The sequence below is a fragment of the Variovorax trehalosi genome (genome assembly GCF_051216415.1).
Classification (GTDB): Bacteria; Pseudomonadota; Gammaproteobacteria; order Burkholderiales; family Burkholderiaceae_C; genus Variovorax.
Window position 1 is genome coordinate 56,599 of record NZ_JBPJZG010000006.1, and the last position, 109,819, is coordinate 166,417.

The 109,819-nt window shown below is 66.6% G+C and carries 115 protein-coding genes and 4 tRNA genes (2 of these 119 running past the window's edge); 35 read left to right on the forward strand and 84 right to left on the reverse strand.

Translation table 11 applies throughout. From position 1 onward, the window contains the following. The 3 genes in view from dxs to xseB are tightly spaced (at most 20 nt apart) and all read right to left on the reverse strand, a layout consistent with a single transcriptional unit that may run on beyond the window. Positions 1–152: the 5' end (the start) of a 1-deoxy-D-xylulose-5-phosphate synthase gene (dxs, locus tag ACSFA7_RS22200; protein ID WP_435501367.1), read on the reverse strand. 1,705 nt of this gene lie to the left of the window's left edge; the window shows 152 of its 1,857 coding nt (coding positions 1–152); its start codon is at positions 150–152; its stop codon lies off the left edge, out of view. A 20-nt stretch (positions 153–172) separates the two neighbouring features. After that, positions 173–1,087, reverse strand: coding sequence for a polyprenyl synthetase family protein (locus ACSFA7_RS22205; RefSeq protein ID WP_435501368.1), 915 nt, complete (start codon positions 1,085–1,087; stop codon positions 173–175). Then, a complete protein-coding gene (gene xseB, locus ACSFA7_RS22210) occupies positions 1,084–1,350 on the reverse strand; it encodes an exodeoxyribonuclease VII small subunit (protein ID WP_013540173.1) in 267 nt (88 codons plus the stop codon). The genes ACSFA7_RS22205 and xseB overlap by 4 nt, the downstream gene beginning before the upstream one ends. Before the next feature lie 179 nt (positions 1,351–1,529). Between xseB and ACSFA7_RS22215 the strand changes: the two genes are divergently transcribed. The 11 genes from ACSFA7_RS22215 (at position 1,530) to ACSFA7_RS22265 (ending at position 12,838) form a co-directional block, all read left to right on the forward strand. Next, on the forward strand, positions 1,530–2,672 hold the full coding sequence (locus ACSFA7_RS22215) for an aromatic ring-hydroxylating oxygenase subunit alpha (protein ID WP_435501369.1): 1,143 nt from the start codon (positions 1,530–1,532) through the stop codon (positions 2,670–2,672). Positions 2,673–2,729: 57 nt separating this feature from the next. Further along, positions 2,730–3,662 (forward strand): DMT family transporter, encoded by a 933-nt coding sequence (locus ACSFA7_RS22220; protein ID WP_435501370.1) that lies wholly within the window; start codon positions 2,730–2,732, stop codon positions 3,660–3,662. 289 nt (positions 3,663–3,951) lie between these two features. Continuing rightward, positions 3,952–4,860 (forward strand): sulfurtransferase, encoded by a 909-nt coding sequence (locus ACSFA7_RS22225; protein WP_435501371.1) that lies wholly within the window; start codon positions 3,952–3,954, stop codon positions 4,858–4,860. Continuing rightward, positions 4,857–5,435 carry a DUF2796 domain-containing protein gene (locus tag ACSFA7_RS22230; protein ID WP_435501372.1) on the forward strand — a complete coding sequence of 193 codons (579 nt, stop codon included), beginning with the start codon at positions 4,857–4,859 and terminating at the stop codon, positions 5,433–5,435. Before ACSFA7_RS22225 ends, ACSFA7_RS22230 begins: the two co-directional genes overlap by 4 nt. A 4-nt stretch (positions 5,436–5,439) precedes the next feature. Then, entirely contained in the window at positions 5,440–6,186 is a 747-nt protein-coding gene (locus tag ACSFA7_RS22235) for an ABC transporter ATP-binding protein (protein ID WP_435501373.1), read from the forward strand. Further along, positions 6,183–7,445, forward strand: coding sequence for an ABC transporter permease (locus ACSFA7_RS22240; protein WP_307643231.1), 1,263 nt, complete (start codon positions 6,183–6,185; stop codon positions 7,443–7,445). The genes ACSFA7_RS22235 and ACSFA7_RS22240 overlap by 4 nt, the downstream gene beginning before the upstream one ends. 3 nt (positions 7,446–7,448) lie before the next feature. Beyond that, a complete protein-coding gene (locus tag ACSFA7_RS22245; protein ID WP_435501374.1) occupies positions 7,449–8,087 on the forward strand; it encodes a DUF3299 domain-containing protein in 639 nt (212 codons plus the stop codon). 170 nt (positions 8,088–8,257) lie between these two features. Beyond that, positions 8,258–9,433 (forward strand): hypothetical protein, encoded by a 1,176-nt coding sequence (locus ACSFA7_RS22250; protein ID WP_435501375.1) that lies wholly within the window; start codon positions 8,258–8,260, stop codon positions 9,431–9,433. Between the two features lie 15 nt (positions 9,434–9,448). Beyond that, positions 9,449–10,117, forward strand: a complete 669-nt coding sequence (locus ACSFA7_RS22255; RefSeq protein WP_435501376.1) for a hypothetical protein — start codon at positions 9,449–9,451, stop codon at positions 10,115–10,117. Further along, positions 10,114–10,635, forward strand: coding sequence for a C40 family peptidase (locus tag ACSFA7_RS22260; RefSeq protein WP_435501377.1), 522 nt, complete (start codon positions 10,114–10,116; stop codon positions 10,633–10,635). Before ACSFA7_RS22255 ends, ACSFA7_RS22260 begins: the two co-directional genes overlap by 4 nt. Positions 10,636–10,789: 154 nt before the next feature. Continuing rightward, on the forward strand, positions 10,790–12,838 hold the full coding sequence (locus ACSFA7_RS22265) for a DUF3300 domain-containing protein (RefSeq protein WP_435501378.1): 2,049 nt from the start codon (positions 10,790–10,792) through the stop codon (positions 12,836–12,838). A gap of 21 nt (positions 12,839–12,859) precedes the next feature. On the opposite strand, the gene ACSFA7_RS22270 is transcribed toward ACSFA7_RS22265, so the two are convergent. Together ACSFA7_RS22270 and ACSFA7_RS22275 are read right to left on the reverse strand one after the other, a co-directional pair. Then, positions 12,860–14,128 carry a M20/M25/M40 family metallo-hydrolase gene (locus ACSFA7_RS22270; RefSeq protein ID WP_435501379.1) on the reverse strand — a complete coding sequence of 423 codons (1,269 nt, stop codon included), beginning with the start codon at positions 14,126–14,128 and terminating at the stop codon, positions 12,860–12,862. A gap of 118 nt (positions 14,129–14,246) precedes the next feature. Then, positions 14,247–14,792 (reverse strand): hypothetical protein, encoded by a 546-nt coding sequence (locus ACSFA7_RS22275; protein ID WP_435501380.1) that lies wholly within the window; start codon positions 14,790–14,792, stop codon positions 14,247–14,249. Positions 14,793–14,932: 140 nt separating this feature from the next. Between ACSFA7_RS22275 and ACSFA7_RS22280 the strand changes: the two genes are divergently transcribed. The 4 genes from ACSFA7_RS22280 (at position 14,933) to ACSFA7_RS22295 (ending at position 16,745) form a co-directional block, all read left to right on the forward strand. Beyond that, the gene (locus tag ACSFA7_RS22280; RefSeq protein ID WP_435501381.1) at positions 14,933–15,310 is read left to right on the forward strand and encodes a DUF2200 domain-containing protein; all 378 of its coding nucleotides are present in this window, start codon (positions 14,933–14,935) and stop codon (positions 15,308–15,310) included. 49 nt (positions 15,311–15,359) lie between these two features. After that, the gene (locus ACSFA7_RS22285; RefSeq protein ID WP_435501382.1) at positions 15,360–15,863 is read left to right on the forward strand and encodes a YfbM family protein; all 504 of its coding nucleotides are present in this window, start codon (positions 15,360–15,362) and stop codon (positions 15,861–15,863) included. Positions 15,864–15,942: 79 nt separating this feature from the next. Beyond that, positions 15,943–16,272 (forward strand): hypothetical protein, encoded by a 330-nt coding sequence (locus ACSFA7_RS22290; protein WP_435501383.1) that lies wholly within the window; start codon positions 15,943–15,945, stop codon positions 16,270–16,272. Between the two features lie 77 nt (positions 16,273–16,349). Beyond that, positions 16,350–16,745: a DUF1428 domain-containing protein gene (locus tag ACSFA7_RS22295; RefSeq protein ID WP_435501384.1), complete on the forward strand. Its 396-nt coding sequence runs from the start codon at positions 16,350–16,352 to the stop codon at positions 16,743–16,745. Positions 16,746–16,789: 44 nt separating this feature from the next. Here the strand turns inward: ACSFA7_RS22295 and ACSFA7_RS22300 are convergent, their stop codons facing one another. From ACSFA7_RS22300 to ACSFA7_RS22335, 8 genes are all read right to left on the reverse strand, one after another. Beyond that, positions 16,790–17,989: an MFS transporter gene (locus tag ACSFA7_RS22300; protein WP_435501385.1), complete on the reverse strand. Its 1,200-nt coding sequence runs from the start codon at positions 17,987–17,989 to the stop codon at positions 16,790–16,792. Positions 17,990–18,168: 179 nt separating this feature from the next. Then, positions 18,169–18,804 carry a class I SAM-dependent methyltransferase gene (locus ACSFA7_RS22305; protein ID WP_435501386.1) on the reverse strand — a complete coding sequence of 212 codons (636 nt, stop codon included), beginning with the start codon at positions 18,802–18,804 and terminating at the stop codon, positions 18,169–18,171. Beyond that, positions 18,801–19,574, reverse strand: coding sequence for a hypothetical protein (locus ACSFA7_RS22310; protein WP_435501387.1), 774 nt, complete (start codon positions 19,572–19,574; stop codon positions 18,801–18,803). Before ACSFA7_RS22310 ends, ACSFA7_RS22305 begins: the two co-directional genes overlap by 4 nt. A 97-nt stretch (positions 19,575–19,671) precedes the next feature. Then, positions 19,672–20,217, reverse strand: a complete 546-nt coding sequence (locus ACSFA7_RS22315) for a spore coat protein U domain-containing protein (protein WP_435501388.1) — start codon at positions 20,215–20,217, stop codon at positions 19,672–19,674. After that, a complete protein-coding gene (locus tag ACSFA7_RS22320) occupies positions 20,187–22,553 on the reverse strand; it encodes a fimbria/pilus outer membrane usher protein (RefSeq protein WP_435501389.1) in 2,367 nt (788 codons plus the stop codon). The genes ACSFA7_RS22315 and ACSFA7_RS22320 overlap by 31 nt, the downstream gene beginning before the upstream one ends. After that, positions 22,531–23,319 (reverse strand): fimbrial biogenesis chaperone, encoded by a 789-nt coding sequence (locus ACSFA7_RS22325; protein WP_435501390.1) that lies wholly within the window; start codon positions 23,317–23,319, stop codon positions 22,531–22,533. The genes ACSFA7_RS22320 and ACSFA7_RS22325 overlap by 23 nt, the downstream gene beginning before the upstream one ends. A 7-nt stretch (positions 23,320–23,326) precedes the next feature. Continuing rightward, complete coding sequence (locus tag ACSFA7_RS22330; protein WP_435501391.1) at positions 23,327–23,860, reverse strand: Csu type fimbrial protein; 534 nt, start codon at positions 23,858–23,860, stop codon at positions 23,327–23,329. A gap of 214 nt (positions 23,861–24,074) precedes the next feature. Then, positions 24,075–24,782, reverse strand: a complete 708-nt coding sequence (locus ACSFA7_RS22335; RefSeq protein ID WP_435501392.1) for a helix-turn-helix domain-containing protein — start codon at positions 24,780–24,782, stop codon at positions 24,075–24,077. 203 nt (positions 24,783–24,985) lie between these two features. Between ACSFA7_RS22335 and ACSFA7_RS22340 the strand changes: the two genes are divergently transcribed. Genes ACSFA7_RS22340 through ACSFA7_RS22375 form a run of 8 tightly spaced genes read left to right on the forward strand, consistent with a single transcriptional unit; the run spans position 24,986 to position 34,627 of the window. Then, positions 24,986–26,146 (forward strand): NAD(P)/FAD-dependent oxidoreductase, encoded by a 1,161-nt coding sequence (locus ACSFA7_RS22340; RefSeq protein ID WP_435501393.1) that lies wholly within the window; start codon positions 24,986–24,988, stop codon positions 26,144–26,146. Positions 26,147–26,183: 37 nt separating this feature from the next. Further along, entirely contained in the window at positions 26,184–27,635 is a 1,452-nt protein-coding gene (locus tag ACSFA7_RS22345) for a M81 family metallopeptidase (protein ID WP_435501394.1), read from the forward strand. A 35-nt stretch (positions 27,636–27,670) separates the two neighbouring features. After that, positions 27,671–29,251: an ABC transporter substrate-binding protein gene (locus tag ACSFA7_RS22350; RefSeq protein WP_435501395.1), complete on the forward strand. Its 1,581-nt coding sequence runs from the start codon at positions 27,671–27,673 to the stop codon at positions 29,249–29,251. A 22-nt stretch (positions 29,252–29,273) separates the two neighbouring features. After that, positions 29,274–30,209, forward strand: a complete 936-nt coding sequence (locus tag ACSFA7_RS22355; RefSeq protein WP_013540151.1) for an ABC transporter permease — start codon at positions 29,274–29,276, stop codon at positions 30,207–30,209. 25 nt (positions 30,210–30,234) lie between these two features. Next, on the forward strand, positions 30,235–31,128 hold the full coding sequence (locus ACSFA7_RS22360; protein WP_435501798.1) for an ABC transporter permease: 894 nt from the start codon (positions 30,235–30,237) through the stop codon (positions 31,126–31,128). 7 nt (positions 31,129–31,135) lie between these two features. Next, positions 31,136–32,161: an ABC transporter ATP-binding protein gene (locus ACSFA7_RS22365; protein ID WP_435501396.1), complete on the forward strand. Its 1,026-nt coding sequence runs from the start codon at positions 31,136–31,138 to the stop codon at positions 32,159–32,161. Next, a complete protein-coding gene (locus ACSFA7_RS22370) occupies positions 32,158–33,153 on the forward strand; it encodes an ABC transporter ATP-binding protein (RefSeq protein ID WP_435501397.1) in 996 nt (331 codons plus the stop codon). Before ACSFA7_RS22365 ends, ACSFA7_RS22370 begins: the two co-directional genes overlap by 4 nt. A gap of 16 nt (positions 33,154–33,169) precedes the next feature. Beyond that, positions 33,170–34,627 (forward strand): N-acyl-D-amino-acid deacylase family protein, encoded by a 1,458-nt coding sequence (locus ACSFA7_RS22375; protein WP_435501398.1) that lies wholly within the window; start codon positions 33,170–33,172, stop codon positions 34,625–34,627. Between the two features lie 6 nt (positions 34,628–34,633). On the opposite strand, the gene ACSFA7_RS22380 is transcribed toward ACSFA7_RS22375, so the two are convergent. The 5 genes from ACSFA7_RS22380 to ACSFA7_RS22400 all read right to left on the reverse strand — a co-directional run bounded on the left by ACSFA7_RS22380 (position 34,634) and on the right by ACSFA7_RS22400 (position 38,748). Then, positions 34,634–34,846, reverse strand: coding sequence for a hypothetical protein (locus ACSFA7_RS22380; protein WP_307647950.1), 213 nt, complete (start codon positions 34,844–34,846; stop codon positions 34,634–34,636). Between the two features lie 137 nt (positions 34,847–34,983). Continuing rightward, entirely contained in the window at positions 34,984–35,883 is a 900-nt protein-coding gene (locus ACSFA7_RS22385) for a ZIP family metal transporter (protein WP_435501399.1), read from the reverse strand. 109 nt (positions 35,884–35,992) lie between these two features. Further along, positions 35,993–36,892, reverse strand: coding sequence for a dienelactone hydrolase family protein (locus ACSFA7_RS22390; protein ID WP_435501400.1), 900 nt, complete (start codon positions 36,890–36,892; stop codon positions 35,993–35,995). 100 nt (positions 36,893–36,992) lie between these two features. After that, positions 36,993–37,745, reverse strand: coding sequence for an aspartate/glutamate racemase family protein (locus tag ACSFA7_RS22395; RefSeq protein ID WP_435501401.1), 753 nt, complete (start codon positions 37,743–37,745; stop codon positions 36,993–36,995). 112 nt (positions 37,746–37,857) lie between these two features. Next, a complete protein-coding gene (locus ACSFA7_RS22400) occupies positions 37,858–38,748 on the reverse strand; it encodes a transporter substrate-binding domain-containing protein (RefSeq protein WP_435501402.1) in 891 nt (296 codons plus the stop codon). Between the two features lie 188 nt (positions 38,749–38,936). Here ACSFA7_RS22400 and ACSFA7_RS22405 point away from each other — a divergent pair, with 188 nt between their 5' ends. Continuing rightward, entirely contained in the window at positions 38,937–40,163 is a 1,227-nt protein-coding gene (locus tag ACSFA7_RS22405) for a D-amino acid dehydrogenase (protein ID WP_435501403.1), read from the forward strand. On the opposite strand, the gene ACSFA7_RS22410 is transcribed toward ACSFA7_RS22405, so the two are convergent. The 6 genes from ACSFA7_RS22410 to pdxR form a co-directional block, all read right to left on the reverse strand. Then, complete coding sequence (locus ACSFA7_RS22410; protein ID WP_435501404.1) at positions 40,096–41,670, reverse strand: PepSY domain-containing protein; 1,575 nt, start codon at positions 41,668–41,670, stop codon at positions 40,096–40,098. The genes ACSFA7_RS22405 and ACSFA7_RS22410 overlap by 68 nt on opposite strands. A 17-nt stretch (positions 41,671–41,687) precedes the next feature. Next, entirely contained in the window at positions 41,688–43,877 is a 2,190-nt protein-coding gene (locus ACSFA7_RS22415) for a TonB-dependent receptor (RefSeq protein ID WP_435501405.1), read from the reverse strand. 121 nt (positions 43,878–43,998) lie between these two features. Next, a complete protein-coding gene (locus ACSFA7_RS22420) occupies positions 43,999–44,355 on the reverse strand; it encodes a DUF2946 family protein (RefSeq protein WP_435501406.1) in 357 nt (118 codons plus the stop codon). Between the two features lie 43 nt (positions 44,356–44,398). Then, positions 44,399–44,719: a quaternary ammonium compound efflux SMR transporter SugE gene (gene sugE / locus ACSFA7_RS22425; protein WP_206177921.1), complete on the reverse strand. Its 321-nt coding sequence runs from the start codon at positions 44,717–44,719 to the stop codon at positions 44,399–44,401. A 6-nt stretch (positions 44,720–44,725) separates the two neighbouring features. Then, on the reverse strand, positions 44,726–45,193 hold the full coding sequence (locus ACSFA7_RS22430) for a carboxymuconolactone decarboxylase family protein (RefSeq protein WP_435501407.1): 468 nt from the start codon (positions 45,191–45,193) through the stop codon (positions 44,726–44,728). A gap of 107 nt (positions 45,194–45,300) precedes the next feature. Then, a complete protein-coding gene (gene pdxR / locus ACSFA7_RS22435; RefSeq protein WP_435501408.1) occupies positions 45,301–46,725 on the reverse strand; it encodes a MocR-like pyridoxine biosynthesis transcription factor PdxR in 1,425 nt (474 codons plus the stop codon). 100 nt (positions 46,726–46,825) lie between these two features. On the opposite strand from pdxR, the gene ACSFA7_RS22440 reads away from it, so the two are divergent. Beyond that, positions 46,826–47,437 (forward strand): FMN-dependent NADH-azoreductase, encoded by a 612-nt coding sequence (locus ACSFA7_RS22440; RefSeq protein ID WP_435501409.1) that lies wholly within the window; start codon positions 46,826–46,828, stop codon positions 47,435–47,437. On the opposite strand, the gene ACSFA7_RS22445 is transcribed toward ACSFA7_RS22440, so the two are convergent. Genes ACSFA7_RS22445 through polA form a run of 3 tightly spaced genes read right to left on the reverse strand, consistent with a single transcriptional unit; the run spans position 47,434 to position 52,482 of the window. After that, positions 47,434–48,336 (reverse strand): LysR family transcriptional regulator, encoded by a 903-nt coding sequence (locus ACSFA7_RS22445; RefSeq protein WP_435501410.1) that lies wholly within the window; start codon positions 48,334–48,336, stop codon positions 47,434–47,436. The genes ACSFA7_RS22440 and ACSFA7_RS22445 overlap by 4 nt on opposite strands. A gap of 16 nt (positions 48,337–48,352) precedes the next feature. Then, positions 48,353–49,639 carry a M20/M25/M40 family metallo-hydrolase gene (locus tag ACSFA7_RS22450; RefSeq protein ID WP_435501411.1) on the reverse strand — a complete coding sequence of 429 codons (1,287 nt, stop codon included), beginning with the start codon at positions 49,637–49,639 and terminating at the stop codon, positions 48,353–48,355. Positions 49,640–49,668: 29 nt separating this feature from the next. Further along, complete coding sequence (polA, locus tag ACSFA7_RS22455; protein ID WP_435501412.1) at positions 49,669–52,482, reverse strand: DNA polymerase I; 2,814 nt, start codon at positions 52,480–52,482, stop codon at positions 49,669–49,671. Between the two features lie 97 nt (positions 52,483–52,579). Here polA and ACSFA7_RS22460 point away from each other — a divergent pair, with 97 nt between their 5' ends. Genes ACSFA7_RS22460 through ACSFA7_RS22470 form a run of 3 tightly spaced genes read left to right on the forward strand, consistent with a single transcriptional unit; the run spans position 52,580 to position 54,894 of the window. Continuing rightward, the gene (locus tag ACSFA7_RS22460; protein ID WP_206177914.1) at positions 52,580–52,948 is read left to right on the forward strand and encodes a hypothetical protein; all 369 of its coding nucleotides are present in this window, start codon (positions 52,580–52,582) and stop codon (positions 52,946–52,948) included. Positions 52,949–53,003: 55 nt separating this feature from the next. Next, positions 53,004–54,053: a homoserine kinase gene (locus tag ACSFA7_RS22465; RefSeq protein WP_435501413.1), complete on the forward strand. Its 1,050-nt coding sequence runs from the start codon at positions 53,004–53,006 to the stop codon at positions 54,051–54,053. A gap of 10 nt (positions 54,054–54,063) precedes the next feature. Next, complete coding sequence (locus ACSFA7_RS22470; RefSeq protein WP_435501414.1) at positions 54,064–54,894, forward strand: BPSS1780 family membrane protein; 831 nt, start codon at positions 54,064–54,066, stop codon at positions 54,892–54,894. A 14-nt stretch (positions 54,895–54,908) separates the two neighbouring features. Here ACSFA7_RS22470 and ACSFA7_RS22475 read toward each other — a convergent pair whose 3' ends face one another. The 3 genes from ACSFA7_RS22475 to ACSFA7_RS22485 form a co-directional block, all read right to left on the reverse strand. Next, complete coding sequence (locus ACSFA7_RS22475) at positions 54,909–56,396, reverse strand: DUF3999 domain-containing protein (RefSeq protein ID WP_435501415.1); 1,488 nt, start codon at positions 56,394–56,396, stop codon at positions 54,909–54,911. Then, positions 56,393–60,211 (reverse strand): DUF2339 domain-containing protein, encoded by a 3,819-nt coding sequence (locus ACSFA7_RS22480; RefSeq protein WP_435501416.1) that lies wholly within the window; start codon positions 60,209–60,211, stop codon positions 56,393–56,395. Before ACSFA7_RS22480 ends, ACSFA7_RS22475 begins: the two co-directional genes overlap by 4 nt. A 123-nt stretch (positions 60,212–60,334) precedes the next feature. Continuing rightward, entirely contained in the window at positions 60,335–62,746 is a 2,412-nt protein-coding gene (locus ACSFA7_RS22485; RefSeq protein WP_435501417.1) for a UvrD-helicase domain-containing protein, read from the reverse strand. Positions 62,747–62,952: 206 nt separating this feature from the next. On the opposite strand from ACSFA7_RS22485, the gene ACSFA7_RS22490 reads away from it, so the two are divergent. Next, the gene (locus ACSFA7_RS22490) at positions 62,953–63,930 is read left to right on the forward strand and encodes a GMP reductase (protein WP_435501418.1); all 978 of its coding nucleotides are present in this window, start codon (positions 62,953–62,955) and stop codon (positions 63,928–63,930) included. A gap of 23 nt (positions 63,931–63,953) precedes the next feature. Here ACSFA7_RS22490 and ACSFA7_RS22495 read toward each other — a convergent pair whose 3' ends face one another. Beyond that, on the reverse strand, positions 63,954–64,820 hold the full coding sequence (locus ACSFA7_RS22495; protein WP_435501419.1) for an alpha/beta hydrolase: 867 nt from the start codon (positions 64,818–64,820) through the stop codon (positions 63,954–63,956). Positions 64,821–64,909: 89 nt separating this feature from the next. On the opposite strand from ACSFA7_RS22495, the gene ACSFA7_RS22500 reads away from it, so the two are divergent. Further along, a tRNA-Ala gene (locus ACSFA7_RS22500) sits at positions 64,910–64,985 on the forward strand. A 50-nt stretch (positions 64,986–65,035) separates the two neighbouring features. Here the strand turns inward: ACSFA7_RS22500 and ACSFA7_RS22505 are convergent. Then, the gene (locus ACSFA7_RS22505) at positions 65,036–65,743 is read right to left on the reverse strand and encodes an SDR family NAD(P)-dependent oxidoreductase (protein ID WP_435501420.1); all 708 of its coding nucleotides are present in this window, start codon (positions 65,741–65,743) and stop codon (positions 65,036–65,038) included. Between the two features lie 142 nt (positions 65,744–65,885). Between ACSFA7_RS22505 and ACSFA7_RS22510 the strand changes: the two genes are divergently transcribed. Together ACSFA7_RS22510 and ACSFA7_RS22515 are read left to right on the forward strand one after the other, a co-directional pair. After that, positions 65,886–65,961: transfer RNA gene (locus ACSFA7_RS22510), tRNA-Lys, on the forward strand. Positions 65,962–66,096: 135 nt separating this feature from the next. After that, entirely contained in the window at positions 66,097–66,885 is a 789-nt protein-coding gene (locus tag ACSFA7_RS22515; protein ID WP_435501421.1) for a DUF4145 domain-containing protein, read from the forward strand. Between the two features lie 48 nt (positions 66,886–66,933). On the opposite strand, the gene ACSFA7_RS22520 is transcribed toward ACSFA7_RS22515, so the two are convergent. The 4 genes from ACSFA7_RS22520 to ACSFA7_RS22535 form a co-directional block, all read right to left on the reverse strand. Continuing rightward, positions 66,934–67,437, reverse strand: a complete 504-nt coding sequence (locus ACSFA7_RS22520) for a type II toxin-antitoxin system VapC family toxin (RefSeq protein WP_435501422.1) — start codon at positions 67,435–67,437, stop codon at positions 66,934–66,936. Continuing rightward, a complete protein-coding gene (locus ACSFA7_RS22525) occupies positions 67,434–68,204 on the reverse strand; it encodes a hypothetical protein (RefSeq protein WP_435501423.1) in 771 nt (256 codons plus the stop codon). Before ACSFA7_RS22525 ends, ACSFA7_RS22520 begins: the two co-directional genes overlap by 4 nt. Before the next feature lie 21 nt (positions 68,205–68,225). After that, complete coding sequence (locus tag ACSFA7_RS22530) at positions 68,226–68,417, reverse strand: hypothetical protein (RefSeq protein ID WP_435501424.1); 192 nt, start codon at positions 68,415–68,417, stop codon at positions 68,226–68,228. A 112-nt stretch (positions 68,418–68,529) separates the two neighbouring features. Continuing rightward, positions 68,530–69,183 carry a hypothetical protein gene (locus ACSFA7_RS22535; protein ID WP_435501425.1) on the reverse strand — a complete coding sequence of 218 codons (654 nt, stop codon included), beginning with the start codon at positions 69,181–69,183 and terminating at the stop codon, positions 68,530–68,532. Between the two features lie 172 nt (positions 69,184–69,355). Between ACSFA7_RS22535 and ACSFA7_RS22540 the strand changes: the two genes are divergently transcribed. Then, on the forward strand, positions 69,356–69,664 hold the full coding sequence (locus ACSFA7_RS22540) for a hypothetical protein (protein ID WP_435501426.1): 309 nt from the start codon (positions 69,356–69,358) through the stop codon (positions 69,662–69,664). A gap of 73 nt (positions 69,665–69,737) precedes the next feature. Here the strand turns inward: ACSFA7_RS22540 and ACSFA7_RS22545 are convergent, their stop codons facing one another. The 22 genes from ACSFA7_RS22545 to ACSFA7_RS22650 all read right to left on the reverse strand — a co-directional run bounded on the left by ACSFA7_RS22545 (position 69,738) and on the right by ACSFA7_RS22650 (position 86,094). Continuing rightward, positions 69,738–70,154: a hypothetical protein gene (locus ACSFA7_RS22545; protein ID WP_435501427.1), complete on the reverse strand. Its 417-nt coding sequence runs from the start codon at positions 70,152–70,154 to the stop codon at positions 69,738–69,740. After that, complete coding sequence (locus ACSFA7_RS22550) at positions 70,151–70,702, reverse strand: Panacea domain-containing protein (RefSeq protein ID WP_435501428.1); 552 nt, start codon at positions 70,700–70,702, stop codon at positions 70,151–70,153. Before ACSFA7_RS22550 ends, ACSFA7_RS22545 begins: the two co-directional genes overlap by 4 nt. Before the next feature lie 203 nt (positions 70,703–70,905). After that, on the reverse strand, positions 70,906–71,121 hold the full coding sequence (locus ACSFA7_RS22555) for a hypothetical protein (protein WP_435501429.1): 216 nt from the start codon (positions 71,119–71,121) through the stop codon (positions 70,906–70,908). A 59-nt stretch (positions 71,122–71,180) separates the two neighbouring features. Next, positions 71,181–73,577: a hypothetical protein gene (locus ACSFA7_RS22560; RefSeq protein WP_435501430.1), complete on the reverse strand. Its 2,397-nt coding sequence runs from the start codon at positions 73,575–73,577 to the stop codon at positions 71,181–71,183. 12 nt (positions 73,578–73,589) lie between these two features. After that, a complete protein-coding gene (locus ACSFA7_RS22565) occupies positions 73,590–73,919 on the reverse strand; it encodes a hypothetical protein (protein WP_435501431.1) in 330 nt (109 codons plus the stop codon). Beyond that, the gene (locus ACSFA7_RS22570; RefSeq protein WP_435501432.1) at positions 73,916–74,569 is read right to left on the reverse strand and encodes a hypothetical protein; all 654 of its coding nucleotides are present in this window, start codon (positions 74,567–74,569) and stop codon (positions 73,916–73,918) included. The genes ACSFA7_RS22565 and ACSFA7_RS22570 overlap by 4 nt, the downstream gene beginning before the upstream one ends. Further along, positions 74,566–75,531 carry a hypothetical protein gene (locus ACSFA7_RS22575; protein WP_435501433.1) on the reverse strand — a complete coding sequence of 322 codons (966 nt, stop codon included), beginning with the start codon at positions 75,529–75,531 and terminating at the stop codon, positions 74,566–74,568. Before ACSFA7_RS22575 ends, ACSFA7_RS22570 begins: the two co-directional genes overlap by 4 nt. Before the next feature lie 139 nt (positions 75,532–75,670). Then, on the reverse strand, positions 75,671–76,240 hold the full coding sequence (locus tag ACSFA7_RS22580; protein ID WP_435501434.1) for a hypothetical protein: 570 nt from the start codon (positions 76,238–76,240) through the stop codon (positions 75,671–75,673). Beyond that, complete coding sequence (locus ACSFA7_RS22585; RefSeq protein ID WP_435501435.1) at positions 76,237–77,094, reverse strand: hypothetical protein; 858 nt, start codon at positions 77,092–77,094, stop codon at positions 76,237–76,239. The genes ACSFA7_RS22580 and ACSFA7_RS22585 overlap by 4 nt, the downstream gene beginning before the upstream one ends. A gap of 5 nt (positions 77,095–77,099) precedes the next feature. Beyond that, positions 77,100–77,315, reverse strand: coding sequence for a helix-turn-helix domain-containing protein (locus ACSFA7_RS22590; protein ID WP_435501436.1), 216 nt, complete (start codon positions 77,313–77,315; stop codon positions 77,100–77,102). Between the two features lie 134 nt (positions 77,316–77,449). After that, positions 77,450–78,376 (reverse strand): helix-turn-helix domain-containing protein, encoded by a 927-nt coding sequence (locus ACSFA7_RS22595; protein ID WP_435501437.1) that lies wholly within the window; start codon positions 78,374–78,376, stop codon positions 77,450–77,452. Positions 78,377–78,389: 13 nt separating this feature from the next. After that, entirely contained in the window at positions 78,390–79,277 is an 888-nt protein-coding gene (locus tag ACSFA7_RS22600; RefSeq protein WP_435501438.1) for a hypothetical protein, read from the reverse strand. A 4-nt stretch (positions 79,278–79,281) separates the two neighbouring features. Continuing rightward, entirely contained in the window at positions 79,282–80,646 is a 1,365-nt protein-coding gene (locus ACSFA7_RS22605) for a replicative DNA helicase (protein WP_435501439.1), read from the reverse strand. Beyond that, on the reverse strand, positions 80,636–81,445 hold the full coding sequence (locus ACSFA7_RS22610; protein WP_435501440.1) for a hypothetical protein: 810 nt from the start codon (positions 81,443–81,445) through the stop codon (positions 80,636–80,638). Before ACSFA7_RS22610 ends, ACSFA7_RS22605 begins: the two co-directional genes overlap by 11 nt. Further along, on the reverse strand, positions 81,432–81,644 hold the full coding sequence (locus tag ACSFA7_RS22615; RefSeq protein WP_435501441.1) for a hypothetical protein: 213 nt from the start codon (positions 81,642–81,644) through the stop codon (positions 81,432–81,434). Before ACSFA7_RS22615 ends, ACSFA7_RS22610 begins: the two co-directional genes overlap by 14 nt. Beyond that, a complete protein-coding gene (locus ACSFA7_RS22620; RefSeq protein ID WP_435501442.1) occupies positions 81,641–82,114 on the reverse strand; it encodes a helix-turn-helix domain-containing protein in 474 nt (157 codons plus the stop codon). Before ACSFA7_RS22620 ends, ACSFA7_RS22615 begins: the two co-directional genes overlap by 4 nt. A gap of 11 nt (positions 82,115–82,125) precedes the next feature. Then, positions 82,126–82,389: a helix-turn-helix transcriptional regulator gene (locus ACSFA7_RS22625; protein WP_435501443.1), complete on the reverse strand. Its 264-nt coding sequence runs from the start codon at positions 82,387–82,389 to the stop codon at positions 82,126–82,128. 150 nt (positions 82,390–82,539) lie between these two features. Further along, the gene (locus ACSFA7_RS22630) at positions 82,540–83,166 is read right to left on the reverse strand and encodes a hypothetical protein (protein WP_435501444.1); all 627 of its coding nucleotides are present in this window, start codon (positions 83,164–83,166) and stop codon (positions 82,540–82,542) included. Then, positions 83,163–83,540, reverse strand: a complete 378-nt coding sequence (locus ACSFA7_RS22635; RefSeq protein WP_435501445.1) for a hypothetical protein — start codon at positions 83,538–83,540, stop codon at positions 83,163–83,165. The genes ACSFA7_RS22630 and ACSFA7_RS22635 overlap by 4 nt, the downstream gene beginning before the upstream one ends. A gap of 188 nt (positions 83,541–83,728) precedes the next feature. Continuing rightward, positions 83,729–84,019 carry a hypothetical protein gene (locus ACSFA7_RS22640; protein ID WP_435501446.1) on the reverse strand — a complete coding sequence of 97 codons (291 nt, stop codon included), beginning with the start codon at positions 84,017–84,019 and terminating at the stop codon, positions 83,729–83,731. Positions 84,020–84,030: 11 nt separating this feature from the next. Then, positions 84,031–85,377 carry a phage integrase central domain-containing protein gene (locus ACSFA7_RS22645; protein ID WP_435501447.1) on the reverse strand — a complete coding sequence of 449 codons (1,347 nt, stop codon included), beginning with the start codon at positions 85,375–85,377 and terminating at the stop codon, positions 84,031–84,033. Between the two features lie 309 nt (positions 85,378–85,686). After that, entirely contained in the window at positions 85,687–86,094 is a 408-nt protein-coding gene (locus ACSFA7_RS22650) for a hypothetical protein (RefSeq protein ID WP_435501448.1), read from the reverse strand. 207 nt (positions 86,095–86,301) lie between these two features. Between ACSFA7_RS22650 and ACSFA7_RS22655 the strand changes: the two genes are divergently transcribed. Then, positions 86,302–86,544 (forward strand): hypothetical protein, encoded by a 243-nt coding sequence (locus tag ACSFA7_RS22655; protein ID WP_435501449.1) that lies wholly within the window; start codon positions 86,302–86,304, stop codon positions 86,542–86,544. A gap of 91 nt (positions 86,545–86,635) precedes the next feature. Here the strand turns inward: ACSFA7_RS22655 and ACSFA7_RS22660 are convergent, their stop codons facing one another. The 5 genes from ACSFA7_RS22660 to ACSFA7_RS22680 all read right to left on the reverse strand — a co-directional run bounded on the left by ACSFA7_RS22660 (position 86,636) and on the right by ACSFA7_RS22680 (position 88,248). Further along, positions 86,636–87,199 (reverse strand): HNH endonuclease, encoded by a 564-nt coding sequence (locus tag ACSFA7_RS22660; protein ID WP_435501450.1) that lies wholly within the window; start codon positions 87,197–87,199, stop codon positions 86,636–86,638. Between the two features lie 57 nt (positions 87,200–87,256). After that, positions 87,257–87,330, reverse strand: a tRNA-His gene (locus ACSFA7_RS22665). A gap of 25 nt (positions 87,331–87,355) precedes the next feature. Then, complete coding sequence (locus tag ACSFA7_RS22670; protein ID WP_435501451.1) at positions 87,356–87,562, reverse strand: short-chain dehydrogenase; 207 nt, start codon at positions 87,560–87,562, stop codon at positions 87,356–87,358. Positions 87,563–87,598: 36 nt separating this feature from the next. Further along, a tRNA-Arg gene (locus ACSFA7_RS22675) sits at positions 87,599–87,675 on the reverse strand. 369 nt (positions 87,676–88,044) lie between these two features. Next, positions 88,045–88,248, reverse strand: coding sequence for a hypothetical protein (locus ACSFA7_RS22680; RefSeq protein ID WP_435501452.1), 204 nt, complete (start codon positions 88,246–88,248; stop codon positions 88,045–88,047). A gap of 150 nt (positions 88,249–88,398) precedes the next feature. Here ACSFA7_RS22680 and ACSFA7_RS22685 point away from each other — a divergent pair, with 150 nt between their 5' ends. Then, the gene (locus ACSFA7_RS22685; protein WP_435501453.1) at positions 88,399–88,782 is read left to right on the forward strand and encodes a hypothetical protein; all 384 of its coding nucleotides are present in this window, start codon (positions 88,399–88,401) and stop codon (positions 88,780–88,782) included. 3 nt (positions 88,783–88,785) lie between these two features. On the opposite strand, the gene ACSFA7_RS22690 is transcribed toward ACSFA7_RS22685, so the two are convergent. The 21 genes from ACSFA7_RS22690 to ACSFA7_RS22790 all read right to left on the reverse strand — a co-directional run. Continuing rightward, complete coding sequence (locus ACSFA7_RS22690; protein WP_435501454.1) at positions 88,786–89,250, reverse strand: acyl-CoA thioesterase; 465 nt, start codon at positions 89,248–89,250, stop codon at positions 88,786–88,788. Positions 89,251–89,252: 2 nt separating this feature from the next. After that, a complete protein-coding gene (locus ACSFA7_RS22695; RefSeq protein WP_435501455.1) occupies positions 89,253–89,783 on the reverse strand; it encodes a MarR family winged helix-turn-helix transcriptional regulator in 531 nt (176 codons plus the stop codon). After that, positions 89,780–90,556 (reverse strand): SDR family NAD(P)-dependent oxidoreductase, encoded by a 777-nt coding sequence (locus ACSFA7_RS22700; RefSeq protein ID WP_435501456.1) that lies wholly within the window; start codon positions 90,554–90,556, stop codon positions 89,780–89,782. Before ACSFA7_RS22700 ends, ACSFA7_RS22695 begins: the two co-directional genes overlap by 4 nt. A 105-nt stretch (positions 90,557–90,661) precedes the next feature. Continuing rightward, on the reverse strand, positions 90,662–92,248 hold the full coding sequence (locus ACSFA7_RS22705; protein ID WP_435501457.1) for an ATP-dependent acyl-CoA ligase: 1,587 nt from the start codon (positions 92,246–92,248) through the stop codon (positions 90,662–90,664). After that, entirely contained in the window at positions 92,238–92,969 is a 732-nt protein-coding gene (locus tag ACSFA7_RS22710; protein WP_042582496.1) for an ABC transporter ATP-binding protein, read from the reverse strand. Before ACSFA7_RS22710 ends, ACSFA7_RS22705 begins: the two co-directional genes overlap by 11 nt. Then, a complete protein-coding gene (locus ACSFA7_RS22715; protein ID WP_435501458.1) occupies positions 92,966–94,753 on the reverse strand; it encodes a branched-chain amino acid ABC transporter ATP-binding protein/permease in 1,788 nt (595 codons plus the stop codon). Before ACSFA7_RS22715 ends, ACSFA7_RS22710 begins: the two co-directional genes overlap by 4 nt. After that, positions 94,750–95,805, reverse strand: a complete 1,056-nt coding sequence (locus ACSFA7_RS22720) for a branched-chain amino acid ABC transporter permease (RefSeq protein ID WP_435501459.1) — start codon at positions 95,803–95,805, stop codon at positions 94,750–94,752. Before ACSFA7_RS22720 ends, ACSFA7_RS22715 begins: the two co-directional genes overlap by 4 nt. A gap of 61 nt (positions 95,806–95,866) precedes the next feature. After that, entirely contained in the window at positions 95,867–97,030 is a 1,164-nt protein-coding gene (locus ACSFA7_RS22725) for an ABC transporter substrate-binding protein (protein WP_435501460.1), read from the reverse strand. 40 nt (positions 97,031–97,070) lie between these two features. Beyond that, positions 97,071–97,535, reverse strand: coding sequence for an aromatic-ring-hydroxylating dioxygenase subunit beta (locus ACSFA7_RS22730; protein WP_435501461.1), 465 nt, complete (start codon positions 97,533–97,535; stop codon positions 97,071–97,073). Further along, positions 97,532–98,851, reverse strand: a complete 1,320-nt coding sequence (locus ACSFA7_RS22735; RefSeq protein WP_435501462.1) for an aromatic ring-hydroxylating dioxygenase subunit alpha — start codon at positions 98,849–98,851, stop codon at positions 97,532–97,534. Before ACSFA7_RS22735 ends, ACSFA7_RS22730 begins: the two co-directional genes overlap by 4 nt. Before the next feature lie 21 nt (positions 98,852–98,872). Beyond that, positions 98,873–100,018, reverse strand: a complete 1,146-nt coding sequence (locus ACSFA7_RS22740; protein ID WP_435501463.1) for an ABC transporter substrate-binding protein — start codon at positions 100,016–100,018, stop codon at positions 98,873–98,875. A 41-nt stretch (positions 100,019–100,059) separates the two neighbouring features. Further along, entirely contained in the window at positions 100,060–101,229 is a 1,170-nt protein-coding gene (locus ACSFA7_RS22745) for an ABC transporter substrate-binding protein (protein WP_435501464.1), read from the reverse strand. 58 nt (positions 101,230–101,287) lie between these two features. After that, on the reverse strand, positions 101,288–102,013 hold the full coding sequence (locus ACSFA7_RS22750) for an SDR family oxidoreductase (protein ID WP_435501465.1): 726 nt from the start codon (positions 102,011–102,013) through the stop codon (positions 101,288–101,290). Next, positions 102,010–102,822 carry a cyclase family protein gene (locus tag ACSFA7_RS22755; RefSeq protein ID WP_042582504.1) on the reverse strand — a complete coding sequence of 271 codons (813 nt, stop codon included), beginning with the start codon at positions 102,820–102,822 and terminating at the stop codon, positions 102,010–102,012. The genes ACSFA7_RS22750 and ACSFA7_RS22755 overlap by 4 nt, the downstream gene beginning before the upstream one ends. A 16-nt stretch (positions 102,823–102,838) precedes the next feature. Further along, positions 102,839–104,092: an SDR family NAD(P)-dependent oxidoreductase gene (locus ACSFA7_RS22760; RefSeq protein WP_435501466.1), complete on the reverse strand. Its 1,254-nt coding sequence runs from the start codon at positions 104,090–104,092 to the stop codon at positions 102,839–102,841. Then, positions 104,089–105,261, reverse strand: a complete 1,173-nt coding sequence (locus ACSFA7_RS22765) for a thiolase family protein (protein WP_435501467.1) — start codon at positions 105,259–105,261, stop codon at positions 104,089–104,091. The genes ACSFA7_RS22760 and ACSFA7_RS22765 overlap by 4 nt, the downstream gene beginning before the upstream one ends. After that, positions 105,258–106,883 (reverse strand): AMP-binding protein, encoded by a 1,626-nt coding sequence (locus ACSFA7_RS22770; RefSeq protein WP_435501468.1) that lies wholly within the window; start codon positions 106,881–106,883, stop codon positions 105,258–105,260. Before ACSFA7_RS22770 ends, ACSFA7_RS22765 begins: the two co-directional genes overlap by 4 nt. 8 nt (positions 106,884–106,891) lie before the next feature. Then, the gene (locus tag ACSFA7_RS22775) at positions 106,892–107,380 is read right to left on the reverse strand and encodes an aromatic-ring-hydroxylating dioxygenase subunit beta (protein ID WP_435501469.1); all 489 of its coding nucleotides are present in this window, start codon (positions 107,378–107,380) and stop codon (positions 106,892–106,894) included. Further along, entirely contained in the window at positions 107,380–108,693 is a 1,314-nt protein-coding gene (locus ACSFA7_RS22780; RefSeq protein WP_435501470.1) for an aromatic ring-hydroxylating dioxygenase subunit alpha, read from the reverse strand. Before ACSFA7_RS22780 ends, ACSFA7_RS22775 begins: the two co-directional genes overlap by 1 nt. A 20-nt stretch (positions 108,694–108,713) precedes the next feature. Continuing rightward, positions 108,714–109,706: a PDR/VanB family oxidoreductase gene (locus ACSFA7_RS22785; RefSeq protein WP_435501471.1), complete on the reverse strand. Its 993-nt coding sequence runs from the start codon at positions 109,704–109,706 to the stop codon at positions 108,714–108,716. A gap of 18 nt (positions 109,707–109,724) precedes the next feature. Continuing rightward, positions 109,725–109,819: the final stretch of an indolepyruvate oxidoreductase subunit beta family protein gene (locus tag ACSFA7_RS22790; RefSeq protein ID WP_435501472.1), read on the reverse strand. It continues 1,414 nt past the right edge of the window; only the last 95 of its 1,509 coding nucleotides appear in the window; its start codon lies beyond the right edge, outside the window; it ends in the stop codon at positions 109,725–109,727.

Genomic DNA, 109,819 nt, shown 5'->3' on the forward strand with positions numbered 1-109,819 from the left:
ACCGTGCCGAGGTTGGAACTCAGGTGGCCGCCGGTGCGCGAGACGTTGTCGAGCACGCAGGCGCGCACCTCGTCGGACAGCTGTCGCAGCTGTGCACGGTCGTACTGGCGGATCGGCGAAGGGTCGTGGAGAGTGGGAAGCAGCGGAGCCATGGGGAAGTGTTGTTCTTTTCTCAGTGGTGGCGGTCGACCACCATATGGGCCAGCGCGCGCAAAGCGGCGGTGTCGGCCAGGCCGCTGCGCGCCAGGGCGGCGAGCGCATCGGCCAGCAGTTGCCGAGCCTGCGCACGCGCGCCGTCGAGGCCGAGCAGCGACACGTAGGTGGGCTTGTCGGCGGCGGCATCCTTGCCGGCGGTCTTGCCCAGGGTTTGGGAATCGGCGGTGACGTCGAGGATGTCGTCGACCACCTGGAATGCGAGGCCGATGGCCGCGCCGTATTCGCACAGCGCCTTCAGCGCGTCGGCGGACACGTTGCCACAGGCGGCGCCCATCTCGACACTGCCCTGCAGCAGCGCGCCGGTCTTCAGGCGGTGCATTTCGCGCAGTTGCGTTTCGTTGAGCGCGATGCCGACGCTGGCCAGGTCGATCGCCTGCCCGCCTGCCATGCCCTGGCTGCCGGCGGCGCGCGCGAGCAGGCGGCACAGCGTGGCCTGCGTGGCCGGGGGAACCTCGTCGCCCTCGGGCGTGAGCAGCTCGAAGGCCAGCGCCTGCAGCGCATCGCCCGCGAGCAGCGCGTCGGCCTCGCCGAACTTCACATGCACCGTGGGCTTGCCGCGGCGCAAGACGTCGTTGTCCATGCAGGGCAGGTCGTCGTGCACCAGCGAATAGGCGTGGATCAGTTCGGTGGCGCAGGCCGCGCGCAGCGCCGCGGCCTCATTGCCGCCGACCGCCTCGCTGGCCGCGAGCACCAGCAGCGGCCGCAGCCGCTTGCCGCCGTCGAGCACCGCGTAGCGCATCGCATCACCCAGCAGCACCGGCGCATCGACGCCGACCCAGCGCGACAACGCCGCTTCGACATTCGCCAGGTGAGGCCCGCTCCAATCGGTGAGCCGGGCCGTCGTCCAATCGGTCATGGTGGCCGCGCTCATTCGGCCGTCCAGACCTTGAGGCTGCCCGCGTCGAGCACCTTGATCTGGTCTTCCACCGCCTGCAGCTTGTCGCGGCAGAACGCGAGCAACGCGGCACCGCGCTGGTAGCTGCCCAGAAGCTGGTCGAGCGGCAACTGGCCTGATTCGAGTTCTGCAACCAGTTGTTCCAGCTCCTGAAGCCCCGCTTCGTAACTGACGGGCAACGGCCCCGTATCGGGCGTGGCCGCCGGGCTGGAAGAAGAAGGGGAAGGCACCTTGGGCATGCAACGGAACGTGGGTGAAACAGGGCATTTTAGGGCGGGGGGACAAATGGGGGCCCACGGGTACAATGCGAACTCTTCTTGTTGGCAAACCAACACACTCTTCGGGCCGTCGAACCTTCTAGACGGCGCCTTCCGTTATTTCCTTTTTTCTCCCTGTGGGGAGCTTGGTCAGGTCCTCCATGTCTGATTTAAGTCTTCAACTGCAGCAGGCCGCGAGCCAACTTCCAGTTTCCGCGTATTTCGACGAGGCCTTGTACGCCCGCGAAATGCAGAACCTTTTTGCGCGAGGGCCCCGCTATGTCGGCCATCGCCTCGCCGTGCCCGAAATGGGCAACTTCCACACCCTGCCGCAGGAGCACCAGGGCCGCGCGCTGGTCCACACGCCCAAGGGCGTGGAGCTGATCTCCAACGTGTGCCGCCACCGCCAGGCGCTGATCCTGCAAGGCCGCGGCCAGCTGGACAACCAGGCCGGCGGCAACATCGTCTGCCCGCTGCACCGCTGGACCTACGCCGCAAGCGATGCACGCACCACCGGCACGCTGATCGGCGCTCCGCATTTCGAGCAGGACCCGTGCCTCAACCTGCACAACTACCCGCTCACCGAATGGAACGGCCTCCTGTTCGAGAAGAACGCGGACGGCACGGGCCGCGACGTGGCCGCCGACATGTGCGGCCTGGGCCCGCAGGCCGACCTCGACTTCTCGGGCTACGCGCTCGACCGCGTCGAACTGCACGAGTGCAACTACAACTGGAAGACCTTCATCGAGGTCTATCTGGAGGACTACCATGTCGGCCCGTTCCACCCGGGCCTGGGCAGCTTCGTCACCTGCGACGACCTGCGCTGGGAGTTCAACCAGAACTATTCGGTGCAGACCGTGGGCGTGGCCAACCGCCTCGGCCGCGCGGGCAGCCCGGTCTACCAGAAGTGGCAGGAGCAGCTCCTCAAGTACCGCGACGGCAAACCGCCGAAGTACGGCGCGATCTGGCTCACCTACTACCCGCACGTGATGGTCGAGTGGTATCCGCATGTGCTGACCGTGTCGACGCTGCATCCGGTGAGCCCGACCAGGACGCTCAACATGGTCGAGTTCTTCTATCCCGAGGAAATCGTCGCCTTCGAGCGCGAGTTCGTCGAAGCCCAGCAGGCCGCCTACATGGAAACCTGCGTGGAAGACGACGAGATCGCCGAGCGCATGGACGCCGGCCGCCGCGCGCTGATGCTGCGCGGCGACAACGAGACCGGCCCGTACCAGAGCCCGATGGAAGACGGCATGCAGCAGTTCCACGAGTGGTACAAGGCCGCGATGCAGCAACCCGCGTGACATTGCCCCGCCCCGCACCCGCCGGGGCACCCTTTTCCCATATATAGAGTCGAGACGATGCAAGCGCTCTGGATGGTGCTCGGCGCCTTTCTTTTTGCCACGATGAGCGTGGTGGTGAAGGTGGCCTCGCAGTGGTTCAACAGCGGGGAGATGGTGCTGGGCCGCGGCCTCATCGGCATCGTCTTTCTCTGGCTGCTGTCACGCAAGCTCGGCGTCTCGCTCGCCACCAAGTACCCCGGCATGCACGCCTGGCGCAGCACCATCGGCGTGATCTCGCTGGGCGCATGGTTCTACGCCATCGCCCACATGCCGCTGGCCACCGCCGTCACGCTCAACTACATGAGCAGCGTGTGGGTCGCGGCCTTCCTCATCGGCGGCGCGCTGCTCGCGTGGGTGCCTGTGCCCGGACGCGACGGCCGCGTGGCACGCCCGCCGCTGCAGGGCGCGCTCGCGATGACCGTGCTCGCGGGCTTCATCGGCGTGGTGCTGATGCTCAAGCCCACGGTCAGCGGCAACGAAGGTTTCGCGGGCATGCTGGGCCTGCTCTCGGGCCTGACGGCCGCCTTCGCCTACATGCAGGTGGTGGCGCTGTCGCGCATCGGCGAACCCGAGCTGCGCACGGTGTTCTATTTCGCGGTCGGCTCGGCCGTGGCCGGGGCCTTCGCCACGGCGGCCACCGGGTTTTCGGGCGGCAGCTCGTGGACGTGGCAGCATGCGCTGTGGCTGCTGCCCATCGGCCTGCTCGCCGCCCTCGGGCAACTCTGCATGACACGCGCCTACGCCACGGCCAAGACGGAAGCCGGCACCCTCGTGGTGGCGAACCTGCAGTACTCGGGCATCATCTTCGCGGCGTTCTACAGCGTGGTGGTGTTCGACGACCGCATCGATGCCCTCGGATGGGCCGGCATGGCGCTCATCGTCGTGAGCGGCATCGCGGCCACCGTGCTGCGCCAGCGGGCGGTGCCCAAGGCGCCGGCCGAAGAACACTAGGGCCTGTTCACACTATGCAAGGGGTCGCGAAGCTCGCCACAGCCCGCCCATCAAGGCGCGTGACGCCGTGCGTGCGTCCGCACGCACAAGGAACGCAACGCCGAGGGGCGGGCTGTGGCGAGCTTCCCTCCGGGTTGTTTCGCAAAGGGGCCGTCTGCGGCGTTGCCCGCGCTTGCAAGGCCAAAGCCTTGCTGCGCACGGGCGCCTTGCAGCCAGCCCCTTTGCGAAACAACGCGACCCCTTGCATAGTGCGAACAGGCCCTAGCCTCTCATCGAAGGAGAACACGCCATGTACACCACCCTCGTCAGCGTCGAACAACTCCAGCAACTGCATAACAGCGACACGCCCCACATGGTGTTCGACTGCAGCTTCGAACTCTTGAAACCCGAGGCCGGGCCTCAGCTCTACGCCGCGGCCCACATTCCCGGCGCGCTGTACGCCAACCTCGACACCGACCTGAGCGCCAAACACGGCCTTCCCGGCGCCCACGGCGACGTGGTGGTGGCCCAGGAAGACGGCGTACCCGCCTCGGGCGGGCGCCACCCGCTGCCCAGCCGCGAGAAGTTCGCGGCGTGGCTCTCGAGCGTCGGCTTTTCCAACGACATGCAGGCCGTGGTGTACGACCGCAACGGCGCCAACTACTGCGGGCGCCTGTGGTGGATGCTCAAGTGGATGGGCCACGATGCCGTGGCCGTGCTCGACGGCGGCCTGCAGGCGTGGCAAGCCGCGGGTGGTGAAGTGACCGACCGCGAGGAGCCCGCGCGCTTCCAGTCGAATTTCGTACAGGGCGAGCCACTTGCAAAGCTTGTGACTACCGACACCGTGTTGCATCGGCTCGGCCAAGCTGACCAGCAGCTGATCGACGCACGGACCGGCGCACGATATCGCGGCGAGGTGGAACCTCTGGACCCGATTGCCGGTCACATCCCCGGGGCCCTGAACCGGCCCTTCGCCGACAACCTCGGCCCCGACGGCAAGTTCAAGCCGGCATCGCAATTGCGTGCCGAGTTCGAAGCGCTGCTCGCGGGACGCGACCCGGCGACAGTCGTCCACCAATGCGGCAGCGGCGTGAGCGCCGTGCCCAACCTGCTTGCGATGCAGATCGCCGGGCTCGGGACGACCGCGCTCTATGCCGGCAGCTGGAGCGAATGGAGCAACACGCCGGGGCTGCCGACCCGGCAAGGCGCAGAACCATGAAACACATCCGACTCCGACGCATCTCCGGTCTCGCAATCGCCGCAGCAGTATTCGCTGCCGCCCCGTTCCTCTCCGCGCAAGCCCAGCAGCAGCACGCCCACGTGCACGGCCAGATGAAGCTGGACGTGGCCATCGACGGCCCCACGGTGGTGATCGACATGGAATCCCCGCTCGACAACATCGTCGGCTTCGAACGCGCCCCGAAGACCGATGCCGAGAAAAAGACCGTGGCCGACGCCATCGCCCAGTTGCGCGCGGCCGACAAGCTCTTTTCCATCGACCCCGCCGCCAACTGCAAGCTCGGCCCGGTCGACCTGCGCTCCGGCGCGCTGGGCCTGGGCAACCCCGACCCGAGCGAGCCCGTGGGTCATGCGGACCTCGACGCCACCTTCTCCTTCAACTGCACCAATGCGGCGGCTGCGAAGTTCATCGACCTGAACCTGTTCAGCGCCTTCAAGGGCCTGCGCCAGATCGATTCGCAGATCGCCTCGTCGCAGGGGCAGTTCAAGCGCCAGCTCAAGCGCCCCACCGGCGCGCAAGCGGCCCAGCCCGCCCGTCTGAGCTGGGGCAAGTAAAACTGTGAGTACCGCTTCGCAGGCCGACTCGACACCCCTGCGCGTCGTGCTCGCGGCCGAGTCTCTGCGCTTCGCATGGCCCGGCGTGAAGGCGCCCTGCATCGACATCGAGGCCTTCCGCATCACCGCCGGCGAATCGGTGTTCCTGCACGGCCCGAGCGGCTGCGGCAAGAGCACGCTGCTGTCGCTGCTGGCCGGCGTGCTGGTGGCCGACGAAGGCCGCGTCATGCTGCTGGGGCACGACTGGTCGCAGCTCTCGGGCGCCGCGCGCGACCGCAGCCGCGTGGCGCACGTGGGCTACATCTTCCAGCAGTTCAACCTGCTGCCTTACCTGAGCGTGCTCGACAACGTGCTGCTGCCCTGCCGCTTCTCGGCTCGGCGCGAGGCGCAGGCCGCGCGCAACGGCAGTTCGCGCGAAGAAGCCGAGCACCTGCTCGACCAGATGGGCCTGGACCGCAACCTCTGGAAGCGCCAGGCGCTGCAGCTCTCCGTGGGCCAGCAGCAGCGCGTGGCCGCGGCCCGCGCGCTCATCGGCCAGCCCGAGGTGGTGATCGCCGATGAGCCGACCTCGGCGCTCGACGAAGACCGGCGCGAAGCCTTTCTCGACGTGCTGCTGACGGCCTGCGCGGTGAACCACAGCGCGCTCGTGTTCGTGAGCCATGACCAGCGCATCGCGCAGCGCTTTGCGCGGCATGTGCTGCTGCCCGAGATCAATCGCGCGGCGTCGACGGCGATGGCGGTGGACGCATGAACGCTCTTTTTTCCATCGCATGGCGCAGCGCCTGGAACCGTCGGTTCACGCTCGCGCTCACGGTGTTCTCGATCGCGCTCTCCACCTTCCTTCTGCTCGGCGTCGAACGCATCCGCACCGAGCTGCGCGAGAACTTCGCATCGTCCGTCTCGGGCACCGACCTCATCGTCGGCGCGCGCACCGGCTCCACGCAGCTCCTGCTGTACTCGGTGTTCCGCATCGGCGCGGCCACCAACAACATCTCGTGGAAGAGCGTGCAGGCGCTGGCCGCGCACCAGGGCGTCGACTGGGTCGTGCCGCTGTCGCTGGGCGATTCGCACCGCGGCTTCGCGGTGCTGGCCACTTCGCCCGAATACTTCACGCGTTTTCGCTATGGCGACAAGCAACTTCTGAAGCTGCGCGAGGGCAAGCCCTTCAGCGAACTGTTCGATGCGGTGGTGGGCGCCGAGGTGGCCGACAAGCTCGGCTACCACGTGGGCCAGAAGATCACGCTCGCGCACGGCAGCGGCGAACTCAACGTGGCCGAGCATGCCGACAAGCCCTTCACCGTGGTCGGCGTGCTCGCGCGCACCGGCACGCCGGTGGACCGCACGGTGCACATCGGCCTCGAAGCAATGGAGGCCATCCACCTCGAATGGGTGGGCGGCGCACCGATGCCCGGCGTGAAGATTCCCGCCGAGCAGGTGCGCAAGTTCGACCTCACGCCCAAGAACGTGACGGCCGCGCTCGTGGGCCTGAAGAACCGCGCCGCGGTGTTCGGCGTGCAGCGCTGGATTTCGACCTACAACGGCGAACCGCTGATGGCCATCCTCCCCGGCGTGGCGCTCGACGAACTGTGGAGCGTGATCGGCATCGGCGAGAACGCGCTCCTGCTGATGTCGGCGCTGGTCGCGCTGGTGAGCCTCGCGGGCCTGGTCTCCGTGGTGATGGCGGGCTTGAACGAACGACGGCGCGAGCTGGCCGTGCTGCGCGCCGTGGGCGCCGGCTTGCGCCATGTGCTGGCGCTGCTCGCGCTCGAAGGCGCCATGGTCACCGTGCTGGGCGTGGCCTTCGGCGTGGTGATGGCGGTGCTCGGCATCGCCCTGCTGTCGCCGTGGCTGCAGTCGCAGTTCGGGCTGACACTGAGCCTCTCGGAACCTACACTCAACGAATGGCTGCTGATGGCGAGCCTGCTGGTGGCAGGTTGGCTGGCAAGCCTCTTGCCTGGCATCCGTGCCTACAGACTGTCCCTTGCAGACGGCCTCTCACCGAGGATTTGAACCATGCGCATCGCAAAGAAGACTTTCACGATCCACGCTTTCAATCGCCTTTCATTGCTGCTGGCCGGCGCCGGTCTCGCCGCGGTGGCATGGGCCGCCGAGCCCGCGCCCAAGGACACCACCGCGTCGAACCCGCTCGGCGGCAAGGCCGCTGCACCCGCTGTTGCCAGGGGCACGCCGGGCCAGCCGCGCCAGATCACCTGGGAAGAACTGGTACCCAAGGACTGGGACCCGGCCAAGGACTTCAAGGGCATGGACCTGAGCGCGCTGGACGACGGCGACCCGCGCGCCAACGAGATGCTGATGAAGATGCAGGAGGTGTCGAACAACGCACCGACCAACCCCGCGATGAACGGCGCCGAGATCAAGATCCCCGGCTTCATCGTGCCGCTCGAAGAGGCCAAGGGCGAGGTCACCGAGTTCCTGCTCGTGCCCTACTTCGGCGCCTGCATCCACACGCCGCCGCCGCCGGCCAACCAGATCCTGCACGTCATTCCGCAGAAGGGCGCCAAGTTCCGCGCCATGGACACGGTGTGGGTCACCGGCAAGCTGCAGACCCAGCGCAACGATTCGATGATGGGCGTGAGCGGCTACCACGTGAGCGCCACCAGCGTCACCAAGTACTCGGGCGGCGCGAAGTAATCCGCTCCTGTAGGTCCTAGGACCTCATCCGTGCCACAGGCACAGGCCGGATGGCTTAGCCGCCGGCCTTGCCTATAACGCACGGCGGCGCCGCACCCTGCGTTCGATGGATGCGCGGCGCATTGCCGACGCCTAGATTGGCCTCCGTCGTCCCGGATGGAGAAGGCGCCATGCGGGTCCTGCCGGTCTTTCCTGTCCTGCTGTTTCTGCCCCTGCTCGCAACGAGCCTGGGCGGTGCGCTCGCGCAACCTGCCACGCGCATGGCGCGCCCCGACCGCGCCGCCACCGCCATTCCGCTGGAGCGCAGCACCGACCGCGCACCACCCGCCGCGCAATGGTCGGCGCCTCAACGCCATGTCCCGGCAGCCTCGGCCTTGCGCCCGTCATCGGACACCAGCATCGTCCGGCAGGTCGAGATTGTCCCGCGCCAGCAGACGGTGAACCAGTACCTCGAGCGCCGCGGCGTGGTGGCCGACCGGCCCACCGTCGAGGCCTTCCGCGCGATGAATCCGCAGGTCACCGCCACCAACCGCATCCCCGCGCAGACACGTGTCTCGGGCTTCGTGCCGGAGGCGGCCACCCGCCGGCCCGCGACCACGTTGCAGCCCCGCGCGCGCATCGACATGGCGCAGGCCGCGCGCTACACAGCAGCCGTCGAAGTCGATCGCACCAGCCTCATCCAGGCCAAGGCGTTGCAACTGCCGCCGAGCGCCTACCGCCGCCCGGTGGACATCGACCTGCACCGGAACCTGCTCGCCGGCGTCGACAGCACCGCGCGGCTGGTCGCGCAACGTGCGCCCGCGCTGCCTTCGCGGGAGCTCGCACTGTCTCGCTATTACCTGCGCAATGCCAACGGCGTGGCGCAGCAGATCAACGCGCAGGCCGCCACCCGCCCCATCGGCGAGCCCGACCTGCAGAAGCTGGCCGACGCCTCCCGGCCGGTGCAGGCCATGCAGGCGCGCATGGTCAATGGCGAGAAGCCGCTGGAGTTCCGACAGGTCACGGTGAAGGTGCGCGGCGAGGATGGCAAGGACCTGCGCGAACCCCTGCGCGTGTACGTGCTGCCCGCGGGTCTGGTGGACCAGCCCGACGACCCCGAACTCATCCTCGAGCTGCTCACGCTGCTGAGCTTCGAACGCCCGACCTCGCCCTCGACCGGCGAGGTGCAGCGTGGCGAGATGCGGCTCTGGGTCGGGCCCGATTTCAAGTACCGGGAGATGGCCGATCTCGTCATGGCGCGTGGCCTGACGAATTTCATGCCAGTCCATGGCCACCTGCTCGACACGGTCAACCCCGACCTGCTGTTCATGGCGCCCGCGAGCATCACGGTGCCGCCCGCGCGCTGATCCCAATCCATCGCCATGGCCACCGAAGCACGCCCCGCCGGCCCGTTCGACAGCCTCGTGGCCATCGTCGCCTCGGCCGCCGCCGCGGTCGGCGCCACGCTCGCGCTTTTCCACTCCTTCCTGTCGGACCTCGTGCCGCCCATCGAGGGTGCACAGTTGTCCATCGGCATGGTTTCGTTCGGCACCATGGTCGTGTTGCTGGCGCTGAGCCTCTTGATCCGCAAGCGGCTGTCGTCGGCCAGACAGCGCTGGCTCGCAATGCTCGCGCTGGTGTTGCTGGCCGCGGCGTTCTGGGCCTTCTTCACCTACCGCGACGTGGTGCGCACCTATGTGTTCGCGTATCCCGCCGAACTGAAACCGGAGAAGCAGACGCGCTACATCCGCGGCGAGCTGCACGAAATGGGCGAGAAGCGCAGCAAGGGCATGAGCATCGCCGAGGCAGTGAAGATGTTCGGCGGCCCGCAGCTCGTTGTCAGTCGCGAGTTGCTGTGGGAAGAAAGCGCGCAGCAGGCCATGACCGGGCGACTCGAGCGCTGGTACATGTTTCTCTCGATGCTGCTGACGACCGCGCTGTACGTCGTCGCCATCACCGTGTGGCGCTCGCTGCCGGGCAGGGCTCGCGCCGCATCCGCCAGGAAGCCTTCGCCCGCTGCACAGCCATCACCACAGGAGGAGCAACCATGAAGGAACTGATCGACCAGATGCTCGAGATCGCGCGCACCGAAGTCGGCACGCGCGAAGCGGCCGTCAACAACACGGGTGCGCGCATCGTCGAATACCAGGGTGCCACCTGGCTCGCACCCGGCGCGTGGCCGTGGTGTGCGGCCTTCACCGCGTGGGTCATGCGCGAGTGGCTCGAAAACGAGGCCGTGCGCGAGGCGCTGCACCTCGATTCGTTCTCGCTCGCCGACAAGTGGCGCTGCCGCGATGCCAGCGCCTTCGGCTGGGAGAAATGGGCGCGCCAGCGCAAGCTGCAGGTGCTCGACGAAATGCAGAAGGCCCGCGCCGGCGACTTCGTGGTGTTCGACTTCTCGCACATCGGCATCGTCACCGACGACCAGCCGCTCGCCAGCCGCAAGCTCGCCACCATCGAAGGCAACACCAACGGCAAGGGCGAACGCGACAGCGTGACGGGCGACGGCGTGTGGATCAAGGAGCGGGTGCCGAGCCTCGCAAAGAGTTACATCCGCATCTTCAGCTGATCTGATCTCACCCACTTGTGGGTCATGCCCGACACGGGCAGCAGCGCGCGGACGACACAGACAGTTGCATCACCGGCGCAGGGTAGGTCATCGCAGACCGTCAGGGACCGTTGAGAGAGTCAGGCGTGACGTCGGCGCCTTGATGGAACTCCAGATGAACACCCAACGTCCTTCCCTTCCCCTGCCCCGGTTGCTCGCGATTTCGCTGTGCATCGGCGCACTCGCCCTCGCAGGCTGCGACAAGCCCGCGCCGCCCAGCCCCGCTGCGGCCGCCGACCCAGCGATTTCGATGTCGCCGCCCACGGTGCCTCAAGCACCTGCCGCTGCGCCCGCGACATCGGTGCCGGTCGCCTACACGCCGCCCTCGGCCGAGCAGCTCTACCAGCTGGTCGCGCCCATCGCGCTCTACCCCGACAAGCTGGTCGCCCAGATCCTCGCCGGCGCCACCTACCCCGAGCAGATCACCGCCGCGCACGACTGGCTCGGGCAGAACCAGTCGCTCAAGGCCGGCCCGCTCTCCGATGCAGCCAACCAGCAGCCCTGGGACCCGAGCGTGAAGTCGCTCACCGCCTTTCGCCCCGTGCTCGACCAGCTCGCCGGCAACATCGCGTGGACCGAGTCGCTCGGCAAGGCCTACTACAACGACCCGGCCGACGTGATGAACGCGATCCAGGTGATGCGGCAGCGCGCATCGAAGGCGGGCCGGCTGAAGAACAACGACAAGCTGCGAGTGGCCAGCGCCGCCGCGCCGCGCGACTACGTGCCGGCGCCGGACATGCAACCCGTCTACGGCGGGCCCGCCGTGATCGAGGCGCCGCAGCAACTGATCACCATCGAACCCGTGCAGTCCGACGTGGTGTACGTGCCGCGCTACGACCCGCAGGTGATCTACGGCGAGCCCCTGCCCGTCTACCCCGGCTATGCCTATGCGCCGCCACCGCCCGTCGAGGTCGCGCCCGGCTACAGCCGCGGCCAGGTTGCAGCGGCCGGTGCGCTGGCATTCGGCACGGGCGTGATCGTGGGCGCGGCGCTGGAGCGCCACGGCTGGGGATGGAACTCGTGGAACATGAACTGGGGCGCACCGCGCGATCGCAGATATGACCGCGACCGTGACCGCGTGGCGCAGCCGGCCTTTGCACGGCCTGCGGTGGTCTACAACAACAGCACCTACATCTCGCGCTCGACCACGGTGGTCAACAACGTGCGCAACGTCTACAACAACAACGACCGCAACGGCGGACCACGCGGCATGCCGCCCGGCGCGCCGCCGCCCAACTTTGCGCAGCAGCAGCAGCAGCAACAACAAGCGCAGTTCGCGCAGATGCAGCAACAGCAGCAACAACAACAGGCACGTCAGCAGCAGGCCGTGGCGCAACAGCAGCAGGTGCAGCAACAGCAAGCACAGCAACGCGCACAGCAGCAGGCTCAACAGCAACAAGCGCAGCAGTTGCAGGCTCAGCAAGCCCAACAGCAACAACAGGCGCGGCAGGCCCAGCTTCAGCAACGCGCACAACAGCAGCAAGACCAGGCGCGCCGCCAGCAAGCGCAGCAGGCCCAACAACAGGCGCAGCAGCAGGCACGCGCCGCCAGCCAGCAGCCGCCGCAACAACAGGCCCGAGCCCAGCAGCAGCAACAGCAGGAACAGTTGCGGCGCCAGCAGATGGAACAGCAACAGCAAGCGCGCACCGCCGCCCAGCAAGCCCAGCAACAACAGCAGCGCGCGTTGCAGGACCGGCAGCGCCAGCAGCAGCAAACCCAACAGACCCAGCAGGCGCAACAGGACCAGTCACGCCGCCGGCAGATGCAACAGCAACAGCAGGCGCAGCAACAGGCCCGCGCGGCCCAGCAGCAACAGGCGCAACAGCAGCAGGTTCAGCGGCAACAGGCCCAGCAGCAACAACGGCAACAGCAGGCCCAGAACGAGGCCCGCCAGCAGCAGGACCAGATGCGCCGCCAGCAACAGCAACAGCAGCAACAACAGGCCCAGGCCGCACGCGCACAACAACAGCAGCAGGCGATGCAACAACAGCAGCAGCAACGCCAGCAGCAGATGCAGCAACAGCAGGCGCAACAGGCCCAGATGCGCCAGCAGCAACAACAGGCGGCCCAGGCGCGTCAACAGCACGCCGCGGCGGCAGCCGCCGCGGCCGCTGCCCACAAGCCGCCGGCCCGCCCCGGCGAGCCGCCTCGCCAGCAGCCCTGAGGCCGGTCGCCCTCGCGCCGCTTACTGCTTGCCGATCTCGGTCAGCAGGCGGGTGACGAGGTAGATGCGCGGCACGATCGAATCGACTTCGATGTATTCGTCGCGTGCGTGATACCCGAAGCCCGCGAGGCCGAAGCTCTCGACCACCGTGGCCTTGCCGGAGCGGCCCGCATAACCCGCGTCGGTGCCGCCGCCGGTCATCGGCGTCAGCGCGAGGTCGCGGTCGATTTCCTTGTAGATCGCCTGGGCCTTCTCGGCCAATGCGCGGCCCTTCGCGCCCGCCACGAACGCCGGGCGTCCGACCTCGACCTTCACCGTCGTCTCCGTGTCGGGGATCAGCTTGCCGCTCGCGATCTTCGCCTGCAGCACTTCGTTGAGTTTCTTCTCCGCGCCGGGCTGCGTGATGCGGATGTCGCCCAGCGCCTGCGCCTTCTCGGTGATCTGGTTGATCGGGCCGGTGGCACGCGCCACGGTCCAGTTGAGCGTCACGCCCGGAATGTCCTTCGCGAGGTCCTTGGTCTGCAGCATCTGGTACGACAGCTCGTACAGCGCGTTGCGGCCCAGCTCGGGCGCGGCGCCCGCGTGCGCCGCGCGACCCTTCACCTCCATCGTGGCCTGCGCGATGCCGGCCGCGCCGAGCAGCAGTGACTCGCCCTTGGCCACCGACTTGGCCGCCGTCGGTTCAAACGACAGCACGGTGTCGTGCAGGTCGGCCGTGGTGGCGATGAGTTCGCCCGAGCCCACCGAGCCTACTTCTTCATCGGGGTTCACGAGCACGGTGAGCGTGTCGTAGTCGCGCCAGCCCGCATCGGCCAGGATCTTCAGCGAGGCCAGCATCACCGCGATGCCGCCCTTGTCGTCGGCGATGCCCGGGCCGTAGATGCGGTTGCCGTCCACCCTGTAGGGCTGGCTGCCGAGGATGCCGGCGGCATACACCGTGTCCATATGGCCCTGCAGCATGATCTTGCGCTTGCCCGTGCCCTTGAGCGTGCCGATGACGATATCGGCGCCCGCGCCGGCTTGTGTCTTGCGGCGCTCGGTCTTGAAGCCCGCGGCCTTCAGCCGCCCCTCGATCACGTCGGCCATCTTGAGCAGGCCATCGACGTTCAGGCTGCCCGATTCGATCTGCACCATCTCCTTGAGGTTGTCGATGACGGCGGGCTGCGCCTTCTCTGCGGCGGCGAGCAGCTTGGCATCGGGCGCGGCCTGCACGGCGATGGCGCCCAGGGCAAGACCGGAGGCCAGCGCGATGGCACGCAGGGTGAAGAAGGACGAAGAGCGCATGGACATGAGGGTTCCCGTTTGGCTGAAGTGAATGGCGGGCGACAGCATAGCGACATCAATGAAAATGCAGCGCAAATCGGCGACAGCGCGCCGCTACGGCCAGCGGCGACGCAGACCCCGGTCCTCAGCGCATCGGGCCGTACTGCTGCCGAAAACGCTCCTGCAGCTCGATCGCGCCGCGCATTCTCGGATCAGCCATGTCGCGCCGCACGCGCTCCTTGTCGGCGGCATCCTTCCTCATCGCCTCCACCAGCCGGTTCTGGTCTTCCTGCCGCTCGCTTCTCTGGCGCTCCCTGCGCTCCCGGGTCTCGCGCCAGTCGGCGTCCGCCTTGGCCCGCTCGTTCCGCTCATTGGTTGCGCTGTCACGCGGGCTGCCCATGGCCTCGAGGATTACCAGCAGCGTGAACGCGAGGCCAATCAGCACCGGGTTTGCCTGTTCCTTCGCGGGCTGGCCATCGCCCGGCACCTCCGCAGGCACCCTGTGAGCCGATGCGCATCCCGTGACGGCTGCGAACAGGAGCGGAATCAAGACGACGCCGATGAAAGCACGCTGAATGAACGATGAAGACGAAGCCATGGCGTTGCATTGTCGAAAGCGAGCCGGTGCTGCAACAGTGTTGAAAGTCATGGCTGCGTAAAGCGGCCAGGCTGCGAAGACGCCGATGACCATGGGGATCGCTCATGCATCCGCCGGCATCCTGCATGCGCATGTCGTACGGCAGAATTCGGCCGGGGGAACTGGTGCTCTCTTCACGTCGGCACGCCAAGGCAGCATGTGCATAGGACCCTGGACACACAGGAGGAATGACGATGCCCAAGCATTCAATTTTCACGACAGCCTTTGCGAAGGTCTATCCGATGTACGTTCAAAAGGCCGAGCGCAAGGGTCGTACGAAAGAAGAGATCGACCAGATCATCTGCTGGCTGACGGGCTATGACAAAGCCGGATTGCATCGGCAGATCGAGCGGCAGAACGATTTCCAGACGTTCTTTGCCGAAGCCCCGGCCATTCACCCGAACAGCGCGCTCATCAAGGGCGTGGTCTGCGGAGTGCGCGTGGAGGACATCGACGATCCGCTCATGCAGAAGATCCGCCACCTGGACAAGCTCATCGATGAGCTGGCCAAAGAAAAGGCGATGGAAAAAATTCTGCGGCTTCAGCTTGTGAAGTTCCGCTCCGGGAGCTGAAGCTCTTAAAGTCGGCAGTGGCTGCGATCAATCAGCAAGGACTTTTCCAATGAGTTGCCTCGGTGTTCATTTCGCCCTCACCCAAGACGATGCGTTGGCCCTGGAGGCCATCGGGAACGACGACGATCGCCTCGAGCATCTGACAGAGGAGATAGAGGAGCGCTATTTCAAGGAGGCCGAGGCTTACGTTGCCGAGTCCGACAAGTCGTGGGATGCCATGCATCGGGCCCTCTCGGACGGCACGCTCTCCCGATCCGGCGGAGCCTATCCACTCAACCACGCAGTCCTGGGCGGCACCAGTCTCTACGCCGCCGACGACTACATCATGAGCCTGAAGACGCCGGCTCAAGTCCGGGATATCGCGGCAGCCCTGGCGCCCATCGACGAAGCTGAATTCAGGCGGCTCTACAACAGCATCGATCCAGAGGATTACGACGGTGATGTTTCCGACGACGACTTCGAGTACACATGGGGCTGGTTCGTCGGCGTGAGAGATCTGTATGCCAAGGCGTCTGTTGAAGGTCGCTTCGTGCTTTTCACCACCGATCAATAGCGCCGAGGCCGTTCTGACGGGATCCGTGTTTGTGATGGCTCCAACGCAGCAGCGCAAGATGCCGTCGAAGGAGGCTTGAATGGACGACGTTGTTCGCGGAATCGAGGCCGTGTGGAAAGTCGAGAGCCTGCGGTCCTGGCTCCTGGGTGGCATCGTGATGGCATTGACGATCGGCGGCCTGGTGGCCGCGATGCATTCGTGGGCGCGCCGCAGAGGTTTGGACGATGCGATCGGGAACCGGGTTCATCCCGCCGTGCGTTTTGCGATATCGCTCTTGCTTGGATTGGGGTGCGCCGCTGTGCTGGCACGCAACGATGTGCAATGGCCGATCCCCGCGGCGGGGATCGTGCTCTCCATCTTCTTCATGGCGTTTTTCGGAATCCAGGTGTTGCGCGGCACCCGGGAGTAGGTGCGAAAGCGGGCTCCGCAGGCCGCCTGGCCGAGCTACAGTGGGACGCAACCGCCCCCCCCGAATGGAGACAGCGCATGACCTACATCGACTGCTACCTGGCACCCGTTCCCCGCGCCAACAAGGCCGCGTACGAGAAGATGGCGACGGCATCCGCCGAAGTGACCAAAGCGTACGGCGCGCTGCGTGTGACCGAGTGCTGGCTCGATGAATCGGGGCCCGACGCATCGACCTACCATGGTGAAAACGCGCGTCGCGACGCAGACCAGTACAGCAGCTTCACCAAAGCAGCCGGCGCGAAGAAAGGCGAGGCTGTCGTGATGTCCTGGGTCGAGTGGCCCGACAAGGCCGCCAGGGATGCAGGGATGGCGAAGGTGACCAGCGATCCGCGAATGCAGTTCGAGGGGCAGGTTCCCGTGTTCGATGGCTCGCGCCTTGTCGCCGGAGGCTTTCTGCCCATGATCTCCATGTAGAGGCTTGCGAGAAATGCGTTCCCCATGCACGAGAGGCGGCGGTGCTATTTGCTGCGGCCCAGCCGCAAGGAAGGCAGCAGGCACAGGGCCGCACAGGTCGCGCCGGCCCCCACGAGAAAGGCCCCGGTGATCCCGAACCACTGGATCGCGAAGCCGACCACAGGCCCGGTCACGCCCATCGCGATATCGGCGAAGGCGATGAAATTGCCCACCGCGCGGCCGCGCTGTTCCGGCGGAACGGATTGGGTCGCGAGCACGCCCATCGCGGGGAACACGAGGGAGAAGCCCAGGCCGGTCAGCGTCGCGCCCAGCACGGCCATGCCCGGCGCGGGAGCGCACCAGATGAGCAGTTGCCCTACGGCCTCGAAGATCAATGAGCCCACGGCGACCCGCGTCGCGCCGAAGCGGTCCGGCAGGCCCGAGCCGACCAGGCGCACGAGGACGTAGGCGGCACCGAAGCCGAGCAGTGCCGTGCCGGCCCGTGGCCAACCGTGTGCTGCGTAGTCGAGGGTCAGGAAGGCCGCCATCGCGGCATAGGGAACAGTCGCCAGTGCGAGCACGAGGCCGGGTCGCCAGATGAGGCCAAGCACGCGATGAAACGGCACACGCTGCCCGCCGGCGCCGGGAACAGCCGGAAGGCGCAGGGCGATGGCCCACGCGAGCATCGGCGTGAGCAACGTCACGACGCCGACACCGACGAAGCCATAAGCCGCCTGCACAGCCAGGCCGAGCGATGCACCGAGCCCGAGCGCGGCGTAGATCGCAATGCCCGTCCAGGACATCACCTTGCCGGTGCGGGCGGGGCCCACGCGCGCGATGCCCCAGCTCATCAAGCCGGTGAGGAACAGGCTCTCGCCGAGGCCCGACACCAGGCGGCCGAGAAGCAGCACGGCGAGCTTTGCAGCAGGGTCGATGGGAAGCACGCTCGACAGCCCGTAGGCCAGGCCCGAGCAGGCAGTGAGTGGGAGTCCGAAGAGAACGGCGGCGCGGGGCCCGCGCTGATCGCAGAGCGTGCCCGCCCGATGGCGGGTCAGCAGCGTGGCCAGCGACTGGAGGCCGATGGCCCAGCCCACGGTGGCTGCGCCGAACCCCAGGTGGTCGCGCACCTCGAGGGCGAGGGCCGCCAAGGGAACGCTGATTGCAAGGAATCCGAGGAAGACCGCCAGCACCACGGGAGCGAGCCCCGTCAATGCAGAGGGAGTCCTGAACGGGCGAACGGATGCAGGGGAAAAAAGTGATGTCATGCCAAGGCGCGTCTTTATGGATCGAGATATTCCCCACTGGGATCCTCTCGACAAAGGACGCGTTGGATGACGGTAACGCTTACGACAGTGCCGCGAAGGCGCTGCGGCGGCGACTATAACTTCGTCGCTTCGACGCGGTCAATACCCTTTTGCGGCACCGGTCATCCGTTCCCGCGAACTCACTTTTTGCGGGCCACGATGTACGGCCGGTTGTCGTCGCCCTTCGTTGCGTGGTTTTCGGTGGCGAGTATTTCGAAGCCCGCGGCATCGATGTGGTCACCCAATTCCTTCGCGCGAAAGATGCCTGCATGGGGTGCCTTGCCGATCGCGCGCATCACGGGCAATGCAAGCCGGATGAGTGGGTTCATGTCGCCGACGCAAGGCGTCTTGGAGATGAACAAACCATCCGCTGCGAGCAATGCGTGGATGCTGCGCAGCGTGCCAGGCAGGTCGCGCACCAGATGCAGGTAGTTGAATCCGAGAACGGCGTCGAAGCGTGCAGCCTCCGATGCCAGCGCTTCTGCGGTCGCAGTCTGGAAGGCGAGCGTCGGTGCCGGTGCCGCGGCGTGTTTTGCATTGGCGATCGCAATCATTTCGGTGGAGATATCCGTCGCGAGATAAGCATCGACATGACCCGCGAGCCGCAGCGCCGTCGTTCCCGTTCCGCAGCCCAGTTCCAGCACCTTGGCGTCCGGCTTCAACAAGGCGCGTGTGCGGTCCAGCGTGCGCTCATAACCAGCCGGGTCTGCCACCGCACTCGTCGCATACCTGGATGAAGTCCGGTCCCAGAATCTTGCGTCGCTCTCCGTGCTCATGGTGGGTTGCGTTCTGCAGATGTCCTCAGTCCCCGTTCGACGACTGCCACTCGGGCACCAAGCGCTTCGAAGCGACGGACCAGATAGTCCTTCGCCGCGTCGCTGATGTTATCGACCAACAGCGGCAAGGGCAGCTGATGCTTGAGCTTCAGCAGGCTTGCGCCGGCCAGATGCCTGTAGTCTGGATGCGCCTTGAGCGCGGTCAGCACCTGCAAAGGCTGAGCGCCCAGGTCCGTCAGATGCACCGTGTAGAAAAGGACCGTCGACGGAACATCGTCCGGCGGAACTGGCGCATCGACTTCGATGCGCTCCATCAGCATTCGAAGATTCGGAAACAGCGGCTGCGGCGACCAGCGGCCGCTCCCGTGCCAGTCCCAGAGCACCGGCACTTCGGGTTGGCTGATGTCGCCGATCAACGGATCGCCATCGGCGTTTTGCAGGACCACCCAGTGCGGCTGCCATTGGCCTGTCTCCACGGCATCGCTCCACACCAGATGCTCCGGCGTGCTCGCCTGCTGATCCAGGATGAAACGGTAGCCCTCCATTGCCGCGAGGAGGCCAGGCACGTCGAAGGCGCCCACGCCGGTGAGCTCTCCACGCCAACCCTCGCGCCAACACGCCTCCTCCAGCACGAGTGACTGGGTCCCCATGCTGCGACACCAGACGAACCAGTCCTGCATCGGTGGGGGCAAGGTCGGCAGCTCGAATTGCGCCGCCAATGAGGTCTGGATGGCGGCCCGGTTGGGCCAGTTGTCGGGTGTCAGTGCCATTGATGTTCGAAGATTTCTTCAGCTTGCTTCCGCTGTCCGCGGCATGTTGCCATGGTGACGAGCGCCAACGAGCGCCGCCTGTCGTTCCGCGACCGCCTCAATAGGTCACCGTCACCGTGATGGTGTTGCTGTAGCTGCCCGGCGCAACGTACTGCCCGATCGGAATGCGCCCATACACGGTGTAGCTGCGCGGCACCGAATTGCCGCCGGCCGATGCGAGCGCGCTGTAGCTGTCGGTGACCGTGCCGGTGCCCCACACCGTGGTGCGCGCATTCGTGGTGTAGAGGTTGTAGCCCAGCGGCGTGCTGCTCGGGCCCGTCAGTTGCCGGTTGGCGATGCTGCCGCCCGTCCCCGCGCTGAGACCGATCGAGTAGGACAGGGTCACCAGGATCCCCAGGCCGGTGACCGTGCCGACGACGTTGATGGTCGTGGTGTTGTCCTTGGGCGTGAGGCTGGACGGATCGTAGTTTCCGAACGCGAGCGGCAGTGGCACGCTGACCGTCGCACTGCAGCTGAACAAGCCCACGCCCGTGCACGCGGCATCCGCATCGCGCGCACCCAGCAGGCCGGCCAGTCCGAGGGTCAGCGCCGATGCGGCGCGCGCGGTGCGCTTCATGGCCGCGGCGATGGAACGGGCTGGCATCGGTAAGTGCCCAGGGAGGGCAATGTGCCGGAGCGGTCGATCTCGCCGAGCGTGAAGCGGCAGTGCCCCTTCGTCCACCGCGCCTCGAAGCTTTCGCGGGGCTGCGGGTCGTCGATCGAAAGCTGGCCGTTGAAGCCCGAGAGCAGCGAGGTGCCGCGCGCCGGCCGCAGCACGTCGATGCCCGCGGGAAGCGGGCTGCCGTCGGGCAGCAGCACCGTCGCGCTCGCCAGCATCCCGCGCGAGATGTCGAAGGTGGCCGCGGCCACGCCCTTGTAGCGCGGCACCACGCGAATGGCGTCGCTGCGCACCTGCGCCTCGATCGGCAGGTCGCCGTTGTCGATGCTGATTTGGTTGGGTTCGTAGGCGCGCAACCCGGAGACGACGGCGCGGCCCTCGCTGTCGGTGGTGGTCCAGGGCAGGTTCTCGCGGTAGACCTTCACGCCCGGGGCTCCGGGCACCGTCACCAGCGCGAACGCATCGTCGGATTGGCGGGTGGCGAAGGTCATGCCGCCTGCGTAGCCCACGGCGCCGCTCGCGCGCACGCGCATCGCGTTCTGGCCCTGTGCGCGTGCCGCCTCGGCGGTGAGCAGGCCGTAGCGGCCACGGTAGTCGACGCCGGCCTCGGTGCGCGCGTTCTCGCCATCGGCGGCGCGCAGCCGCCAGCCCCAGCCGGTATCGCTGGGCGGCTGCTGGCTCATCTCGGCCACGGCCGAATGCTTTCCGGGGTTCTGCCGCTGCAACGAGAGCGAGGCGTTGCGGCCTTCGCCGAGCGCAAAGCTGAGGCTGACGCCCACGGATGTCGTGGGGCGCCTGCCGTCCTGGCGCGTGTGGGCCACGTAGGTTCCGAGCCAGGCGCTGGCGCCCACGCCGATCGACCAGCTCGCGGTGGTCACACCCACGCGCTCGCCGGTGTTGTAGTGCAGCCGGGTGTGGCTGGCGCCCAGCGTGCCGTAGCGACCCAGCGAGCGGCCGGCGAACAGCTGGCTCTGGGCATTGACGTGCACGGGGCTGTCCTGCCAGGCGATCTGCGTGAAGCCGCGGCTCGCCACCTGTCGGCTGGCCGAGAAATTCCATTCGTCGCTGGTGCGCGTGTAGGCAGCGCGCCAGAGCCGTCCGCTCCCACCGTCGCGGCTGCGGCTGGCGGCGCCATGCAATGCGAACTCGCCCACCGTGCCCCACACCCACGTCAGGCCGGCGCCTGCCGTCTGGCTGCGCGCGCCAGCTTCACCGCGCACCTCGACAGTGGCGCCGTCAGTAAGGCCGCGCCGCCAGCTGCCGGCCACGAAGGGCGGCCCGTAGTCGAAACTGCGCTCGCCGTAGCGAAGGCGCGTCCAGCCGGCTTCCAGCGAGTAGTCGGAGAGCCCCGCGCGCAGCAGGTTCGAGCTCACGTAGTAGGGCGTGGTCACGGTGCGCTGCACGCCCAGGGCATCGGTGACCGCGAAGCGCATCTCGCCCGCGCCGGTGAGCACCGGCACGTCGGTGATCGCGAACGGTCCCGCGTCGACGCGGCGCTGGTAGCGCAGCGTGTCGTTCACGTACACCTCCACCGCCGAAGGCACGGCCGCGCCGCCGTTGAGCGTCGGCATCGGGTAGCTGATGTAGCCCGGCTGCAGGCCGAAGCGGGTGCCGAACTGCACCCCGCCGAAGCGAAAGGGCGTGGACCATGCGGACGCCTGCGTGATCGCATCGCCGATCGTGAGACGGGTCAGGCGATCGGGATCGTCGCTGCGGAAATAGCTGTCCAGCCGGGTGGTGCCATGCCCTCCGAACGCGGAGCCGGAGCGCCCGGCCACGAAGCCCGTGCCCGCAAGCCCCCACTCGCCCGAAGTCCCGGCATCGAAGTATCCCGAGGCGCGCGTGCCCTCGCGGTCATGCTGCAGCACGAGGTCGTAGTTGAGAAAGGCACCGAAGGCCGAGGCCGACAGCGGCGGGCGATCGCTCGCGGGCCGCTGTGCGCGCACGGTGCCGGGCGTGAACGCATCGGCCGTCACTGTCAGCGCCACGCTCTGCGCGCCTTCGTCGAACTGCAGCCGCGCGCCCGGCAACGCCCGCAGGTCGTAGTAGTTCGTCTCGCCGCGTCGCAGCGTCGGCGTGGAAGGCCGCACCAGGCGCCAGGCGGCGAGGTCTGCTTCGGCGGCCAGCAGTTGCGCGCCGCGCCGAAGCAGCGGGCGCGGCGCCTGCTGCGCCTCTCCGTTGATGCGCACATCCAATATCGCCGGCTGCGCATCGTCGACGGCTTCGGTCGCTTCTTCGGCAGGCAGCGCCTGTGCGCAGGCAACCCGCAGGCCCAGCCAGCCGCAGCACGCCCAGACGCTAGCGCGGCACGGCAGGCGCACGGGGCACGAGCACGGTGGCGGTGACGGTGGACAAGGCCTCGGGCGCATCGGTGGCGGCCTCGATGTGCAGGCGGGTATCGGGCGGCAGGGCCGGGAGCTCCAGCTCGATGCCGGCCGACTGCCCGGCCAGCGCGTAGTGGGAGAGGCTCTTTCGCAGCAGCTCGGCGCCGCCATCGCGGCGCACCACCAGCTGCGTGAGCTGGATGTGCTCGCTGCCCTGGTTGTCGAGCATGAGCCTGTAGCCGCGCCCGCCCGCGCCGCCCGCCTGCAGGCGCCATTGCAGCGCCTGCCGCAGTTGCAGCGGCGGCACGAAGATCGGAACGCCGATGCGCAGCAGCGTCTGCAGCTTCGCGCCGCCGGCACCGTCGGTTGCAAGCGCCTGGTCGCGCGGCAACTGGCGCAGGAAGACGCGGTAGCTGCGCTCCGCGGCCTCGGCCGGCACCTGCAGTCCCAGGCGCACGATCTGCCGCCCGCCCGGCGCCAACCGAAAGATGCTGGGGTTCACCAGCACCTCGCGCGTGGGTTGATAGACATCGCGCCCGTCCTCTTGCGACCAGACCAACACCTCGGCCTGCACCGCGACCTCTTCCGCCTCGTTGCTGTTGCCCATGGTGAGCGAGGCAACCGGCCTCTGTGGTGTCAGCACGATGCGCAACGGCGCCACGCTCAGGCTGGCAGCCAGCGCGCCGATGGGCAGCAGCACGCAAGGCAGCAGGGCGGACCACAGCAGGAAGGTGCGGCGCATGCCGCGGGTGGCTGCGATCAATCTGCGATCAATACGTCAGCGTGAGCGTGATGGTGTCGGCGTAGTCGGTCGCCGCCGCGGCGGCGTATTGCGCCGTGGGAATCTGTCCGTAGACGGTCTGTGTCTGGGGCAGCCCGGTGCCGGTGTAGCCGGTGGCCGATGTGCTGTTGTCCCAGTTCGTCGAGTGCGTGCTTTCCTTGAAGAGGCCATACAACAACTTGTTGTTGCCGGCGGCGGCCGTGGGGCTGGTCATGGCGCGCGTGGTGATCGTCGCACCCGCGCTGGTGCCCGCGTTCAGCCCGAGTGAATAGGGCGTGCCGAACGTGCAGGTAACGCTGAAGGTGGTGGTGCCGCTCAGCGCCGTGGCGGCCGCAGGGTCGTAGTTTCCGAAGGCCAGCGTGGCGGGGGTCGTCATCAGGCAGGCCTTGAGCACCGTGGCCGTCACCTGGAAGGTCGTGGTGGCAGTGACGGCATTCGCCGATGGCACAACCACGAGCAACGCGCCGACCGGCAACGCGATGCGGGCGACCGCGTGAAAAAGAGGGCGGAGTGTGTGGCGCATCGGGTTGGACCTTTCATTGAAAGACAACCTCCCTTCTAACCACTCCCGCGCCAATGCGATGTAGGAACATTCCTCCCGTCCGCAGATCGCGACAGTACCTTTGCCCTCAGGGGCTCGAGAAAGAGCTATTTAGGCCTACTCCAATCGCCGGATGCGGTCGTTCGGCGCAGCCCTGTCGTGCATCGGCTCGTTCCTGTCGGCCGAGATCGGGCCTTCAGCCTTTGCCGCGTCCCGTTTTCTTCGGCGCCACTTTGCGCGCCGGCTTCAGCACAGGTGCCTCGCGCGCCGACTTCATGTGCCCGCTCTCGCCCGTGGTCACGCCGACGATCTTCGCGAGCTGCCGGCTCACGCTCACATACGCATGGCCGATGCTGCTGTCGTAGTACAGCGAATCGCCGCGCGCGAGGTGCACCACTTCGCCGGTGTCGAAGTGCACCTCGATCTCGCCCGACAGCACATAGGCGAACTCCTCACCCGGATGCCGCGCGAAGTCTTCCGGGCCATTGACGCTGCGCGCATGCACCGTGCCGACGACCGGGCTCATCTGCTTGCCGGCCGCCGTGGTGCCGAGGAACTCGTAGGCGAACGAGAGCCCGCGGTAGACCACGCCCTTGCCCGCGCGCGTGACCACCGGCCCGTCGAACTGCGCGGGCTTCACGCCGGCGCCCGCGAACATCGCGTTCATGTCCATCTCGAGCGCACGGCCCAGCGCGGCGAAGTTCTCGTAACCCAGTGCGAGCTGGCCACGCTCGGCGCGCGAGATGGTGGTGATCGACACGCCCGAACGCTCGGCCAGCTGCGCCAGCGTCCAGCCGAAGCGCTTGCGCGCGGTGCGCAGGCGGTGACCGAAAGTGGTGCGGTCCAGCGTGGGCGCCTCGTCCTTCGGCTTCGTCCCCGGCTTGGTCCCTGTGTGTGGATTCACGCTTGGCTTTCTCTTGTAGTGCATGGCGATTCTGCCAGCGGGCCCGCACGCCATCCATGGCAACCCGGATGACTCAGGCGCGGAAGTTGCGTATACGCAAATTGCATTGACGCAAATTTCACCGATGAGGTGCACCATGGTTTCCCCTTGGTGCACCGCAAATAATTTGCGTATCCGCAAATTTCTTTCTACACTTTTCGGCAATGACATCCAGTACTACAGCGCCCTCAGTGGCCGACTACCTCGTGATCGGCGGCGGCATTGCCGGGGCTTCGGTGGCCCACTGGCTCGCGCCGCATGCCCGCGTGATCCTGCTCGAACGCGAAGCCCAACCGGGCTACCACTCCACCGGCCGATCGGCCGCGCTCTTCATGGAAAGCTACGGCACGCCGCAGGTGCGCGCCCTCACCATGGCGAGTCGCGCATTTCTTCAACACCCGCCCGAAGGCTTTTCCGAACACCCGCTGCTCACGCCGCGTGGCGCGCTGATGGTCGGCGGCACGGCACAGCTCGCGGAACTCGACGCCCACTGGGACGTGCTGCGGGCCATGGACACGGGCGCCAAACGCCTGAGCAGCGAAGAAGCGCTCGCGATGGTGCCCGCCCTCCGTCCCGATCAGGTGGCCGGCGGCGTGTACGAACCCGACGCGGCCGACATGGATGTGCATGCCATTCACCAGGGCTACTTGCGCGGCATGCGCCGTGCCGGGGGCAAGCTGGTGTGCGATGCGGGCGTCACGGCCATGGAGCGCGTCGGCGACCGCTGGCGCGTGACGGCAGGCGACAACATCTACGAAGCGCCCGTCGTGCTCAACGCCGCGGGCGCATGGGTCGACACGGTTGCGAAGCTTGCGGGCGTGCGCCCCCTGGGCATCGAACCGCGCCGCCGCTCGGCCTTCATCTTCGCGCCGCCCGAGGGGGCGAGCATTGCGCAATGGCCGATGGTCTTCAGCGCCGACGAAGGCTGGTACATCAAGCCCGACGCCGGCATGCTGCTCGGCTCGCCGGCCAATGCCGACCCGGTCGATCCGCAGGACGTGCAGCCCGAGGAGCTCGACATCGCCATCGCGATCCACCGCATCGAGGAAGCGACCACGCTCGCCATTCGCCGCCCCACGCGCACCTGGGCGGGCCTGCGCTCCTTCGTGGCCGATGGCGATCTGGTCGGCGGCTTCGAGCCCGATGCCCCCGGCTTCTTCTGGGTCGCGGCGCAAGGCGGCTACGGCATCCAGACCTCGGCGGCGATGGGCGAAGCCTGCGCCGCGCTGGCACGCGGGCTGCCGCTGCCCGAGCGCATCGCGGGCTTCGGGCTCACGGCCGAGATGCTCGGACCGCAGCGGCTGCGCACCGCCGCAACTGCCTGACAAGAACCCTCCCACAACAACCACAGAGACCATCCCCATGCGTGTCTTCAGCGCCTCCCTCGCCACCGAAACCAACACCTTCGGCCCGATGCCCACCGGCCTCGCCTCCTTCAAGGACCGCGGCCACTTCCCCGCCGGCAAGCACCCCGATGCGATGACGCTGTTCTCGGGCCCGCTGTGGGCCGCACGCATGCGCGGCGCTGACAAGGGCTGGCAACTCTTCGAAGGCATGGTGGCCGGCGCGCAGCCCAGCGGCGCCACCACGCGTCACGCCTACGAAACCCTGCGCGACGAGCTGCTCGACGACCTGCGCGCGGTGCTGCCGGTGGACATGGTGCTGCTCGGCCTGCACGGCGCGATGGTGGCCGACGGCTACGACGACTGCGAGGGCGACCTGCTGGCGCGCGTGCGGCAGATCGTCGGGCCCGAGGTGGTGATCGGCGCCGAGCTCGATCCACACAACCACCTCACGCCAGAGATGATCGCCAACTCCGATTTGATGATTTCCTTCAAGGAGTACCCGCACACCGACGTGCTGGAGCGCGGGCTCGAACTGGTGGACATCTGCGCCGCGATGGTCGAGGGCAAGGTGAAGCCGGTCGCCGCGGTGGTCGACTGCGACATGATCGTCACGGTCCACACCTCGCGCGAGCCGGCACTGGGCTTCGTCAAGCGCATGCAGTCGCTCGAAGGCAAGGACGGCGTGCTCTCGGTCTCGCTCACGCATGGCTTCTCGTGGGGCGACGTGTCCGAGATGGGCACCAAGGTGCTGGTCTACACCGATGGCGACCAGGCCAAGGCCGACGCGCTCGCGCGCCAGCTTGCGGATGAAGTCATCGCGATGCGCGACGGCCTCACCGTGCACTACCCGAGCATCGATGCCTCGCTCGACGAAGCGCTGGCCTTCGACGGCGGCCCCGTGGTGCTGTCCGATGGCGCCGACAACCCCGGCGGCGGTGCGGCGAGCGATTCCACCTTCATCCTGCGCCGCATGGTCGAGCGCGGCATCACCAACGCGGCGCTCGGCCCGTTGTGGGACCCGATTGCCGTGCGCATCGCCTTCGATGCGGGCGTGGGCGCCAAGCTCGCGATGCGCATCGGCGGCAAGATCAGCCCGCTCTCGGGCGATCCGCTCGACCTCGAATGCACCGTGAAGGCGCTCCAGCACGACCTGGTGATGACGGGCCTCGCAGGCACGCCCACGCTGATGGGCGACAGCGCGCTCATCGAAACGAACGGCATCGAGATCGTGCTGATCACGCTGCGCAACCAGGCGATGGGCACCGACCTGTTCACGCAGCTGGGCTGCGACCTGGCCGCGAAGAAGATCGTCGTCGTGAAGTCGTCGCAGCACTTCTATGCGTCGTACTCGAAGGTGGCGAAGCATGTGATCTATGCGGGTGCGCCCGGTGCAGTCACCCTCGACTTGAACACCCTGCCCTACAAGAAAGCACGCCTGCCCAAGTGGCCCATCGGCGTCGCCGCCTGATCCCTTTTTCTTTCGCCCCCACCGGAGTACCGACGATGAAACGACGAACGCTTGCTGCCTTTGCCGCCCTGGCGCTTTCCGCCGCATGCCTCCCGGCGCTCGCCCAGACGCCCGCGCCCAAGACGCTCAAGGTGGTGGCCCATGCGGACCTGAAGATCCTCGACCCGACCTTCACCACCGCCTACATCTCGCGCAACTTCGGCTACATGGTCTACGACACACTGTTCGCGCAGGACGCGACCGGCAAGCCGCAGCCGCAGATGGTCGAGAAGTACACATCGTCCAAGGACGGCAAGCAGTGGAGCTTCACGCTGCGCCCGGGCCTCAAGTTCTCCGACGGCAGCGCCGTCACGTCGGCCGACGCGGTCGCCTCGCTGCAGCGCTGGGCTGCGCGAGACAGCCTGGGCCGCGCGATGACCGCAAGCGGCGCCGAGTGGAAGCAGGTCGATGCGCGCACCTTCACGCTCACGCTCGCCGAGCCCTTCGGCATGGTGCTCGATGCGCTGGCCAAGCCCTCGGGCTTCCCGCCGGTGATCCTGCCCGAGCGCCTGGCCAAGATGCCGACCACCGCGCCGCTCACCGAGGTGCTGGGCTCGGGCCCCTTCATCTTCAAGCGCGACGAATGGGTGCCGGGCAACAAGGCGGTGTTCGTGCGCAACCCCAACTATGTGGCGCGCAGCGAGCCGCCGAACGGCTTGGCGGGCAGCAAGAAGAGCAACTTCGAGCGCGTCGAGTGGCTGTACCTGCCCGACTCCAACAGTGCCATCGCCGCCCTCAAGCGCGGCGAGGTCGACATCGTCGAACAGCTGCAGCCCGACTACATCGCGCCGCTGCGTACCGACACGAGCGTGAAGATCGGCTCGGGCGGCGCCTACCAGGGCTTCCTGGTGATGAACCAGCTGCACCCGCCCTTCAACAACCCGAAGGTGCGCCAGGCCCTCCTGCAGGCGGTGAACCAGGAGCGCTTCGTCGCGGCCATGGGTTATCCGCTGGACATGCGCATGGCCTACTGCCCCACCTTCTTCATCTGCGGGAGCCCCAACGAAACCGCGGCCGGCGCCGAGCCCTACCGCAAGGCCGACGTGGCCAAGGCCAAGAAGATGCTGGCCGACGCGGGCTACAAGGGCGAGAAGGTGGTGCTGCTGGTGCCGAGCGACGTGCCCTACCTCAACGCCGAGGCGCTGATGGCCGCACAGACCATGAAGAGCATCGGCATCAACGTCGATGCGCAGAACCTCGATTGGGCCTCCATCGGCGCGCGCCGCGCCAAGCGCGATGCGCCCGAGGCCGGCGGCTGGAACATGTACGTGACGGTAGCCGGCGAGTTCGACGCCAACTCGCCGATCAGCAACGCCTACCTGGGCGCAGCCTGCGGCAACACGCTGCCGGGCTGGCCGTGCGACAAGCAGCTAGACGACCTGCGCAACGCCTGGCTGAAGGAGACCGTGCCCGCCAAGCGCAAGGAACTGCTCGATGCCTTCCAGGCCCGCGCCTACGAGGCGGTGCCGTACATCAACGCAGGCCAGTACTCGGCCGCCTTCGCCGCGCGCGCCAACCTGAAGGGGCTGGACAAGCTCTGGGCCGGCATGCCGATGGTCTGGGCGCTCGACCGGTAACGGACCCGCGACGCGCACCGCCATGGGCTACATCGTTCGACGCTTTCTCTCGACGCTTCCCGTCATGGCGGTGGTGGCCGTGGTGGTGTTCCTGCTGATCCACCTGTCGCCGGGCGATCCGGCGGCGCTCATCGCGGGCGACCTCGCGAGCGTGGAAGACATCGAGAAGCTGCGCGCCGCGCTCGGGCTGAACCTGCCGCTGTGGCAGCAGTTCGCGGTGTGGCTGGGCAAGCTCTTCACCGGCGACCTGGGCACCTCGATCTTCACGCAGGTGCCGGTGTCGCAGCTGCTGGGCCAGCGGCTGGAGCCCACGGTGTCGATCGCGGCGCTCACGATGCTGATCACGCTCGTGGTCGCGGTGCCGCTGGGCACGCTCGCGGCTTATCGCGCGGGCAGTTGGGTCGACCGGTTGGTGATGGTGTTCGCGGTGCTCGCGTTCTCGGTGCCGGTGTTCCTGGTGGGCTATTTGCTGATCTACGCGTTCGCGATCCAGCTGCCCTGGTTTCCGGTGCAGGGCTATGTGCGTTTTGCCGAAGGGCCGGGCGAATGGCTGCGCTCACTGGTGCTGCCGTGCGTGAACCTCGCGCTGGTGTACATCGCGCTCGTGACGCGCATGACGCGCGCCACGGTGCTCGAGGTGCTGCATGAAGACTACATCCGCACCGCACGCGCCAAGGGCCTGGGCGTGCTGCCGGTGCTGGGGCATGCGCTGCGCAACGCGGCCATTCCCATTGCGACCACCATCGGCGTGGGCATCGCGCTCCTGATCGGCGGCGTGGTGGTCACCGAGACGGTGTTTGCCATTCCGGGCGTCGGGCGCCTCGTGATCGATTCGGTGCAGCGCCACGACTACCCGGTGATCCAGAGCGTGCTGCTGCTGTCGGCGGGTGTGTACGTGCTGATCAACCTGCTGATCGACTTGAGTTATCGCTTGTTCGATCCGCGTATTCAGTACTGAACGAGACATGTCCACCGTACTCCCGATGAGTGACCTCCCACTACCCGTTGCGCCTGCTGCGACCCCGGCCGACGAAGCGCCCTTCGTCCCGCCGCGCTGGCGCTGGGTGCGCAAGCACCCGACGCTCATCATCGGCGCGCTGCTGCTGATCGCCCTGGCCGCACTCTCCATCGCCGCGCCATGGATCGCCACGCACGACCCGCAGGACATCGACCCGCTCGCGCGCATGCAGCCACCGGGGGCCGAGCACTGGTTCGGCACCGACGCGCTGGGCCGCGACGTGTTCAGCCGCGCGGTCTGGGGCGGACAGGTGTCGATGATCGTCGGCGCCTCGGTCGCGGTGCTGGCGACGGTGTTCGGCGTGCTGATCGGCCTGTTCGCGGGCTTCGTGCGCTGGGCCGACGGGCCGGTGATGCGGGTGATGGACGGGCTCATGGCCATCCCCGGCATCCTGCTCGCGATCGCGCTCATGGCGGTGACGCGCGCGAGCCTCACGACGGTGATCGTCGCCATCACGGTGCCGGAGATTCCGCGCGTGGTGCGGCTGGTGCGCTCGCTGGCGCTCACGCTGCGCGAGCAGTTGTATGTGGAGGCTGCGCATGCGGTAGGTACGCGTCTGCCGGTCATCCTGTTTCGCCACGTGCTGCCCAACATGGTGGCGCCGCTGATCGTGCAATCGACCTTCGTCGCGGCCGCCGCAGTGCTGACCGAAGCCGCCCTCTCCTTCCTCGGCGTGGGCGTGCCCGCGCAGACGCCCAGCTGGGGCAACATGATGGCCGAGGGCCGCAACTTCGTGGCAGTGGCGTTCCACATCATCCTGTACCCGGGGCTGCTGCTGGCGGCGACGGTGCTGGCGATCAACCTGCTGGGCGACGGCCTGCGCGATGCGCTCGATCCGCGCCTGGCGCGGCAACTGTGAGAACGCGATGACACCGATGTCCCACGTTGCACTCGCCCCCGGCGAGCCCCTGCTCGAAGTCGACAACCTGCGCACGCACTTCCACACATTGAACGGCGTGGTGCGTTCGGTCGACGGCGTCTCGTACACGGTGCGCGCGGGCCGCACGCTCGGCGTGGTCGGCGAATCGGGCTGCGGCAAGAGCGTGACCGCGCTCTCCATCCTGCGCCTCGTGCCCACGCCGCCCGGCCGCCACATGGGCGCCGTGCGCCTGCGCGGCACCGACCTCATGCAACTGAGCGAGCGCGAGATGCGGCAGATCCGCGGCAACCGCATCTCGATGATCTTCCAGGAGCCGATGACCTCGCTGAACCCGGTGCTCACCGTGGGCCGGCAGATCGCCGAGACGGTGCAGTTACACCAGAAAGCGAGCCGTGCCGAGGCGCTGCAGCGCGCGGTCGAGATGCTGCGCGTGGTGCAGATCCCCGAGCCCGAGCGGCGCGTGAACGAGTACCCGCACCAGCTCTCGGGCGGCATGCGGCAACGCGTGATGATCGCGCTGGCGCTGGCCTGCAACCCCGAGGTGCTGATCGCCGACGAGCCGACCACGGCCCTCGACGTGACCATCCAGGCGCAGATCCTCGACCTCATCCGCCGGCTGCAGAAGGAGCTGGGCATGGGCGTGGTCATGATCACGCACGACCTGGGCGTGGTGGCCGAGAGCTGCGACCGCGTGGTGGTGATGTATGCCGGCAAGAAGGTCGAGGAGGCCGACGTGATCGACCTGTTCGACCGGCCGCTGCATCCGTACACGCGTGCACTGATGGCCTCGATGCCCGCGATGAACACGGCGAGCGCGCGGCTCACGGAGATTCCGGGCCTGGTGCCGGCTGCGCACGAACTGGGGCGCGGCTGTGCCTTTGCCGCACGCTGCAGCCATGCGCGCGAGCGCTGCCGCGTCGAGATGCCGCAGCTCACGCAGCAAGGCGGGGACCACGTGGTGGCGTGCTTTGCCGTTGAAGAACAATGGGCCGATGCAGAGGTGACCGCATGACGACGACCGCAGCCCCGCTGCTTGAGGTGCGCAACCTGCGCAAGCACTACATCTCGCCCAAGCGCTGGCTGCGGCCCGCGAAGCCGGCGATCCAGGCGGTCGATGGCGTCTCGTTTTCCGTCGCGCGCGGAGAAACGCTGTCGCTGGTCGGCGAGTCGGGCTGCGGCAAGACGACGACCGCCAAGTCGGTGATGCGGCTGGTCGAGCCGACCTCGGGTTCGGTGTCGCTCGATGGTGAAGAGTTGCTGACGCTTTCGGCCAACGAGATGCGGCTGCGCCGCCGGCAACTTCAGATCATTTTTCAGGACCCGTATGCCTCGCTGAACCCGCGCCTGACGGCCGGCGACATCGTGGCCGAGCCGCTGCGCAACTTCGACATGGGTTCGGCGGCCGAGCGGCGCGAGCGCGTGCAGTGGCTGTTCTCGCGCGTGGGCTTGCGGCCTGAAGCGGCGAAGAAATTTCCGCACGAGTTCTCGGGCGGGCAGCGGCAGCGTCTGGGCATTGCGCGCGCCTTGGCGCTGAACCCGAAGCTCATCGTCTGCGACGAGCCGGTGTCCGCGCTCGACGTGTCGGTGCAGGCGCAAGTGGTCAACCTGCTGATGGACCTGCAGGCGGAGTTCGGCATCGCATACCTCTTCGTCGCCCACGACCTCGCGGTGGTGCGGCATATCAGCCACCGCGTGGCGGTGATGTACCTCGGGCACATCGTGGAGATTGCAGACCGCGACACGCTGTTCTCCGCGCCGCTGCATCCATACACCGAGATCCTGTTGTCGGCGGTGCCCGTGCCAAACCCGCGCACGCCCGCGCGTCGCATGCTGCTGCAGGGCGATCCGCCGAGCCCGGCGAATCCGCCTTCGGGCTGCCGTTTCCACACGCGCTGCCCGATGGCGCAGGCCGTGTGCAAGGAGAAGACGCCCGAACTGAGCGAACGCCCTTCGTCCTCGAACGGCGGCACTGGTACGCATCTGGTCGCCTGCCATTTCCGCTGAAGAAAGAACCTCACCGATGACCGACAAGACACACCACTACGACCTGCTGATCCGCGGCGGCACCGTGATCGATGGCACCAAGGCGCCGCGTTTCGATGCCGACGTCGGCATCGTCGCTGGGCGCATCGCAGCCATCGGCAAGCTCGCCGGCCACACGGCAGACCAGACGCTGGACGCCACCGGCCGCATCGTCGCGCCGGGCTTCATCGACTCGCACACGCACGACGACCAGGCCGTGCTCTCGCAGGCGCAGATGCCATTCAAGGTGTCGCAAGGCGTGACGACGGTGGTGGCGGGCAACTGCGGCATCAGCGCCGCACCGCTGCGCGTCGACATGGACCTGCCGATGCCGCTGAGTCTTCTCGACACGCCGGCCGAGGGCCGCTTCACGACGTTCGCCGCGTACCTCGATGCGCTGCGCGCCACGCCGTCATCGGTGAACGTGGCCGCGATGGTGGGTCACTCGACATTGCGCGCGGTGGTGATGTCTGATCTGGACCGCCCCGCGAACGACACAGAGATCGCCGCGATGCAGGCGCTGGTCGAAGAGGCGATGCAGGCCGGCGCCATCGGCCTCTCGACCGGCACGTTCTACCCGCCGGCCGTGAAGGCGACGACCGAGGAGATCATCGAAGTCGGCCGCCCGCTGACATCGCGCAAGGCGCTCTACGTGACCCACATGCGCGACGAAAGTGACCGCGTGATGGAGTCGCTCGAAGAGACTTTCCACATCGGCCGCGCGCTCGACATCCCGGTGGTGGTGTCGCATCACAAGGTGCAGAACGCGCAGAACTTCGGCAAGACGAAGGTGACGCTGCCGTTCATCAAGGAAGCGATGCAGCACCAGTGCATTGGCCTCGATTGCTACCCGTACACCGCGGGCTCCACCATGATCCGCACCGACCGCGGAATGATGGACGGCCGCGTGCTCATCGCCTCGAGCGTGCCGCATCCCGAATGCGCGGGCCGCGACCTGAAGGACATCGCGGCCGAATGGGGCGTGTCGGGCGAAGAGGCCGCCGTTCGCCTGCAGCCGGGCAGCGCGATCTATTTCATGATGGACGAGGACGACGTGCAGCGCATCCTCGCGTTCGACGACACCATGATCGGCTCGGACGGCATTCCGCTCGGCGAGAAGCCGCATCCGCGCCTCTGGGGCACCTTTCCGCGTGTGCTCGGACACTACAGCCGCGACGTCGGCCTGTTCCCTCTGGAGACAGCGGTGTGGAAGATGACCGGGCTCACCGCGCGCAACTTCGGCCTGCACGAGCGCGGCACGCTGAAGCCGGGGAACCATGCCGACGTGGTGATCTTCAACGCGGCCACGGTGCGCGACACCGCGAACTACGAAACGCCGACGCGGCCGGCCGAAGGCATCGATGCGGTGATCGTGAATGGCGCCGTCACCTGGCAGCACGGCGTGCACAGCGGTGCGCGCAACGGGCAGGTGATCGTGCGGCGGGAAGCAGCCTGACGGGGATCAGTCAGGCGCGTTCATGACGCGGTCGAACTCTTCGTCGGCCGGCACGTTGTCGGCATCAAGCTCGCTGGCATCGGTCAGGTCGATGCCGGTTTCTTCCGAGAGGTCGTCGGTGACGTCGCTGTCGGTTTCCTCGAAATCGTCGGCTGGCGTGTTGTCGTCATCGTCTTCGGATGGCGAGGCGGAACGCGCGGTGGCGTCGACGTGATTCATGATCGGCTCCTCGGCAGATGAATGCTGTAAGGCCCCCTATGGTGCGCCTGTTTCGGCCGTTCCGGCTCATCCGACAGGCATCGTCGGTGTCGGAAAGTTTCCCGCCCTGCCCTCACCCCCCGCGCAAAACCGCGCCGTCAGTCCTTGTGGACGTGGCCGGCTTCGCCATGACCCGCGTCGTGGCCATGGTCATGTCCGTGCTCGCCGTGCGCGAGCCGGCTCACCAGCGTGACCAGCACGATGCCCGCGACCAGCCACAGGATCTGCGCGGCGGTCTGGCGGGCGGGCAAACGTTTTTGCAGCTGCGGAATCAGGTCGGCCAGCGCCACGTAGACGAAGCTGCTGCCGGCCAGCACCAGGAAATACGGCAGCCAACCGTGCAACTGGTCCACCAACCACCAGCCCGCGATGCCGCCGAGCATGGTCATGGTGCCGGCGAGCGAGACCTTGATGAGCGCCGCGCGCTGGTTGGCCGAGCTCTGGCGCAGCACCACGAGGTCGCCGATGTGATGCGGCACCTCGTGCGCGAGCACGGCCAGAGCCGCCACGAGGCCAAGGCGAATGTCGGCGATGAAAGCGGAAGCGATCAGGATGCCGTCGCCGAAGCAGTGCACGCTGTCGCCGGTGAGCACGGCCCAGCTGCCGCCGCCCTTGGGCGCGTGGCTGTGGGCATGGCCGTGATGGTCGTGCGCGTGGTCGTGACCATGATCATGGCCCTTGTGCGCATCAGGTGTCTCGCCATGGTGATGCTCATGCCCGTGGTGCCACAGCTCGGCCTTGTCGAGCAGGAAGAAGAAGACCAGCCCGAACAGCAGCACCGCGAACAGCAGTGCCGGCTCGATGCGGCTTTCGAAGGCCTCGGGCAACAGGTGCATGAAGGCGGTGGCGAGCAGCGCGCCGGCCGCCAGGCTCAACAGATGCTGCGGATTCACCCCGCCGGAACCACTGCGCACACCCACACGCAGCAGCAACGCTGCCAACCAGACACTTCCGATGCCGGCGACCAGGGTCGCGGCGATGATAACTATCAAATTCATAGCTGCTTGCGCAAGAGGAGCGGTCGTCAGGACCGCATACCGTTCATAAAAAGGAAAAGGCCGTCACACAGGACGGCCTTCGGCGGGGAGTGGCTACAAGGCGCCGTCGTCAGGCGACGCCATTGGCTTTGAACCAGGCTGTGGCGCGCTGCCATCCGTCGTCCGCTGCGCTCTTTACATAGCTGGGGCGGTAGTCGGCATGGAACGCGTGGCCTGCTTCGGGATACACGACGAAGCTCGAAGCCTTGGCCGCTGCAGTTCCAGAGGCCAGAGCAGCTTTCATCTTATCAACCGTGTCAAGGGGGATGCCCTGGTCTTTTCCGCCGTAGAGGCCGAGCACCGGCGCCTGCAGGCTGGCGGCGATGTCGATGGGGTGCCTGGGGGTCAGTTCGCTGGCCTGCCCGACCAGCCGGCCGTACCAGGCCACGCCGGCCTTGACCTTGCCGGTGGCCGCATAGAGCCAGGTGATGCGCCCGCCCCAGCAGAAGCCGGTGATGCCGGCCTTGCTGGTGTCGCCGCCGTTGGCCTTGGCGTAGGCGAGCGCCCCGTCCAGGTCGACGATGACCTGCGCATCCGGCACCTTGCTGACGATGTCGGCCTGGAGCTTCGGGATGTCGGTGTAGCCGCGCGGATCGCCCTGGCGCGCATAAAGCTCGGGCGCGATGGCCAGGTAGCCCAGCTTGGCGAAGCGGCGGCAGGTGTCGGCGATGTATTCGTGCACGCCGAAGATTTCCTGGATCACCAGGATGACCGGCAAGCCGGTCTTGCCGGCTGGGGCGGCGGCATAGGCCGGCACTTCGAAGCCATTGACGGTGTACTTGATGGGCCCGGCCTTCAGGCCCTCGGCCGAAGTCGCGATGGCGGTCTGCGCCATCACCGGCATCACGGCGGCTGCGTAGCCGACGCCGATGGCGGCCTTCAGGGCGGTGCGGCGCGTGGCGCCCTGCTCGGTGCTGTCGCCGGGGCGAAGCGAATCGAAGTCGGAACGGCTGTCGTCGAGTTGGGACATTGGAGGGGCTCCAGTTGAATCGTCGGACAAGGGGGCGCTGCGCGAAAAAACGCACGCCGCAATGTAGGCGAAATCGCCGTCCGCCTCTATGACCGGGAATTCAGTGGGGTTGGGGCACCGCCCCGTACGCGCGGCGGGCCAGCGCGGCTGCCAGCACCGCAGCCGGATCGACAAGGCTCAGCCCGGCCACTGCGGCCGAGCCCTGAAGCCCGAGCGGCACCTCGGTGCAGCCCATGATGATGGTCACCGGCCCGTGCCGCTCGGCCAGCCGCAGCGCGACCTCGGAGAAGCACTGCTCCGCCAGCGGCATGTTGCCGGCTTTCACGCCATCGAAGATGCCGCGCATGATGGTCTGGCGCTCGTCGGCCAGCGGGACGTGGCAACCGAGCCCCGCTTCGGCCAGCGCCTGTTCGTAAAGACGCACGCGGTAGGTGCCCTCGGTGGCCATCAGCGCCACCTCGGTTGCACCCTCTGCGGCCAGCTGCTGCGCGGTCTCTCGCGCCATGTGCAGCAGCTCGACCTGCGGAAAACGCTCCTGCAGGTTCGCATGCCAGGCATGCGCGGTATTGCAGGCGATGGCCACGGCCCGGCTGCCGAGCGCGGCCAGCCGGCCCAGCGCCTGCAGCATCGGCTCCAGCGGCTGGTGCGCGCCGCTCGTGTCGGAGGCCAGCGCGCCGGTGCGGTCGGGCACCGGCACCTGGGCGAGCCAGTGTTCGGGAAAGGACTGGTCGCGCACCGGTTCGCCGCGTGCGCGCATCTGCTGCGCGCAGGCCTGCACGAAGAGCCGGACGAAGTCGGCGCCCGCCGCGGGGCCCATGCCCCCCAAGATGCCAACTACGTTCGTCGAAGCCATGGTCTTTCTCTGTTTCAGGAATACCGCGGAACCGGCTTTGCCGGGCCGCTGGTATTGCCCCCGGTAGGGGGTGGGCGAAGCGACACGAAGTGCGCGCAGCCTGGGGGCGAGCTCAAGTTGCCGGCTTGTCGCTGAATGCCTTGAGGTTTTCCTTCAGTTGATCGCTCATCGGCAGGTTCAGCGGCACGTTCTTCGGCGGAATCGGCTGCATGAACCACTTGGTGTAGAGCTTCTCGAACTCGCCGCTCTTCATCATGTTGATGAAGGTGTCGTCCACCAGCTTCTTGAAGGCCGGATCGTCCTTGGGCAGCATGCAGGCGTAGGGCTCGACCTGCAGCGACTCGCCCACCACTTCGTAGTCGGCCGGGCTCTTGGAATTGGCGATCAGGCCGAACAGCAGGATGTCGTCCATCGCGAAGGCGACGGCGCGGTCGCTCTCCACCAGCAGGAACGCATCGGCGTGGTCCTTGCCGAGCACGATGTCCATGCCGAGGTTCTTGTCGGCGTTGTACTTGCGCATGACCAGCGCGTTCGTCGTGCCGGTGGTGCTGGCCACGGTCTTCTTGGCGAGGTCGGCGTAGTCCTTGATCTTGGAGGACTTCTTCGTCAGGAGCCGCGTGCCCGTGTAGAAGTGATTGACCGCGAAGGCCACGTCCTTGCCGCGCGCGCTGTTGTTGGTGGTGGAGCCGCACTCCAGGTCGATGGTGCCGTTGGTGATCAGCGGAATGCGGTTCTGCGAGGTGACCGCCATCAGCGAGACCTGCAGGTTGGGCTTGTTCAGCCTCTTCTTCACCGCTTCGACCACGGCGTTGGAAAGTTCCACCGAGAACCCGATCGGCTTGTTGGGGCCGTCCAGGTAGCTGAAGGGCACCGACGACTCGCGGTAGGCGAGCGTGATCTTGCCGGACTCGGCGATCTTGGCGAGCGTGTCGGCGGCTTGCGCGCCGGTGGCGGTGAAGAGCACCGCGGCAGCCATGGATGCCATCAGGACGGAGAGTTTCATTCGAGCCTTCATTCGGTTGGATTGAACAGAAGCGCAGTGTAAGAAGGAGTGACACATCGCGACAATTCCAAATAACCCCGGGGTCATGCCCAAAGGTTATGGGCGGGGGTTCTTTTGGCATTTCCGGGCGGTGCGGGGCACCCCTACAGTCGAAGCAGTCTCTTCTTCACTCCCCGAAAGTTGCCTTCATGCATGTGTGTGTGCTCGGTGCCGGCATCGTGGGCCTGGCCACCGCCTGGCAGCTCGAACGCCGGGGCCACCAGGTCACGGTGATCGATCGCGCGGCGCCCGGCGCCGGCGCGAGCGGCGGCAATGGTGCACAGCTGAGCTACTCGTATGTGCAGCCGCTGGCCGATCCGTCGATCTGGAAGCAGTTGCCCAAGCTGCTGCTCTCGCCCACCTCCCCGCTCAAGCTGCGGCCGCAGCTCGACCCGCTGCAGTGGCGCTGGGGCATGGAATTTCTCGCGGCCTGCAATGCGGGGACTTCGCGCGACACCACGGCCAAGCTGCTGATGCTGGCCGCATCGAGCCGCACCGAGTTCGAGGCGATGCAGGCCGACATCGCGCCCGACTGCGACTTCTCGGCCACAGGCAAGCTGGTGCTGTACGCCAGCTCGGCCTCGCTCGAGGGCGCGCGTGCGCAGCTCGAACTGCAGCGCACCATGGGCAGCGAGCAGCGCATCGTCTCGCCCGATGAGTGCATCGCGATCGAGCCCGCGCTCGCGAGCTATCGCGGCCAGATGGCCGGCGCGGTCTACACGCCAAGCGAGTGCGCGGCCGATTGCCTGAAGGTGTGCGCAGAGCTGATGCGCATGCTCCAGGCGCGCGGCGTTCGCTTCCTGCTCGGCACCGACGTGCACGGTTTCGCACGCAACGGCCATCAGATCGCCGCAGTGAACACCAGCCAGGGCGACATCGAGGCCGATGCCTTCGTGATGGCGTTGGGCTCGGCCTCGCACAAGCTCGGCCGGGCGCTGGGCGCCTACCTGCCGGTATACCCGCTCAAGGGCTACAGCATCACGGTGGAGGTCGATCCTTCGCCCGGCGCGGCGCCGACCGTGAACGTGACCGACAGCGCCCGCAAGGTGGTGTTCGCGCGCATCGGCTCGCGCCTGCGGGTGGCGGGCATGGCAGAGCTGGTGGGGCACGACGCGAGCATTCCGGCGACGCGCATCGAAACGCTGGCGACCGCCACGCGCGCCCTCTTCCCGCATGCGAGCCGGCTCGAAGAGTTGCACCCGTGGACCGGCATGCGGCCTGCGACGCCGAAGGGCCTGCCGATCATCGGGCGGCTGGAAAGCGCGCCGTCGAACATGCTGTTCAACACCGGCCACGGCGCGCTGGGTTTCACGCTGGCCTTCGGCTCGGCGCTGCGGGTCGCACAGACGCTGGCGCCTTCTTCGCCGACGCCCTGAGCTTGCGGCCCAGGCGCCGCCAGCCGATCACCACGCCGGTCAAGCTCAGCAGCGCGCCGCCCAGACTCAGCGCAACAAGCAGCACATCCCACACCGGGCGATGGTCAAGCAGCGGCAGCCAGTCCCAGCTGTGCAGCATCGCGAACAGCCAGCGGCTCAGACGCCGCATGTCGTCGGAGCGGCCGATCACCGCGCCGGTGTGCAGATCGACATGCACCCAGGTGGCATGCGCATCGGCGAACACCACGCGCCAGACGGGCAAGGGCTTGTCGGTGCCGCCCGTCATGGTGTGCGGCTCGCGGGTGTAGTAGTGGCTGTCGTAGGCAAAGAGCACGTCGATGCGTTCGACGGCATCGGGCAGCAAGCGGGCGACTGCGGTGCGCAGCAATTCGGGGTCGGGAGTGTGCGGCTGGGCGGTCTGCGCGTCGCTTACCGACGGCCGGCCGCTGCCCGTGCTCGCTAGCACCAGCGTCTGCCCTGCGACGCGCACCCAGCGCAGTTCGCGCACACCGTTGCCTGCGGAAGCCAGCAGCGCGGCGGGCGTCGCGTCCTGCGCGGCGACGACGAGCGGCCCGCCGTTCATCGCCTCCATTCGCAACGCCGGTGCGCCACTGTCGAACACGCGCCACGGGTTCATCGACATCAACCCGCTGAAGATCCACGTCAGCGTCACCAACGCGAACAGCAGCCCGGTGATGTGATGCCACCGCATCATGAAGCCCTGGTACGGCGAGTGCGAGCCGCTCTTGTAGGTTCGCCGGAAACGCCAGCGCATCACGCCCACCACCGTGCCAGTGAGCGTGACGGCGATGCCGACGATGGAAAGCCAGTTGACGATATCCGCCCAGTAGCGGTCCAGCCCCGTGCCGCGCAGCGGATACAGCCAATGGATCCACGCGCCCGCGTAGTTCCAGAGCCGCTCCGCACGCGGTGCATCGCGAACCACCTCGCCGGTCTTGCCCGACAGGTAGAGCCGCGTGGCATCTGCATCACCGAGGTCGACGACATGCAACGGGCGATGGGCGTCGAGCCCGCGCGAATGGGTGAAAGCGTCCTCGCCGATGGTGCCGCGGTAGTCGAGCGGCACGCCCGCTCCCGCATAGGTCTGCGCGCTCGCGAGCACGCGGGCGCGGTCCACATCGCGCAGCACGGCGCCGGTTTCGGCATCGACCACCACCGTGCCGCTGCCCGGCGGCATGCGGCGACGACCGGCCTCGGCCTCGCGTGCAGGCACCGCCAGATACACCGCGCGCCCGCCGCTGGCCGCAGCCAGCCGCAGCTCGCGCAGGGGGCCGGCGATGCCGGCTGCATCGAGTGCCTGCCGTGGTCCCAGCAACGGCGCTGTCGCATCCAGCGGCGGCAGGTGCTGCAGCCGCTCCGCCTCGGTGAGCTTCGGGTAGCCCACGTACATCATCACCACGCCCGAGACGAACCACATCGCGAAGAAGGCGCAGACAACCACGCCCAGCCAGCGGTGGACGAGGAACAACCAGCGTTTGGCATGCACAGCATCTCTCCCTGGGGTCAGAACGCCACGCGCAGCGAGACGTCCGCCGTGCGCGGTGCGCCGAGGTAGGCGAAGGTGCTGCCGACGTTCACCGCGTGGATGCGGTCCGTCGCGTTGCGGATGCGGCCGACCACGGTGACGGTGTTGCTCACCTTCCAGCTCAGCCCGAGGTCCAGCAGCGTGTAGCCCGGCCAGCTCGCGGTGTTCGCCGCATCGGCGTACACCTTGCTCACGTGCCGCACGCCCACGCTGGCCTCCAGGCGGGGCGTGAACGCATGCGACACCCAGAGGTTCGCAACCATGGCCGGCGTGTTGGTCGGCGTGCGGCCCGCGAGCGACACGCCGCCCTGCGTGAAGCGCTCATAGCGCGCATCCACGTAGGTGAGGTTGCCCTGCAGCGACCACTGCCGCGTCGGCTGCAGGCCCAGCGCCAACTCCACGCCCTTGGACGATTGCTCGCCCACGAGCACGGTGAGCGCGCTGTTGTTCGGGTCCTGCGACGCGATGTTGTTGCGGCGGATGCCGTAGGCCGCGAGCGTGGCCGTGCCCTTGCCCTGCCAGAAATCGAGCTTGGTGCCGACCTCCACCTGCCGGCCGGTGGTGAGTTCGCTGTTGTTGCGCACGTCGGCGAACGAGGCGGTGGAGAGCACGCCCGAAGGCGGGTCGGCCGCCGTGGCGTATTGCGCATACAGGCTCGCGCCCGGCGCCACATCCCACACCAGCCCGATGCGCCCGGTCGTGGGCTTGTAGCCGCGGTGGAAGGTGGCGGGATTCGCCGCGTCCACCGTGCGGCGGTTCACCAGGTCGAGGTCGATGCGCTCGTGGCGCAGCGCCGTGACCAGATGCAGCGAAGGCATCAGCGCGGTGCGGTTCTCCAGGTAGAGCGCGGTGGTTCGCACCTTGTTGTCGCGGTCGGGGCGGAAGCCGGGCACCATGCCCTTCACCTCGAAGAAGCGCTCGACGGTGAAGGCGTATGGATTCACCGTGCTCAGCGTGCCCGGAAGGCTGTTGGGAAAGCGCGTCTGCCGGTTCACGCTGAAGTCCAGGCCGAAGGACCAGTCGCTCTTCAGGCTGCCGAGCCGGCCCTTGTAAAGACCCTCGATCCGGTTGCCCCACACGTCCTGGTCGTGCCGCTGCAAGAACGCACCCGAGCGGATCACCGCGGTGTTGCCCGGGTTGTAGCGGTAGCTCTCGACGTTGCGGTAGTCGCGCAGCGCGTCGTAGGCGTAGAAGGTGTTCTTCCACTGCAGCGCATCGGTGGCCTGCCATTCGGTGACCGAGCGCAGCCACTGCACGCGCTGCGCATAGAGTCCGTCGCTGCTGTTGAAGTTCTTGAAGCGGATGCCGGGGTCGATGCGCATCGTGCCGGCCACCGGGTTGAGCACCGGCGTGCCCCAGTAGGGCCGGTCGACGCTTTCGTCCTGGAACTCATAGGCCAGCGTGTGCTTGAGGCCACCGCCCAGGTCCGAGAGCAGCGAGGCCGCGAGCTGCGTCGACCGGCTGCCGGTGCCGTCGGTCCAGCCGTTGGCATCGCGGTGGTTCACGTCGATGCGCGCGTAGTGGCTGCCCACGCCGCCATCGCCGGCCACGCGGCGATTCAACCCGAAGGAAGCTTCCTGCAGGTGCTGCGTGCCCAAGCGCAGCCGCGCTTCCGCGAAGTCGCTGCGTTCGGGCGTCTTGGTGATGTAGTTGATCGAGCCGCCCAGCGCGCCCGAGCCGAAGAGAAAGCCCGACGGGCCGCCGATGGCCTCGACGCGGTCGTAGATCCAGCTGTCCACCGGCCGCGCGGCGATCGAATACTGCACGTTGATGCCGTTGAAGAGCTGGCCGATCGAGCCGGCGCTGAAGCCGCGGTAGCTCACGCCGATGTTGCCCGGCGCGTCGTGCGCGGTCACCCCGGGAATGGCGCGCAGGATCTCCTGTGTGTTCTGCGCACCGCGTGCGTCGATGACCGCGCGGTTCACCACGGTGACCGAGGCCGGCGTCTCTCGTGGCGTGAGGCCCAGGCGGCTGGCGGTGTCGGAGGGGGTGTCGAGGTCGAGCCGGCCATTGGGGCTGGGCGCATCGTCGGTCACTTCGACCTGTGGCAGCGAGCGCGCTGCCACGCCGGCCGCACCGGTCTCTTGCGCAATCGCGAGGCCGGGCACGCAGGCGGCGCCGAACAGGGCCGCGAGCCCCAGCATGGGGGCGGAAGGAATACGGGACATGGAATCTCTCTGGCGGCGGCGCGCGCAAGCCCGACAGGGCGACAACGCAGCACCGGCCGCGGAACGACCGAAGATCCACCGCGTGCCCAGAAGCAACGTCAGGTGGAGGAAATGCGGGAGTTCAGGAGAGCGCGGGCGGCCCGCGCGCCGGCAGCGGCGAGGCCGTGGCTGCCGCGATGCGGGCAGCGGGAATCGATTGCAGCGCGCGGCCCAGCGGCAGCGGCGTGGGCAGCGTCACCTGCGCGGCGGCAGGCGGCAGCGCGGAGACCATGCACAGCGGACAGTCCATCGCCGCCATGCCCATCTCGGCGGGACCATCGTCGCCCTGCACGATGAGCTTGACGCTGCCAGTGGCGGAACACACCAGCTCCATCGCCTGCGGGTTCACGAGAGGCGAAGCCCCCGCGACCAGCAGCGAGGCCATGAACCATGCCAGCGCCAGGCGGCGCAGGAAGCAGAGGGTTCGAAGGACGTGCATGGCGCCGGATTATGGCGCGGGGCGATGCCCGCCCCTTCCTTCGTCAGTCGCCCGTGACCAGCTTGAGCCCGATCACGCCCGCCAGGATGAGCGCGATGCACAAGAGCCGCATCGGCGCGGCCGAGTCGCCCAGCACCACCATGCCCACGATCGCGGTGCCGGCCGCGCCGATGCCGGTCCAGACCGCGTAGCCCGTGCCCATCGGCAGCGTGCGCATCGAGAGCGCCAGAAGCACCACGCTCGACAGGCCCGCACCGACGGTGAACAGCGCGGGCACCAGCCGCGTGAAGCCTTCGGACGATTTCATCGCGAAGGCGAAGACGATCTCGAGAAGCCCGGCGATGCCGAGCAGTGTCCATGCCATGGCGCTTCAGGCCGCAGCCGCAGCGGCCACCGTGGCGGCGGGCGTCGAGCGGAAGGTGACGCCGAAGCGGTTGAAGGCGTTCATCAGGCTGATCGCATAGGTGAGATCGGCCAGTTCCTTGTCGCCGAATTCGGCGGTGGCGGCTTCGTAGTCGGTATCGGGAACGCCCGTCTCGGCGACGCGCGTCACGGTTTCCGCCCAGGCGAGCGCCGCGCGTTCGCGTGCGCTGAACACCGCGCCCGCGTCGTGCCACACGGGCACCAGCACCAGCTTGTCGACCGCAAGGCCCGACTTGAGCAGGTCGCGCGAATGCATGTCGATGCAGTAGGCGCAACCGTTGATCTGCGACACGCGCAGGTAGACGAGGTCGACCAGTTGCTTGGGCAGGCCGCCTTTCTGGACGGCGACATACACCCCGCCGAAGGCCTTGTAGACGTCGGGCGAAATCTTGGCGTAGTCGATGCGATTGCTCATGAGGAGTCCTTGTGTGTGCTGATTGAGAAGGACTCTATCGTCGGAGATCTTGGTCCAGCTCAGAAGAGCCATGAACCGCATCCGGTTCTAGGCCATGATTCCTCGAACTACATCAGGGCCTGGATGCGCTTTCCCAGTTTCTCGGCCGTCGCCCGGGAATCGATGTTCGTGAAGTTGACGAGCAATGCCGAGGCGCCCTTGCCGCCCTGCGTCCATTCCGACAGCGCCTCCGCGAAGACGCCCTCTTCCCGCATGCGCAGCATGAGCTTGCGGTCCGACTGGCGGCCCGCAAGCCGCAGGATCAGGTGCATGCCGCCGGGCAGCGCGTCGATGCGCACGCGTTGGCCCAGCACGCTTGCCAGGCCCGCGCTCGTCGCCTCGCGGCGCTCGGCGTAGAGCTTGCGCATGCGCTGGATGTGGCGCGCGAAGTGGCCCTCCTTGATGAAGGCCGTGACGATGGACTGCGTGAGTTCGGGGCTGCCGCCCGCGAAGGTCTGGATGATCTGCTCGAAGCGCTCGACCTGCGCCTGCGGCACCACGAGATAGGCCAGCCGCAGGCTCGGAAAAAGCACCTTGCTGAAGGTGCCCGCATAGAGCACGCGCCCGTCGCGGTCCAGGCTCTTGAGCGCTGGCAGGGGGCGGCTCACGTAGCGGTACTCGCCGTCGTAGTCGTCCTCGACGATCCATGCGTTGTTGCGCCCCGCCCAGTCCAGCAACGCCAGTCGCCGCTGCAGGGACAAGGACACGCCCAGCGGGCTCTGGTGCGCCGGCGTGACCACGGCCGCACGCGCACGCGGCGCCGACCTGACGCCTTCGGCAATGACCATGCCGTCCTCGTCCACCGGCACCGGCACGCCCGCGATCTGCATCTGCGCAAGCAGCTCCCGCGTGGGCGGATAGCCCGGGTCTTCGAGCCACACGCGGTCTCCCGCCTTGAGCAGCGCAAGGGCGATCAGCTCGATGGAGTGCCGGTATCCCGAGGTCACGAACACCTGCGATGCCGCGCAGTGGATGCCGCGCGACACCTGCAGGTAGGCGGCGATTTCCGCACGCAGCGCGGGCTGCCCGTAGACCGAGGGATGCGTCATGTCGGACGGCTGCATGGCGCGCGCGCACCGCGCACCGAGGCGGGCCCATATCTTTCGGGGAAATTCGTCCAGCGCGGGCAGGCCCATCTGGAACGGAAGGATGGAATACGGACGAAAGCCGATCGACGACGTCCCGGTGTCGATCACGGGCGACGGGGTGACCACGGGCGTGCGCGGCTTGAGGCCCGGCGTGACGATGGTCCCGGCTTGGCCGCGGGCCTGGATGTACCCCTCGGCGGCCAGCAGGGAGTACGCGGTGTCGATGGTGCCCCTGGCCAGGCCCAGTTCCTTGGTCAGCGCGCGCGCCGAGGGAATCCGGTCGCCCGGCTTGAGCAACCCGCTGGCAATGGCGCTGCGGAACCGCTCGTAGATTTGCCGGTAGTAAGGCTCAGCCGCGGTCGGGTCCAGCGGCGAGATGGAGGGGGTCTTGTCGACAGTCGTCATGTCAAATTATGGATCACCCTTAATCTTTATTCATGGCTCTATGAGATAGGCCATGTGCTTCCTAGACTTCCGCTTTCACAAGAACTTGGAAGTGGTCGCAATGAAGATCCTGCATATCGTCTGCAGCCCCCGCGGGGAAACCTCCGAGAGCTGCCGGCTCTCACTAAAAATCGTCGCGCGCCTGATGGGCCGCGAGCCGGCTGCGACAGTGATGGAGCGTGTGATCGGCGGCAACGCCCTGTCCCACATCGACGCGAACTACGCGCTCGGCCAGCATTCGGCCACGGCGCAGATCACGCAGGACGGGGCCGTTGCCCAATCCGATGAACTGATCCGGGAGCTGGAGGATTCGGATGTCGTGGTCATCGGAACGCCGATGCACAACCTGAGCGTGCCCTCCGCGCTGAAGGCGTGGATCGATCACGTCGTCCGGGCGCGCCGCACTTTCAACACAGGCCCGGGCGGCAAGGTGGGCCTGCTCCGCGACCGGCCGGTGTTCATCGCCGTGGCTTCGGGCGGCAGTTTTTCCGGGGAGTACGCGCGGCAGCAGGATTTCCTGACGCCGTACCTGACCGTCATCCTGGCCCAGATCGGGCTGAAGGATCTGCACTTCTTCTCGGTCCAGGGAACGGGCCTGGGCCCGGAGATTCTCGAGAAGTCGAGGACGGGCGCCGACGAAGCCCTTCAGGCGTATTTTTTGCCGCGCGCCTAAAGCGTCTCCTGGATCGCCTGCTGCATGCAGCGCGTGATGCCGCGCACTGCCACCGAATCGGGCCGGCCGGTGAAGCGCAATGCGCGAACCGGCACCGGGATGTGCGGCTCGAGCGTGAGCACATCAACTTTCTCGCGATCCGCCGAACGCGCGGTGCAGCCGTCGACCAGCGCTACGCCGAGCCCGTGGTGCGCCATGGCCAGCGCCGCGTGATAAGTCTGCACCGTCACCACCGCCTGCTGGAAGCCGACGCCGGCCTGCCGGCAGGCCTGGCTGAGACTCGTGCCGACGGGGTCGCGGCTGTCCAGGCCGATCACCGGCCGGTCGACCAGGTCGTGCAGCGCCACCGAGCCGTTGCGCACCAGCGCGCGCGGCAGCATGCCCTTGGGGGCGATGCACACCATGCGGCTGTCGGCCAGCGTCTCTTGCGTGAGCGAGGGATGCACCGCGGGGCTGAAGGCGAAGCCCACGTCGGCCTCCTGCCGCAGCAGCGCCGACATGATCTGCGGCGAATGCAGCGACTCGACGGTGATCGCATAGCCCGGATGCTTTTCGCGGAAGGCCTTGAGCGCGCGCGGCAAGATCTCGTAGCTCAGCGCGAGCACGCTCAGGATGCGCAACTCGCCCGTATCGCTGCCGGCCTTGAGGTTGGCAGCCAGCCGCTGCACCTCGTCGAGCTGCGCGAACAGGCGCTCGATGTGCGGGTACAGCGTGAGCGCCTCGGTGGTCGGCGAGAGCCGGCCCTTGGCGCGCTGGAACAGCGGAAAGCCCAGCTGCAGTTCGGCATGCTGCAAGGTGCGGCTCACCGCGGGCTGCGTGATGTTGATGAGCCGCGCCGCCGAGCTCACGCTCCCCGTGAGCATGATCGCGTTGAAGACCTCGATGTGGCGCAGCCGCATGAAGGGGCCGGGCGGATCAGTTGCCGCCGGTCTTGCCGCGCGAAATGTCCATCACCATGCGCGTTGCGAGATACAGGCGCGGCTCGATGGAATCGACCAGCACGTATTCGGCATCGGCCGAATGCGCGCCGAAGCCCTGCAGGCCGAAGCGCTCGACGACGGGCGCCTTGGTCTTGAGCGAGGCGAAGGCGGCATCGGTGCCGCCGCCGGCGGCCTTGTCGTCGGCGCCCAGCGGGCGGCCGAGCTCGTCCTTGTAGATCGCCTGCGCATGCTTGGCGAACGCGATCGAGGCGGGGGTGGCCTCGAGCGGCGGACGGCGGCGCTCGAACTTGAGCTCGACCTTGGCTTCGGGAATCAGCTGCTTCTTCACGCGTTCGTTGACCTGCTGCTCGATGCGGTCGTAGTCGGCGACCTTGAGCACGCGCACGTCGGCGCTTGCGGTGGCAGACGCCGGGATGACGTTGCGGTTGGTGCCCGACTTCGAGATGGTCCAGTTCATCTTGAGGCCGGTGGCGGGGTCCGAGAGATCGCGCATCTGCAGGATCTGGTGCGAGAGTTCGTAGAGCGCATTCACGCCCAGCTCGGGCGCGGAGCCCGCATGCGACGCCTTGCCCGCGACATGCAGGGTGACGGAAGCGATGCCCGCGGTCGCGAGCGAAAGCTTGTCGTCCTTGATGGAGGAGCCTTCGAACGACATCACCGCGTCGTGCTCGCCGCCCAGCCGCGTGATGAGCGCGCGTGCGCCCGGCGAGCTGATTTCCTCGTCGCCGTTGATCAGCACGGTGAGCGTGCCGTACTCCTTGAACTTCAGCGCCTGCAGCATCGCCACCGTGTGGGTGATGACCGCCACGCCCTGCTTGTCGTCGGCGATGCCCAGGCCGTAGGCCTTGTCGCCCTCGATGCGGAACTGCTGCTTGTTGAGCATGCCCACGGTGTAGACCGTGTCCATGTGCGCGATGAGCATGATCTTCTTCGTGCCCGTTCCCTTGAAGGTGGCGCGCACGACGCGGCCGATCTTCTCGGGCGTGTCGTCCATGCGGTAGGCCTCGGCGCTCGGATCGATCAGCTCGACCTCGCCGCCCAGCGCCTTGAACTTCGCGGCGATGAGATCGGAGATTTTCTCCAGGCCTTCGAGGTCGCGGCTGCCCGATTCGATAGAGACCAGCTCCTTGAGCGTGTCGAGCAGCGCGGGCTTTTCTTTCGCGGCGAGCGAGGCGATGCGGGCATCGGGCGCGGCGAAGGCGGTGCCGAGGAAGGCGGCGCAGACGGCGGCGAGCAGGAATGGGCGGGGCTTGAGTTTCATGGGTGCGGTTCTTCTTGGCTCGTGTCTCGTCAGTGGGCTTTGTCCCAGTTGGGACCGATGCCGATCTCGGCGAGCAGCGGCACCTTGAGCGCCGCCACGCCGGCCATCAGGCGCGGGATTTCGGTGCGCACCCATTCGACTTCGGCTTCGGGCACTTCGAACACCAGTTCGTCGTGCACCTGCATGATCATCTTGGTGGCGCGCTTCTCTTCGTCAAGCACGTTCTGTACCTTGACCATGCTCAGCTTGATGAGGTCGGCCGCCGTGCCCTGCATCGGCGCGTTGATGGCCGCGCGCTCGGCGCCGCCGCGGCGCGGGCCGTTGGGCGAATTGATCTCGGGGAGGTACAGGCGCCGGCCGAACACGGTCTCCACGTAGCCCTGCTCCTTGGCGAGCGCCTTGGTCTCGTCCATGTACGCCTTCACGCCCGGGTAGCGCGCGAAGTAGCGCTCGATGTAGGAGGCCGCGGCCTTGGTCTCGATGCCAAGGTTCTTCGCGAGGCCGAAGCTGCTCATGCCGTAGATGAGCCCGAAGTTGATGACCTTCGCGTAGCGGCGCTGCTCGCTCGACACCTGGTCGGGCGTGGAGCCGAACACTTCGGCAGCCGTCGCGCGGTGCACGTCGATGCCCTCGGTGAAGGCGCGCAGGAGCGACTCGTCGCCGCTGATGTGGGCCATGATGCGCAGCTCGATCTGTGAGTAGTCGGCGCTGGCGATCACGCTGCCCGCCGGTGCCACGAAAGCCTCGCGCACGCGGCGGCCTTCGGGCGTGCGGATCGGGATGTTCTGCAGGTTCGGGTCGTTGCTGCTCAAGCGCCCCGTGACGGCCACGGCCTGCGCATAGTGCGTGTGGACGCGGCCGGTGCGCGGGTTGGCCAGCTGGCCCAGCTTGTCGGTATAGGTGCCCTTGAGTTTCGAGAGGCCGCGGTGTTCGAGGATCTTGGCGGGAAGCGGATAGTCCTCGGCCAGTTTCTCCAGCACCTCTTCATCGGTGCTGGGCGCGCCGCTCGGGGTTTTCTTGACCACCGGCAGACCCAGCTTGGTGAAGAAGATCTCGCCGATCTGCTTTGGCGAACCGAGGTTGAAGGGCTGGCCGGCGATCTCGTAGGCCTCCTGCTCCAGCGCCATGATGCGCGTGCCGAGTTCGTGGCTCTGCGCGGCGAGCGTGGCGCTGTCGATCATCACGCCGTTGCGCTCCACGCGGTAGAGCGCCTCGCTCGAATCCATTTCGAGCTGGTAGACGAAGCGCAGCTTCTCGTCGGCTTCGAGCTGAGGCCACAGGGTGCGGTGCACGTCCAGGGTCTGGTCGCTGTCCTCGCACGAGTATTCGGCGGCCTTGGCGACGTCGACCTGGCTGAAGGAGATCTGGTGCGCACCCTTTCCGCAGAGGTCCTCGTAGGAAATGCCGCTGCGGCCCAGGTGGCGCTCGGCCAGGGACGAAAGGCCGTGCGGCTTGTGCACTTCGAGCACGTAGCTCTGCAGCATGGTGTCGTGCGCGTAGCCCTGCACCTCGATGCCGTGGTTGGCGAACACATGGCGGTCGTACTTGATGTGCTGGCCGAGCTTTTTCTTTGCGCCGTTCTCCAGCCACGGCTTGAGCTTGGCGAGCACCTCGTCGATGGGCAGCTGCGCGGGCGCGTCGGGGTAGTTGTGCGTGAGCGGGATGTAGGCCGCCTCGCCGGGCTCGACGCTGAAGCTCACGCCCACGATCTGCGCGACCATTTCGTCGAGCGACGTGGTCTCGGTGTCGATCGCCGCGAGCTCGGCGGCTTCAAGCCTTGCGAGCCAGGTGTCGAACTGCTCCCAGGTGGTGATGGTGTCGTACTTGAGGTTGCTCGCGGGCGCGGCGGCTTCCATCGCGCCGTCGTCGGACGGCTCGTCGAACAGCCCGCCCTGGTCGGTGTTGGCCTTGGCGGCCTTCTTCTTGATGTTCTCCTCGATCAGCTCGGGCGGAACCGCCTGCGCTTCGAGCGACTTGACGAGGCTCTTGAAACCGAACTTCTCGTAGAAGGGCTTGAGCTCGTCGGTCTGCGGCGCGCCGACAGGCAGGCCTTCGAGCGACGGCAGGCCGGTGACGTGGCCGTCGAGATCGCAGTCGGTGCGGATGGTGACGAGCTTGCGGCTCAGGGGCAGCTTGTCGAGCGCCTTGCGCAGGTTCTCGCCGGCGGCGCCCTTCACTTCGGCAGCGCGTTCGACCAGCGCATCGAGCGAGCCGTATTCGAGCAACCACTTGGCAGCGGTCTTCGGGCCGACCTTCTCGACGCCTGGCACGTTGTCGACCGTATCGCCCACCAGCGTCTGGTAGTCGACCATGAGGTTCGGCGGCACGCCGAACTCGGCCGTCACGCCCGCCACGTCGCGCTTCTTGCCGTTCATCGTGTCGATGATCGTGATGTGCTCGTCGACCAGCTGGCTCAGGTCCTTGTCGCCGCTGGAGACGATCACCTCGACGCCCTGCGCGGCGGCGATCTTGGCAAGCGTGCCGATCACGTCGTCGGCCTCCACGTCGGGCACGCTGAGCACCGGCCAGCCCAGCAGCTTCACCACTTCGTGGATGGGGTCGATCTGGCTGCGCAGGTCGTCGGGCATCGGCGAGCGGTTGGCCTTGTATTCGGGATACCAGTCGTCGCGGAAGGTCTTGCCGGGCGCATCGAAGATGCAGGCGGCGTAATCGGCGCGCACCTCGCGGCGCAGCGCGGTCATCATATTGATCATTCCCCGGATGGCGCCGGTGGCCGGGCTCTTCGGGTCGCCGGGCACGGCGCGCAGGTCGGGCATGGCGTGGAAGGCCCGGTACAGGTAGCTCGAGCCATCGACGAGCAGCAGCGTTTTCTTGTCGGTCATCGGGCCATTTTGCCGTGCCCGGACCGGCGCGCAGAACCACGACGCCACGCGCTGCGCACCGACACCCCTGGAACGGGTGCGCGCCTACAATCAAGGCATGCCTAGCTCCACACTCCTGATTGCCCGCCGCATCCTGCTGGCGCTGGCCTTTGCGGCCCCCTTCGCCACCGTGCAGGCGCAGCCCGCGCCCGCCGCCACCCCGGCCCCGGCGGAGCCGCTACAGAATCAGGAGCAGGCCGAGGGCCGGCGCAACCAGAAGGTCGAGCACATTCACACGGAAGACAGCGGCGCCTCGGTCGACGAAGTCCGTTACGGCGGCCGCACGCAGAGCATCAACGTCAAGCCGAAGTCGAACATGCCGGGCTACGAGGTACTGCCCAACGACCCCGGCACCGCACGCCCCGGTTCGAGCGACACGAACTCCACCGGCAACGGCGCGCGCGTCTGGAACGTGATGAAGTTCTGACCGTGCCTTCGCCGCTCCCGTTCAACGCATTTCCGGCTCTTCGCTGAGCACTCCCATGGCAGTTTTTACCGAAGTCGAATTCGGCGAGGCAGACGCGCTCGTCCAGCGCCTGGGGCTGGGCGCGTTGCGCGACCTGCGCGGCATCCAGGGCGGCATCGAGAACACCAACTACTTCGCGACCACCGAGTCCGGCGAGTTCGTGCTCACGCTGTTCGAGCGCCTCCGCGCCGAGCAGTTGCCCTACTACCTTTGCCTGATGAAGCACCTGGCGGCCCATGGCTTGCCGGTGCCGGAGCCCGTGGCCGATCCCGCCGTGGAAGCCCCCAAGGGCCACGTTCTGACGATCCCCGCCAACGCGCCCTGCGAGCTGCTGCACACGGTGGCGGGCAAGCCGGCGGCGGTGGTGCAACGGCTGTCGGGCCACAGCGAACTCGCCCCGACCGGGGCGCACTGCGCCGAACTGGGTTCGATGCTCGCGCGCATGCACATCGCCGCGCGCGACTTCCCGCGCATCCAGCCGAATCTGCGCGGCCTCGCGTGGTGGAACGAGACCGTTCCGGTGGTGCTGCCCTACATCGACGAATCGCAGGCCGCGCTGCTGCGCGCCGAACTCGCCTATCAGAACCACATCGCCGAATCGTCGGCCTACGCCGCGCTGCCGCGCGGGCCGGTGCATGCCGACATGTTCCGCGACAACGTGATGTTCGCGACCGGCGGCGAGCCCGGCTCGGCGCCGCTTCTCACGGGCGTGTTCGACTTCTACTTCGCCGGCACCGACACCTGGCTCTTCGACCTCTCTGTGTGCCTGAACGACTGGGCCATCGACCTCGCCACCGGCGTGCATGACGCCGAACGGGCCGACGCCCTGCTCTCGGCCTACGAGACCGTGCGCCCGCTGAACGCTTCCGAACGCGCCCTGCTGCCCGCGATGCTGCGCGCCGCGGCGCTGCGCTTCTGGATTTCGCGCCTGTGGGATTTCCACCTGCCGCGCGAGGCCAGCATGCTCAAGCCCCACGACCCCACGCACTTCGAGCGCGTGCTGCGCTGGCGCGCCAACCACCCGCATGCCATGGCGCAGGCTCTCGAGCCGCTCATGGCCGCATGATCCGGACCCCATGAAACTCAACCTCGTGCCGGCGCGAACCGGCGCCGCCTGGGTCCGCTCCGGACTCAAGACCTTCTGGCAACAGCCGCTTGCCTTCATCTCGCTGTTCTTCCTGCTGATGGCGGCGATCTCGATGGTGTCGGTGCTGCCGCTCATCGGCAGCGTGATCGCGCCGGTGCTGCTGCCCTTCATGACGCTGGGCCTGATGGTGGCGACCTCGGTGGCCTACGACAACAACGCCGATGGCCTTGGCCATGCCGGCGATGCACAGCGGCCCACGGGCTCCGCGATGTTCGTGGCGGTGTTCGGCGCCATGCGCACCGAATGGCGTTCGCTGGTGGTGCTGGGTGTGATCTCGGCGGTGTATTTCGTGTTCGCGGTGATGGTCACCGCGCTCGTCGATGGCGGGCAGCTCATGCGCGCCTACCTGCTCGACGACGCGATCACGCCCGAGGTGATGGCCAGCAGCGATTTCCAGCTCGCCCGCGTGCTCCTGATGTGCCTGAACCTGCCGTTGTCGCTGGCCATGTGGCACGCGCCGGCGCTGGTGCACTGGCACCGCGTGGAGCCGGTCAAGAGCATCTTCTTCAGCATCGTCGCGCTGTTCCGCAACTTCGGCGCCTATGCGCTGTTCGTGCTCGCATGGTTCGGCGTGTTCCTGCTGGCCGGCATCGCGATGGGCCTGGTTGCTACCGTGCTGGTGGGCGTCGGCGCGCTGGGCGCGGGCGGTGCAGCCGTGGCCGTCGGCAACATCCTGATGATCGGCACGGCGCTGGTGCTCGCGGCCATGTCGCTGAGCTCCACCTGGTTCACCTTCCGCGACAGCTTCGATCCGAACTGACGCCAGTCAGTCCGTCAGTCCGCAGCGGCCCTGTCCTTGCGCAGGCTCGCGAACAGCGACCACGCCATGCCCGCGAGCAACAGCAGGCCGACACCCAGGGCACCCCAGAGCCACCACTTGCGTGACGGGTCGTTCGGCGCCACCTCGGGAACGGGCGCGAGCGCGGCGGCTGCCACAGCGGCCTCCACCGCCGCCACAGGCAACGTGACCGAGGCGTCGTCCGCCACGACGGGTTTGTCCGCGGCGTAACCCGGTATCAGCGTCGACAACGCGAGCGGCGCACCGGGCACCGCACCTTGAACCGCACCCTTGTCGGGCGCCGCGCTCCAGGCCAGCGAGAACGGCGCACCGCCCTGCGCGAGAAACACCAGCGTGCGCGGCGTGGCGCCCACCGCAATCGTCGGCGGCGTTGCGCCGAGCACGCTCACCGGGCCGGAAGTGCGCAGCCGCAGGCGCGAATACACCGCACCGTCGAGCGCCAGCACCGGCGAACGCGCCTCGCCGCCGGCTTGCGCGAGGCGGTACACCACCGTGTCGAGCAACGGCGCCTCGCCGGGGCCGCTGGGTAGCGGGGTCGCTCGGCGCTGCTGGTGCCGCAATGCGTAGAGCGGGTTGCGCGGCACGAACTGCGGCGGCGTCGCCGAAGCCGGCGCGGCATCGACCAGGCCCGACACGCCGACCTGCGCCAGCGTGTTGATGTCGGCCAGGTCGATGCGCAGGCTCTGCACCGGCAGGCCGCGCGGCAGCACGTAATCGCAGTAGTCCTCTGCGCAGCGCTCCGGCTTCAGCGCGCCGGACCATTCGATCGGCGCCACCGGCTCGACCTCCTGCACGCTGTCGATCTCCACCTTGGCGAGCGGCGCGCCTTGCTGCGGATCGCTCCAGCGCAGGCGCAGGAAGCGCGCGTGCAGGTTGCCCAGCTCGACCGCCATGCGCTCGATGGTCTGGCCGCCGTGGGCCAGGCGCACCAGCTGCTCTTCGCCGCCCAACGGGCGCCATTGCCGCAGGTCGTCGCTGGCTTCCAGCCGGAAGGCGAACAGGCCGCGCGCATCGGGCGCGACCTCGAAGCGCGCCTGCAACAGGCTGCCCTTGACCTGGCTCACGTCGATGAGCCACTGTGTCGCGTCGTTCGGCTTGGCGGTGGCCTTGTTGTCCAGCGCCAGCGAGCCGTCGGGTCGCACGGTGAACGCAAGCGCGGTGTCGCCCGGTGCGGCACTGCCGGGCAGCGCGAAGATCGGCACCGCCTGCGAGGCCGTGCGCGGCGCGGCCGCCTCGTTGCGCAGCCAGGCATAGGGCACCGCGTGCCCGGCGGCGTTGTGGACCCGCAGGTCGCTGAGGTCGCCATAGGCGGCACGGCCGTAGATGGCGAGCGGCAGCGTGAGCCGGTGGTACGGCCCGGCGCCCTGCAGCGCGATGGGGGCGGAAGTGACCGGCTGCGCCTGTGCCGCGCCAGCCGCAGCTATCAGCGCGGCAAGGACGACGCGAATCGAACGGCCGCTCATACCGCACCTCCTTCGACCGGGGACTGCTTCGGCTCCGGCTCTTCCTTCTTCGGCGGCACCGGCGCGAAGTACCCAACTAGCAACAGCAAGGCGCCAACTGCAATGAACGACACGATGCGGAACAACCCGCCCCGGTCCGCCAGTTCGACGAAGAACAGCTTCAGCACCACCACGCCGAGCAGCGCGGCACCCGCGATCCACAAGGTCCGCACCCGGCGCCCATGGCCGAGCACCATCGCGACCACGCCGCAGACCGCCCAAGTGATCGACAGCGCTGCCTGGGTGAGCCACGAGGCATAGAGCGCGTCGAAACGCCACTCCACGCCCGCGTAGTGATGGCAGGTGCGCAGCACCATGCCGGTCAGCAGCGCGAGGCCGGTGAAACCGAGCGCGCCCTTCGCGACCATCGGCTGCACGCGCGCGAACGAACCCTGCGGCAGCGCGCGCCACCAGAGCACCAACGCGAACAGCACGAGCCATTGCGCGAGTTCGAGCGGATTGAGCAGCGGCACATACGGCAGCGGCGCCGCATTGCCAGGGCTGACGGCATTGGTGACCCACACCCATGCGAGCAGGTACACCGCCACTGGTGTCGCGGCGAACTCCAGGTAGGCGCTGCGGTATTCGTTGAGCGGCCAGCGCTGCAGCAGCACGCGCGAGCGCAGCGCCCACAGCACGAGCGCCGGCACGATGGCCCAGCCCAGCAGTTGCCAGCTCGACCACTCGGCGCCGATGCGGCCGAGCTGCCACTGGCATTCGCGCGCCGCGAGCAGCAGGAAGAGCCAGAAGCCCGCAACGTGGAACGGAGTGAGCGCCGAGGCGTCGAGCCAGCGCTTCTGCGCACGCAGCAGGCGCAGGTGCCACACGAGCGCCAGCGGCCAGGCGATCCAGCCGAGCGCGCTCGACGGCACGTAGAACAACGTCGGACCGCCTGCGATGCCGTAGGCGGCGATCAGTCCGAAGCCGGGCAGCGTGGCGATCGTCGCCTGGCCGAGCTGCGACCAGTTGCGCCGATGCGCCACGAGCGCGGACAGCACCGACGTCACCAGCACCACCGCCATGACGGCTGCGGGCACGTGGTTCGCCAACGCGTTCAGGTTCAGCACCCGGACGCTTTCGTCCAGCATGCCGAACAGCCACCACCCCAGGCCCCAGACCACCGGCACCCACAGCACGACCGGGTTGGCGCACCAGGCATTGACCCAGCGCTTGCGCGCCACACCGGTGGGCTCGCCTGCGCGCGGCCGTGCCTCGTCGCGCAGCCAGTCGCCAGCCAACAGCGCGGTGAGGCCCAGCACCACCGGCGTCCAGAAGCCCAGATGCCCGAAGGCGGGACGCAGCACACGCATGTCGCCGCCCATCTCCGCCAGCACGATGAAGAGGATCGCCGAGACCGCATGCAGCACGCCCGCGAACGCTGCGAGCGGCAGGTGCGCCATACGCAGCGCCACCCACAGCACGACGGTGGCGGTCAGCGGCCACAGCAGCGCGGCTTGGCCAAGGCTGATCTGGAACAGCATCGCCAGGTGCAGCAGGCCGACGCCCGCGATCACACCCACCACATTGCCGGTCGACCACACGGGCTGAACGCCGCGCGCCAATGCCGCGCGGTGCGCCTGCAACATCGACCAGGCAGCGCTGCCAAGCACGCTGAGCGCGATCAGGCACGCGGCGGCCGCACCCTGCCAGCCGCTTTCGAGCGCCTGCTTCGCATCGAGCCCATCGCCCGCGCGATGCAGCGTGGCGATGAAACCCGCCACCGCCAGCGCCTGCATGCCGAAGCTCACGTAGGTGAGCGGCAACAGCGCGAAGCGCACGGCGACAGCGAAAGTGACCGATGCGAGAACGGCCGTCGCGGCCGCGGCCCAGGGCGGCGTGAACCACTGCCACAGGAGCAGCGTGAGCGCGGCCATGCCGAGCCACGGCAAGGCGCTGCCGACGATGGCTTCGAGGCTGTCGCCCTCATCGAGCTTCGCGCGGCGGTGCATGGCCCACATCGCAAAGGCGCTCGCCGCCACCAGCAGCGGGCCGATCACCGAACCCTGCAACAGCGGATGCCCCGCCGCCGCATCGAGCTGCGTGGCTTCGAGCAACTTCCACACGGCGCCTGCGAACACCAGGAACGAGAAGGCACGCGCATAGACGCGCCCTTGCCGCGCGCCCAGCCAGTACATGCCCGCCGCCTCGACCCCCCATGCCGCGCCGGTCCATTGCCCTTCGAGGCCGAGCGGAATCGCGAGCGTGCCGAAGATCACGCCAACGATGGCGTAAGCCTCCGCCAGCAGCGACAGACCCTTGGGCTGCGTGGCGAACACCAGCCGGCCCATCACGAGATAGAACGCCGCGAGCGCCATCGCCGAGAACGCAGCGCCGTATTCCCACGGGCGCATCAGCAGGTACTGCATGCCGAAGGCGACCATGGGCGTGCCGAACACCAGCGAGCTGTCGACCCGGCCCGCGCGGCGCAGCGTGTCGAGCGCGCGCGTGGCCAGCGGCTGCGCGGGCTGCACCGGCGCATCGAACAGCGTGCGGCGCGCGAAGAACAGGCCGATGGCGGTGAACAGCAGGAAGAACACGACGAGGAACGGCTGCACGATGCCGTACTGGTCATCGCTGTAGTACTTGTGCGCCCAGCCGGCTGCGAGGGTGAAAGTGCCCACGAAGCCGATCAGGTTGAGCACGCGCCAGGCCTTGAACCAGGCGATCAGCACGATGCCGACGTCGAGCACTAGGATGTAGGTGAAGAGGCCCACCGGCTGGTTCGAGCCGGTCGATGCCAGCACCGGCGCCGCGAAGCCTTCGAGTGCAGCGACGATGGCGAGCAAGGGCGCGTTCTGCAGCACCGCCAGCGCGGCACTCAGCACCGCCACGCCGAACAGGAACGCGAAGCCCACGCTGGCCGGCAGCAGGCCGCTGAGCTTCATGGCCGCGAGCGTCGTGAGATAGAAGACGCCGATGCCCGCCCCCTGCAATATCAGCGCATAGCCCGCGCGCTTGTGGCGCAACAGCCAGCCCAGCACCAGCAGGCCCGCGCCCACCAGCGCGACCGCCGCGTAGCGCAGTTCGATCGGCACCGTGACACGCTCGGCCGTGTAGCGCAGCAGGAAAGCCAAGCCGAGGAACAGGATCAGCACGCCGAGCTTCACCAGCATGGTGCCGCCGAAGATCAGGTTGGCGATCGGTGCGGGCAGGCGGTCGCGCAGCGGGACCGGTGGTGACGGAGGCGGCGGGGGTGGGCGTCGAACCAGCGGCGGCACGGCGACCGGCGCAGGGACAGCGATGGTTTCAGGCGGACGTGGTGCGGCGGGTTTGTCGACAGCGGGAACGACGGGTGCGGCAGGCGCCTCTGCAGCGGGCTCCTTGGCAACGACGACAGGTTGCGGAACCTGCATGGTCGAGATGCGAAGCCGCGTCATCTCGGCGGCGCGTGCGGTCGCCGGTTGACCCAAGGGCAGTGAAGGCGATTCGGCCACTGGCGTGCCGGCCATGGAGGTGGCGAGATCGCTGACCGGCGTGGCCGGTGTCACGACTACTTCGCTTGGGCCCTGCGCGAGCCGGCGTTCGAGCTGGCTGACCCGCTCCTCGAGCTCGGTCACCCGCTGCTGCAGCTTCATCACACCGCCTGCGGGTGCCGTCACGGCCGGCGTGCCGACGGTGCGGCCGTCCAGCAAGCCGCCTTCAGCCTCGGTGCGCTGCGGCGCATCCTTTTTCTTCTTGCCGAACAGCTGCGAGAACGCGTACGCGCCGACGAGTGCGAGAACCAGCGCCACGGGCACCGATTCGAACAGCGCCCCAATGAACAGGCCGGCAATCATGCCTATGAACCACATCCCTGACTCCCCATGTTTTGGCGAGTCCGGAGTGTACGGCTGATCCCGGCGAAAACCGGCCTGACGCCCGCCCGGCCTATGCTGTTAGCTATAGGTTTAGTAGCAGCTTCAGACCGGCGTGAGCTTGGCCACCGACAGCGCCAGCCACTTCACGCCGTGGCGGGTGAACTTGACCTGCGCACGCGCATCGTCGCCCGTGCCTTCGAGGGCCACCACCGTGCCCTCGCCGAACTTGTTGTGGAACACCTGCATGCCCGAGCGCAGTCCGTGCGATGGCGCGGTCTTCTGCGGCGGCACCGGCGGACTGGCGAAGGTGTCCTTGCTGCCGCCGTAGCTGCTGCTTCCACCGCTGTAGCCGCCGCTGCCGCCACGCGTGCTCGCGTAGCCGCCGCCATAGCCGAACGCCGACGGCGTGAAGCCCTGGTTCTTCGGCGTGAGCCACTTGAGCGCGCCTTCGGGCAGCTCGTCGAAGAAGCGGCTCTTGACGTTGTAGCGGGTCTGGCCGTGCAACATGCGGGTCTGCGAATGGCTCAGATAAAGGCGCTTGCGGGCGCGCGTGATGGCCACGTACATCAGGCGGCGCTCTTCCTCGAGGCTCTCGAAGTCGCTCATCGAGTTCTCGTGCGGGAACAGGCCCTCTTCCATGCCGGTGATGAACACGCAATCGAACTCCAGGCCCTTGGCGGCATGCACCGTCATGAGCTGCACCGCGTCCTGGCCGGCCTGCGCCTGGTTGTCGCCCGATTCGAGCGCGGCGTGCGTGAGGAACGCGGCCAGCGGGCTCAGCGTTTCGCCGGTCTCGGCGTCAGGGGCGAGCGGCTCGTCGAGCACCGGGCGGGTCGGATCGATGCCCTGGCTCGCGGGCGACTGCCGCAGTTCGTCGACCGGCAGCGCCACCGCGTCGCGGCCGAAACCTTCCTGTGTGACGAAGCTCTCGGCCGCGTTCACCAGTTCGTCCAGATTCTCCAGGCGGTCCGCGCCTTCGCGGTCGGCCTTGTAGTGTTCGACAAGGCCGCTGTGGTCGAGCACCAGCTCGATGATCTCGCGCAGGCTCACGCCCTGGGTTTGTTCCCGCAGCACGTCGATCTTGGCGACGAAGCCGGTGAGGTTCGCGCCCGCCTTGCCGCCGACGACGCTGACCGCGTCGTGCAGCGAACGCCCGGCCGCGCGCGCCGCGTCCTGCAGGGTTTCGAGCGTGCGTGCGCCGATGCCGCGCGGCGGGAAGTTGACGACGCGCAGGAAGCTGGTGTCGTCGTCCTTGTTCTCGAGCAGGCGCAGGTACGCCAGCGCATGCTTGATTTCGGCGCGCTCGAAGAAGCGCAGGCCTCCATACACGCGGTACGGCACCGAGGCATTGAAAAGCGCCGTTTCGATCACCCGGCTCTGCGCATTGCTGCGGTAGAGCACGGCCATCTCCTTGCGGTCGAAGCCGTCACGCACGAGCTGGCGCATTTCCTCGACCATCCACTGCGCCTCGGCCAGGTCGGTGGGCGACTCGTACACGCGCACCGGCTCGCCCGGGCCCTGGTCGGTGCGCAGGTTCTTGCCCAGGCGCTTCTTGTTGTGGCTGATGAGCTCGTTGGCCGAATCGAGGATGTTGCTGTAGCTGCGGTAGTTCTGCTCCAGCTTGATCTGGTGCTGCACATCGAACTCGCGCACGAAGTCGGCCATGTTGCCCACGCGCGCGCCGCGAAAGGCGTAGATGCTCTGGTCATCGTCGCCCACGGCGATCACGCTGTTGTTGGGGTTCGGCGTGAACTGCCCGCCGACCGTGTTGCCCGAGAGCATCTTGATCCACGCGTACTGCAGGCGGTTGGTGTCCTGGAACTCGTCGATCAGGATGTGGCGAAAGCGCCGCTGGTAGTGCTCGCGCACCGGGTCGTTGTCGCGCAGCAGTTCGTAGCTGCGCAGCATGAGCTCGCCGAAGTCGACCACGCCTTCGCGCTGGCACTGCTCTTCGTAGAGCTGGTAGAGCTCGACCTTCTTGCGGTCGTCGTCGCTGCGGATTTCCACGTCCTTCGGGCGCAGGCCGTCTTCCTTGGCGCCGGCAATGAACCACTGGGTCTGTTTGGCCGGGAAGCGCTCGTCGTCGACGTTGAACTGCTTCATCAGGCGCTTGATGGCCGAGAGCTGGTCTTGGGTGTCGAGGATCTGGAAGGTCGAAGGCAGGTTGGCGAGCTTCCAGTGGGCGCGCAGGAGACGGTTGCACAGGCCGTGGAAGGTGCCGATCCACATGCCGCGCACGTTGACCGGCAGGATCGCCGTCAACCGCGTCATCATTTCCTTGGCGGCCTTGTTGGTGAAGGTCACGGCCAGGATGCCGCCGGCGGAGACCTGCCCCGTCTGGAGCAGCCAGGCGATGCGGGTGGTGAGCACCCGCGTCTTGCCGGAACCGGCGCCCGCCAGGATGAGCGCATTGCCCTGTGGCAGGGTGACCGCAGCGCGCTGCTCCGGGTTCAGGTTCTGCAGCAGCGGCAGTTCCGGGGGGTTGGCATCAGCCGCGAGATCGTTAAACAACATCCTGCGATTGTAGAAACCACCGCGTATGCGGGTTATACGAAGAACCGGAAGACCCGCCCTCGCGACACCGCGTAAAATCAATCACCGGGCCCAAGATTCTTGCGCCCGGTTTTTTGTGGGCGTTTCCTTTTCGAAACGCATCGCGAAAGCCGGCCGGACCAAGCGCTCATTCGTTTCTTTCAACGATTCCTTTCAGGAGCCTGGTCATGCAGATTTTCGATTACGACAACATTCTTTTGCTCCCCCGCAAGTGCCGCGTGGAGAGCCGCTCGGAATGCGACGCCAGCGTCACGCTGGGCGAGCGCACCTTCCGCCTGCCGGTGGTGCCGGCCAACATGAAGACGGTGGTCGACGAGTCGATCTGTCTCTGGCTCGCGCAGAACGGCTACTTCTACGTGATGCACCGCTTCGACCTGGACAACGTGAAGTTCGTCAAGGACATGCAGGGCAAGGGCGTGTTCGCCTCGATCTCGCTCGGCGTGAAGAAGCCCGACTACGAGACCGTCGACCAACTGGTCGCCCAGGGCCTGGTGCCCGAATACATCACGATCGACATCGCGCACGGCCACGCCGACAGCGTGAAAAACATGATCAGCTACCTCAAGGAGAAACTGCCCAAGGCCTTCGTGATCGCCGGCAACGTCGGCACGCCCGAAGCAGTGATCGATCTCGAGAACTGGGGCGCCGACGCAACCAAGGTCGGCATCGGCCCGGGCAAGGTCTGCATCACCAAGCTCAAGACCGGCTTCGGCACGGGCGGCTGGCAGCTGTCGGCGCTCAAGTGGTGCGCGCGCGTGGCGACCAAGCCGATCATTGCGGACGGCGGCATCCGCGACCACGGCGACATCGCCAAGAGCGTGCGCTTCGGCGCCTCGATGGTGATGATCGGCTCGCTGTTCGCGGGCCATGAAGAGTCGCCGGGCAAGACGGTGGACGTCGACGGCACGCTCTTCAAGGAGTACTACGGCTCGGCCAGCGACTTCAACAAGGGCGAGTACAAGCACGTCGAGGGCAAGCGCATCCTCGAGCCCATCAAGGGCAAGCTGGCCGACACGCTGGTCGAGATGGAGCAGGACGTGCAGAGCTCGATCAGCTACGCGGGCGGCCGCACGCTGATGGACATCCGCAAGGTCAACTACGTCACGCTGGGCGGCGCCAACGAGGGCGAACACCTGCTGATGTAAGCGTCCTGCCCGGGCGGTGTCGCTCAGGCTTCGAGCAGTTGCACCGCGTGGCGGTGCAACGAGTGGGCCGGATCGGCGAATGCGTCGACCACGCCGAAGTGGTCCAGGCCTGGGAGCACCTCGCACACCGGCACTGCGTTGCGGCCCCAGGCATCGCGGATCATCGCGTTGTGACGGATGAATTCGGGGCTCTCTTCGCCACCGACTGCCGCGTAGAGCTGACCGCGTGGCGGCGCGGGCCAGAGCGCCGGGCTTGCGCGACGGGCATCTGCATCGGTCAGCTTGAGCGTGTTCTCCAGGAACGGCGTGCGTTGCAGTGGACGCAGATCGTACAAGCCGGAAATCGAGAGCGCGTTGCGCACCAGTTGCGTGGGCAGGTCGGGCGCAACCGCCTTCCAATCGCAGGACAACAAAGCCGCCGCCATATGGCCGCCGGCCGAATGACCGGCAACTGTGATGCGCGAGGGATCGCCGCCATAGGCCGCGACGTGCCGCCAGGTCCATTCGAGCGCACGCACCATCTGCAGCAGGATGCCCGGCACGGTGACTGGCGCCTCGACCGGTCCGGGGCACAACGCGTAGTTGGGCACGACGACGCAGATGCCGCGGTCGTTGAACGGCGGTGCGATGAAGGAATGCTGGCTCTTGTCCATCGCACGCCAGTAGCCGCCGTGGATGAAGACCAGGACTGGTGCGTCGGGAATCGGTGCGGGGAAAATGTCGAGCGTCTCGTTCGGGCCCTCGCCATAGCGCAGGTCGATCCGCCCGGACAAGGCGTCGCGCACCGCGGCCGATTCACGCGTCCACCGCTCGAAGTACGCCGGATGGTTTTTCACCCGCGCGAGGTTGTTGTACATGCCTTCCAGCCAGGCGGGGTCGTACGAGGCCATGCGATTGCTGCTCTTGGTTTTGCGAGGCGCGAATCTTGGCACGACAACGTGCGCCGGGACGGGAGTCTGGTTAGAATTTACGTCGTGTTGGGGGGGTAGCTCAGCTGGGAGAGCGCCGCGTTCGCAATGCGGAGGTCGTGAGTTCGATCCTCATCCTCTCCACCAACCGATTTGAAAAGGCCTTGGCAACCGCCAAGGCCTTTTCTTTTTGGCGCTCAGGTATCGAGCGTCAGATGCTGGCCGTGCAACGCCGCGGCTGCGGTCGATGCGAGGAAGCCGATGGTCTGCGCTGCGACCGACGTCGACACCCACTCGGCCGGATTGGCATCGGGCATCGCCTGGCGATTCGCAGGCGTATCCAGCACGCTCGGCGCGACGCTGTTCACGTTGACACCGTGCGGTGCGGCTTCGGCCGCCATCGTCTCCACCAGACGTTGCAGCGCACTCTTCGATGCGATGTACGCGGCCATCGCCGGCACACCGCGCGCCGCGACTTTTGCCGTCACCGCGACGATGCGGCCGGCCTTGCGTTCGATCATCGAGGGCAGCACGGCCTGCGTCACCGCGACGAACGACCATGCGTTGAGATTCATCATCCGGTCCCAGCTCGCGCGCGAGAGTGCATGCGTTGCCTCGCCCATTTCGAAACCACCGGCGATGTGCACGAGTGCGTCGACACGGCCGAAGGCCTTGAGCACCTGGCCGGTCAGCTCGGCCATGTCGGGCGCCGAGGTCACGTCGCCTGCAAGCAGCAGGTGCTGCGAGTTGTCCAGCCCCGGAAAGACTTCGGCCAGACGGCCCGCGTGGTGATCGATCAGCGCAAGACGCGCGCCCTGGTCAAGGAAGTGCTGCGCCACGGCACGACCCAGCGCGCCTGCGGCACCGGTGATCACGACATGAGGCGTGGTGTTTGCATCGCTCATAAGAAAATGCTCCTGATTGAGGAGGGGCATGGCCCCGTCGGTGGCGCATCCTAACGCCGCGGTTCACAATTTTTTTGGACACCCGAAAATTCTGGGATATACTCGTGGTCTTGCCTGAAAACGCAAAGCGATTACAGCGCAGGGGCTCTTAGCTCAGTTGGTAGAGCAGCGGACTCTTAATCCGTAGGTCGAGTGTTCGAGTCACTCAGGGCCCACCACCAACATGGCGGAAACGCTAGAAAGCCTGCTATCAAATCGGTAGCAGGCTTTTTTCATGAGTCTACTGGTGACAGTCTGGTGACAGAATCGGTGCGATTGCCGCGGTCGACCCCCTCAACCAGTAGCATCGAGCGATGCCTGTAGACCGCGCACTGTTCACCGCTTCGTTCAACAAGGACGACTCGCCCAACTGGCCGTGCATGACATGCCGCGGCGGGCACCTTCGTCTTCATCCCGATTCCCTCAAGCATCTCGACACCGCTGCGTCGAGAGAAGCTTCGAAACACGAGGCGCATGACCCGGAGTGGGACAGGATGAGGGGTGTCGCCCTCGTGATGTGCGACAACCCCAGATGCAAAGAATCGGCGACCATCGCGGCCGAAGGCAAGTTGGTTGAAGACCCGGACTGGGAGCGGCGGGAGATGAATTACACGGCTGTCTTCACGCCGACTCATTTCAACCCGTCGCCGCCGCTGATCGAAGTTCCTGATGCCTGTCCTGAAGCGGCAAAGGCGGAGATCAAGCTTGCGTTCGTGTCGTCGTGGGGGGATCAGGCGGCCGCAGCCAATCACATCCGCACGGCGGTCGAGCGCCTCTTAGATGCGCGGCGCATTCCCAAGACCAACCCGAAAAACAAGAAACGCATGATCCTGCACGATCGCATCGAGCGAATCAAGGCCAGCCAGCCCAACGCTCATGCTGCTCTTATGGCGATCAAGTGGCTGGGCAACGCCGGCAGCCACACGGACGAACTGAGCCGCGACGATCTGTTCAACGCGTTCGACATCTTGGAGTTGGCCCTGCGCGAGTTGTATGTCGGGCACGACAAGCGGATCAGCCGTCTCATTGCCGCGATCAACACCCGCAAGGGGCCAACGAAGCCAAAGCGACAGGCCTCGTCGCGAGACGCATTGTTCGATTGATTTCGACCGCAACCCGCCGCCCCCGACTGCACTCACTCGGCGGACGCCTCAGGCGGCCTCGTCGTCCAACTGCAGGGCGTTTTGGTTGCCAGCGTTGAACCACGCTTCGCTATATGCGTCCCCGCAGAAGACGCCAAACGGCAGCGCACGCGTGCCGTAGGTCTTGCGCAGGGTCTCGATGTGCGTCACACATCTGTCGTCGTCGGTGAGGAAGTGAGAGATGCCTGAAATCTCGCACTGCGCAAGCAACTTGACATCATCCTTGACGGTGTTGCGTGGATAGCCCTCAGGCCGCGCGGCCACCGCGGCCAGCGTGAGGCTCGCTGCGGCCTTTGCATCGTCGATGTTGAAGGGCAGCACGATGAAGTTGTGCAGGCCTAGATCGTCGACCTGCTGTTTGACCTCAAACTCCGACACCACGATCGTCGACAGGTACATCATCACGCCGCGCTGGATCAGCTTGACGAAGTACTGCTTGGCAGTTGCATGGTTCGCCCGCGTGGGGTCGCTGAGGGTGATCAGATAGCTCGTGTCGAGCAGCACGCCGTTCATTCGTTGGAGCCTCGTAGCTGACGCACCCACTGCGCGGGGTCATCCACATCTTTCCACGCCTCGGCGCCCTTGCGGGTGAGCCGGTCAAAGGCGTCAGCATCGAACTTCGGCGCGTAGTTCACGAACTCGATTAGCGTCGGGTCTTTCATCTCGCCGGTTTCGAGGTTGTACTTCGCCTTGATGCGCAGATGCACGACCCGATAGACCATGTTGTCGGCCTTCGCCTTGATCAGGTCCTTGTCGGTGCGCACGGTCAGCGTCTTGCCGTTGGGTAGCTTGATGTGAGCGTTCGACTCCCGGACCCCGCCGAGGTCCATCAGTTCGCCCTGGATGTAGCGTTCCACGTCCACCCACTTCTCGATGTCGAGCGCGTGAAAGTCCGTGGTGTGATCGATCACGATCACGCGATCAAGCGCGTCAGAGGCGATGCGGATTGCGCGCGAGAGCGAAGCCTTGGCCCCGCTCTGCCAGCGCTCCATGATGGTTCGCCGCTTGGCGTCGATCTTCGACAGGTCGACTGATTTCTGGAGCTGTTGAATGTCGTGCAACAACTGCGGCGCGAAAACCGGGGGCACAGCTACCGCGAAGGAACCCTTCACCACGGCCACGTCTAAGTCGGCCGGATCGACCTCCTTCTCACTGCCGCGAACGAAATCTCTAACGTCAGCAGTGAAGCTGCTCAGCAGCGCCAGCGGCACGCGCTGGGGCGAAATCGCGTAGCCACGCGACTCATCCTCCAGGGCAATTGTGATGCTGACGGTTTCCATACAAACATTCTCCCATGCCGTTCACGAAGGCGGGCGAGGCGCATCTTCCAGCGGCTCCAGCCATACGACGACGGCGTCAGCCGGGCTCAACTCGCGCAGCCGTGGATCACGCCAAAGGTCGGCGGCGACCTCTTCGAGCTGCTCCGCACCGACGGTACGCCAATGCCGATGAAGCCGGTGCGCTACGGCGTCGATCCAGATGGCGGCGGGCATCGATTCCATCGCTTCATGGTAGATAACAACTGTATGTTTGTCCAGTGTTTCTGCGTGTGCTCCACGGCGACTCGCGGCCGTCCAGCGGCCCTGAACGTTGGAGCCAAGTAGCCTAGCTTGATGCCGCAGGGGGCACGGCACGGCGGTACTCGGCCAAGGCCTCGGCGAAGCGCTGGTCATAGAACTCCTTGGCGTCAGGCCGCAACCCGGTCAGATGAACCACGGTCGCCTCGTTCGTGCACAAGGTGTCGTACAAGAAGACCGCGCTGTCGAGTAGCGGTTGCATCGCAGGGACGTTCATCACCCGCTGATCGTCAAGGTGGGCGACAAATTTATCGCGATATTCCCTGACTCCGTCAATCAGCGCGCCGTAGGCAGCTTCGTCCATCCCGAGAGCTGCCGTGAGCCCGGCAAGCAGCGTCGCGGGCTCTGGGATGACGCGGGCGAAGTGGTGCTTGCTCTTCTTGTCCGCGAAGACCTTGCACCACTCCGACACCGCGATATCGAGGAAGTTGCCATTCGCTCTGATCCAGAAATTGCGCTGCACGACGACGTGCCTCTCGCCCTTGGAGTTGGTCGCCCAGCCTGCGCGGTAGCATGCAATGTTGTCGATGCAATGGTGGGTCAGAAGTGCGACTCGCCTTACGCGTTCACCCTCGGTCAGGGCCTCGTCGTCTTCGTCGTCGGGCTCGGAGCTTTGCGCTGATTGTTCGCCGGTCACATGGCCTCCACGCTGTGAATGATGGGTGATGATGCCCCGTGTCATGGCCGCGCGGTGCGCCAGCGACCGGGCCGAAAGTCTCGTTCAGGCAAAATTGACGCGGGTCGGTTCTGCCGGTCCTCGCGGCTTTGTTTCCCGCTCACGCCAGCGGGTGCACGGCCCTGATTTTTGCCGCATGGCCGGCCCATAAGGCTGCAACACTCAACCACTCGATCGCATGTCCTACCTTTCTGAAAAGTTCGCTTCCGCTCGCTCTGCCCTCATGCTGCCGCACATCAATGGCGAAGTGAGCAGCATCACGACGGCGATGCACGAAGCATCCCTTGGCCTCGACAAGCTCAATCGGTCGACGCTGGAACCGAGCCTCCAGGACTACCTGCGCGAATTTGACGACCTGATGAACACTACCGGCCTGTCAGACCCCAATGGCGAGGGCCTTCACGCCGTCAAGGCGCGCAGCTTCACGGTGGACCAAAGGGCGCAGTTTTCGAGGCTTGTCGATGAGATCGCCAGCCTCAGCGCCTGAGACACCGCATCGCTTCACCAGCCCGCTTCGGCGGGCTTTTTCATAGGCAATCTGCAGCGACCTCGCCACAGTCTCACTTGACGGCCACGAAACAGCTTCGAATCAGTGTTTCCTGCTCTTCACTCACGTCGTCAGTCGATGCGGCGCAAAACTGCACATCGCGTGTCAGCTCTTTGTCGAGCATCCCGTACTGACGAATTGAGCCATCGACAATGCCGCTCTGCACTTGCGTGAGAGACAGTTCGTAGAAGTCGTTGAAGCAAATCCAAGTGCTCAGCGGCAGACAGCAGCAGCCGCGCGTAAGCAAGAATGCGGCGAAAAAGCTACCGGCTTGGCACCCATGATCCGAGCGGTAGTGCGTCCCGTTGGATGTGGTCTTTGCCACAAGGAGGTGGCGATCAGAGGCCGCAAGCACGACCAAATACTTGTCCGCCGAGGCCCCGTCGGCGAACACAAAGCGCCGATGAAAAAGCACCGCTCCCGGTGTCATCGGCTAAGGGCGTCAATAAGTTCTTGGCGCGCCGCAGACAGTGCAGACATCGCCTCTTGATTGCCTTTTCTCAGCGCGAGTTCGTAGGGGATTGGGGCCTGTCGAGCCCCTTGGCCTTCCCACACCTGATGCCACGGGGAATTTTCAAGGTGTGTTTTCTCAATCATCGTCTCAGCGTCTGCGTCTCGAAAATCTTTCGCAAGGCCTTTCAGCAGCGCGATCTCACGCCGAGAAAAATGCTTGGAATCGAACGGGCCGAGCGCTTTCGGCGTGAGCATTTCCTTGCCGCCCCACGAGATCGACTCGAAGGCCACCTTGCCGTCCCAAGAAACCCCCGGCTTAAGCTCTTCGAATAGCGACACCGGCACCGGCCCCATCTTCCACGCGGAATAGTGCAGGCCGGTCACAGAGCGGCCTGTGTCCCGGTAATGCTGAAAATCGAGGAAATACAGCAGCTTGAAGAGCTTCGTTTTCCCCAGCTTGCGCACGTTCGCAGCGAAGAAGGCCACGGCCTCAATCAGCTTTTCGCGTTCGTGAGTAATGAGCATGGGGGTTCGGGAGTGCTGCGGGGCGCCGTTCTCGGCCACCCATTTTCCTCCAATCTGTCGCCCAGGAGGGGGTAGAAACGCCAGTATTGCTGTGCCGCAACATTTCCCGGTGTTCAGCCGGCCCGCCCAGGCGCCAGCCCGAAGAGCAAAGGACCACTACCGGGAAGCGCAGCGCTTTTCTCGCATGTGGTCGTCACCGTTGTTCACTTAGACGCCGCCAGCATGCGGCGGGCCGCCTCTGCCGGCGTCACCTCGCGCCCAGCGATTTTGTAGATAACGCCTTCGGCAGCGCCAGCGCCGGGCGCTCGCAGCGAGCAGACGATCGAGAGTTCTGCATTCCGTACGTCGTGCTCGCGGCGTTCGGCCAGAACGATCTTCCCCAGTTCTCGGATGCGCTCGCGCGCCTCGGCTTCGGTCATGGTGTGGGCTCCTTGGGCACCATGGTAGCGGCGGGCGCCGGTTGGCAAACCAGTTGGGCCTACCATCCGCCCGTCGCGCCCCCTCCGAGGCCGCCGCTCGCGATATGCGCGATTCCTCTGTCGGAAACGTTCTGGCCGATGACCTCGGGCGTGCTGATGTTGATCGTGCCGCGTCCTGCCCCGGCCCCGTTCAACGGTACAGCCGGATCGCGCACCTCGGCTGCCTTCGGGATCGTCGCCGGCACGGATGACGGCACGCTCGAAGAGGCCAGCATCGAGGCCGTCGAGCCGGCGGAAACCACCCCACGATAAGAGGCGTTGAAGCCATTCTTGTCCAGCGCCACGTCGTTGAAGTATTTCTTTGCGCTGGTGCCGTTCGCATCGACCGCCCCCGTGCCACCTCTTGCGACTGCCATGGCGCCGCCCAAGCCCGCGAGGTGACGAGCCTTCAGTAGCCCCGCGACCTCTGCCTGCGGCGTGTTCGCATTGATCGTGCCGCTCTTCATCAGCGATCGGTAGGTGGCGTCGGAGTTCGTCTTGAACGCGGCGTCCTGCACGCTCGCGCTCTTGAGGAAGCCGTCATACGTCATGCCGCCGTTCCAGTTCTTGTCGTCCTTCAGGAACCGAGTCATGCCGCCGGCCTTGCCCCAGTCGGCTTCGCGCGTGTAGCCGTCGGCCTTCATAGCGGCCCTCACAGCGCTGGCGCCGCCCTTGATCAGTCCGGCGTCTGCCAGCCACCCTGCGCCGGCCTGATAGCGCCCTGCGAACCCGAGCTTGTTCACCACGTCGAGCTTGCCGCCGCCGCTCTCGGTCAGGGCCGTGGAGGCCACCAGGGCACGCGTCTGCGCGTCGTCCAGGCCGCCGATGTTGCCGGCCGCATAGGCCTTGCCCGTCTCCTGCGCGCGGGCCTCTGCGCCCTTGAACGCGCCGCGCACCGCACTGCCGGCCTTGCTCGCCGCAGCGGCGCCGGCATCGTAGGCGCGCTTCACGGTGTTCGGCACCATAGCGGCGGCGCCGACCTTCGCCGCGTCGAGCGCGTCCGAGCCGTAGCCCTTCGCCGCCGACCAGCCGGCACTCGCGGCGTTCTTGGTCGCATCCCAGGCCGAGCCCGCCGCGTTGCTCACGCTGGTCGCGGCCGAGCCGGCGGCGCCTTTCATGTTGATGCCGGTCTTGCCCTCGACCCATGTGTTGATTGCGTTGCCGGCGTCGCCCAATGTCTTGCCTACCGAATCGAGCCCGGCCCTCGCGCTATCGAGCCACTGACTCGCCTTCGTCGTGATGTCGTCCCAGGCGGCTTTCGCATCACTGGACAGCGAGCCCCAGGCCGCGCCAATAGCCGCCGTCGCGACCTTGAACGCCTCGGCCGCCTTTCCGGGCAGGTCTGCATCGACAAGGGATTTCGTCCACAGACCAACTTGAGCGCCGAACCTCTCACCAAGCAGCATGCCGCCGGCACCGCCCAGCAATGCCCCCACGACGGCGCCGATCGGACCGCCGAAGGCGCCGAGCAGTGCACCGCCTTTCGCGCCTGTGAGGCCGCCCGCGAGCATCCCGCCCGCCTCGCCGACACCTCGGAATTTTTCATCCCGCGTACCGCCGCCGAAGATCGACGCCAGTGCGCCGCCGCCCGCGAGCAGCGCGCCCAGGATCGGGATGCGGCGCAGCAGGCCGCCTCCGCCCTTCAGCAGCTTGCCGCCCTTGCCCAGCAGCGCACCGAGCAGGCCACCAGCGGCCGAGCCGCCGGCAGTGCCGAGCAGGCTCCCGAGCATTCCGCCATCGGCCCCCATGCCGAAGAAGCCGCCGCCGCCCTGCTGCTGTTGCGCCTTCTGCGATCCGGGCGCCAGCGCCTTCAAGATTCGCTGATACCAGCGTTCCTTTTTGCGCTCGGCCGTGCGGCCCAACAGGCTAAAAAGCCCTCTACCCAAGGGCGATACCACGTCCTTGATTTCCTTGGCCGCGTTGAGCATGGGGTCAACGTTGTCGGCCACCTGCAGGCTCGATGCCAGCTTTCCGAGAACGTCATTCATACGCCCAAGCGTTCTGCCGCTCGAACCACCACCGTCGCCACCGCCCCTGGCCGGACGCTGGCCTGCTACGAATCGGCCGTTCGTTCCGCGCGGCTGCGCGACCACCACTGCGGCCGAGGCGCGCGAAACGGCGGAGCGCTGCGCGGGTGCGCCGCGAGCTGCAGGCTGCGCCACCGCCGCGCGCGGGCCGCCCACATAGTTGCCCCCGCTCGTGCGTACGCTCGGCGCGCGCGGCACAGCGCCGGGCCGACTCATGCGCACGTTGTTGGAGACCTCGGCGCCCACGGCGCGCGCGATCGCCTTCACGTCGTTGCGAATCGTCTTCCAGATGGCGACGCCCTGCGTCTGCGCGCGCATGAGATCGCGGTTGCTTTCGACAATCTCGCCGACCAAAAAGCCGGCGGCGTCGTGTCTAAAACCAGAAGCCACGTGATTTACCTTTCAGGGGTGCCGAAGCCGGCTTGCGATAGCGGCGACAAAGGTGTCGGGGTCGCATGGCTTCGGCGGAGGGGTGGGGGGTGCGATGCGCCTCGGAGCGATCCGGAGGCCGGAGGGGCCTAAGCTTTCGCTGCGGTCCGCATGCTCGCGGACGATTTGATTGAGCCTGCGCGCCTGCTCGCGAAGGCGGTCCGCCGCCGCACGGTTGAGTTCTTCCCGGCATGCGGCCACGCTCGCGTCCGCCAGCGCGATCACATCGTCGAGCACGGTCTTACGTTGACGGTGCTCGGCCGGTGCACGGGCGGCCTTTCCGGCACGTGCGAGCGTGGTCATTGCGCCGATTCCTCGTCGTCGGCCTCGCCGATGACCTGCACGATGAGACCGCGACGCGGGTGGTCGTCGATGGCTGCGAGTGCTTCGTTGCGCACCGCACCAGGACCGAGGTCGGGCGCACCCGGGTCATGGAGGTCAGCGCTCGTGATCCAAATGCGGAACAGAATGCTCACTCCCGGCTCGTCAGTCGCGACGTTCAGGTATTGCCCCGTGGAAGGATGCGGTGCGCCTTCGTCGTCGGCGAACTCAACAAGCAGCGCAAGGGAGGGCGGTGCGCCTTCTTCGATCGCGCCGCACGCGACCGCGAGTTCAACGGGATCACCGTCGATCACGCGAAAGCGCAACGAGCCATGACTCACGATTTCGGGCTGCGCGTGCCCCTCGGCTTCGGCATCGAGCAGCTGGTCGAGCCCCTCGGGCGTGCTGCTGTCAAAGGGTGTGCCGTTAGCGCCCAGTGCGATGCTTTGCAGCAGGTCGGCGGCGATAGTTTTTACTTCGTTGGTCGGCTCGGGTTCACGATAGGGCATGGTCTGGCGCCTTGCGGGCGTTTGAGGGTTGATGGAAGGGATCAAAGCGCGGCGTGCACGGCTGATTGCCATGAGCGCGAGCAGGCGCGCCGCGCGGCCCTGGAGGTTCTGGTCAGTGGTCACGGCCGTACCGCCTTCTGCTGGGCAGCGAGCAGGTTCTGCAGCGCGCGCGCGATAGCGACACTGTTCATATCGCGCTTGCCGGTGAACGCCCTGAGCGCGGTCTGGATGTCGCTCGCACTGGCCGGCTGCGGAAGCTTGGCACCGCGCTGACCGGGATTGACCACGATGCGGCGTGAACGGCCCGTCGTGATTCGATCTGCCTCCGCCTGCGTCACGCGCACCGCAACGGGCTTTGCGCGCGTCGGCATGTCAAGGCGACGGCGCTCACCCTCGATTGCATCCGCTATTCGCTTGCGGACGATGGTGTCGGCCTGCAACGTCGTGAGCGTACGGATCAGGTGCTTACAGAGGCAACCGGCCAGGGTCGGCTGCCGTATTTTTGGATAGGCCGATTCCTTTCTTCCCAGGACATAGCCTCCGATCGACGCGATGTACCTGAAGCCCCAGAACGTGAAGGCCTCGCATTGGCACTCCAGCCGCAGCGAACCTTCGCGGCAGAGCCACGTGGCCGACTGCAGCGCGGTCGCCGGTCGAGCAATTGCTGCGGACCAGTTCACGAACTCGATGCGCGTATGGTGGCGCGTTACCTTGCTCTGAGGGCCGCTGTCCGTCAGGAAGCGAACCTCACCACCGCGCACCAGCGTCGGCACGGCGTAGCGGATTTCTTTGTTGGCCCTTTCTCGGTCGATCGGGCGACTCAGGTTGATCGCCTCCGCAGCCGTGACGCCGCTGCGCAGGTCTTTGCCGACCTCGGCGATGCGAGTGCGAAATGTGGCGAGGTCTTGTTGAGTTATCGGCCGCGCGACCCCGCCGAGCGTCGTGTACAGAACCTTGGCCGGCGAGGTCTTCCCCGCTACAGCCGTCGGGCTCAATATCGTCGTGGCGGTACGGCGCCTCTCAAGATCATGCTGGCGCAGTCGATTCAGCGCGGACTCGGCGTTTCCGACGCGGATGCCGCTCATGACATTGCCTCCTGCCCGCGCGAAGAACGACGCGAAAAGTTCGCCTTTGTCAGCTTTTCTCCGGGTTGATCCGGCAGCTTGGCGCGCCGAGACGCCCGATAGTCAATTTCAATGATTCTTAGAAAGAGGTTAACAAAACTTAGCATTTCCCACCCTCCTGATGCGTCCCTTGGATCATCCCGAGGGCGGCCAGGAGCGCCCGGCCCGCAGGGGTTTTGCTGGCGGTTTCGATGAATGCGGCCTTTTCCTTGAGCCGGCGTTCCTCGGCTGCGAGGTGGGCGCGGAATTTGGCGTCCGCACGTGCGCGAGCTGCCTTGCCTTCTGGGTTATTGGCGCGCTCGCGGGCGTACTTCGCACAGCAGGACTTGCACGCAGCTTTCACACCGAGGCGCCCGCCACGGCTGGGGCTGAAATGGTCCAGCGGCCAATCAAGCCCGCAGCGGGAGCAAGTCTTCGCGGTGCCATCGCCTTCGGGCGCGGGCGGCAGGTAGGTCCGCACGAAAACAGTCCGGCCTAGTTCGCGGGCGAAGACCTTGGCGTTGCGGTCGTAGAGGTCACCCCAGTACTCGCGCGTGCCCGCATCCAGTGTGGCAAGCTCTTCTGGCGTCTGCGGTTCGATCGCCTTGATGGCGCGGGGCTTGTATTGCCCACGTGACACGCCGGGCTGCGGGCCGCGCTTGCGGAGTTCGGTCGGGCTGCGGGTCGTCATGCGGTGACCTCGGCGCCGTCGCGATCAGGGTGAGCCTGCGCGATCAGGGCGTCGAGGCCCAGGGCGGCCAGTTGCGTGACATCGCTGCTGGCAACGTACGAGCGGAGGGGAGCCAGCTCCGCATCGATCTCGAAAATGCGCGCCCGGATGGCGGCTTCCTGCTCAGTGGAAGATTGGGCCGCCGGGCCGAGAGCATTGATTTGTTCGTTGGTCAGGCCCGCCGCAAGCAGGTTGGCATGGCGCATCGTTCCGCCGACGCCCCCCATCGTCGACGCGCGGCGACTAGCGTCCAGGCGAACGAAGCAATGTTCGCGTTCGTTGGCGAGGACCGTGAGCCTTTGCGAAACCTCGCGGCGCAGGGGCTCGATGCGGGCCATGCGGGCCTTACGAACAGCCTCATGGGTGTCGCGATCTGCGCGGGCATCGTCGAGGGTGTCATCCAGCTCGGCGGCGCGCTGGCGCAGGACGGCGACGACACCGGCCGGCGTGAGGTCGTCAGTCGAGTGCGTGCCGATGGCCCTGACGGCCGCCGCGATTTCGGAGCGCAGCGCGGCGAACTCGATCACGTGAAGAAGCTTTGCACGGACTACAGCAGCTTGGCGCTGGACCTCGCCATCGGCATGGACGGCGAGGATCGCGTCTATGGTCGCTGCGCTCATGTCATCGGCGTCTGCGAGGGGGCTTTTTGCGAAGGTGGGCACGGGTTGGTCCTTGAGGCGGGTTTTGGCGAGCGCGGTATGGATGGGGCTGGTGGTGCACCGGGCCGACGGATTGAGGGGCTTGGCGGGGCTGGCGGGCGTCTTGGCGCTGCAGTGAGCGCGGGTGACGGCGAGCAGCATGGCGATTGCGCACATTCGGGTCAGACCTTGGGCGCGCTGGTGTTCTGCGCCAGCCACTCGCGGACGGCGCTGCGGCGATAGAGGCACCTGCGGCCGGCCTTCACGAACGGCAGCGGCTGCGCGCGGCTGGGGCTGCGCCAGGAATCGATCGTGCGGGGCTTGATGCGCCCGCCGAGCATTTCGGCGCTGACCTGCGTGCTATCGAGCAGGTCGTCGTCGGGGCTGTTAAGTTGCATTGGTTGGTGCTCGTGAGTTGCGGTCTGTGCATGGTCGTGCGGCTTGGACGTTCGACTGGGTCTAACTTTCCCGATCTGCGCGAAGGGCGTCGCATGCCTCGGGATGGACCTCCGCCAACGGCGGAAGTGATCAATCAGGCCTCTACGCCGAGGTCGATGTCGCCGTCGGGCAGGCGGCCGAGACGCTCACGCAGGTCGTTGTCGAGTGCTTGGGCGAGACGCTGATGGCGCCTCGCGTCATGGAGGGCTTGCTCGAAGGCCTCCGACTTGAAGGCCAGCGTCGCGCCGCCGCGCATGTCGTCGATGCAGCCGCGATTGAGGCGCTCCAGGCCCCGCACGGCGTCGAGCAGCTCGGCACCCGCTGCGATGAATTGCTCCCTGCTCCCCGAGTCAACCCCAGCCAAGCGTGCGTGCCGACTGACTTCCGCAACCACTACCTCCGCGCAGCGGCTCAGTTGAGTGCGCACACCGCGCAGCATCGAAGTGCGCAGGCCGGCGGCGTGGTCGCGATGCATTTCCGGAGCTTGACCCAGCAAAAAATCAATGCTCACGAGGTACAAGTTCGCGAGCTTGATCAACTCACTCGTCGGCGGGAAGCGGCGGCCCGACTCCCATTGCGAAAGCTGAGCGGGCGTTTCATAGCCCATCTCGCTGGCAGCTTCTCGCTGGCCGTAGCCACTGGCCTCGCGAGCCCGGATCAGGCGCTCAGAGGTAATACGGCGAAGCTGCATTTCGGCGCGGCCCTCGAACACCGCGTTCTTGACCCTGGCGGACTTGCGTTTCTGTCCCAGAGCGGGCTCCACTTGATCGGCCGGGGCAGTGTCGTCGTTCGCGGCAGGTTGTGCGGCGCGGGCAGCGTTCGGCACAAGGCCCGCGAACGGATCGCCCGCTGCTGCAGGCGAAGCGTACGCATCGGACTCGGCTGGGGCCTCGATCTCGGCGATAACCGGCATCGACGGAATTGGAAGCGGCTCCGGTGTGGCGACCCGGTGCTGCTGCCAGTCGAAGACGTTTGACGCGACTTCCGGGGCTTTGGCGGTCATGGTGGCGGTGATGTTCATTTGCTGGTCCTTCTCACTGAATCGGATGGGTCGGACCGCGATGCAGGCGCTCCGGGGCGATGAAGCGCTCGATGTCGGCTTCGACCCTCTCGATCGGCACACCAAGCTTTTCGGCGATCTGCTGGACGGCGTACACCGGCTCGCCGTTGTCGTTGACGTGCGTGGCCTTGGGGATAAGCGGTCCCAGAATGCGGTCGGCCTCTGCTTTAAAACGCGGCGGTGCGCAGAGCATTAGGTCGGCGAACAGGTCGGCGTACTCGGGGCTGCCGTGCACGGCGTCTTCCCCATGCAAGGCGATCGCTTCACCGATCTCCTTCAGCCCCTGGTAAAAATCGGGGTAGTCGATCCGGTCCTGTTGGCCTTGCAGCCACGCGCGATGGCCGACCGCCCACGTCCGCCACTCGGCGGCGGCGCCGGCCTGCATGGCATCGAGCCCGTCGAAGTAGCTCTGGGGCGCCGATTCGATCAACTCGCACATGGAATTGAGGAAGTCGGGCGATTTCGTGTCTCCGGCTTCTTTGAAGCGGAGCACCTCTGCCAGGGTGTCAAGGTACGCTGCCGACGTTCCCCATTCGGTCGGAGCATCCATGGCCCGCGCAGGCCGGTGCAGATTGATGACCTTCTCGCCGTCGGTCTGGTGGCCGGTGCAGCGCGCGATGTCCTCGTTGAGCAAGTCCCAGCCAAAGCGGCCGCACATGCCTTCCGGGTGCTCATCCGCATCAACGTCGGAGCGCAGATGGGAGCAGTTCCCGCAGTACCGCGATGAGTGGATGGTGCCGGGCTCGGCCTGCGTGAAGTTGGCGTGGCCGGATGGTTCGGCGGCGCTGGTGCTGATGTTGTCGGTCATGGTGGTGCTGGCTGGGTTGAATTGAGGTTGTTGCGGGTGGAGGTGCTCGGTCATGTCGTCAGGCCTTGCCACGGAAGCCCTTGGCGGGCGGGCTGGCTCGGCTTTCGGTCGGGGGCGGGCCGCCCCACGCCGTGAAGCGCGTCTGCTCACCCTCGTAGTGCAGATGCACGTCGCCGCACCGGCCTTGGCGGTTCTTTGCGATGCGCAGCACGCCGTAGTTGGCGAAATCGGTCTTCGTCGGGTCGGTCATGATTGGCCGGTGGATGAAGGCGACGACATCGGCGTCCTGCTCGATGGCGCCGGAGTCCCGCAGGTCGCTCAGGCCAGGAATCGGATTGGCGCGTTCGGTCGAGTTGCGATTCACCTGGGCGAGGCACAGGACAACGATGTCGAGTTCTTTGGCGAGGGCCTTCAGGCCGCGACTGATTTCCTCGATCTGGTAGGCCCTCGGCTGACGCGAGTCGAGGCCGGACATCAAACCGATGTAGTCGAGCACCAACACGTCAAGTCCGTGCCGGCGCTTCAGGGCGCGAGCCTTGCTGCGCACCTGCAGGATGTTCAAGCCGCCCTTGTCGGAGAAGAAGAACTTGCGCGACTTGGCGAGTTCCACCGAGTCGAGCACGCGGCTGAAGTCGAGGGCCTTCTTCGGGCGCTTGATCGCGCTCATGCTGAGTCGCCCGAGCACGGCCGTCTGACGATCCATGATGTCGGCCTCGGACATTTCCATCGACAAGAAGCCCACGTGGTGCGTCTCGGCGGCGTGCAGGGCGATGGTCAAGGCGATGGCTGTCTTGCCCATCGAAGGGCGAGCCCCGAAAACGATCAGACTGCCACGCTGCATGCCGCCGTCGAGGTACTCGTCGAGGTCGGTCAGGCCCGTAGTGATGCCGCGATCTTCGCCGGACTCACGCCGCTCCAGCACGGCCGTGTGGCGCAGCGCGGCGCTGTAGGCGTCCACCCAGTCGCCATCGTCTTCCACGGTCTGTAGCTTCGCGATCTCGGCCTGCGCACGGTCGATGCGACCGGCGATGGGCGTGGTCTCGAATGCCATCTCGCCAATCGCGGCGGCAACGGCGTGCAACTGGCGCGCACGGGCACGATCGACCACCGTCTGCGCGAGGCGCACCACGCCGCCAGCGCTGAAGTCGTGGCTCTGCGCAATGGCGTGCAGGTCTTCCAGCGAGATGACCGAATGCACCGCGTCATGAAGCGTCGTCACGCTCGCGCCCTTGCCGTCGTTGATCTGCTTGAGCAACTCGGTGTAGATCGCTCGCGTGTACGGCTTCGAGAAGTGCTCGGGCTTGAGGAACTCGATCGACTCGACCGCCGCTTGCCAGCCGAGGACGATGCTGATGATCGACTGCTCGGCCTGCTCGCTCGACAGCGCCTCGGGAATGAGGTTCTCGGGCGGATCAGTTTTCATATGCACCCTCGATGACCTTCAGGAAATTCCTGCTGGTGCATAGCCAGTCGAGGCTCAGGTAGAAGGGCGGGCGGCCGGGCGTCGGCGTCGTGCGGCCACACAGGAAGTCGGACTTCGCGATGTACTCGAAGAGGTCACGCCACCAATCGAGCTTTTGGCGTTCGGGCTTCTCGCGCCAGCGTGCACGCAGCACCTGTTGGCGTGCTGGCGTCCATTCGCTCACGCGGCGTGCGGTCGGGAGCAACTCGTGGTACAGGTCGATGATCTGCTGATGAGGACAGTTGTCGCCGGCCGACGAGGGCTCTGCGGCAGCAGAGCTTTCACCATCTTCATCGTCTCCCCTCCCTTCGTCTCCCTTCCCCTCCACTCCGGGGGTGAGGGCTCCGAGAGCATTCGTCGATTCCTCGTCGAGGACTCCAAGAGAACTCCTCGAATCATCTCCAGCGGGTAGCCGAGCCGGCGTCGCGGAAGGTGCGAACGGAGGATGCTTCATCGTCGGCTTGTCGATGCGCTGGTGGTGCCAACCGACGGTGTGCCAGTAGGACTTGCCGCCTGCCTCATAGGCCACAAGCAGGCCCTGCGCAAGCATCTCGGCAACCAGGCCATCAACCTCAATCGAGGTCAGCGCGTCGTCGCCCGGGAACACTTCGGCCTTGAGCGTGCGCGCGCTGGCGGGGTGATTGCCGCCGTCGTCGCAGAAGTTCCACAGGCCGATGAAGGCGAGGCGGGCCAGCGGGCACAGATTCATGATCTGCTCCGAAGTCCAAAACTCAGGCTTGATGCTTCTAATGCGGGCCATTGGAGCCCTCGATCAGATCGGCGAGGATTTCAATCTGGCCGATGTCGTCAAGCGTGCGCACGCGGCCACGCAGTTCGACGAGATAACGCGTGCGGCCATCGAGGCCGATTTCGACGTTGAGCTGTCCGCCGGCCAGCGCGAGGCGCGCGCCCAGGGTGGTGAGTTCCTTGGCGCTCGTGGCGTGGGTGGTCGGGCTCATTCCTTCGAGCCCTTCTTCGGCGAGACGGGATCGTTCGCAGCTTCGCGGCCGAAGTCGAGGCCGAGTTGCGGATGGCCAACGAGGCGGTACCGCGCGACACGACAGTGCTTGAAGCCGTCGGAGTCCCAGCTATCAACAAGCGTGGTCTCGATGTCGAAGCCGTACCGGTCGCGAAGCTCCTTCAGGCGGCCCGCAGGGTGGTGCACCCCCACCGCCCTCAACGTATGGGTCGTGACCCATTCGCTGGCGCGCAGTTCTTCCATCGTCAAATGCTGCTGCTGCGCCGTGCTCAGCGGGCGCGCCTTGACCTTGGGAAAAAGCGTGTCGTTTGCGGCTTGTGCGCGGCGATCATTGCCACGGGTTTTGTTCTGCACACTGCCGGTCTTCTTGGTCGGCTTCGGGGTCGTCTTCTTCGCGGGGGGCGGCCCTTTCTTTTTGGGGTCGCGCGGCTTGCGCTTGGGGTTCGGCATGGCGTTCCCCCTCAAGCGGCCAGCGCGGCGCGATCCGCTTCGAGCTTCTTCACCAGAGCGCGAATTTGATCGTCAGTCTTACCGGTGACGCGGGCCATCACGACCTCATCAATCTCGTGTTCGAGCCAAGCGACGCTCTTTTCGCTGATCTTGATGCTGCTCGGCAGCAGTCCCTTCTCCATCTGCGCGTAGACGCTGCCATGCGAGAGGCCGGTCTTGTTGCGCACGGGCGCCATGCGAATAGGACGGGGAACTTGCTTTTCTTTGGTGCTCATGACCACTCCAATTTGGTTGATGGAGTGGTCTGGAATTTCCAGAAAGTCCACTCCGACGGGGCTGATGGAGTGGACTTTCGCGGCGATGAACGGCCGCGTCGATGACAGAAAGTCGGCTACTTATTGTCCGTAGCCTGGGCTGCCCGGCCCCTACAGATCGGCTTCTTCGTTGCGAGTGAGCCAAGGCGCTTTGGACAGGTCGCTGACCGAGGCGCCGATCGGGCGATTCGCCGGACCATGCTCGATCACTTGCAGGACCCAAGGGGTATCTGGCGTGGGCAAGCCAGGATTAATACCCATATCGGACGCAACCTGCTCAGGGGTAACGGAGGCGGTTTCTGGGGAGGGCGCGCGCGCCTCAATGCCGGCCTTCTTCACCCAGCGCTGAATGGTCTTGGCGTCCACGCTCTTTCCATTCTTACCTCGGACTTGTTCGCCAACAGCGGCTGCTACCTCTTCGACGGTGCCGCCTTCTTTCCGGCCTTCGAGAAATTTGCTGACGGCGGACCGCTTCTTGGCATCGTCCAGGATGCGCTCCTTCGGCCTTTTCTTCGGGCGGCTGGGAAGCGCGTTGGCGGCAATGGCACGCTCTACAGCTTGATTTGCGAGTTGCTGGAACTCAGAAGTCGGGGTGGCTCTGGCGACCACGGAATCGGCGAGAACTTCGAGCACCTCTCGATCGAATTGAACGATGTCCTGCTCTTCGTATTGGCTGAAGCCGCGATGGCGGTACAGCAAGTCGCGCTGGCGGGCCCGCAGTTTGATAGTCAAAGTCATGCAAGGCCCCAGACTGCGCGAAGGTCTTCGCCAGCGCTCGCGTCCGTCGAGTCGAGTGTGAAACCAGCCGTCGCGATGAGCTTGCGCAGGTTCGTCAGGTCCGCTTTGTCCGCGCTGCCGGCCTTGGCGATCAATCTGTCCGCGAGCTTGACCGCCTGCATCAGGAGGTCCGCGCCGTCATCGACAACGCTCGCCACGCTCAGTTCCACCGGCCAGCGCTTGAGCCGTTTGAGTTGACCGTCATTGCGGTGCCGGTAGATCGCCAGGAGGCCGGTCACATTCGACAGGATCACGTACGTGTGCCCGTCAAGCTCCGCGACGCGGCTCGCGGAAGAAGGCTGCTGATCGCCGCCAGTGCGGAAGTAAGCGGCCATCGCGCGCTGCAAAAGTTCTGGATTGGTTGTGGCTGACATGCTTGGCCCAAAGTTTGATGATGGCCTTAGGTTATCTTGTCAAGATAACCTCGTCAAGCATACCAATGTCATCGCTTCGACGCGCCCAGCGGTGGTCGCGGGCATGGCCGCCGAAGCGGGCTGACGGGAAGGTTGGCGTTCAGGCTCGCTCAGGGGCCCCGCGCGCTGCGCCGCGCATCCTCGATCACGCCAGACGCCAGCGCCCAACATGCAGCAGACACCGCGAAGTCGGCATAGGCGTTCGCGGCGCGTTCGAGCAGCGCCGACATTTCGGGATCGGCGTCGTACTTCGCGAAGAGCGGCTCCATCCTAGGAAACACGCCTGCCGAAAGCAAATCAGCGCGGCCGGCGATCACGTCTCGCAGCCATCGCTGATCCGCTCGTCGCTCGCGGGCAGCGATGGAGGCGCGCGTGGACGCTATGAAATCGGCGAAGGTCATGCCGCCCTGCTCTACGCGGCTTTCTTCGCGACCGGCATCTTGACCACGTTGCCGGCGCCCTTGCCCTCCAGGAGACGGTGCAGCGTTTCGAGAGCGGCGCGCTTCTCGTCGAGATACTCGTGCCCGTCGTAGTGCCTGGCCTGCACACCCGCGACGCCATGGCTTTGCAAGCGGCCCCGATCGTCGCGGGACACGCGCGCACTTGCCAGAAGCGTCTCGACGCCGGACCTGATCCGCTTGGCGTTGAACCCCTCGATAGGCGGCTCTGCGGCGCCTGCGGCCTCGACGGCCCAGTTTGCGAGCGTTGTGGGGCTCAGGTGCGTTTCACCGCCGTCGGTGGACATCGCGTACACGCCGGCAGGCTTCAGCGCCGCCATGGCCTTCGCCGCGGCCGGAATGAGTGGCACGAGGTGCGGCCGGGCTGGCTTGCCGGGTCGCCCCTTCCCATCGAACAGAAGAATGCTGTCCGTGGACACGCTAGCCGTCATCACGACGACGAGTTGCCGAATGCGCTGCCCACCAGTCAGCAAATGCACACGCAACGCCGCGCCCTTCGTGCCGTCGAGGTGCTTGATCGCACCCCAGTACCTGCGCATCTCGTCGCCAGTCAGAGGGTTCTTGTCGGCCCGGTTCGCCGATTCGTCCGGCGCAGTGTCCGCGGCCGGGTTGGTCGTGATGCCGTAGCTCTTGAATGCCACCGGAATGCTCGCCTTCGACCTCGACGCTTTTGCCACCTGAAACGCCGCTCGCACGTAGCTCCGCAGCTTGTTGGCCGTCCGGTCCTTGCCACTCTCGATCAGCTTTCGCATCACGTCGGCAACCTCCTCCGATGTGACCTCGCCCGCCTGCTTGTCGGCCAGCTTCGGCCACGCGCCCTTGATGTGCAACTTGAAGATGCTGCGCGCATCGACGTGCGATCCGCGGCCCAGGCCCTTCAGATAGTCGCAGTAGGCCTCCAACATCTTGTAGAACGTGTGCTCCTTGCCAGCCGCCTGCGTCCGGGCGGCGAGTTCGCGCTCGGCCCGGCGGCGCTCTTGCAGCACCGCGTAGCCTCCCTCGTCGGCGCTGTCTCGATGCTCCTTCGCCATGGCCTCTGCCGCTCGAAATGCGGCGCGTATCGAGTAGCCCTTGGTCGTGGGCTCGACGGACTTCGGGGGCGCGCTTGAGTCGTAGGTGCCGATCGGGACGCGCGTGGTCTTCCCGGCCAGCGTGAACCGCCAATAGACGTGCACGTCGCCCCCGCCCAGCTTGCGTGCCTCTACCGTTCCGGCGCCGACGCCGACCTTCCCTAAGGACGCAAAGGCGCCCGGCTTCAGCCCATTGATTACCTGCCCCGGGGTTGCTGCTCCATCTGCCATACGGCCTCTTCCTGTGTGATAACGACTGTCACCATTCTAAATTCGGTGACAGGCTGGTGACAGTCTAGGGGGGCATGAAGTGGATGAAATAGACAGTTCTGACCGTGCTTTTTCCCTCTGTAAGGTCCACCTCCTTCGGAAGATCGTCAGTATCGTCAGTGAAGTACAGAAATGTCGGACTCTTAATCCGTAGGTCGAGTGTTCGAGTCACTCAGGGCCCACCACCAACATGGCGGAAACGCTGAAAAAGCCTGCTACCTCACCGGTAGCAGGCTTTTTTATTTGTCTGGCGGCATCGCACGAATCTGCTCAGCCGTTGCGAGCGATCCAGTCATCGACAAAGCGCACGAGCACATCGCGCTTCTCGCCGACCTCGGCCACCAAGTACTGCCGCGCATGCGTCTGCGCCAGTTCGTTCGACAGGAACCATTGCTCCCGCTCTGGGCTGCCTTGCGGCGGTGGCGTGCCCCAGGCCGCAATGCGCTTGCCGAGAAACGCCTCGGTGACCGGAAGTCGCCCATCCGTCTTGCCGATGTCCGACAGCACGTTGCGCGGCCCGCCGAGCGTGACGCGCGCCTGGACGATGTCGCCCTCCGCGTGAATGGCGGCGCCGAGGCCACCGGCCTGATGCACCTGCCAGAGCTGCTCCGCCGAGGCATGGCGGATCCAGCTGTCGAGTGCGCGCGTCAAACTCTCGAGGATGATTTCTTGGTTCATATATGCACTATTTCACATTTACAAATGACGACTTCGGTTGACGGTGGCCCATCTCCACAACGTCCGGTGCATGACATGGCATCTTGTACCCGCTGTCACACAGCACAACAATCAGGATTTCAGGGACATCACATCGAAGCAGAAAAAGCTCGTTGAACCCGCTTCGGCGGGTTATTTTTTGCTCTCCTCCATCCAGTGCGAACGGCGATGTCCGGTGACAACACAATCCACTGGCCCGGCAAAGTGATTTGCGGCCTGCGCTATATTTCTCCCATGGAAAAGGCTTCCGACATAGGCAAACCCACCGTCCCCATCGACCTGATCGGGCCGGAGCACTGGGGTCGCTCCAGGCGCGGCAATGGTCGGGTCACCAAAGTGCTCTGCATCATCGTCGGCGGCCTCGCGGCTGCAGGGGTGATCGCCTATCGATTCTTCGGCGTCGGGCGCTGAACGTTCCATCCGCACAATGAAAAGCCCGCTGTCCGACGACAGCGGGCTTTTTTCATGAGGGTCGTCAAGCCAGTGCGCAGCCCCATCCCTCTCATTGAAGCCGCGAGCCCTTGGGCAGCCGCCTCGCCAACCACTCGTGCACGTCCGTGCGAATGTTGCGGCCTTCAAGCAGGAAGTTCTCGAAGCGACTCGGCACATAGGGCAGATACACCAGCGGCATCCCGGCTTCCTCGGGCGTGCGCGCGGCCTTCCTGTTGTTGCAGACGGCGCACGCGCTCACCAGGTTGGTCCAAGTCCACGGACCGCCGCGCGATTCGGGCAGCACGTGCTCGCATTGCAGATCGCGCTCGAGGAACACGCCCGCGCAGTACGCGCAGGTGTGGCGGTCGCGGCGCACCAGCTTGCCCTTGGTGACGCTGGGCACCACGTCGAACAGGTTGATCCTCGAGGCGCCACGCAGCGCAATGATGGGTGCCACGTCGATGCGCGACTGCACACCGCGCGCCACGTTGAAACCGCCGCGCAGCGTGGCCAGCGGCAGGTCGCCGTCTTCCCACGCGACCGATTCGGTGGCGTAGTGCAGCACCGCCTGCTCCAGCGAAATCCAGGCTTGCGGCGTGCCCTGAATATCGAGTTGCAGGACGTGAGGGTGCATGGTGGCTCGCCTCCTTTTGCGGCGATGGATGAATGGGTTGAAGAAGAAAAGATGAGGTGGGGTGCACGAACGGAATCGAACCGTCGTCAGCGGGACCACAACCCGCGGCTCTGCCATTGAGCTACGCACACCGTAGAGAGAAAACCGATCGGTCGGCTACCACTCACCCATTTCGCGCACGCGCTGGTCGAGATCGAGGCACTCACGCAAGCGCAAATGGCCAAGCGAAGCGGATGGGTCCGCTGCCACGCGACGCGCATCGCCGCCAATACCCAAACGGCGAAGCAAAGCGAGCACCATGCGGCTACGCGGCTGGGCCGGGCGCACGATGATCATCCGGATCGGGGTGTTGCGCTTGCGCATGGTGACTCCTTGGTTGTGGTGACAGCAAAACAAAAATGGCCCCACGTGCACGACTCGAACGTGCAACCCCTTGCTTCGTAGGCAAGTGCTCTGATCCATTGAGCTAACGCGAGATGAAAACAAAAAGTGTCCGGTTACGAGTTCCGGCGCCGCCCAATCTTTGCGGCCGGTTTCCGCGGAAGGACCATCTGCAATGGCCCGGTCCCGCTCGGGTTCGGTGCGAAAAAACGAATGACCGCTTTTCCATTTCGGTTGTGTCCTCACGCGACGGACAGCGCGCTGGGCGCTGCCCCGTACGACGTCGCTGCACAGGAGGGATCAGTTCCTGCACATCCCGCCAGACCGTCTACGCGGTGGGTTCTGGCGGTGTGGTGAAGGCACACCCGAAATGGCAAAGCACAAAAAGCAAAAAACAAAACAAAAAGGCCCGGAAACCTTTCGGTGTCCGGGCCTCTGCTGGAGAGAGCTTGGAAGGTATGCGCCTATGCGCAACCTCCACCCGGTAGCACCTGATCCTCGAACTTGCCAACGCGCAGGCGGGCTGCGGTTTGCGTGGCATGCACGTAGCTCTGGCGCAGATTCGATTTCGACGACGGCATGTCGAACCCACCGCCACACGACCACACGCGCACGAACGCCCGGCCCGATGCGGGTCGAATGTTGGTGAGGGTCAATGCGGTGTTCACGATGGTTCCTGGTAAAAAATTGCCGCTGTCGGCTGTAAGGGGTTGGAAAAAGGGACGGCTTGAGCCGCGAGTGAGGCAACTGTAAATAGTGTTTACGGCGACGTCAACAACCGGGACAATCTTTTCTTGTCTTGTTGTTGTTTTTGAACAGTGCCCAATACCACCGTCGCGCGCCGTCGCAATGTCCTTGCGCTGCATCGCCGCTTTCTCGAGGGCGCCATTGCCGCCGGCCTGCCAGCCAAGGGGCTGGACCAGTCCTTTGCGAAGAAGATCGAAATCTCCCCCAGCATGTGGAGCCAGATCAAGAGCTCTCGGCCCATCGGCGACAACCTCGCGCGGCAGATCGAGCGGCATTGCGATGTGGAGACCGGCTGGCTCGACAAGGAAGACCGGCCCTCCGAAGTGCCCGATGCGGCGGAAGAGCGCTTCATCGCGGCCGCGCGCGAGGCGTGGCGAACGGCCAATGCCAAAGGGAAGCGAGAACTCAGCGGCTGGCTGAAGAAACACGCGCAGGACGCCGACACAACGCCTTGAAGTTCAACTCGCCAACGCCGGTGCGTCGCGCAGGATCGCCGCGCGCATGTCGTCGGGAATGGCAACCGCTCGATGCGTCTCGAGCGATGTCGTCACGATCACCTGCGTCATCTGCATGCGCACTTCGCCGCTCTCGGCACCGAAGCAGCGCACTGCCAGCGTCATCGAGCGCGAACCCAGCCGCTCCACGGTGAGGCCAAGCGTCACATGGTCGCCCATCCGACTCACGGCGCGGAAGTCCACCTCGAGCTTCACGGTCGGCAGACCGATGCGGCGCTGCGCCACGAGCCCGTGATAGCTCAGGCCGAGCCCGTCGTTCACCCAGTCTTCGACGAGCCCGTTGAGCATCACGAAGTACTGCGGATAGAACACGATGCCCGCCGGGTCGCAGTCAGAGAACCGGATCAGCCGCGGCCGCCGGAACTCCGTGCTTGCCGCCGTCAGGTCGACATGAGTGGCATCGCCCATGCTCAGCCCTCCTCGCCGGCAGCCTCGCCGCGCATCACGTGCACGCGCAGCAGCCCGAGCTGGCTGTGCATCTGCTTGACCGTCTTCATGTCGAGGCCCGAGAACATCTCGAGGATCCACTGCTCGTGCTCGCTCGCCATCGCCTCGAAAGTGCGCCGCCCCGCGGGTGTGAGGCTCACGATCCATGCGCGGCGGTCGTCGGGGCTGGGCGCGCGCGCCACCATGCCTTCGCGTTCGAGTTCGTCGGTCAGGCCGGTCACGTTGCCGCCGGTCACCATCAGGTAGCGCGACAGCACGCGCATCTTGAGCCCGTCCTTGTAGCGATAGAGCTGCGCCATGTAGTCGAAGCGCGCGAGCGAGATGCCGAAGCGTTCGCGCAGCCGACGGCGGATCTCGGCCTCGATCTGCGTGGTGCTCGCGAGCATGCGCAGCCACAGCTTGAGCATCGCGTGGTCTTCGTGACCGGCGCGTGCTTCATGACCGAGTTCTTCGGCATCGCTCAGTGCCGCATGCGAGGCGTCGTTGCGTGTCATGTCACTTCTCCTCCCGAAACAGAGATCGACTGGCCGGTGACCGACGCCGCACCCTCGCCGCACAGCCAGCGCACTGCGTCGGCCACCTCGGACGGCTGCACGATGCGCTTCTGCGGATTCACGCTGGAGAACTCCGCCAGCGCATCGGCCTCGCTCCGGCCGGTCTTGCCGACCACGTTGGCGACGCTGTTGCGCAGGATGTCGGTGTCGGTATAGCCCGGACACACGGCATTCACCGTGATGCCCTTGCGCGCCACTTCGAGCGCGAGCGAGCGCGTGAGGCCGATCACGCCGTGCTTGGCTGCGGTGTAGGCCGAGACGTAGGCATAGCCCTTCTGCCCCGCCGTGCTCGCGATGTTGACGATGCGGCCCCAACCGGCTTCAAGCATGTCGGGCAGTGCGGCCTGCGCGCACAAGAAGCTGCCTGTAAGGTTCACCGACAGCATCCGCTGCCAGAGCTCGACCGAGGTCTTGAGGAACGGCGCGCTCTCGGCGGCACCTGCGTTGTTGACAAGGATGATGATCGGGCCTCGCGCTGCACGGGCCTGCGCGAAGGCCGCCTGCACGCCCTCCGGGTCGGCCACATCGGCGGTAGTCACGCCATGTCCACTGCCGGCGAGCGTATCGGCCACGCGCTGAAGCGCCTCGCGGTCGCGCCCGAGCAGGGTCAGCACGGCGCCCTCGGCCGCCAGGGTTCGCGCGATCTCCGCACCGATGCCGCGCGCAGCGCCGGTCACGAGCGCATGCCGGCCAATGAGTAGATTTGATTGCATGCCTGAATTGTTTAGTTCTGAATCATTTTAACGGTGCTGCACGACCCGGGCTGTCACCGCATGAAACGCCCGCCATTCAGGTCCAGCGGCGCGGTGCGCTTGGACTTACGGCCTGACGGGCCGACCATCCCAGGTTTGTGGCCCCACGCCGCGCTCGCGCAGCTTGAATTTCTGCACCTTGCCGTTCTCGGTGCGCGGCAGGTCGGGCAGGACGTCGATGTAGCGCGGCACCGCGAAGTAAGGCAGGCGGCCCTCGCAGAAGCGTGACAACTCCACCGGATCGATGCGCTCGCCCTCGCGCGCGACCAGCGCGGCCATCACCTCGTCCTCGGCCAGTTCGGACCGCACGGGGTACACGGCACACGAGGCCACGCCGGGGTGACTCAGCAGCACCTGCTCGACCTCGAACGAAGAGATGTTCTCCCCGCGTCGGCGGATCGCGTCCTTGATGCGGTCGACGAAGCGGAACGCCCCGTCGGCATCGCGCACCACGCGGTCACCCGTGTGGAACCACAGGTTGCGCCAGGCCTCGACGGTCTTCTCCGGCATGTTGAAGTAGCCGCTCGCGAAGGCATACGGTTCGTCCGCACGCAGCAGCAGTTCGCCGGCCTCGCCGGGCGGCAGCGCCACGTCGTCTTCATCGGCCACGCAGGCCTGGAAGCCGGGGCGCAGCCAGCCCATGACGCCACCGCGCGGCGAATCGGGCGCGGTGGCGATCGCGAAGTTGGTTTCCGTCGAGCCGTAGCCCTCGAGCAGCGACACGCCCGTGCGCGCCTTGAACGCCTGCCCCGCCGCCGCCGGCACGCCCGGCCCGAGCCCGATGCGCACGCGGTGATCGCGCTCGCCTTCGCCCTCGGGCTGGGCCAGCAGGATGGGCACCATCGCACCGAGCAGGTAGACCACGGTCGCACCGCTCGCACGCATCGACGGCCAGAAGCCCGATGCCGAAAAGCGCGACTCGAACACCACTTCGGCCCCCGTCAGCGCAGCCTGCGCGAAGGTGTTGAGCGCGTTGATGTGAAAGAGCGGCAGCGTGGTGCACAGCACGTCGTCGCGGCCGACACCGAGCACCTCGGCACTGTTCACGCCCCACCAGAAATACTGCGCATGCGGGCAGATCACGCCCTTGGCCGGGCCGGTGGTGCCCGAGGTGTAGAGGATGGCCAGCGGGTCGCCCGGCTGCACCGCTGCAGACGCGATGGCCTCCGCCCCTTGCGGATAGATCGACACACGCACGCCGACGAGCGGCTCCCACGCGGCGCTGGCCTCGCCCACCACCCACACTTCGCGCAACGCCGTGCGAGCGAGATCTGCTGTCTTCAATCGCTCGAGAAAACCCGCCTCGATCACCAGCAGTTTCGCCGCGCTGTTGGCCAGAAAGTATTCGATCTGCGGCCCCATCGACGCCGTGTTGACCGGCACGACCGACGCGCCCAACCACCCGGCTCCGAGAAAGGTTTCGAGAAACTCGATGCGGTTGCCGCACATCACCGCGATGCGGTCACCGCGCGCCACACCGGCCTGCGCGAGCGCCCCGGCACGCACCGCGGCCGCTTTTGCCGCGTCACCGTGCGTCCACTGCCGCCCTGCGATCCGCAGCAGCGGTCTCGCCCCGAACAGCGCCGCCTGCCGCTGCAGCATTGCGGGCAGCGTGCGCTGCGCCGGCGGCAGTGCGCGCACCTCACTCGTCATCGTGCGTGCCCCCTCCGAGATAGGTCGCCTGCACGCGCGGGTCGCTCGCGAGTTCGGCCGAGGCGCCCGAAAGTGCGATCTCGCCGGTCTCCAGCACATAGCCTTCGTCCGAGCTTTCGAGTGCGGCGCGCGCGTTCTGTTCGACCAGCAGGATCGAGACGCCGTCATCCCGCAGCTTGCGCACGATAGTGAGGATGTCCCGCACGATCAGCGGTGCGAGGCCGAGGCTGGGCTCGTCGAGCATCAACAGGCGCGGCGCCGACATCAGCGCACGCCCCACTGCCAGCATCTGCCGCTCGCCGCCCGAGAGCGTGTCGGCGCGCTGCGCGCGGCGCTCGGCCAGCCGCGGAAAGCGGTCGTACACCGACTGCAGCCGCTTTTTCATCGCATCGCCGCGCAACCGCTTGGCATAGGCACCGAGCTGCAGGTTGTCGAGCACGGTGAGCTCACCGAACAGCTCGCGCTTCTCGGGCACGAGGCACAGGCCACGCTCCACGCGCGCCTCCACATCGAGCCCTTGCAGGTCTTCGCCTTCGAAGCGCAGCGTGCCCTTGCACGGCAGGAGCCCCATGGCGGCGGCCAGCAGCGTGGTTTTGCCCGCGCCGTTCGGCCCGATCACCGAAATGATCTGGCCAGGCTGCAAGTCGAGCGACACACCGCGCACAGCCTCGACCTGTCCGTAGGAAACATGCAGGTCACCGATCTCCAGCATCGCGGTCATACAACGCTCCCCAGGTAAGCCGCCTGCACACGCTCGTCGGCACGTACCGCCGACGGCACGCCCTCCACGAGCTTGGAGCCGAAGTTCATCACCACCAGTCGGTCCACCAGTTTCATCACGAAGTCCATGTCGTGTTCGACGATCAGGATGGTCACGCCCTCTTCGCGCAGCTTGCGCAGCAGGTCGCCGAGCGCCATCTTTTCCTTGCGGCGCAGGCCCGCCGCGGGCTCATCGAGCACCAGCAGCACCGGATCGGCAGCCAGCGCTCGCGCGATCTCCAGGATGCGCTGCGTGCCCAGCGGCAGGCTGCCCGCAAGTTCGTGCGCGCGGTCGCCGAGGCCGATGCGTTCGAGCTGGCGCTGCGCCTCCTGCAGGATCTGCATCTCTTCCCTGCGATCGAGCCGCAGGCCCGCCTTCAGGATGCCCGAGCGTGTGCGCGAATGCGCGCCCAGCGCCACGTTGTCGAGCAGGCTCATGTGCGGGCGCAGCTTCACGTGCTGGAAGGTGCGCGCCAGTCCCAGCCGGGCCACCTGCCGCTGCGGCATGCCGGCGATGTCGTGGTCAAGGAAGCGCACCTGCCCCGAGGTCATCGGCAGCGTGCAGGTCAGCAGGTTGAACATGGTCGACTTGCCCGCGCCGTTCGGCCCGATCAGCCCGACGATCTCGCCGGCCTTCACGTCGAAGCTCACGTCGTTCACCGCCACCAGCCCGCCGAAGCGCTTGACCGCGCCATTCACCGACAGCACCTGCGTGCCGCGCGCCGGCAGTTGGCGATGCGGCAGCGGATCGACCGGCGGTGCATCGTGGCGCGATATACCCTGCGTGCCACCGCGCCGACGCGTCCAGCGCCGCAGCAATCCCATCAACCCGCCACGCGCAAAGTGCAGCAGCAGGATGAAGAGCGCGGCGAAGGCCACGGCCTCCAGCTGCCCGGCACGCTGGGTGAGCATCGGCAGCACGTCTTGCAGGCCGTTCTTCAGCACCAGCACCAGCGCGGCGCCGACGAGCGCGCCCGCGAGTTGCCCGAGCCCGCCAGCCACCGCCATCAGCAGGTACTCGATGCTCGCGCGCACGTCGAAGGGCGACGGGCTCACGAAGCGGTTCATGTGCGCATAGAGCCAGCCCGCCAGCCCCGCGAAGAGCGCGGCCGTGACGAAGAGCGTGAGGCGCACGCGGTACGCATCCGCCCCCACGCTCGCCAGCAGCGTCGCGCCGCCACGCAGCCCGCGAATCGCGCGGCCCGGGCGCGACTGCAGCAGGTTGTGGCTGAACAGGCAGGCGAGCCCCACCACCACCCAGATCAGGTAGTACATCGACCGCGGATCGGCCAGCGACCAGCCCGCGATCTGCAGCGCCGGAATGTTCGACAGACCCGTATGCCGCCCGAGCGCATCGACATTGCCGAACAGCATCGCGATCGACAGGCCCCACGCGATCGTGCTGAGCGGCAGGAAGTGCCCGCCGAGCCGTAGCGTGAGCATGCCGATGGCAAGCGCCGAAAGGCCCGTGAGCAGCAGCGCGAACAAGAGGCCAATCCACGGCGACATGCCTTGTGCAGTCGTGAGCCACGCCGTCGCATAGGCCGCGATGCCCACGAAGGCGGCCTGCCCGAACGAGGTCGCGCCGCCCACACCGGTGAGCAGCACCAGCCCGAGCGCTACCAGCGCGCCGATGCCGATGTCGTTGAGCAGCGAGACCGTGAAGCTGCCCGCCACCGCCGGCACCAGTGCGAGCACGACGACCACCGCGGCGATCCAGCCCATGCGTTTGCGGTTGCCGTTCATTGGTCCACCTCGTCTTCTTCCTCTTCGGAGTGCGCGGCCATGAAGGACCGCAGCATGAGCACCGGTATGAGCAGGCTGAACACGATCACGTCTTTCAACGCGCCGCTCCAGAACGAGGCAAAGCTCTCCACCACCCCGACCGCGAGCGCGCCCACGGCCGTCATCGGGTAGCTCACGAGCCCGCCGATGATCGCGGCCACGAAGGCCTTCAGGCCGATGATGAAACCGGAGTCGTAGTACATCGTCGTCACCGGCGCGATCAGCACGCCGATGAGGCCGGCGAGCAGCGAAGCGCAGCCATATGCCAGCAACGCCGTGCGCACCGGCCGGATGCCGACCAGCCGCGCGCCTACCCGGTTGACCGCCGTGGCGCGCAGCGCCTTGCCGGCCACCGTTCGCTCGAACACCAGGAAGAACAGGCCGCTCAACACGATCGCCGCGCCCACCATCAGCACCACCTGGCCGCTGACCGTGAACCCATCGCCGAGCGTGAACACCGCGCTCGTAAGTGGCGTGGTGCGCGAACCTTCAGGACCGAAGAACAGCAGGCCCAGGCCCGAGAGCAGGAAGTGCAGCGCCAGCGAAACGATGAGCAGCACCAGCACCGATGCATCGGCAATCGGCTGGAACACCACCCGTGCGAGCAGCGGCGCGATAGGCACCACCAGCAGCACGGCGACGGCAATGTGCACCGCGACCGGCACGCCGGGCCGCGCCGCGATCCATGCGAGCACGCACGGGATCGCGGGCAGCACGCCCCACATCAGCACCGCCTTCGGAATGCGCGAGCCCTCGCCGCGCCGCAGCAGGCTACCGATTTCCGTCGCCAGCGCCAGCGCCGCGAGCACCGCCACCATGCCGATGGTCGCCGGCACGCGGCCGGTTTCGAAGGCCGCGAGCGACAGCGCCGCGAAGGCCGCGATGTCGCCGAACGGCACGAACACCACGCGCGTCACGGAAAAGATCAGCACCAGCCCGAGCCCGGCCAGCAGGTAGACGGCACCGTTGGCCAGGCCGTCTGTGATGAGGATCAGCGCGACGTTCCACGTCATAGGAAAACCTCAGGCGTTGCTTTCATCTTTTTTCTTGTCTTCTTCGGGAAGGGAGCGTTGATCAAGGGGCCAGCTTCCACTGGCCGTTGTCGAGCTTGACGATCACGCGGGCGCGCTCGTCCACGCCGTAAAGGCTGCCGGGCTTGAAGGTGTAGACGCCGTGCGTGCCCACCACTTCCTTGGTACTGAAGATCGCATCGCGCAATGCGACGCGGAACTCTGCCGTTCCCGGCTCGGCCTTCTTCATCGCGCGCGAAGCGGCATCGGCAAACACCAGCCAGCCATCGAAGGAATAGGCCGAGAAGGCATCGCTGGTCGGCGCGTTGTTGACCTTCTGGAACATCGCGCGGAAATCGGTCGCGATCTTCTTGGTCGGGTAGCTGTCGGGCAGCTGCTCGGCGACGATCACCGGGCCAGTAGGCATCAGTGCGTTCTGGCCCGCCGCGCCGACCACACGCACGAAGTCGGGGTTGATGAGCCCGTGCTGGCCGTACACCCCGCCCTTGTAGCCGCGCTCCTGCAGCGCGAGGAACGGCAGCGCACCCGGCGTGCCGGCGCCGCCGGTCATCACCGCGTCGGGGCGCAACGCCACGATCTTGAGCACCTGGCCGGTCACCGAGGCATCGGCGCGCGCATAGCGCTCGTTGCTCACCACCTTGATGCCGGCGCCGGGCGCGGCCTTCATGAGCGCGTCGTACACCAGGTCGCCCCACGCATCGGTGAAGCCGATGTAGCCCACGGTCTTCACGTTGTTGCGCTTCATGCGCTCGACCACCGCGTCGATCATCAGCTGCGTGGGCTGCGCGACCGTCATGACCCATGGGTTCTCGTTCGGATCGAGCAGGATGGGCGTGAGTCCGATCATCGGCGTCTTCGCTTCCTTGCCGACCTGCGCCATCGCGATGGCGGCCGGCACGCCCGAGGTACCCATGAGCACGTCGACCTTGTCTTCCTCGATGAGCTTGCGCGCATTGCGCCCGGCCGTGGTCGGATCGGAGCCGTCGTCCAGCACGATGAGCTGCACCTTGCGGCCATTGATCTCGGGCTTGTAAGCGAGCGCTGCCTGCATGCCCTTCGCATAGGGCACGCCCAACGAGGAGTTCGGCCCCGAGAGCGACACGCTCAGGCCGACCTTCAGATCGGCTGCGAAAACGCTCGCAACGCCACAGGCGGTCAGCGCCGCGGCGAGGGCACCGCGCGTCAAGGTCAGCATCAGGCTCTTCATGTCGTAGCTCCGGTGAGGATGGTTGGAATGGACAGGTAACTCAGATGAACAACTGGATCGCCGGCAACGCGCGCGCGGCGTTGAGCAGGTCGATGCGCTTCTGACGGATGGCCCAGCCCGAGGCTGTGCGCACGAGGTGGTGGCGGGCGGTGCCGCTCAGCAGGCTCTGGGATTCGCCGCGCGCCTCGACGTAGAGGAACGGCGTGCGAAGGCGCACTTCGCCGTCGGTCTCTTCCTCGATGCGCGAAGGCTGTAGCACATGCTGGCTGTGACTCGCGGGATGCTGCGAATGCGCGCGCGGGTTCTTCAGGCGATCGACGCGCAGCTGCAGCAGCAGCCGGTCTTCGTAGGCCAGCGAGTTGTGCGAGAACGGATCGGCCTGCGCCGCACCAAGCAGCGGCACCCAATAGTGGCCGTCGTCGGCGAAGAGCGCCAGCCAGTCATCGAAGCGCCGCTCGTCCAGCAGCGCGGCCTCGTGGGCGACGAAATCGCGTGGGTCGTTCATGCCGCGACCTCCAATGCCATCGCCTTCGCCCAGGCGCGGAACTGGTTGCGCATGAGCAACTCGTTCGTGCCGTTGGTGGTGATGGTCGACTGCGCGAGTTCGGCCGCATCGAAGTTGCGGTGCAGGCTCACCCACTCGTTGCCACCGGCGCGCAGGCCCTGCTGGATGCTCTCGAACAGGTGCACGTCGTCGTGCGCCACCACCGACATCGGCGAGAACACGAGCCGGTTGTAGCTCATCGCGCGCTCGAACAGCAGTGCGGGCGCACCGGCCGCGCGGAAGCTCCAGGCCTCGATCAGCGTGCGGTCGGCGGCGAGCGGGCGGATCACGCGGATGGCCTGCGGCGAGCCCTTGACCGACAGGCTGGGATAGAAGACCGAGTTCTGCGGCGAGCGCTGCAGGATGTCGGCCGCACGCTCGGCCCCGTGCGCGGCTTGCATCGCGGCCTCGTACTCGGGCAACTGCGCGTAGTTGGAATGGATGCTGAAGTTCACCCCGAGCACGCTGTGCCCGTTGGCGAACACCCGCCCGCCCATCCTATCGAAGAACTCGTAGCCCGATCCGAAGGGCAGGATCTGCTCCATCGCCATCGGCTTGGGGTCAGAAGGCGCATGGCCCTCCCACAGCGCCTCGGCCGCCTTGGTGGCCGACTCGTGCGTCGACATCGGGTGCACCGTGTCGTTGATGTTCTCCAGGTACATCTTCCAGTTGCAATGGACGATATTGCGCAGCACGCCGCCGCCCACGGTGAGCTTGCCCTCGGGCGAGCGGTCGACCATGTTGTCGATCGCGCCGAGCACCTCGCCGAAGTAGTCCTCGAACGTGGGGCCGGCGTCGGAAAGCCGCACGAATACGAAGTCGCGGTAGACCTTCACATGCTTCACCACCGAAAGCCCCTGCCCCGATTCGCAGGCCTTGAGCTGCGTGCCCTCGTACCCGTTCTTCAGCGGCAGGCCGAGTGGCGCGCCGTCGAGCTTGTAGGTCCACGCGTGGTACGGGCAGCGGAAGAAGCGGCCGGTGTTGCCGCTCTCGTCCGTCACCAGCTGCGTGCCCTTGTGGGCGCAGCGGTTGTACATGACATGCACTGCGCCATCGGGCTGCCGCACCATCAGGAGCGGCCGGCCTGCGACCTCCTGCGTCACGAAGTCGCCCGCCTCCGGCACCTGGCTTGCATGGCCGAGAAAGACCCAGGTGTTGGCGAACAGGCGCTCCTGTTCGAGCGCGAAGATCTCCTCGCTCAGGTACAGGTCGCGGTGCACGCGGTCGTCCTGCACCAGGGCGGCGATGCAGTCGGGGTGATAGCGGTAGCTGGTCATCAGCGGGCGCTCAGGTTTCTTTCAGGGGACCAGCTTCCATTGGCCCTTGTTCATCTGCACGATCACCACGCCGCGCTGGTCGGAGCCGTAGCGGTCGTCGGGCTTGAAGGTGTAGATGCCGTGCGTGCCCACCAACTCCTTGGTACTCACGATGGCATCGCGCAGCGCGGTGCGGTACTGCGGCGTGCCGGGCTCGCCTTTGGTGCGCGAGGCGGCGTCGGCCAGCAGCAGGTAGGCGTCGTAGGTGTACGAGGAGAAGGCATCGGTCGGCACCGCACCGTTCACCTTCTGGTAGGCCGCACGGAAGCCCATCGAGACCTTCTTGATCGGGTTGCTGTCGGCCAACTGGTCGGCCACGAGCACAGGGCCGCTGGGCACCTGCAGGCCTTCGATGGAAGCGCCTCCTACGCGCACGAAGTCGGCGTTGATGAGGCCGTGCGTGCCGTAGATCTTGCCCTTGTAGCCACGCTCGGCGAGTGCGATGTAAGGCAGCGCGCCGGGCGTGCCGGAGTTGCCTGCGAACACGGCATCGGGCCGCGCGGCGACGATCTTCAGGATCTGCCCCGCCACCGACGAATCGCTGCGCGCATAGCGCTCGTTCGCCACCACCTTGATGCCGGCCGTGGCCGCGCTCTTGACCAGCGAGTCGTAAGCCAGGTCACCCAGCGCGTCGGAAAAGCCGATGAAAGCCACCGTCTTCACGCCGGACTTCTGCATGCGGTCCACCACGCCCGCGACCATGAGCGGGAACGGCTGCGACACCGTCACCGTCCACGCGCCTTCGGGGCCGGCGATGGTCACCGGCGTGGGCGAGATCAGCGGCGTGTTGAGTTCGCGTGCCACCGAGGCGATGGCCATCGCGCCCGGCACGCCCGAGGTGCCGATGAGCACATCGACCTTGTCTTCCGTCACCAGCTTGCGTGCGTTGCGGCCTGCTGTGGTGGGGTCCGAAGCGTCGTCCAGCACGATCAGCTGCACCTTGCGCCCGCCGATCTCGGGATGCTCGGCGATGGCTGCGCGAATGCCCTTTTCGTAGGGCACCCCCAGTGCGGCGACAGGACCCGACAGCGAGCTGATGAAGCCGATCTTCAGATCGGCGGCCATGGCCTGTGCGGCGGCCAGTGCGACGGCGGTGACGCCGAGGATTCGGGCCAGTCTCTTTTTCATTGATGTTGCTCCAGCGTGAGGCGTGTGTTGTGTGCGTTGCATCAGGGAACCAGCTTCCACTGGCCCTTTTCGAGCTTCACGACCACACGCGAGCGCTCGTCCGATCCATAGCGGTCGGTCGGCTTGAAGTTGTAGACGCTGTGCGTGCCCACCAACTCCTTGGTGCTGACGATCGCGTCGCGCAGCGCAAGCCGGAACTGCGGCGTGCCCGGCTCGGCTTTGGTGGCGAGCGCGCGCTGCGCGGCGTCCAGGTACAGCAACCAGGCGTCGAAGGTGTAGGCCGAGAAGGCATCGGTCGGCGGCGCGCCGTTGGCCTTCTGGTAGGCAGCGCGGAAGTCCATCGACACCTTGCGGATGGGGTTGTCGTTCGGCAGTTGCTCGGCCACGATCACGGGCCCGGTGGGCGCAAGAAGGCCTTCGACGGCAGCACCGCCCACGCGCACGAAGTCGGGGTTGATGAGCGCGTGCATGCCGTAGATCTGGCCCTTGTAGCCGCGCTCAGAAAGCGCGAGATACGGCAGCGCGCCGGGCGTGCCCGAGGTGCCGGTGATCACCGCGTCGGGGCGCAGCGCCACAATCTTCAGCACCTGCCCGGTCACCGAGGAATCGGCGCGCGCATAGCGCTCGTTCGACACAATCTTGATGCCCGCGGGCTCCGCGCTCTTTTGCAGCGCGTCGTACACCAGGTCGCCCCATGCGTCGGAAAAGCCGATGTAGCCGACCGTCTTCACGCCCGATTTCTTCATGCGCTCGACCACCGCGCTCACCATCAGCGGCGCGGGCTGCGGCAGCGTGACCATCCACGAGCCCTCTTCACCCGGCAGGTTCGCGTTGGCGATGGAGATCAGCGGCGTCTTCGTCTCGCGCGCCACGCCAGCGATGGCCAGCGCGCCGGGCGAGCCCGCGGTGCCGATGATGACGTCGACCTTGTCCTCGTCGATCATCTTGCGGGCGTTGCGCGCGGCGGTGGTCGGGTCCGACGCGTCGTCCAGTTGCACCAGCTGGATCTTGCGGCCGCCGAGGTCGGCCTTGTAGGCGAGCGCGGCCTTCATGCCCTTCTCATAGGGAATGCCGAGCGACGACACCGGCCCCGAGAGCGACGTGATGAAGCCGACCTTGAGATCGGCAGCCCACGCGCCCGCAACGGCGCTCAGGGCGCCGAGGCCCAGGGCAATGCTTGCGAGGGCACGGAATCGGTTCAAGACTTTCATGGCGATGCTCCAGAGGTGATGTTTTTTGAACGAGACGAAACGAACGCTGAAATGAAAACTAGAGGGCCAGGCTGCCGACACTGGTGCCGCCACAGACGTAGAGCACCTGGCCGGTGACGAAGCTGTTGCCGGGGTCGGCGAAGAAACGCACGGCGCGTGCCACGTCGGCCGATTCGCCCAGGCGCTTGACGGGCACGGAGGCTGCGAGGGCGCGTTCCTTCTCGCTGCCGGCCTCGACGACGTCGTAGAACATGTCGGTGCGGATGGGCCCGGGTGCGACCACGTTCACGGTGATCCCGTCCGTCGCGAGTTCGAGCGCCCAGGTGCGCGCCATGCCCAGCATGCCGGCCTTGGTCGCGGAGTAGCTGGTGCGGGTCGCAAGACCCAGCGCGGCGCGCGACGACAGCAGCACGACCCGGCCGAAGCGCTGTGCGCGCATGGCGGGCAATGCGCCCTGCACGAGCTGGATCGCGCAGCCCAGGTGCAGGTCCACCAGCGCATCGAGATCGTCGAGCTTCACTTCGGACAGCAGCGCCGCGCGGATCACACCGGCGTTGTGCACGATGGTGGTCGGCGCAAAGCGCTCGACCAGTTCGCGCACCGCTTCACCCGTGGCGGCGCGATCGCTCAGGTCGACTTCGAGGCTGTGCAGCTTCGGGTGGTCGATCTCGGCCTTGCGGCGCGCGAGCGACACCACCTCGTAGCCCTGCGCGAGCAAGTCTTCGCAGATCGCCTTGCCGATGCCGGCGCTGCCGCCGGTGACGGCCGCGACCTTCGGCGTCATGCCTGCGCTCCCACCAGTGCCAGCACACGCAGCGGACTGCCACTGCCCTTTTCGATCTTGAGAGGCGGGCAGATCAGCACCGCGCCTGCGGGCGGCAGCAGGTCGAGGTTGCTCAGGCACTGGAGGCCATAGCGCCCCGCACCATGCATGTAGTAGTGGCACGGATACGGCGGACGCAAGTGATAGCCCTGCCCCGCATCGGTACCGATGGCTTCCGAGCCGAAGCCCAGCACGTCGCGCTGCTCCACCAGGAAGCGCACGGCCTCGGTGCTCGGGCCGGGCGTGTGCTGGCCGGTCTCGTCGAAGTTCTGGTAGGCCTCGGGGTCGCTGCGCTTGGACCAGTCGGTGCGCATCAGCACCCACGCGCCCTTCGGGATGCGGCCATGCGCGGCTTCGTAGCGCTCGATGTCGGCCACGCTCAACAGGTAGTCGTCGTTGCCTTGCACATCGGCCGAGCAGTCGATCACGCAGGCCGGCGCGACGAAGTTCTGCACGGGAATGGTGTCGACCGAGTTGTTCGGCAGGTCGCGGCCCGAGATCCAGTGGATCGGCGCGTCGAAGTGCGTGCCGGTGTGCTCGCCGCAGGAGAAGTTGTTCCAGTACCAGCCCGGCCCGCGCTCGTCGTACTTCGACACTTCCTCGATGCGGAAGGGCCAGCACTGGCCCATCTCGGGCGGTAGCGCGATCTGCGGGAACTCGGGCGTGAGCGTCTGCGTGAGGTCGATCACGCGGATGCGACCGCTGGCCATGGCTGTCACGAGGCCGCCGAGGATTTCGGCGGCGGACATCAGTTCGGTGGTTGTCGTCATCGTGTGGCTCCTGTTCTCAGCCGCCTGCGGCCAGCTCGCGTTCGAGCACCTTCGGGTTGTCACGCCAGCGTTCCAGCCACTCCTGTGCGACGTCCCCGGGGTAGACGTCCTCGACGCCATCGCGCAGCGCCTTCACGATGGCATTCGCCAATGCGGTGGGCGCCAGCTTGGGCGGCGGCGTGTGCTGGTTCCATTCGTCGTCGATAGGGCCCGGGAACACGTTGATCACGCGAATGCCCGCCGGCCGCATCTCCGCGCGCAGACACTGCGCGAGCGAATGCGCCGCCGCCTTCGAGGCGCTGAAGGTGCCGTGCGGCGGGAAGTTGCTCAGCGCATAGATCGACAGCAGATTGACCCAGGCCGTCGCGCCCGTCGCTCCGTCGGCCGAACGGCCCTTGAGCGCGGGGCCGAACTCCTGCGCCAGGCGCAGAAGGCCGAAGTAATTGATGTCCATCTCGGCCTTGGCCACATCGGTGCCGCGCCGTGCGCCGATGCCGAAGGTGCGATGCACCTCGGCGTTGTTGATCACGATGTCGACCTTGCCGCCGATGGAGCCCGCGAGCTCGGTCACCTGCCGGCCGTTGGTGAGGTCCAGCGGCACGAGCGTCACCTGCGGCAGCGCCGAGATGTCGTCCAGCCCGTCGCCCATCTTCTTCCAGGGTTCGGCATGGCCGACCCAGACGATGTCGGCGCCGGCCTTCACCAGCGCGCGCACAATGGCCTGGCCCGTCTCGGTCTTGCCGTCGGTTACCAGCGCCTTGCGGAACTTGGGGTCGCTGGTCATTTCGCGAAGCATCTTGTCGTCGGCCATGTGGGCACTCCCTTCATTCGGAAAACCAATGAGAACGGCCTGGCCGGCGCGGTCGAGCCGGGCGCCGACACGCACGCGCGTGGGCGCATCGCCGACCTCGCCGTGCAGGTGGACCATGAGCGTCGGACCGGCATCCAGATGCACCAGGCCCAGCCGCCAGGGCAGCCGCTCACGAAAGAACAGATCGTTGCTGTGGTGCAGCGTGGTGCTGCCGAGCAGTTCGCCCTCGCCGCTCTGTGCACGCCAGCGCAGCGCCGCGGAAAGGCACTTGTGGCAGACCTCGCGCGGCGGGTACTGCACGGTGCCGCAGTCTTCGCAGGTCTGCAGTTCGAAGCGGCCTTCGGCGGCAGCCGCCGTGAGGCCGAGCGCGACGCGGCCGCGCGCGCCGGGCGGCAGGTTCATCTGCCGGGTGCGCAGCACCGGGTTCTTGCGCGGGGGGCGCATCATCGGCATCGTCATGCGGGTCTCCCCAGGATCACCGCGCCCGTACAGAGGCAGCGGTCGTAGGTCACCATGCCGAAGCCGGCGACGAGGCCGAGTTGCGCGTCGGGCACCGCGCGCGCTCCGGCTTGATCGGTCAACTGGCGGATCGCCTCGACCATGCCGAGGAATCCACCCGCCGCACCGGCCTGCCCGGCCGAAAGCTGGCCGCCACTCGTGTTGTTCGGAAAGCTGCCGTCGAAGGTCATGGTGTGCGACTGCACGAAGGCGGAGCCCTCGCCCTTCTCGCAGAAGCCCAGGTCCTCGAACTGCATCATCACGATGACGGGGTAGTCGTCGTAGGTCTGCACGAAATCGAGCGCGGCGGGCTGCACGCCGGCCTGCGCATAGAGGTCGTCGCGGTCCTTGCGCCAGCCGCCCTGCACCATCACCGGGTCTTCGGCGTAGGCGTTGTGACGTTCGATGGCGCCGCGGATCACGGCGTGCGGCAGGCCCAGGTCGCGGGCGCGCTCCTCGCTCATCACGAGGAAGGCGTCGGCGCCGGCGCAGGGCATCACGCAATCGAAGAGATGGATCGGGTCGGAGATGGGGCGCGCGGCCATGTACTCGTCCAGCGTCAGGCCCTTCTTGAACATCGCGTTCGGGTTGCCGAGCGCGTTGGTGCGCTGGTCCACGCAGATGCGGCCGAAGTCTTCGCGCTTCGCGCCGTAGGTGCGCATGTAGTTGGCGGTGATGAACGCGAAGATCGAGTTCGGTCCGCCCGAGCCGTAGGGGTAGCTGGCATCGCGCGCGAAGTTGCTGAAGCTGCCGAGCGTCTGGCGGAAGGAGTCGACGTGGTTGGTGTCGGCGCCCACGCAGGCCACGATGTCGGCATCGCCCGCCTGCACGGCGCGCGCGGCGCGGCGCAGGCACATCACGCCCGAGGCGCCGCCGGTGGGCACATGGTCGAGCCAGCGCGGCGAGAGCCCCAGGTGCTGCGTCACGCCCACGGCCGTGTCGGGCGCGAGCGAGAAGCTGCTCAGGCACAGGCCGTCGATCTCTTCCTTGGCCACGCCACTGGCCTGAACCAGCGCCTCGATGGCCTGACCGATGAACCAGTGCGCGGTGCGCGTGGAGTAGCGCACGTAGGGCACCGTGATGGGCACGGCCACCGCGACGCCTTCGTAGGAAAGCCGTTGCCTGGTCATGCTTGCCTCTTTTTCATCGCGCGGGTGTCGATGCAGTGGCCCTGCCCCGGCAGCGACTGCGCCATCTCGCGCAGCTGGCCGCGCTGGATCTTCTGCGAGGGCGTGAGCGGCAGCGCATCGACGAAGGCGACGTAGCCCGGCGCCTTGTAGTAGGCGAGTTGATCGAGCGCGTGCTGCACGATGCTCGCGGCGACCTGCTCGCGCTGGGACGCATCGGCGTCCTCGCGCATGACGATGCAGGCCAGCACCTCGTCGCCGCGCACCGCATCGGGCGTCGCGGCCACGGCCGATGTCTTCACGGCCGGGTGTTGGTTGAGCACGCTCTCGACCTCGACGGCGGAGATGTTCTCGCCGCTGCGGCGGATCACGTTCTTCTTGCGGTCGACGAAGAAGAAGTTGCCCTCGGCATCGCGGCGCACCAGGTCGCCGGTGTGGAACCAGCCGTCGGCCCAGGCTTCGCGCGTGGCTTCGTCGTCCTTCAGGTAGCCGGAGAAGAAATAACGCCTGGGATCGTCGCCGGTGGAACGCACGAGCAGTTCGCCCGGGGCATCGACGCCGACCTCGCTGCCGTCTTCACCGACGAGGCAAATCTGCACGAAATCTTCCTGCCGGCCGAAGCAGCTCGTGCCCACGAGGCGCGGTTCGCGATTGGCCATGATGCAAGCGGCCGCACCGGTCTCGGTCATGGCCCAGGCCTCGACCAGCGGGAAGCCGAAGCGCTCCTCGAACGGCACGTGGTTCTTGCGGTCCACGCCGGCGCCGAAGCCCCAGCGGATCGCATGGTCGCGGTCGGCGGCAGACGGTGATGCCGACAGCAGCATCGCGGGCATCACGCCGAGGTAATGCACGATGGTCGCGCCGCTTTCGCGCGCGCTCGCCAGCCAGGTCTTCGGATGGAAGCGGTCGAGCTGCACCAGGCAGCCGCCTGCGACCAACACCACCATGGTGGAGAACGCCATCGCGTTCATGTGGTTGAGCGGCAGCGGCGTGATGACACGCTCGGTGTCGGGGCGAATGCTGCAGACGCCATCGAGCGTGGCATACCACTCGCCTGCGCGCAGGAAGTAGGCGTTGCTCAGGATGCATCCCTTGGGGCGCCCGGTGGTGCCCGAGGTGTAGAGCAGGCCGCATTCGGTGTCGACGTCGATGGGTTCCTGGGCGCGTGGCGCGGGGGTCTTCGCGCTGGGCACCGCGTCGTCGGGCCCCATCGTCTCGAAGGCCACGCCGGCTTGCGCCGCGGCAGCGCGCAGGTCGGCGGCGCGCTCCGGCAGCGTGACGGCGAGGCCGATCTCGCTGTGGCCGATCAGGTAGACCAGTTCGGCCGAGCGCATCTCTGCATTGATCGGCACCACGCTCACGCCCAGCGCGTTGAGCGCGAACCAGTGGAAGAGGAACGCAGGCCTGTTTTCCAGCAGCAGGCCGACGCGATGGCCGTGCCCGTAGCCAGCCTTTGCGTAGGCCGTGCGCAGTCGCTCGACCTCGGAAGCAGCCTCACCCCAATGAATGGCGCCGGCTGCGATGCCGTAAGCAGCCGCGGTCACCGATTCGGTGAACAGGAATTCAGCCTGCGGCGTGCGCTCGGCAGTCGCCGCGAAAACTTGATGGACGGTGGCGTGTGGCATCGCGTCCTTTAGATGAAAAGCTGCACGGCGGGCAGCGCCGCGTCGCAGTTGAGCAGGTTGACGCGCTTGAGCGTCATGTGCAGCGTGCCACCGTGGACCGTGAGGTGATGGAAGAAAGTGCCGACGTAAAACTGGAGTTCGTCGCCCTGCGACTCGGTGTAGTGGAATCCGGTGCGCACCACGAAACGGTTGCCCTCGGCGTCGAGGGTCTCGACCACAGGCACCTGCAACAGGTGATGGCAGCGGCTCGGCGGCTGCTGCGAAAACGCGCGCGGGCTCTTTAGGCGCTCGATGCGCAATTCGCGCAGCAGCTTGTCTTCGTAGAGGTGCGAGGTGTGGTTCAGGCCGTCTTCCTGGTCGGGAACGAGCGGCACCCAGTAGAAGGCGTCGTCGGTGAAGAGCGCGTTCCACTCTTCGTAGCGACGGGTGTCGAGCAGATGGGCTTCGTTCACGACGAAGTCGATCAGGTCCTGGCGGGTGATGTCGGTGCCGGCCATCACATCGTCTCCGTCATGCGCTGCACCCAGCTTCGGTACTGGTTGCGCATCGGCAACTCGTTGGTGCCGCCGGTGGTGATCTCGCCGCCCTTGAGCTCCGACGCGTCGTAGTCGCGGTGCAGGCTCACCCACTCGTTGCCACTCGCGTGCAGCCCGGCCTGCATGCCGCGGTAGGCCTGCAGGTCGTCATGCCCCACCACCGAGAACGGCGAGTTGATCAGCCGGTTGTACATGGTGGTGCGCTGCAGCAGCTCGGGCGGCGCGCCCTTGAGGCGAAAGGTCCAGCTCTCGATCAGCGTCTTGTCGGCCGAGATCGGCTTCACCACGCGGATCGCCTGGATCGCGCCCTTGATCGTGAGGTTCGGGTAGTACACCGTGTTGTGCCGCGCCATGCCCAGGATCTGCGCGGTCTTCTCCTCGCCATAGCGCGCCTTCATGGCGTCGTCGTATTCGGGGATCGCCTTGTACTTGCTGTGGATGCTGAAGTGCACACCCGTGAAGCTGTGGCCGTGGTCATAGGTGCGGATGCCCATATCCTCGAAGAACTTGTAGTCGGACATGAAGGGCACGAACTGCTCGACCGCCATGGGCTTGGGCTCGTCGGCGGGCTTATCGGCCCACATGCGCTTGGCGGTGCCGGCCGAGGACTCGTGCGCCACCATCGGGTGCATGGTGTCGTTGAGGTTCTCCACGAACATCTTCCAGTTGCACTGGTGCATGAAGCGCAGGCACCCGCCGGCGATTTCGAGTTCGCCCTCGGGCGAGCGGTCGGCCATGTTGTCGATGGAGCTCAGCGAGTCGCCGAAGTACTCCTTGAAGTCGGGGCCCGCGTCGTTGATCTTCACGAAGATGAAGCCACGGTGGCTGCGCACGTGCTTGAGCGTCGTCAAGCCTTTTGCCGACTCGCATTCGTGCAGCGCGGTGTTCTCGTAGCCCGTCTTCAGCGGAATCGCCAGCAGCGAGCCGTCGGTCTTGAAGGTCCAGGCGTGGTACGGGCAGCGGAAGAACTTGCCGGTGTTGCCGCAGGGCGCGCTCACAAGGCGGGAGCCCTTGTGGGCGCAGCGGTTCATCATCGCGCGCACGCTGCCGTCGGTGTGGCGCACGACGATCAAAGGGCGGCCGGCGATCTCGTTGCTGATCCAGTCGCCGGGCTTGGGCAGCTGGCTCTCGTGGCCGACGTAGTTCCAGGTGTTGGCGAAGAAGTGCTCCTGCTCCAGTTCGAAGAGTTCCTGGCTGGTGTACAGGTCGCGGTGCACGCGGTCGTTCTCCACGAGCGCGCGCACGGCATCGGGGTTGTCTCTGTATGAAGGCATGGTTCTGGTGTCTCCTTGCTTCAGATATCGAGCACCAGGCGCGCACCCTTGGCGCGCGAGATGCAGATCTGCATGACGTTGCCCTCCGCCTTCTCGCGGGCGGTGAGCACGTAGTCGCGGTGTTCGATCTCGCCTTCGATCACGGGCACGGCGCACACGCCGCATTCGCCGCGCTTGCAGTCGAACATCGGATCGCAGCCGTTGTCGATGAGGCAGTCGAGGATGCTCTGGTCGGCCGCGACGGTGAAGCGCTGGCCCGACTGGGCGAGTTCGACCTCGAAGGGCTGGTCGCCTTCTTCGGCGACCGGCTCGGTGAAGAGTTCGAAGTGCACGCGGTCGTGCTCCCAGCCGCGGGTCTGGGTACGCGCGAGCACAGCGTCGAGCATGACTTTGGGGCCGCAGACATAGAGACGATCGCCCGCAGGTACATCGTCGAGCAGCGCGTCGATGTCGAGCGGCGCGCCGGCCTCGGCATCCGCATGCACGCGCAGGTTGTCGCCGAGCAGCGCCTCGAGCTCGGGCAGGAAAGCCATCAGGTCGCGGCTGCGGCCGGCGTAGTGCATGCGCACCGGTGCTTCTTCGGCGCGGCGGCGCGCTGCCATGGTGGCGAGCGGTGTGACGCCGATGCCGCCGGCCACCAGCACCGAGCCGCCGGGTCCGGTGTGCAGTGGAAAGTCGTTCTTCGGCGCCTCGATGGCGAGCGTGTCGCCTTCCTTCAGCCCTTCGTGCATGAAGCGCGAGCCGCCGCGGCCTTCGGCCTCCTTGCGCACGGCGATCACGTATTCGGTCGGCGCATTGGTGGCATTGCGCGCAGTCGCGAAGTTGATCAGCGAGTAGTGGCGCCAGTCGGTCTTGCCGTCGGGCAGCGAGACCTGCACGCGAATGTGGGCACCGGCTGCAAAGCCGGGCAGCGGCCGGCCGTCTTCGGCGCGCAGGCGCAGCATGCGGATCAACGGATTGAGTTCGCGCGCTTCGGCGACGCGAAGCTGGAGCGTGGCGGTGGGAGCGGTCATCGTGCGTCCGTTGTCTCTTCAGGCCAGCGCGTGCTGCGCCAGTGCGGCCTGCAGCTTGTGCCCATGTTCATCGGCGAGCGCCGCATCGCGCAACTCGCGCAAGGTGGCGGGGG

Bases quoted from the DNA above. Each gene is read 5' to 3' on its own strand.
- ACSFA7_RS22205 (WP_435501368.1), bottom strand. From the start codon at position 1,087: ATGAGCGCGGCCACCATGACCGATTGGACGACGGCCCGGCTCACCGAT.
- xseB (WP_013540173.1), bottom strand. From the start codon at position 1,350: ATGCCCAAGGTGCCTTCCCCTTCTTCTTCCAGCCCGGCGGCCACGCCC.
- ACSFA7_RS22215 (WP_435501369.1), top strand. From the start codon at position 1,530: ATGTCTGATTTAAGTCTTCAACTGCAGCAGGCCGCGAGCCAACTTCCA.
- ACSFA7_RS22220 (WP_435501370.1), top strand. From the start codon at position 2,730: ATGCAAGCGCTCTGGATGGTGCTCGGCGCCTTTCTTTTTGCCACGATG.
- ACSFA7_RS22225 (WP_435501371.1), top strand. From the start codon at position 3,952: ATGTACACCACCCTCGTCAGCGTCGAACAACTCCAGCAACTGCATAAC.
- ACSFA7_RS22230 (WP_435501372.1), top strand. From the start codon at position 4,857: ATGAAACACATCCGACTCCGACGCATCTCCGGTCTCGCAATCGCCGCA.
- ACSFA7_RS22240 (WP_307643231.1), top strand. From the start codon at position 6,183: ATGAACGCTCTTTTTTCCATCGCATGGCGCAGCGCCTGGAACCGTCGG.
- ACSFA7_RS22245 (WP_435501374.1), top strand. From the start codon at position 7,449: ATGCGCATCGCAAAGAAGACTTTCACGATCCACGCTTTCAATCGCCTT.
- ACSFA7_RS22250 (WP_435501375.1), top strand. From the start codon at position 8,258: ATGCGGGTCCTGCCGGTCTTTCCTGTCCTGCTGTTTCTGCCCCTGCTC.
- ACSFA7_RS22255 (WP_435501376.1), top strand. From the start codon at position 9,449: ATGGCCACCGAAGCACGCCCCGCCGGCCCGTTCGACAGCCTCGTGGCC.
- ACSFA7_RS22260 (WP_435501377.1), top strand. From the start codon at position 10,114: ATGAAGGAACTGATCGACCAGATGCTCGAGATCGCGCGCACCGAAGTC.
- ACSFA7_RS22265 (WP_435501378.1), top strand. From the start codon at position 10,790: ATGAACACCCAACGTCCTTCCCTTCCCCTGCCCCGGTTGCTCGCGATT.
- ACSFA7_RS22270 (WP_435501379.1), bottom strand. From the start codon at position 14,128: ATGTCCATGCGCTCTTCGTCCTTCTTCACCCTGCGTGCCATCGCGCTG.
- ACSFA7_RS22275 (WP_435501380.1), bottom strand. From the start codon at position 14,792: ATGGTCATCGGCGTCTTCGCAGCCTGGCCGCTTTACGCAGCCATGACT.
- ACSFA7_RS22280 (WP_435501381.1), top strand. From the start codon at position 14,933: ATGCCCAAGCATTCAATTTTCACGACAGCCTTTGCGAAGGTCTATCCG.
- ACSFA7_RS22285 (WP_435501382.1), top strand. From the start codon at position 15,360: ATGAGTTGCCTCGGTGTTCATTTCGCCCTCACCCAAGACGATGCGTTG.
- ACSFA7_RS22290 (WP_435501383.1), top strand. From the start codon at position 15,943: ATGGACGACGTTGTTCGCGGAATCGAGGCCGTGTGGAAAGTCGAGAGC.
- ACSFA7_RS22295 (WP_435501384.1), top strand. From the start codon at position 16,350: ATGACCTACATCGACTGCTACCTGGCACCCGTTCCCCGCGCCAACAAG.
- ACSFA7_RS22300 (WP_435501385.1), bottom strand. From the start codon at position 17,989: ATGACATCACTTTTTTCCCCTGCATCCGTTCGCCCGTTCAGGACTCCC.
- ACSFA7_RS22305 (WP_435501386.1), bottom strand. From the start codon at position 18,804: ATGAGCACGGAGAGCGACGCAAGATTCTGGGACCGGACTTCATCCAGG.
- ACSFA7_RS22310 (WP_435501387.1), bottom strand. From the start codon at position 19,574: ATGGCACTGACACCCGACAACTGGCCCAACCGGGCCGCCATCCAGACC.
- ACSFA7_RS22315 (WP_435501388.1), bottom strand. From the start codon at position 20,217: ATGCCAGCCCGTTCCATCGCCGCGGCCATGAAGCGCACCGCGCGCGCC.
- ACSFA7_RS22330 (WP_435501391.1), bottom strand. From the start codon at position 23,860: ATGCGCCACACACTCCGCCCTCTTTTTCACGCGGTCGCCCGCATCGCG.
- ACSFA7_RS22340 (WP_435501393.1), top strand. From the start codon at position 24,986: ATGACATCCAGTACTACAGCGCCCTCAGTGGCCGACTACCTCGTGATC.
- ACSFA7_RS22345 (WP_435501394.1), top strand. From the start codon at position 26,184: ATGCGTGTCTTCAGCGCCTCCCTCGCCACCGAAACCAACACCTTCGGC.
- ACSFA7_RS22350 (WP_435501395.1), top strand. From the start codon at position 27,671: ATGAAACGACGAACGCTTGCTGCCTTTGCCGCCCTGGCGCTTTCCGCC.
- ACSFA7_RS22355 (WP_013540151.1), top strand. From the start codon at position 29,274: ATGGGCTACATCGTTCGACGCTTTCTCTCGACGCTTCCCGTCATGGCG.
- ACSFA7_RS22360 (WP_435501798.1), top strand. From the start codon at position 30,235: ATGAGTGACCTCCCACTACCCGTTGCGCCTGCTGCGACCCCGGCCGAC.
- ACSFA7_RS22365 (WP_435501396.1), top strand. From the start codon at position 31,136: ATGACACCGATGTCCCACGTTGCACTCGCCCCCGGCGAGCCCCTGCTC.
- ACSFA7_RS22370 (WP_435501397.1), top strand. From the start codon at position 32,158: ATGACGACGACCGCAGCCCCGCTGCTTGAGGTGCGCAACCTGCGCAAG.
- ACSFA7_RS22375 (WP_435501398.1), top strand. From the start codon at position 33,170: ATGACCGACAAGACACACCACTACGACCTGCTGATCCGCGGCGGCACC.
- ACSFA7_RS22380 (WP_307647950.1), bottom strand. From the start codon at position 34,846: ATGAATCACGTCGACGCCACCGCGCGTTCCGCCTCGCCATCCGAAGAC.
- ACSFA7_RS22385 (WP_435501399.1), bottom strand. From the start codon at position 35,883: ATGAATTTGATAGTTATCATCGCCGCGACCCTGGTCGCCGGCATCGGA.
- ACSFA7_RS22390 (WP_435501400.1), bottom strand. From the start codon at position 36,892: ATGTCCCAACTCGACGACAGCCGTTCCGACTTCGATTCGCTTCGCCCC.
- ACSFA7_RS22395 (WP_435501401.1), bottom strand. From the start codon at position 37,745: ATGGCTTCGACGAACGTAGTTGGCATCTTGGGGGGCATGGGCCCCGCG.
- ACSFA7_RS22400 (WP_435501402.1), bottom strand. From the start codon at position 38,748: ATGAAACTCTCCGTCCTGATGGCATCCATGGCTGCCGCGGTGCTCTTC.
- ACSFA7_RS22405 (WP_435501403.1), top strand. From the start codon at position 38,937: ATGCATGTGTGTGTGCTCGGTGCCGGCATCGTGGGCCTGGCCACCGCC.
- ACSFA7_RS22415 (WP_435501405.1), bottom strand. From the start codon at position 43,877: ATGTCCCGTATTCCTTCCGCCCCCATGCTGGGGCTCGCGGCCCTGTTC.
- ACSFA7_RS22420 (WP_435501406.1), bottom strand. From the start codon at position 44,355: ATGCACGTCCTTCGAACCCTCTGCTTCCTGCGCCGCCTGGCGCTGGCA.
- sugE (WP_206177921.1), bottom strand. From the start codon at position 44,719: ATGGCATGGACACTGCTCGGCATCGCCGGGCTTCTCGAGATCGTCTTC.
- ACSFA7_RS22430 (WP_435501407.1), bottom strand. From the start codon at position 45,193: ATGAGCAATCGCATCGACTACGCCAAGATTTCGCCCGACGTCTACAAG.
- pdxR (WP_435501408.1), bottom strand. From the start codon at position 46,725: ATGACGACTGTCGACAAGACCCCCTCCATCTCGCCGCTGGACCCGACC.
- ACSFA7_RS22440 (WP_435501409.1), top strand. From the start codon at position 46,826: ATGAAGATCCTGCATATCGTCTGCAGCCCCCGCGGGGAAACCTCCGAG.
- ACSFA7_RS22445 (WP_435501410.1), bottom strand. From the start codon at position 48,336: ATGCGGCTGCGCCACATCGAGGTCTTCAACGCGATCATGCTCACGGGG.
- ACSFA7_RS22450 (WP_435501411.1), bottom strand. From the start codon at position 49,639: ATGAAACTCAAGCCCCGCCCATTCCTGCTCGCCGCCGTCTGCGCCGCC.
- polA (WP_435501412.1), bottom strand. From the start codon at position 52,482: ATGACCGACAAGAAAACGCTGCTGCTCGTCGATGGCTCGAGCTACCTG.
- ACSFA7_RS22460 (WP_206177914.1), top strand. From the start codon at position 52,580: ATGCCTAGCTCCACACTCCTGATTGCCCGCCGCATCCTGCTGGCGCTG.
- ACSFA7_RS22465 (WP_435501413.1), top strand. From the start codon at position 53,004: ATGGCAGTTTTTACCGAAGTCGAATTCGGCGAGGCAGACGCGCTCGTC.
- ACSFA7_RS22470 (WP_435501414.1), top strand. From the start codon at position 54,064: ATGAAACTCAACCTCGTGCCGGCGCGAACCGGCGCCGCCTGGGTCCGC.
- ACSFA7_RS22475 (WP_435501415.1), bottom strand. From the start codon at position 56,396: ATGAGCGGCCGTTCGATTCGCGTCGTCCTTGCCGCGCTGATAGCTGCG.
- ACSFA7_RS22480 (WP_435501416.1), bottom strand. From the start codon at position 60,211: ATGATTGCCGGCCTGTTCATTGGGGCGCTGTTCGAATCGGTGCCCGTG.
- ACSFA7_RS22485 (WP_435501417.1), bottom strand. From the start codon at position 62,746: ATGTTGTTTAACGATCTCGCGGCTGATGCCAACCCCCCGGAACTGCCG.
- ACSFA7_RS22490 (WP_435501418.1), top strand. From the start codon at position 62,953: ATGCAGATTTTCGATTACGACAACATTCTTTTGCTCCCCCGCAAGTGC.
- ACSFA7_RS22495 (WP_435501419.1), bottom strand. From the start codon at position 64,820: ATGGCCTCGTACGACCCCGCCTGGCTGGAAGGCATGTACAACAACCTC.
- ACSFA7_RS22505 (WP_435501420.1), bottom strand. From the start codon at position 65,743: ATGAGCGATGCAAACACCACGCCTCATGTCGTGATCACCGGTGCCGCA.
- ACSFA7_RS22515 (WP_435501421.1), top strand. From the start codon at position 66,097: ATGCCTGTAGACCGCGCACTGTTCACCGCTTCGTTCAACAAGGACGAC.
- ACSFA7_RS22520 (WP_435501422.1), bottom strand. From the start codon at position 67,437: ATGAACGGCGTGCTGCTCGACACGAGCTATCTGATCACCCTCAGCGAC.
- ACSFA7_RS22525 (WP_435501423.1), bottom strand. From the start codon at position 68,204: ATGGAAACCGTCAGCATCACAATTGCCCTGGAGGATGAGTCGCGTGGC.
- ACSFA7_RS22530 (WP_435501424.1), bottom strand. From the start codon at position 68,417: ATGCCCGCCGCCATCTGGATCGACGCCGTAGCGCACCGGCTTCATCGG.
- ACSFA7_RS22535 (WP_435501425.1), bottom strand. From the start codon at position 69,183: ATGACACGGGGCATCATCACCCATCATTCACAGCGTGGAGGCCATGTG.
- ACSFA7_RS22540 (WP_435501426.1), top strand. From the start codon at position 69,356: ATGTCCTACCTTTCTGAAAAGTTCGCTTCCGCTCGCTCTGCCCTCATG.
- ACSFA7_RS22545 (WP_435501427.1), bottom strand. From the start codon at position 70,154: ATGACACCGGGAGCGGTGCTTTTTCATCGGCGCTTTGTGTTCGCCGAC.
- ACSFA7_RS22550 (WP_435501428.1), bottom strand. From the start codon at position 70,702: ATGCTCATTACTCACGAACGCGAAAAGCTGATTGAGGCCGTGGCCTTC.
- ACSFA7_RS22555 (WP_435501429.1), bottom strand. From the start codon at position 71,121: ATGACCGAAGCCGAGGCGCGCGAGCGCATCCGAGAACTGGGGAAGATC.
- ACSFA7_RS22565 (WP_435501431.1), bottom strand. From the start codon at position 73,919: ATGACCACGCTCGCACGTGCCGGAAAGGCCGCCCGTGCACCGGCCGAG.
- ACSFA7_RS22575 (WP_435501433.1), bottom strand. From the start codon at position 75,531: ATGAGCGGCATCCGCGTCGGAAACGCCGAGTCCGCGCTGAATCGACTG.
- ACSFA7_RS22580 (WP_435501434.1), bottom strand. From the start codon at position 76,240: ATGACGACCCGCAGCCCGACCGAACTCCGCAAGCGCGGCCCGCAGCCC.
- ACSFA7_RS22585 (WP_435501435.1), bottom strand. From the start codon at position 77,094: ATGTGCGCAATCGCCATGCTGCTCGCCGTCACCCGCGCTCACTGCAGC.
- ACSFA7_RS22590 (WP_435501436.1), bottom strand. From the start codon at position 77,315: ATGCAACTTAACAGCCCCGACGACGACCTGCTCGATAGCACGCAGGTC.
- ACSFA7_RS22595 (WP_435501437.1), bottom strand. From the start codon at position 78,376: ATGAACATCACCGCCACCATGACCGCCAAAGCCCCGGAAGTCGCGTCA.
- ACSFA7_RS22600 (WP_435501438.1), bottom strand. From the start codon at position 79,277: ATGACCGAGCACCTCCACCCGCAACAACCTCAATTCAACCCAGCCAGC.
- ACSFA7_RS22605 (WP_435501439.1), bottom strand. From the start codon at position 80,646: ATGAAAACTGATCCGCCCGAGAACCTCATTCCCGAGGCGCTGTCGAGC.
- ACSFA7_RS22610 (WP_435501440.1), bottom strand. From the start codon at position 81,445: ATGGCCCGCATTAGAAGCATCAAGCCTGAGTTTTGGACTTCGGAGCAG.
- ACSFA7_RS22615 (WP_435501441.1), bottom strand. From the start codon at position 81,644: ATGAGCCCGACCACCCACGCCACGAGCGCCAAGGAACTCACCACCCTG.
- ACSFA7_RS22620 (WP_435501442.1), bottom strand. From the start codon at position 82,114: ATGCCGAACCCCAAGCGCAAGCCGCGCGACCCCAAAAAGAAAGGGCCG.
- ACSFA7_RS22625 (WP_435501443.1), bottom strand. From the start codon at position 82,389: ATGAGCACCAAAGAAAAGCAAGTTCCCCGTCCTATTCGCATGGCGCCC.
- ACSFA7_RS22630 (WP_435501444.1), bottom strand. From the start codon at position 83,166: ATGACTTTGACTATCAAACTGCGGGCCCGCCAGCGCGACTTGCTGTAC.
- ACSFA7_RS22635 (WP_435501445.1), bottom strand. From the start codon at position 83,540: ATGGCCGCTTACTTCCGCACTGGCGGCGATCAGCAGCCTTCTTCCGCG.
- ACSFA7_RS22640 (WP_435501446.1), bottom strand. From the start codon at position 84,019: ATGACCTTCGCCGATTTCATAGCGTCCACGCGCGCCTCCATCGCTGCC.
- ACSFA7_RS22645 (WP_435501447.1), bottom strand. From the start codon at position 85,377: ATGGCAGATGGAGCAGCAACCCCGGGGCAGGTAATCAATGGGCTGAAG.
- ACSFA7_RS22650 (WP_435501448.1), bottom strand. From the start codon at position 86,094: ATGAACCAAGAAATCATCCTCGAGAGTTTGACGCGCGCACTCGACAGC.
- ACSFA7_RS22655 (WP_435501449.1), top strand. From the start codon at position 86,302: ATGTCCGGTGACAACACAATCCACTGGCCCGGCAAAGTGATTTGCGGC.
- ACSFA7_RS22660 (WP_435501450.1), bottom strand. From the start codon at position 87,199: ATGCACCCTCACGTCCTGCAACTCGATATTCAGGGCACGCCGCAAGCC.
- ACSFA7_RS22670 (WP_435501451.1), bottom strand. From the start codon at position 87,562: ATGCGCAAGCGCAACACCCCGATCCGGATGATCATCGTGCGCCCGGCC.
- ACSFA7_RS22690 (WP_435501454.1), bottom strand. From the start codon at position 89,250: ATGGGCGATGCCACTCATGTCGACCTGACGGCGGCAAGCACGGAGTTC.
- ACSFA7_RS22695 (WP_435501455.1), bottom strand. From the start codon at position 89,783: ATGACACGCAACGACGCCTCGCATGCGGCACTGAGCGATGCCGAAGAA.
- ACSFA7_RS22700 (WP_435501456.1), bottom strand. From the start codon at position 90,556: ATGCAATCAAATCTACTCATTGGCCGGCATGCGCTCGTGACCGGCGCT.
- ACSFA7_RS22705 (WP_435501457.1), bottom strand. From the start codon at position 92,248: ATGACGAGTGAGGTGCGCGCACTGCCGCCGGCGCAGCGCACGCTGCCC.
- ACSFA7_RS22710 (WP_042582496.1), bottom strand. From the start codon at position 92,969: ATGACCGCGATGCTGGAGATCGGTGACCTGCATGTTTCCTACGGACAG.
- ACSFA7_RS22715 (WP_435501458.1), bottom strand. From the start codon at position 94,753: ATGAACGGCAACCGCAAACGCATGGGCTGGATCGCCGCGGTGGTCGTC.
- ACSFA7_RS22720 (WP_435501459.1), bottom strand. From the start codon at position 95,805: ATGACGTGGAACGTCGCGCTGATCCTCATCACAGACGGCCTGGCCAAC.
- ACSFA7_RS22725 (WP_435501460.1), bottom strand. From the start codon at position 97,030: ATGAAGAGCCTGATGCTGACCTTGACGCGCGGTGCCCTCGCCGCGGCG.
- ACSFA7_RS22730 (WP_435501461.1), bottom strand. From the start codon at position 97,535: ATGAACGACCCACGCGATTTCGTCGCCCACGAGGCCGCGCTGCTGGAC.
- ACSFA7_RS22735 (WP_435501462.1), bottom strand. From the start codon at position 98,851: ATGACCAGCTACCGCTATCACCCCGACTGCATCGCCGCCCTGGTGCAG.
- ACSFA7_RS22740 (WP_435501463.1), bottom strand. From the start codon at position 100,018: ATGAAAAAGAGACTGGCCCGAATCCTCGGCGTCACCGCCGTCGCACTG.
- ACSFA7_RS22745 (WP_435501464.1), bottom strand. From the start codon at position 101,229: ATGAAAGTCTTGAACCGATTCCGTGCCCTCGCAAGCATTGCCCTGGGC.
- ACSFA7_RS22750 (WP_435501465.1), bottom strand. From the start codon at position 102,013: ATGACGCCGAAGGTCGCGGCCGTCACCGGCGGCAGCGCCGGCATCGGC.
- ACSFA7_RS22755 (WP_042582504.1), bottom strand. From the start codon at position 102,822: ATGACGACAACCACCGAACTGATGTCCGCCGCCGAAATCCTCGGCGGC.
- ACSFA7_RS22760 (WP_435501466.1), bottom strand. From the start codon at position 104,092: ATGACGATGCCGATGATGCGCCCCCCGCGCAAGAACCCGGTGCTGCGC.
- ACSFA7_RS22765 (WP_435501467.1), bottom strand. From the start codon at position 105,261: ATGACCAGGCAACGGCTTTCCTACGAAGGCGTCGCGGTGGCCGTGCCC.
- ACSFA7_RS22770 (WP_435501468.1), bottom strand. From the start codon at position 106,883: ATGCCACACGCCACCGTCCATCAAGTTTTCGCGGCGACTGCCGAGCGC.
- ACSFA7_RS22775 (WP_435501469.1), bottom strand. From the start codon at position 107,380: ATGGCCGGCACCGACATCACCCGCCAGGACCTGATCGACTTCGTCGTG.
- ACSFA7_RS22780 (WP_435501470.1), bottom strand. From the start codon at position 108,693: ATGCCTTCATACAGAGACAACCCCGATGCCGTGCGCGCGCTCGTGGAG.
- ACSFA7_RS22785 (WP_435501471.1), bottom strand. From the start codon at position 109,706: ATGACCGCTCCCACCGCCACGCTCCAGCTTCGCGTCGCCGAAGCGCGC.